The 112,126-nt window shown below is 70.2% G+C and carries 99 protein-coding genes, 4 pseudogenes and 1 riboswitch (1 of these 104 running past the window's edge); of the genes and pseudogenes, 52 read left to right on the forward strand and 51 right to left on the reverse strand.

Going from position 1 to position 112,126, the window contains the following annotated elements; genetic code table 11:
- Positions 1-91: 91 nt before the first annotated feature.
- Both ACFZDJ_RS24280 and ACFZDJ_RS24285 read left to right on the forward strand, forming a co-directional pair.
- On the forward strand, positions 92-673 hold the full coding sequence (locus tag ACFZDJ_RS24280) for a dienelactone hydrolase family protein (RefSeq protein ID WP_391061358.1): 582 nt from the start codon (positions 92-94) through the stop codon (positions 671-673).
- A 10-nt stretch (positions 674-683) separates the two neighbouring features.
- On the forward strand, positions 684-1,469 hold the full coding sequence (locus tag ACFZDJ_RS24285) for a DinB family protein (RefSeq protein ID WP_391061361.1): 786 nt from the start codon (positions 684-686) through the stop codon (positions 1,467-1,469).
- On the opposite strand, the gene ACFZDJ_RS24290 is transcribed toward ACFZDJ_RS24285, so the two are convergent.
- Positions 1,444-2,610, reverse strand: coding sequence for an acyl-CoA dehydrogenase family protein (locus ACFZDJ_RS24290; RefSeq protein ID WP_391061364.1), 1,167 nt, complete (start codon positions 2,608-2,610; stop codon positions 1,444-1,446). The two genes, ACFZDJ_RS24285 and ACFZDJ_RS24290, sit on opposite strands and share 26 nt — an antisense overlap.
- A 61-nt stretch (positions 2,611-2,671) precedes the next feature.
- On the reverse strand, positions 2,672-3,874 hold the full coding sequence (locus ACFZDJ_RS24295; protein ID WP_390929551.1) for a CoA transferase: 1,203 nt from the start codon (positions 3,872-3,874) through the stop codon (positions 2,672-2,674).
- Between the two features lie 190 nt (positions 3,875-4,064).
- On the opposite strand from ACFZDJ_RS24295, the gene ACFZDJ_RS24300 reads away from it, so the two are divergent.
- The 4 genes from ACFZDJ_RS24300 (at position 4,065) to ACFZDJ_RS24315 (ending at position 7,926) form a co-directional block, all read left to right on the forward strand.
- The gene (locus ACFZDJ_RS24300; RefSeq protein WP_391061367.1) at positions 4,065-5,018 is read left to right on the forward strand and encodes a LysR substrate-binding domain-containing protein; all 954 of its coding nucleotides are present in this window, start codon (positions 4,065-4,067) and stop codon (positions 5,016-5,018) included.
- A 64-nt stretch (positions 5,019-5,082) separates the two neighbouring features.
- Positions 5,083-5,961, forward strand: a complete 879-nt coding sequence (locus ACFZDJ_RS24305; protein WP_384925890.1) for a hypothetical protein — start codon at positions 5,083-5,085, stop codon at positions 5,959-5,961.
- 61 nt (positions 5,962-6,022) lie between these two features.
- Complete coding sequence (locus tag ACFZDJ_RS24310; RefSeq protein ID WP_391061371.1) at positions 6,023-6,925, forward strand: helix-turn-helix domain-containing protein; 903 nt, start codon at positions 6,023-6,025, stop codon at positions 6,923-6,925.
- A complete protein-coding gene (locus ACFZDJ_RS24315) occupies positions 6,922-7,926 on the forward strand; it encodes a hypothetical protein (protein ID WP_391061373.1) in 1,005 nt (334 codons plus the stop codon). The genes ACFZDJ_RS24310 and ACFZDJ_RS24315 overlap by 4 nt, the downstream gene beginning before the upstream one ends.
- 109 nt (positions 7,927-8,035) lie before the next feature.
- Here ACFZDJ_RS24315 and ACFZDJ_RS24320 read toward each other — a convergent pair whose 3' ends face one another.
- Positions 8,036-9,079: a zinc-binding dehydrogenase gene (locus ACFZDJ_RS24320; RefSeq protein ID WP_391061376.1), complete on the reverse strand. Its 1,044-nt coding sequence runs from the start codon at positions 9,077-9,079 to the stop codon at positions 8,036-8,038.
- Between the two features lie 376 nt (positions 9,080-9,455).
- On the opposite strand from ACFZDJ_RS24320, the gene ACFZDJ_RS24325 reads away from it, so the two are divergent.
- The 3 genes from ACFZDJ_RS24325 to ACFZDJ_RS24335 all read left to right on the forward strand — a co-directional run bounded on the left by ACFZDJ_RS24325 (position 9,456) and on the right by ACFZDJ_RS24335 (position 12,453).
- Entirely contained in the window at positions 9,456-9,980 is a 525-nt protein-coding gene (locus ACFZDJ_RS24325; RefSeq protein WP_390929540.1) for a MarR family transcriptional regulator, read from the forward strand.
- A 329-nt stretch (positions 9,981-10,309) separates the two neighbouring features.
- A complete protein-coding gene (locus tag ACFZDJ_RS24330) occupies positions 10,310-11,026 on the forward strand; it encodes a winged helix-turn-helix domain-containing protein (RefSeq protein ID WP_391061379.1) in 717 nt (238 codons plus the stop codon).
- Positions 11,027-11,190: 164 nt separating this feature from the next.
- Entirely contained in the window at positions 11,191-12,453 is a 1,263-nt protein-coding gene (locus ACFZDJ_RS24335; RefSeq protein WP_391061382.1) for an FAD-dependent oxidoreductase, read from the forward strand.
- A gap of 55 nt (positions 12,454-12,508) precedes the next feature.
- Here ACFZDJ_RS24335 and ACFZDJ_RS24340 read toward each other — a convergent pair whose 3' ends face one another.
- Positions 12,509-14,038, reverse strand: a complete 1,530-nt coding sequence (locus tag ACFZDJ_RS24340) for an MFS transporter (protein ID WP_391061385.1) — start codon at positions 14,036-14,038, stop codon at positions 12,509-12,511.
- 91 nt (positions 14,039-14,129) lie between these two features.
- Here ACFZDJ_RS24340 and ACFZDJ_RS24345 point away from each other — a divergent pair, with 91 nt between their 5' ends.
- From ACFZDJ_RS24345 to ACFZDJ_RS24355, 3 genes are all read left to right on the forward strand, one after another.
- Positions 14,130-15,383: a cytochrome P450 gene (locus tag ACFZDJ_RS24345; RefSeq protein ID WP_391061388.1), complete on the forward strand. Its 1,254-nt coding sequence runs from the start codon at positions 14,130-14,132 to the stop codon at positions 15,381-15,383.
- Positions 15,384-15,389: 6 nt separating this feature from the next.
- Positions 15,390-16,073: a TetR family transcriptional regulator gene (locus ACFZDJ_RS24350; RefSeq protein ID WP_390929532.1), complete on the forward strand. Its 684-nt coding sequence runs from the start codon at positions 15,390-15,392 to the stop codon at positions 16,071-16,073.
- Between the two features lie 119 nt (positions 16,074-16,192).
- Positions 16,193-16,678: a hypothetical protein gene (locus tag ACFZDJ_RS24355; RefSeq protein WP_384925910.1), complete on the forward strand. Its 486-nt coding sequence runs from the start codon at positions 16,193-16,195 to the stop codon at positions 16,676-16,678.
- Between the two features lie 55 nt (positions 16,679-16,733).
- Here the strand turns inward: ACFZDJ_RS24355 and ACFZDJ_RS24360 are convergent, their stop codons facing one another.
- The 3 genes from ACFZDJ_RS24360 to ACFZDJ_RS24370 all read right to left on the reverse strand — a co-directional run bounded on the left by ACFZDJ_RS24360 (position 16,734) and on the right by ACFZDJ_RS24370 (position 20,140).
- Positions 16,734-18,026, reverse strand: a complete 1,293-nt coding sequence (locus ACFZDJ_RS24360) for a DUF3533 domain-containing protein (RefSeq protein WP_390929529.1) — start codon at positions 18,024-18,026, stop codon at positions 16,734-16,736.
- 161 nt (positions 18,027-18,187) lie between these two features.
- Entirely contained in the window at positions 18,188-19,630 is a 1,443-nt protein-coding gene (locus ACFZDJ_RS24365; protein ID WP_391061393.1) for a DHA2 family efflux MFS transporter permease subunit, read from the reverse strand.
- A gap of 66 nt (positions 19,631-19,696) precedes the next feature.
- Complete coding sequence (locus ACFZDJ_RS24370; RefSeq protein ID WP_391061396.1) at positions 19,697-20,140, reverse strand: DUF3291 domain-containing protein; 444 nt, start codon at positions 20,138-20,140, stop codon at positions 19,697-19,699.
- A 122-nt stretch (positions 20,141-20,262) separates the two neighbouring features.
- Between ACFZDJ_RS24370 and ACFZDJ_RS24375 the strand changes: the two genes are divergently transcribed.
- Entirely contained in the window at positions 20,263-20,889 is a 627-nt protein-coding gene (locus ACFZDJ_RS24375; protein ID WP_390929985.1) for a MerR family transcriptional regulator, read from the forward strand.
- 149 nt (positions 20,890-21,038) lie between these two features.
- On the opposite strand, the gene ACFZDJ_RS24380 is transcribed toward ACFZDJ_RS24375, so the two are convergent.
- Complete coding sequence (locus ACFZDJ_RS24380) at positions 21,039-21,512, reverse strand: hypothetical protein (protein WP_390929524.1); 474 nt, start codon at positions 21,510-21,512, stop codon at positions 21,039-21,041.
- 305 nt (positions 21,513-21,817) lie between these two features.
- Here ACFZDJ_RS24380 and ACFZDJ_RS24385 point away from each other — a divergent pair, with 305 nt between their 5' ends.
- Together ACFZDJ_RS24385 and ACFZDJ_RS24390 are read left to right on the forward strand one after the other, a co-directional pair.
- Positions 21,818-22,702: a dioxygenase gene (locus ACFZDJ_RS24385; RefSeq protein WP_391061399.1), complete on the forward strand. Its 885-nt coding sequence runs from the start codon at positions 21,818-21,820 to the stop codon at positions 22,700-22,702.
- Positions 22,703-22,757: 55 nt separating this feature from the next.
- The gene (locus tag ACFZDJ_RS24390; RefSeq protein ID WP_391061402.1) at positions 22,758-23,552 is read left to right on the forward strand and encodes a maleylpyruvate isomerase family mycothiol-dependent enzyme; all 795 of its coding nucleotides are present in this window, start codon (positions 22,758-22,760) and stop codon (positions 23,550-23,552) included.
- A 110-nt stretch (positions 23,553-23,662) separates the two neighbouring features.
- Here ACFZDJ_RS24390 and ACFZDJ_RS24395 read toward each other — a convergent pair whose 3' ends face one another.
- Complete coding sequence (locus tag ACFZDJ_RS24395) at positions 23,663-24,208, reverse strand: MarR family transcriptional regulator (protein ID WP_390929521.1); 546 nt, start codon at positions 24,206-24,208, stop codon at positions 23,663-23,665.
- 157 nt (positions 24,209-24,365) lie between these two features.
- Here ACFZDJ_RS24395 and ACFZDJ_RS24400 point away from each other — a divergent pair, with 157 nt between their 5' ends.
- Positions 24,366-24,881, forward strand: a complete 516-nt coding sequence (locus ACFZDJ_RS24400) for a YceI family protein (protein WP_391061405.1) — start codon at positions 24,366-24,368, stop codon at positions 24,879-24,881.
- Between the two features lie 65 nt (positions 24,882-24,946).
- Here the strand turns inward: ACFZDJ_RS24400 and ACFZDJ_RS24405 are convergent, their stop codons facing one another.
- On the reverse strand, positions 24,947-25,636 hold the full coding sequence (locus ACFZDJ_RS24405) for a glutathione S-transferase C-terminal domain-containing protein (RefSeq protein WP_391061407.1): 690 nt from the start codon (positions 25,634-25,636) through the stop codon (positions 24,947-24,949).
- 207 nt (positions 25,637-25,843) lie between these two features.
- Positions 25,844-25,924 (reverse strand): putative leader peptide, encoded by an 81-nt coding sequence (locus tag ACFZDJ_RS24410; protein ID WP_351660076.1) that lies wholly within the window; start codon positions 25,922-25,924, stop codon positions 25,844-25,846.
- Positions 25,925-25,954: 30 nt separating this feature from the next.
- Positions 25,955-26,101, reverse strand: a riboswitch (SAM riboswitch).
- A 465-nt stretch (positions 26,102-26,566) separates the two neighbouring features.
- On the opposite strand from ACFZDJ_RS24410, the gene ACFZDJ_RS24415 reads away from it, so the two are divergent.
- From ACFZDJ_RS24415 to ACFZDJ_RS24455, 9 genes are all read left to right on the forward strand, one after another.
- Positions 26,567-27,532 carry an amino acid ABC transporter permease gene (locus ACFZDJ_RS24415; RefSeq protein ID WP_384913956.1) on the forward strand — a complete coding sequence of 322 codons (966 nt, stop codon included), beginning with the start codon at positions 26,567-26,569 and terminating at the stop codon, positions 27,530-27,532.
- Positions 27,529-28,353 (forward strand): ATP-binding cassette domain-containing protein, encoded by an 825-nt coding sequence (locus ACFZDJ_RS24420; protein WP_390929515.1) that lies wholly within the window; start codon positions 27,529-27,531, stop codon positions 28,351-28,353. Before ACFZDJ_RS24415 ends, ACFZDJ_RS24420 begins: the two co-directional genes overlap by 4 nt.
- Before the next feature lie 153 nt (positions 28,354-28,506).
- Positions 28,507-29,532: a transporter substrate-binding domain-containing protein gene (locus tag ACFZDJ_RS24425; RefSeq protein ID WP_390929513.1), complete on the forward strand. Its 1,026-nt coding sequence runs from the start codon at positions 28,507-28,509 to the stop codon at positions 29,530-29,532.
- Between the two features lie 26 nt (positions 29,533-29,558).
- Complete coding sequence (locus tag ACFZDJ_RS24430; RefSeq protein ID WP_391061410.1) at positions 29,559-30,296, forward strand: GNAT family N-acetyltransferase; 738 nt, start codon at positions 29,559-29,561, stop codon at positions 30,294-30,296.
- Positions 30,297-30,402: 106 nt separating this feature from the next.
- A complete protein-coding gene (locus tag ACFZDJ_RS24435) occupies positions 30,403-30,492 on the forward strand; it encodes a putative leader peptide (protein ID WP_323138250.1) in 90 nt (29 codons plus the stop codon).
- A gap of 75 nt (positions 30,493-30,567) precedes the next feature.
- Positions 30,568-31,803, forward strand: a complete 1,236-nt coding sequence (locus ACFZDJ_RS24440) for an LLM class flavin-dependent oxidoreductase (protein WP_391061412.1) — start codon at positions 30,568-30,570, stop codon at positions 31,801-31,803.
- A 17-nt stretch (positions 31,804-31,820) separates the two neighbouring features.
- Entirely contained in the window at positions 31,821-33,209 is a 1,389-nt protein-coding gene (locus tag ACFZDJ_RS24445; RefSeq protein WP_391061415.1) for an NtaA/DmoA family FMN-dependent monooxygenase, read from the forward strand.
- The gene (locus tag ACFZDJ_RS24450; RefSeq protein ID WP_390929503.1) at positions 33,206-34,333 is read left to right on the forward strand and encodes an LLM class flavin-dependent oxidoreductase; all 1,128 of its coding nucleotides are present in this window, start codon (positions 33,206-33,208) and stop codon (positions 34,331-34,333) included. The genes ACFZDJ_RS24445 and ACFZDJ_RS24450 overlap by 4 nt, the downstream gene beginning before the upstream one ends.
- A gap of 13 nt (positions 34,334-34,346) precedes the next feature.
- Complete coding sequence (locus ACFZDJ_RS24455; RefSeq protein ID WP_391061418.1) at positions 34,347-35,474, forward strand: LLM class flavin-dependent oxidoreductase; 1,128 nt, start codon at positions 34,347-34,349, stop codon at positions 35,472-35,474.
- Positions 35,475-35,534: 60 nt separating this feature from the next.
- On the opposite strand, the gene ACFZDJ_RS24460 is transcribed toward ACFZDJ_RS24455, so the two are convergent.
- The 7 genes from ACFZDJ_RS24460 to ACFZDJ_RS24490 form a co-directional block, all read right to left on the reverse strand.
- Positions 35,535-38,408 (reverse strand): hypothetical protein, encoded by a 2,874-nt coding sequence (locus ACFZDJ_RS24460; protein WP_391061421.1) that lies wholly within the window; start codon positions 38,406-38,408, stop codon positions 35,535-35,537.
- A 73-nt stretch (positions 38,409-38,481) separates the two neighbouring features.
- Positions 38,482-39,417 carry an ROK family protein gene (locus tag ACFZDJ_RS24465; protein WP_391061424.1) on the reverse strand — a complete coding sequence of 312 codons (936 nt, stop codon included), beginning with the start codon at positions 39,415-39,417 and terminating at the stop codon, positions 38,482-38,484.
- A complete protein-coding gene (locus ACFZDJ_RS24470; RefSeq protein ID WP_391061427.1) occupies positions 39,414-41,117 on the reverse strand; it encodes a class I mannose-6-phosphate isomerase in 1,704 nt (567 codons plus the stop codon). Before ACFZDJ_RS24470 ends, ACFZDJ_RS24465 begins: the two co-directional genes overlap by 4 nt.
- Positions 41,118-41,179: 62 nt before the next feature.
- Positions 41,180-43,879 (reverse strand): hypothetical protein, encoded by a 2,700-nt coding sequence (locus ACFZDJ_RS24475; RefSeq protein WP_391061430.1) that lies wholly within the window; start codon positions 43,877-43,879, stop codon positions 41,180-41,182.
- Positions 43,876-44,673, reverse strand: a complete 798-nt coding sequence (locus ACFZDJ_RS24480) for an ABC transporter permease subunit (protein ID WP_390929492.1) — start codon at positions 44,671-44,673, stop codon at positions 43,876-43,878. Before ACFZDJ_RS24480 ends, ACFZDJ_RS24475 begins: the two co-directional genes overlap by 4 nt.
- 107 nt (positions 44,674-44,780) lie before the next feature.
- Complete coding sequence (locus ACFZDJ_RS24485; RefSeq protein WP_391061433.1) at positions 44,781-45,716, reverse strand: ABC transporter permease subunit; 936 nt, start codon at positions 45,714-45,716, stop codon at positions 44,781-44,783.
- 62 nt (positions 45,717-45,778) lie between these two features.
- Positions 45,779-47,050: an extracellular solute-binding protein gene (locus ACFZDJ_RS24490; protein WP_391061436.1), complete on the reverse strand. Its 1,272-nt coding sequence runs from the start codon at positions 47,048-47,050 to the stop codon at positions 45,779-45,781.
- 168 nt (positions 47,051-47,218) lie between these two features.
- Between ACFZDJ_RS24490 and ACFZDJ_RS24495 the strand changes: the two genes are divergently transcribed.
- Positions 47,219-48,241: a substrate-binding domain-containing protein gene (locus tag ACFZDJ_RS24495; protein WP_391061439.1), complete on the forward strand. Its 1,023-nt coding sequence runs from the start codon at positions 47,219-47,221 to the stop codon at positions 48,239-48,241.
- Positions 48,242-48,517: 276 nt separating this feature from the next.
- On the opposite strand, the gene ACFZDJ_RS24500 is transcribed toward ACFZDJ_RS24495, so the two are convergent.
- Positions 48,518-49,072, reverse strand: a complete 555-nt coding sequence (locus tag ACFZDJ_RS24500; RefSeq protein ID WP_391061443.1) for a cupin domain-containing protein — start codon at positions 49,070-49,072, stop codon at positions 48,518-48,520.
- Positions 49,073-49,426: 354 nt separating this feature from the next.
- Positions 49,427-50,194, reverse strand: a complete 768-nt coding sequence (locus ACFZDJ_RS24505) for an MBL fold metallo-hydrolase (RefSeq protein ID WP_391061445.1) — start codon at positions 50,192-50,194, stop codon at positions 49,427-49,429.
- A gap of 65 nt (positions 50,195-50,259) precedes the next feature.
- Between ACFZDJ_RS24505 and ACFZDJ_RS24510 the strand changes: the two genes are divergently transcribed.
- Positions 50,260-50,913 (forward strand): TetR family transcriptional regulator, encoded by a 654-nt coding sequence (locus tag ACFZDJ_RS24510; RefSeq protein WP_390929482.1) that lies wholly within the window; start codon positions 50,260-50,262, stop codon positions 50,911-50,913.
- Here ACFZDJ_RS24510 and ACFZDJ_RS24515 read toward each other — a convergent pair.
- Complete coding sequence (locus ACFZDJ_RS24515; protein WP_390929481.1) at positions 50,910-51,089, reverse strand: hypothetical protein; 180 nt, start codon at positions 51,087-51,089, stop codon at positions 50,910-50,912. The two genes, ACFZDJ_RS24510 and ACFZDJ_RS24515, sit on opposite strands and share 4 nt — an antisense overlap.
- A 344-nt stretch (positions 51,090-51,433) precedes the next feature.
- Entirely contained in the window at positions 51,434-51,898 is a 465-nt protein-coding gene (locus ACFZDJ_RS24520; protein WP_391061448.1) for a hypothetical protein, read from the reverse strand.
- A gap of 254 nt (positions 51,899-52,152) precedes the next feature.
- On the opposite strand from ACFZDJ_RS24520, the gene ACFZDJ_RS24525 reads away from it, so the two are divergent.
- Positions 52,153-52,653, forward strand: coding sequence for a DUF1877 family protein (locus tag ACFZDJ_RS24525; protein ID WP_391061451.1), 501 nt, complete (start codon positions 52,153-52,155; stop codon positions 52,651-52,653).
- Positions 52,654-53,539: 886 nt separating this feature from the next.
- A complete protein-coding gene (locus tag ACFZDJ_RS24530; protein ID WP_391061454.1) occupies positions 53,540-54,520 on the forward strand; it encodes a hypothetical protein in 981 nt (326 codons plus the stop codon).
- A gap of 18 nt (positions 54,521-54,538) precedes the next feature.
- Here the strand turns inward: ACFZDJ_RS24530 and ACFZDJ_RS24535 are convergent.
- Positions 54,539-55,452 (reverse strand): annotated as a pseudogene (locus tag ACFZDJ_RS24535) (IS982 family transposase).
- A gap of 70 nt (positions 55,453-55,522) precedes the next feature.
- Here ACFZDJ_RS24535 and ACFZDJ_RS24540 point away from each other — a divergent pair.
- Positions 55,523-55,912, forward strand: coding sequence for a hypothetical protein (locus ACFZDJ_RS24540; protein ID WP_391061458.1), 390 nt, complete (start codon positions 55,523-55,525; stop codon positions 55,910-55,912).
- A gap of 152 nt (positions 55,913-56,064) precedes the next feature.
- On the opposite strand, the pseudogene istB reads toward ACFZDJ_RS24540, so the two are convergent.
- A pseudogene (gene istB / locus ACFZDJ_RS24545) lies at positions 56,065-56,793 on the reverse strand (IS21-like element helper ATPase IstB).
- Between the two features lie 364 nt (positions 56,794-57,157).
- Here istB and ACFZDJ_RS24550 point away from each other — a divergent pair.
- Complete coding sequence (locus ACFZDJ_RS24550) at positions 57,158-57,520, forward strand: hypothetical protein (RefSeq protein ID WP_391061460.1); 363 nt, start codon at positions 57,158-57,160, stop codon at positions 57,518-57,520.
- A 404-nt stretch (positions 57,521-57,924) separates the two neighbouring features.
- Here ACFZDJ_RS24550 and ACFZDJ_RS24555 read toward each other — a convergent pair whose 3' ends face one another.
- Positions 57,925-58,842, reverse strand: coding sequence for a DUF6891 domain-containing protein (locus ACFZDJ_RS24555; RefSeq protein ID WP_391061463.1), 918 nt, complete (start codon positions 58,840-58,842; stop codon positions 57,925-57,927).
- Between the two features lie 643 nt (positions 58,843-59,485).
- On the opposite strand from ACFZDJ_RS24555, the pseudogene ACFZDJ_RS24560 reads away from it, so the two are divergent.
- Positions 59,486-60,445: pseudogene (locus tag ACFZDJ_RS24560) on the forward strand (IS481 family transposase).
- A gap of 679 nt (positions 60,446-61,124) precedes the next feature.
- Here the strand turns inward: ACFZDJ_RS24560 and ACFZDJ_RS24565 are convergent.
- The 8 genes from ACFZDJ_RS24565 to hutH form a co-directional block, all read right to left on the reverse strand.
- Complete coding sequence (locus ACFZDJ_RS24565; RefSeq protein ID WP_390929469.1) at positions 61,125-61,682, reverse strand: hypothetical protein; 558 nt, start codon at positions 61,680-61,682, stop codon at positions 61,125-61,127.
- Between the two features lie 704 nt (positions 61,683-62,386).
- Positions 62,387-63,055 carry a class I SAM-dependent methyltransferase gene (locus ACFZDJ_RS24570; protein ID WP_391061466.1) on the reverse strand — a complete coding sequence of 223 codons (669 nt, stop codon included), beginning with the start codon at positions 63,053-63,055 and terminating at the stop codon, positions 62,387-62,389.
- Entirely contained in the window at positions 63,052-63,534 is a 483-nt protein-coding gene (locus ACFZDJ_RS24575) for a hypothetical protein (protein ID WP_391061469.1), read from the reverse strand. Before ACFZDJ_RS24575 ends, ACFZDJ_RS24570 begins: the two co-directional genes overlap by 4 nt.
- Positions 63,531-63,929, reverse strand: coding sequence for a hypothetical protein (locus ACFZDJ_RS24580; protein ID WP_391061472.1), 399 nt, complete (start codon positions 63,927-63,929; stop codon positions 63,531-63,533). Before ACFZDJ_RS24580 ends, ACFZDJ_RS24575 begins: the two co-directional genes overlap by 4 nt.
- 73 nt (positions 63,930-64,002) lie before the next feature.
- Positions 64,003-66,312, reverse strand: a complete 2,310-nt coding sequence (locus ACFZDJ_RS24585; RefSeq protein WP_391061475.1) for a beta-ketoacyl synthase N-terminal-like domain-containing protein — start codon at positions 66,310-66,312, stop codon at positions 64,003-64,005.
- Positions 66,309-67,409, reverse strand: coding sequence for a hypothetical protein (locus tag ACFZDJ_RS24590; RefSeq protein ID WP_391061477.1), 1,101 nt, complete (start codon positions 67,407-67,409; stop codon positions 66,309-66,311). Before ACFZDJ_RS24590 ends, ACFZDJ_RS24585 begins: the two co-directional genes overlap by 4 nt.
- On the reverse strand, positions 67,406-67,705 hold the full coding sequence (locus ACFZDJ_RS24595) for a hypothetical protein (protein WP_168513449.1): 300 nt from the start codon (positions 67,703-67,705) through the stop codon (positions 67,406-67,408). The genes ACFZDJ_RS24590 and ACFZDJ_RS24595 overlap by 4 nt, the downstream gene beginning before the upstream one ends.
- Positions 67,702-69,243 (reverse strand): aromatic amino acid lyase, encoded by a 1,542-nt coding sequence (gene hutH, locus ACFZDJ_RS24600; RefSeq protein WP_391061480.1) that lies wholly within the window; start codon positions 69,241-69,243, stop codon positions 67,702-67,704. Before hutH ends, ACFZDJ_RS24595 begins: the two co-directional genes overlap by 4 nt.
- Positions 69,244-69,421: 178 nt before the next feature.
- Here hutH and ACFZDJ_RS24605 point away from each other — a divergent pair, with 178 nt between their 5' ends.
- Positions 69,422-69,946 (forward strand): tyrosine-type recombinase/integrase, encoded by a 525-nt coding sequence (locus ACFZDJ_RS24605; RefSeq protein WP_391061711.1) that lies wholly within the window; start codon positions 69,422-69,424, stop codon positions 69,944-69,946.
- A gap of 141 nt (positions 69,947-70,087) precedes the next feature.
- On the opposite strand, the gene ACFZDJ_RS24610 is transcribed toward ACFZDJ_RS24605, so the two are convergent.
- Positions 70,088-70,432, reverse strand: coding sequence for a hypothetical protein (locus ACFZDJ_RS24610; RefSeq protein WP_390929456.1), 345 nt, complete (start codon positions 70,430-70,432; stop codon positions 70,088-70,090).
- Positions 70,433-70,691: 259 nt separating this feature from the next.
- Between ACFZDJ_RS24610 and ACFZDJ_RS24615 the strand changes: the two genes are divergently transcribed.
- Positions 70,692-71,423 (forward strand): ferritin-like domain-containing protein, encoded by a 732-nt coding sequence (locus tag ACFZDJ_RS24615; RefSeq protein WP_390929454.1) that lies wholly within the window; start codon positions 70,692-70,694, stop codon positions 71,421-71,423.
- 751 nt (positions 71,424-72,174) lie between these two features.
- The gene (locus ACFZDJ_RS24620) at positions 72,175-73,314 is read left to right on the forward strand and encodes a hypothetical protein (protein ID WP_390929452.1); all 1,140 of its coding nucleotides are present in this window, start codon (positions 72,175-72,177) and stop codon (positions 73,312-73,314) included.
- 106 nt (positions 73,315-73,420) lie between these two features.
- On the opposite strand, the gene ACFZDJ_RS24625 is transcribed toward ACFZDJ_RS24620, so the two are convergent.
- Positions 73,421-76,747 (reverse strand): BTAD domain-containing putative transcriptional regulator, encoded by a 3,327-nt coding sequence (locus ACFZDJ_RS24625; RefSeq protein WP_391061484.1) that lies wholly within the window; start codon positions 76,745-76,747, stop codon positions 73,421-73,423.
- Between the two features lie 83 nt (positions 76,748-76,830).
- On the opposite strand from ACFZDJ_RS24625, the gene ACFZDJ_RS24630 reads away from it, so the two are divergent.
- Together ACFZDJ_RS24630 and ACFZDJ_RS24635 are read left to right on the forward strand one after the other, a co-directional pair.
- Complete coding sequence (locus ACFZDJ_RS24630; protein ID WP_360272238.1) at positions 76,831-77,163, forward strand: hypothetical protein; 333 nt, start codon at positions 76,831-76,833, stop codon at positions 77,161-77,163.
- A 401-nt stretch (positions 77,164-77,564) separates the two neighbouring features.
- A complete protein-coding gene (locus ACFZDJ_RS24635; RefSeq protein ID WP_390929448.1) occupies positions 77,565-77,930 on the forward strand; it encodes a hypothetical protein in 366 nt (121 codons plus the stop codon).
- Between the two features lie 283 nt (positions 77,931-78,213).
- On the opposite strand, the gene ACFZDJ_RS24640 is transcribed toward ACFZDJ_RS24635, so the two are convergent.
- From ACFZDJ_RS24640 to ACFZDJ_RS24650, 3 genes are all read right to left on the reverse strand, one after another.
- A complete protein-coding gene (locus ACFZDJ_RS24640; protein ID WP_391061487.1) occupies positions 78,214-79,230 on the reverse strand; it encodes an RNA polymerase sigma factor in 1,017 nt (338 codons plus the stop codon).
- Positions 79,231-79,235: 5 nt separating this feature from the next.
- Positions 79,236-81,836 carry an excinuclease ABC subunit UvrA gene (gene uvrA, locus ACFZDJ_RS24645; RefSeq protein ID WP_391061490.1) on the reverse strand — a complete coding sequence of 867 codons (2,601 nt, stop codon included), beginning with the start codon at positions 81,834-81,836 and terminating at the stop codon, positions 79,236-79,238.
- 96 nt (positions 81,837-81,932) lie between these two features.
- Positions 81,933-82,790 carry a CDP-alcohol phosphatidyltransferase family protein gene (locus tag ACFZDJ_RS24650; RefSeq protein WP_391061493.1) on the reverse strand — a complete coding sequence of 286 codons (858 nt, stop codon included), beginning with the start codon at positions 82,788-82,790 and terminating at the stop codon, positions 81,933-81,935.
- Positions 82,791-82,896: 106 nt separating this feature from the next.
- Between ACFZDJ_RS24650 and ACFZDJ_RS24655 the strand changes: the two genes are divergently transcribed.
- From ACFZDJ_RS24655 to ACFZDJ_RS24675, 5 genes and pseudogenes are all read left to right on the forward strand, one after another.
- Complete coding sequence (locus ACFZDJ_RS24655; RefSeq protein ID WP_382001654.1) at positions 82,897-83,877, forward strand: dehydrogenase; 981 nt, start codon at positions 82,897-82,899, stop codon at positions 83,875-83,877.
- 137 nt (positions 83,878-84,014) lie between these two features.
- On the forward strand, positions 84,015-84,413 hold the full coding sequence (locus ACFZDJ_RS24660) for a 6-carboxytetrahydropterin synthase (protein ID WP_060900963.1): 399 nt from the start codon (positions 84,015-84,017) through the stop codon (positions 84,411-84,413).
- Positions 84,410-85,696, forward strand: a complete 1,287-nt coding sequence (locus ACFZDJ_RS24665; RefSeq protein ID WP_391061496.1) for a glycosyltransferase — start codon at positions 84,410-84,412, stop codon at positions 85,694-85,696. The genes ACFZDJ_RS24660 and ACFZDJ_RS24665 overlap by 4 nt, the downstream gene beginning before the upstream one ends.
- Positions 85,693-86,637 carry a class I SAM-dependent methyltransferase gene (locus ACFZDJ_RS24670; protein WP_391061499.1) on the forward strand — a complete coding sequence of 315 codons (945 nt, stop codon included), beginning with the start codon at positions 85,693-85,695 and terminating at the stop codon, positions 86,635-86,637. The genes ACFZDJ_RS24665 and ACFZDJ_RS24670 overlap by 4 nt, the downstream gene beginning before the upstream one ends.
- Positions 86,638-86,984: 347 nt before the next feature.
- Positions 86,985-87,758: pseudogene (locus tag ACFZDJ_RS24675) on the forward strand (lysylphosphatidylglycerol synthase domain-containing protein); the annotation flags it as partial.
- 167 nt (positions 87,759-87,925) lie between these two features.
- On the opposite strand, the gene ACFZDJ_RS24680 reads toward ACFZDJ_RS24675, so the two are convergent.
- The gene (locus ACFZDJ_RS24680) at positions 87,926-88,729 is read right to left on the reverse strand and encodes a creatininase family protein (RefSeq protein ID WP_168513475.1); all 804 of its coding nucleotides are present in this window, start codon (positions 88,727-88,729) and stop codon (positions 87,926-87,928) included.
- 49 nt (positions 88,730-88,778) lie between these two features.
- Between ACFZDJ_RS24680 and ribA the strand changes: the two genes are divergently transcribed.
- The 5 genes from ribA to ACFZDJ_RS24705 all read left to right on the forward strand — a co-directional run bounded on the left by ribA (position 88,779) and on the right by ACFZDJ_RS24705 (position 93,886).
- A complete protein-coding gene (gene ribA, locus ACFZDJ_RS24685) occupies positions 88,779-89,468 on the forward strand; it encodes a GTP cyclohydrolase II (protein ID WP_384914065.1) in 690 nt (229 codons plus the stop codon).
- Positions 89,469-89,543: 75 nt separating this feature from the next.
- Positions 89,544-90,521, forward strand: coding sequence for an ornithine cyclodeaminase family protein (locus ACFZDJ_RS24690; RefSeq protein ID WP_391061502.1), 978 nt, complete (start codon positions 89,544-89,546; stop codon positions 90,519-90,521).
- A complete protein-coding gene (locus ACFZDJ_RS24695; RefSeq protein ID WP_391061504.1) occupies positions 90,518-91,663 on the forward strand; it encodes an FAD-dependent oxidoreductase in 1,146 nt (381 codons plus the stop codon). Before ACFZDJ_RS24690 ends, ACFZDJ_RS24695 begins: the two co-directional genes overlap by 4 nt.
- On the forward strand, positions 91,660-92,742 hold the full coding sequence (locus tag ACFZDJ_RS24700) for a saccharopine dehydrogenase (protein WP_391061507.1): 1,083 nt from the start codon (positions 91,660-91,662) through the stop codon (positions 92,740-92,742). Before ACFZDJ_RS24695 ends, ACFZDJ_RS24700 begins: the two co-directional genes overlap by 4 nt.
- Complete coding sequence (locus ACFZDJ_RS24705) at positions 92,735-93,886, forward strand: saccharopine dehydrogenase C-terminal domain-containing protein (RefSeq protein ID WP_391061510.1); 1,152 nt, start codon at positions 92,735-92,737, stop codon at positions 93,884-93,886. The genes ACFZDJ_RS24700 and ACFZDJ_RS24705 overlap by 8 nt, the downstream gene beginning before the upstream one ends.
- A 6-nt stretch (positions 93,887-93,892) precedes the next feature.
- On the opposite strand, the gene ACFZDJ_RS24710 is transcribed toward ACFZDJ_RS24705, so the two are convergent.
- Genes ACFZDJ_RS24710 through ACFZDJ_RS24720 form a run of 3 tightly spaced genes read right to left on the reverse strand, consistent with a single transcriptional unit; the run spans position 93,893 to position 97,164 of the window.
- Positions 93,893-95,119 (reverse strand): serine hydrolase, encoded by a 1,227-nt coding sequence (locus ACFZDJ_RS24710; protein ID WP_391061513.1) that lies wholly within the window; start codon positions 95,117-95,119, stop codon positions 93,893-93,895.
- A 57-nt stretch (positions 95,120-95,176) separates the two neighbouring features.
- The gene (locus ACFZDJ_RS24715; RefSeq protein ID WP_391061516.1) at positions 95,177-96,589 is read right to left on the reverse strand and encodes an MFS transporter; all 1,413 of its coding nucleotides are present in this window, start codon (positions 96,587-96,589) and stop codon (positions 95,177-95,179) included.
- Positions 96,586-97,164, reverse strand: a complete 579-nt coding sequence (locus ACFZDJ_RS24720; protein ID WP_391061519.1) for a WHG domain-containing protein — start codon at positions 97,162-97,164, stop codon at positions 96,586-96,588. The genes ACFZDJ_RS24715 and ACFZDJ_RS24720 overlap by 4 nt, the downstream gene beginning before the upstream one ends.
- A gap of 98 nt (positions 97,165-97,262) precedes the next feature.
- Here ACFZDJ_RS24720 and ACFZDJ_RS24725 point away from each other — a divergent pair, with 98 nt between their 5' ends.
- Positions 97,263-97,703, forward strand: coding sequence for a PPOX class F420-dependent oxidoreductase (locus ACFZDJ_RS24725; RefSeq protein ID WP_364566878.1), 441 nt, complete (start codon positions 97,263-97,265; stop codon positions 97,701-97,703).
- Here ACFZDJ_RS24725 and ACFZDJ_RS24730 read toward each other — a convergent pair.
- Positions 97,656-98,600, reverse strand: a complete 945-nt coding sequence (locus ACFZDJ_RS24730) for an NAD(P)-binding domain-containing protein (RefSeq protein WP_391061522.1) — start codon at positions 98,598-98,600, stop codon at positions 97,656-97,658. The two genes, ACFZDJ_RS24725 and ACFZDJ_RS24730, sit on opposite strands and share 48 nt — an antisense overlap.
- 133 nt (positions 98,601-98,733) lie before the next feature.
- On the opposite strand from ACFZDJ_RS24730, the gene ACFZDJ_RS24735 reads away from it, so the two are divergent.
- Positions 98,734-99,399, forward strand: coding sequence for a TetR family transcriptional regulator (locus ACFZDJ_RS24735; RefSeq protein ID WP_390929980.1), 666 nt, complete (start codon positions 98,734-98,736; stop codon positions 99,397-99,399).
- A gap of 162 nt (positions 99,400-99,561) precedes the next feature.
- Here the strand turns inward: ACFZDJ_RS24735 and ACFZDJ_RS24740 are convergent, their stop codons facing one another.
- Both ACFZDJ_RS24740 and ACFZDJ_RS24745 read right to left on the reverse strand, forming a co-directional pair.
- On the reverse strand, positions 99,562-100,914 hold the full coding sequence (locus ACFZDJ_RS24740; RefSeq protein ID WP_390929422.1) for an MFS transporter: 1,353 nt from the start codon (positions 100,912-100,914) through the stop codon (positions 99,562-99,564).
- A gap of 295 nt (positions 100,915-101,209) precedes the next feature.
- Positions 101,210-101,875, reverse strand: a complete 666-nt coding sequence (locus tag ACFZDJ_RS24745) for a TetR/AcrR family transcriptional regulator (RefSeq protein ID WP_384914094.1) — start codon at positions 101,873-101,875, stop codon at positions 101,210-101,212.
- Positions 101,876-102,038: 163 nt separating this feature from the next.
- Between ACFZDJ_RS24745 and ACFZDJ_RS24750 the strand changes: the two genes are divergently transcribed.
- From ACFZDJ_RS24750 to ACFZDJ_RS24760, 3 genes are all read left to right on the forward strand, one after another.
- On the forward strand, positions 102,039-102,914 hold the full coding sequence (locus ACFZDJ_RS24750; protein WP_391061714.1) for a shikimate dehydrogenase: 876 nt from the start codon (positions 102,039-102,041) through the stop codon (positions 102,912-102,914).
- 232 nt (positions 102,915-103,146) lie between these two features.
- The gene (locus ACFZDJ_RS24755; RefSeq protein ID WP_391061525.1) at positions 103,147-104,949 is read left to right on the forward strand and encodes a TIM barrel protein; all 1,803 of its coding nucleotides are present in this window, start codon (positions 103,147-103,149) and stop codon (positions 104,947-104,949) included.
- A 245-nt stretch (positions 104,950-105,194) separates the two neighbouring features.
- Entirely contained in the window at positions 105,195-106,157 is a 963-nt protein-coding gene (locus ACFZDJ_RS24760; RefSeq protein WP_390929418.1) for a hypothetical protein, read from the forward strand.
- Between the two features lie 53 nt (positions 106,158-106,210).
- Here the strand turns inward: ACFZDJ_RS24760 and ACFZDJ_RS24765 are convergent, their stop codons facing one another.
- From ACFZDJ_RS24765 to zwf, 6 genes are all read right to left on the reverse strand, one after another.
- A complete protein-coding gene (locus tag ACFZDJ_RS24765) occupies positions 106,211-106,666 on the reverse strand; it encodes a tellurite resistance TerB family protein (protein ID WP_054234523.1) in 456 nt (151 codons plus the stop codon).
- Between the two features lie 82 nt (positions 106,667-106,748).
- On the reverse strand, positions 106,749-107,354 hold the full coding sequence (locus ACFZDJ_RS24770) for a histidine phosphatase family protein (protein WP_390929416.1): 606 nt from the start codon (positions 107,352-107,354) through the stop codon (positions 106,749-106,751).
- A 5-nt stretch (positions 107,355-107,359) separates the two neighbouring features.
- Positions 107,360-108,238 (reverse strand): phosphogluconate dehydrogenase (NAD(+)-dependent, decarboxylating), encoded by an 879-nt coding sequence (gene gnd / locus ACFZDJ_RS24775; RefSeq protein WP_248297199.1) that lies wholly within the window; start codon positions 108,236-108,238, stop codon positions 107,360-107,362.
- Positions 108,239-108,243: 5 nt separating this feature from the next.
- Entirely contained in the window at positions 108,244-109,893 is a 1,650-nt protein-coding gene (gene pgi, locus ACFZDJ_RS24780) for a glucose-6-phosphate isomerase (protein ID WP_390929414.1), read from the reverse strand.
- The gene (opcA, locus tag ACFZDJ_RS24785) at positions 109,886-110,824 is read right to left on the reverse strand and encodes a glucose-6-phosphate dehydrogenase assembly protein OpcA (RefSeq protein WP_390929412.1); all 939 of its coding nucleotides are present in this window, start codon (positions 110,822-110,824) and stop codon (positions 109,886-109,888) included. Before opcA ends, pgi begins: the two co-directional genes overlap by 8 nt.
- Positions 110,821-112,126, reverse strand: partial view of a glucose-6-phosphate dehydrogenase gene (zwf, locus tag ACFZDJ_RS24790; protein ID WP_391061528.1) — the 3' portion only. Its footprint extends 410 nt past the window's final position; only the last 1,306 of its 1,716 coding nucleotides appear in the window; its start codon lies off the right edge, out of view; its stop codon occupies positions 110,821-110,823. The genes opcA and zwf overlap by 4 nt, the downstream gene beginning before the upstream one ends.

Here is a 112,126-nt window from a genome sequence, read left to right on the forward strand (position 1 = left end):
TGCACGGCGACCGCCGGGCGATGTCAGTGCCTCGGTCCATACTCGGTCCCGCGGAGTCACCTGGGCTGCGCACCGACGGAGGGGGCCCGACATGGCTGAGGTACTGCTGTTCCACCACGCGCACGGACTGACGCCCGGCGTGCACGCGTTCGCCGAGTCGCTCAGGGGAGCCGGACACGCCGTCCACGTGCCGGATCTGTACGAAGGGCGGGTCTTCGAGAACCTGGAGGAGGGCGCCGCGCACGCCCAGGGCATCGGGTTCGGCACCCTCGTCGAGCGCGGCCGGGCCGCCGCGGCCGAGCTGCCCGCCGAGCTGGTGTACGCCGGTTTCTCGCTGGGCGTCCTGCCGGCGCAGTACCTCGCCCAGAACCGGACCGGCGCGAAGGGCGCGCTGCTGTTCCACTCCTGCGTCCCGGCCTCGGAGTTCGGCGGCGGCTGGCCGCAGCAGGTCCCGGTCCAGATCCACGGCATGGAGGCGGACGAGTACTTCGTCGACGAGGGCGACCTCGACGCGGCCCGCGTCCTCGTCGAATCGGCCCCCGACGCCGCCGAACTGTTCCTCTACCCCGGCAAGCAGCACCTGTTCGCCGACAACAGCCTGCCGTCGTACGACGAGCACGCCGCCACCCTGCTCACCCGGCGCGTGCTCGGCCTCCTCGACGGCATCGAGTAGGGGCCCGCCCATGGCAGCGGCACAGTACGGTCCGCACCGGTGGTCGGCGGGGGAGTACGACAGCGACCACACGGACGCGTTCCGCGGTGCGCGCTTCGCGGTCGCCGACCTCACCGCGACGACGTTCGTCGACTGCGACCTGAGCCGGGTCAGGATCGTCGACTCATGGCTCGTCGACGTCGACGTGTCCGGTCACGTCAGCAACTTCGTCGTCAACGGCGTCGACGGCACCGCGTTCGTGGCCGCCGAGCTGGACCAGCGACACCCCGAACGCGTGCAGCTGCGGGGCATGCGGACGGCCGACGACCACCGCGCGATGTGGGACACGATCGAACGGCTCTGGTCGGACGCGGTCACCCGCGCCGAGCGGCTGCCCGAAGCGGCCCGCCACCAACGGGTCCACGACGAGTGGTCGTTCGTCGAGAGCCTGCGCCACCTCGTCTTCGTCACCGACGCCTGGGCGCGCCGCACGATCCTCGACGAGCCGCTGCCGTACCACCCGTTCGGCGTCCCCCAGAGCGCGTATCCGCGCGCGGACGCGGCCGCCCTCGGCATCGACCTGGCCGCGCGTCCGTCGTTCGCGGAGGTGATGTCGGCGCGCGCCGACCGCATGGCGCTGGTACGCGGCCTGGTCGACGCTCTCACCGACTCCGAGCTGGTGATGGACGAGGAGTGCGAGCACCTCCGCTTCGCGGTGCGTGACCTGGCGACGCTGGAGGCGGCGAGTCAGGGCCGGGTCCTGACCGGCTCGCGGGCGGGGCGGGACCGGCTCACGCGTCCAGCCCGCCCCGCTTGACGAGCTGGCGCGCGATCACGTTGCGCTGGATCTCGTTGGTGCCCTCGCCGACGATCATCAGCGGGGCGTCCCGGAAGTAGCGCTCCACGTCGAACTCGGTCGAGTAGCCGTAACCCCCGTGGATGCGAACGGCGTTGAGGGCGATCTGCATGGCGGTCTCGGAGGCGAACAGCTTGGCCATGCCCGCCTCCATGTCCACGCGCCGGCCGGCGTCGGCCTCGCGCGCGGCGTGCAGGGTGAGGTGGCGCGCGGCGGAGAGGGACGTGGCCATGTCCGCGAGATAGTTGCCGATCGACTGGTGCTGCCAGATGGGCTTGCCGAAGGACTCCCGTTCCTGTGCGTACGCGAGCGAGTCCTCCAGGGCCGCCCGGCCGACGCCGAGGGCTCGGGCGGCGACCTGGAGCCGCCCGGTCTCCAGCCCCTTCATCATCTGGGCGAACCCCTCGCCCTCGACTCCGCCCAGGACGGCGTCGGCCGGCACGCGGTGGTCCTCGAAGGACAACTCGCAGCTCTCGACGCCCTTGTAGCCGAGCTTCGGCAGGTCGCGGGAGACGCTGAGCCCGGGGCCGTGCTCGACGAGGAGGACGGACATGCCCCGGTGGGCGGGGGTGGCCTCCGGATCGGTCTTGCACAGCAGGGCGATCAGCCCGGACCGCCGCGAGTTGGTGATCCACGTCTTCGAGCCGTTGACCACATAGCCGTCCGCGGTCCTGCGGGCGAGAGTCCGCATCGCCTGGAGGTCGGACCCGCCGCCGGGTTCGGTCAGAGCCATCGTCGCCCGGACCTCGCCGGTGGCCAGCCGCGGCAGCCAGCGGCGCTTCTGCTCCACGGTGCCGAAGTGCAGCAGGAGTTTGGCCACCACGGTGTGGCCGCCCATCGCGCCCGCCAGGCTCATCCAGCCGCGGGCGAGCTCCTCCGTGACGAACACATAGCAAGAGGTGGAGACCGGTGTGCCGCCGTACTCCTCGGGGACGGCGAGTCCGAAGATCCCGAGCGTCTTCATCCGCTCGATCAGGGCTTCGGGATAGGTGTCGCTGTGTTCGAGTTCCCGGACGACCGGCTTGACGTCCTTGTCGACGAACTCGCGCACGGCGGCGACGGCGAGCCGCTCGTCCTCGGACAGGACGTCGAGAGTGCTCATGCTGTGCCGCTCCTTGAGGGACGGGCGGGGAGGGGAGGAGAGGAAGCGCCGGGCCGGGGATTCAGACGACGCCGTCGGCCCGGAGGGCGTCGATGTCGGCCGCGCTGTGTCCCAGCGCGGTCAGGATCGTGTCGGTGTGCTCGCCGACGGCGGGAACGGCGTCCATACGGGGAGTGACCCCGCTCAGGTCGACGGGCGGCAGCAGCGCCGGCACCGGCCCCGCGCCCCCGGGCAGTCGTACGTCCTGCCAGCGGTCGCGCTCCTCGAGTACGGGGTGGGTGAGGAACTCCTCGACCGTGTTCACACCGGAGTTGGCGATGGCCGCCGAGTCCAGCAGCTTCATCGCCTCCTGACTGTCCAGCGCGCGGAACCGCTCGGCCACGATCGCGTTCAGCTCCTCCCGGTGGGACACGCGGTCCGAGCCGGTGGCGAAACGCGGGTCGTCGACGAGGTCAGGGCGCCCCAGGAACCGCTCGCACAGCGCCGCCCACTCGCGCTCGTTCTGGATCGAGAAGAGCACGTCCTTGCCGTCGGCCGCGGGGTAGGCGCCGTACGGGGCGATGGTGGCGTGCTGGGTACCGAGCCGTGGCGGCTGGGTGCCGCCGTGGCGCGTGTAGTACGCCGGCTGCCCCATCCACTCCGCCAGCGCCTCGAACAGCGAGACCTCCACCGCGCGGGCGACTCCCGTGGTGGCGCGCGTGAACAGGGCGGTGAGGACGCCCGAGTAGGCGTACATCCCGGCCGCGATGTCGGCGATCGACACCCCGGCCCGGGCGGACCCGTGCTCGTTCCCCGTCAGGGAGACCAGCCCGGTCTGGCACTGCACGAGCAGGTCGTACGCCTTGCGATCGGCCCAGGGCCCGCTGGTCCCGTATCCGGAGATGGTGCACGGGATCAGAGACGGATACCGCTCCCGCAGCGCCGGGGCGCCAAGTCCCAGCCGGGTGGCCGCGCCAGGCGCCAGGTTCTGGACGAAGACGTCGGCACCGGCGAGGAGCCGCTCCAGGATGTCCCGGCCCCGGGCCGACTTCAGGTCCAGGGTCAGGGACTCCTTGGAGCGGTTGAGCCAGACGAAGTAGCTGGACTCGCCGTGCACGGTGGTGTCGTAGCGACGGGCGAAGTCCCCGCCTCCCGGGCGTTCCACCTTGATCACCCGGGCGCCGAGGTCGGCCAGCTGACGGGTGGCGTAGGGCGCCGCCACCGCCTGTTCGACGCTGACGACGGTGATACCGGAGAGCGGAAGCGCTTCGGAGAGCTCGGTCATGGGGCGACCTCCAGAGGCTGGCCGGGAGACCGCGGCGACGCGGCCGTGATGCCATCATGGTCGCTCATGGAGGCCTCGGTGAAATAGCAAGACCTGATGGCTCCATACCGGATGCGGATACGGATACGGATGTGGGCGCCGCCGAAGCTGCGGATGCGCGTGCGGGGACACGGATGCACGGGAGGCAGCGGTGGACGTGAAGCAGCTCAAGGCGCTCGTGACCGTCGCCGAGGTCGGCAGCGTCACGCGGGCGGCGGAACTGCTGCACCTGGTCCAGCCCGCGGTCACCCGGCAGATCCGCACGCTGGAGGAGGAACTCGGCGTCGCCCTGTTCGAGCGCACCCGCCAGGGCATGCGCCCCACCGAGGCCGGCACCCTCATGGTCGAACGCGCCCGCCGCGCCCTGAACGAACTGGAGCGGGCCCGCGCCGAGATCCAGCCGGCCCCGGGGGCGGTCACCGGCATCGTGACCGTGGGTCTCCTGGAGAGCGCGACCGACCTGCTGGCGGAGCCGCTCGTGTCCGCCCTCGCCCGCGACCGGCCCGGTATCGAACTGCGCCTGATGACCGCGTACTCCGGCCATCTCCAGCAGTGGCTCGACGACGGCGACCTGGACCTGAGCCTGCTCTACAACCTGGCCGGCACCCCGTCGCTGAACGCCCATCCCCTCGTCCGCGAGCACCTGTGGGCCGTCGCGCCGCCGGACGGCGGCCTGCGCCCCGAACGGCCCGTCGCCTTCGCGCGGGTAGCCGCCCACCCGCTGGTGATGCCCACGGCAGGTCACGCGCTGCGCAGCCTGATCGACGGGGCCGCCGCCCGTGCCGGAGCGAAGCTGGACGTGGCCGTGCAGACCAACTCCATGCGCGTACAGAAGCGGCTCGTCCTGGCCGGTCACGGCTGGACGATCCTGCCGGGCGTGGGTATTGCCGAGGACGTCGCCGCGGGCACCCTGAGCGCCGCGCCGCTGACCGAGCCGGACGTGTGGCGCTCGATCGTCCTCGGGATGCCGAGGACGGGGCGTACCCCACCGGCCGTCGAGGTCGTCGCCCGCGAGCTGACCCGCCAGGTCCGCACGGCCGTACACGAGGGCAGATGGCCCGCCGCACAGCTGCTCGCGCAGGGCGCGGCGACCGAGGGGGAGTGAAGTGCGAAGAGGCATCAGAACCCTCCATTGTCCGACTTCGTCCATCAGCGCACATGATGGAGGCATGCAGCGCACCCCAGGCCCGCTCCGGTCCTCCGTGGAGTCATGGGCTCCCGAGGCGGTGACCGACGTGGACGACCTGTCCGCCGCCCCGGTCGCCGCGCTGTCGGCCCTCCTGGACGAGCCCGCACCCGTCGCCACCACCGGCGACCCCCTGCCGCCCCTGTGGCACTGGCTCTACTTCCTGCGCTGGCCGGCCCAGCGGGACCTCGGAGCCGACGGCCACCCCCGGCACGGGCACTTCCTCCCGCCGATCCCCGACCGGCAGCGGATGGTCGCCGGAGGGCGGTGCACGGTCGAGGAGCCGCTGCGCCTCGGCGAGCGCGCCGAGCGCGTCAGCAGCCTGGGGACCGTGACCGCCAAGCGGGGCAGGAGCGGCGAACTCCTCTTCGTGACCCAGCGCCACGAACTCCGCCAGCGCGGCCGTACCTGTCTCATCGAGGAACAGGACCTCGTCTACCGTTCCGGCCGTACTTCGACTCCCCACACCCAGGCGGCACTCGACCCCTCGGCGGCACCCCGGCCGGACGGCCACTGGCACCTTCCCCTGCACCCCGACCCGCCCCTGCTGTTCCGGTTCAGCGCGCTCACCGCGAACGCCCACCGCATCCACTACGACGCGCCGTACGCCCGGGACGTCGAGGGCTATCCCGGGCTCGTCGTGCACGGCCCGCTCCTGGCCCTCCTGATGCTGGAACTGGTGCGCCGCGACGCCCCCTCCCGGCAGGTCCGTTCCCTGTCCTACCGGCTGCGCAGCCCCGTCTTCGCCGGCGAACACCTGCTGGCCCGCGGGACGTCCCGCGACGACCGCGCCGACCTGTCCGTCGCCACCCACCGGGACGCCGCGCACGCCACGGCCGAGGTGACGTTCACCGAGCGCTGAGCCCTCGGGTATCCCGATCAGGGTGTGGCCGGCCCTCGCGGAGGAGCCCAATACTCGGCGCATGGACGGAAAACGACAGCTGGGTGAGTTCCTGCGGGCGCGCCGCTCGCAACTGCGGCCCGAGGACCTCGGCGTGGTCACGTACGGCGAACGCCGTCGCGTGCCGGGACTGCGGCGCGAGGAACTGGCCCGGCTCGCCGGGGTGAGCGAGTCGTACTACGCGCGGCTGGAGCAGGGGCAGTCCCAGGCCTCCCCGGACGTCCTGGACGCGATCGCCCAGGCATTGCGGCTGAGCGAGGCCGAACGACGGCACCTGCGGGAACTGTCCGCCGGAGCCCGGCGCCGGCCCCGAACGCGCCGCCCGGCGCCGGAACGGGTCTCACCCGCGGTCGCCCAACTCCTGGGCGTGCTCCCGGAGGTGCCCGTGGTGGTGACGGGCCGGTACAGCGACGTACTGGCGTGGAACCGCGCGGGGCACGCGCTGTACGCCGGACACCTCGACCCGGACGGCCCGGACCGGCCGGGTGACCGTCCCAACATGGCCCGGCTGGTGTTCCTCGACGCCCACACGCGCGATCTGTACGCGGACTGGCCGGCCAAGGCCAGAGCCGTCGTGGGGACCTTGCGCCTGGCGTCCGGGCAGTACCCCGACGACCCGGCACTCGCCTCGCTCGTCGGTGAACTGACCCTCAACAGTGCCGAGTTCGCAGCGATGTGGGCCGACCACCGGGTCAAGACCAGTGACGTCGCGGTCTACGCGATGCGGCATCCGCTGGTCGGCGCCATGGACGTCACCCAGCAGACACTGCACACCGAACAGGGACAGTACGTCGTCGTCGCGACCACCGAGGCCGACTCGCCGTCCCGGGCCGCCATGACCCTCCTCACCCACAGCACGGCGGCGGCCGGCCCGTCCACCGTGCGCCCGAAAACCATCGCGAAGGAAACAGCGAAAGAAGCATGAGAAAGAAACTGACCGCACGCACACTGACCGCACTCGCCTGCACGGTCACGGCCGCCGGAATGACCGTAGTGACCGCCCTCACCGCGTCCCCCGCGGGGGCCTCCACCGGGCCGCTCGCGAAGCCCCGTATCGCCGCGCACTTCGACCTGGCACGGGGGCAGATGCCGGAGAACATCGCGCTGGAGCCCGACGGCACGGCCGACGTCACCTTCGCGGCCGCCCGGCAGGTGGCCGCTGTCACCACAGCGGGCGCGACCCGCGTCCTGGCCACCCTGCCGGCCCCCGCCGACGGCGGAGTGCACACCCCGGTCCTCGGCTTCGCCCTGACCACCGGCATCGCCCGCGCCCACGACGGAACGCTGTACTTCCTCTACGCCACCGGCACTTCCGACCTGACCGGCCTGTGGCGGCTGCGCCCGGGCGGCACCCCGCAGCGCATCGCCGGCCTCCCCGCGGACGGCCTGCCCAACGGACTGGTGCTGGACGAACACCGCGGCAGGCTCTACGCCGCCGACTCCGTACTGGGGAAGATCTACACCGTCCCCACGAAGGGTTCCACCGATATTGAACCGGCCACCTGGTCCGCCGCCCCCGAACTCGCCTCGACCGGCTTCCTCGGCGTCAACGGTCTGAAGATCCACGACAACGCGCTGTGGGCGACCAACCTCGACCGGGGCACCGTGCTGCGCATCCCGTTCGGCCCGGGCGGCGAGCCCGGCCCCGTCCGGATCCGGGCGACGGATCTCACCGGCATCGACGACTTCGCCTTCACCGGCCACGGCGACGAGATCCTGGCCGCGCTCAACGGCCCCGGCACGGTCGTACGCATCCGCCGCGACGGCACCTCGTCGACCGTGCTCACCGCCGCCGACGGCCTGCAGAACCCGACCTCCGTCGCGCTGCGCCGAGGCACGCTCTACGTGCTCAGCGCCGCCTACACCACGTCCACCGACCCCAACCTGCTGCTGGCTCCCGCGTCGATCGGAAGGAGCCGGAAGTAGTTCGTCCGAGTCTCAACTCCTCGAGCAGTGCCCGCGCCCCGGTCTTTGAGGGGCGCGGGCACTGCTCGACCAGCCCCCACGCACCCGCACCCGACAAAGCTCCGCGGGACTACCGCTCGTCGTCGAAGGTCACGACGACCTTCTCCGCCGCACCGGGTGTCAGCGCGAGCTCGAACGCGTGCTTGGCGTCACCGAAGGGGACACGGTGGCTGATGAGCTTGGCGAAGCGCTCGTGGTGCTCGACGAGTTCGGGGGTGACCTCGAAGATCTCGGTGGGGTAGCCCTGCGAGGCGATGAGCGTCAGCTCACTGCGGAGCATCCCGCCGAGATCGATCGCGTCGGACTTCTTCTGCACGGCCACCATGACCAGCTTGGCCCCCCACTTCGCCGACTCGACCGTGGTGTTGATGACGGCGGCGACACCGGCCGCGTCGATGTAGATGTCGGTGTCGGGACGGGGCTGCCCGAGCGCGTTCGCGGCCTGGCCGTGCAGCTCGGTCAGCCGCTCGGTCACGTTCTCCTCGGCGGAGTTGATGACGGCGTCGGCACCGACGGCGAGCGCGGTCTCCAGGCGCTCGGGGATGACGTCGGCGACCGTGACGTGCCGGACGCCCCGCAGCTTCAGCCAGATCGCCGCGCCGAGACCGATCGGACCGGCGCCGAAGATCACGACCTTGTCGGTCGGCCCGGCCCCGGACCGGTTGACGCAGTGGCGGGCCACGGCCATGGGCTCGTTGAGGGCCGCGACGTCGAAGGGAACGGTCCCGGGGAACACGGCGACGCTCTTGCCGATCTCGGCGTTCTCGATGAGGAGGTACTCGGTGAGGGCGCCGTACTTGCCGCCGCAGCCGATGATGCCGGAAGGGGCGTCCTGGGGGTTGACCACCACACGGTCGCCCACCTTCAGGTCCTCGACCTCGGCGCCGACCTCGACGATCTCACCCGCGGGCTCGTGACCGAGGGGGATGGAGACCATGGAGCCGTCGGGGCCGAAGGGCGCGCCGCCGATGTGCAGGAAGAAGGTGTCGGTTCCACAGATGCCACAGGCGCGGATGCGCATGAGGACGTCCTTGGGACCGGGTACGGGGCGCTCGACCTCGACGATGTCGATGGCGTTGACGGGGCCGGTCTGTACGGACTTCATGGTGGCCATGGAGGGATTCACTTTCTGAAGACGCTGCGACAGTTGCTTGCTTCTGGCTCGGACGAGCCGGGACCGGTGCGCGCGGTTCGCGACCCGATCGGATTCAGGGGCCGTCATCAGACGGCGGACAGGGGAGAGATGACGCGGATCGGTGCCCTCGGGCCCGGCGGCGGACGGGGGGAGTGAACCGGCCGCCGGGCCCGGGGCTGCGCCGTCCCCCGTCCCCACGGGTTCGGCGCGGCGAGGCCGCCTCCGCTCGAGGAGGCCCCGGTCTGTGTGTCGGCCACTGGCTTACTTGAGTCAGGCAAACATATGTGAAGTACTTGAGTCAAGCAAATGGTTTCTAAGTTACTTGACTCAGGCAATCAGATGTTAGACTGGGCCCATGCCCACACTCCCGCCCGCAGACGTCCCCGTCTCGACCGCCATGATGGAGATCGAGCGTGCCCTGAGCCGCATCACCTATCTGGCCAGAGGGATCCGCCAGCACGATCGGCTGATGGCGCTGGCCGGAGTGGCGCTGGACCGCGCTGCGACGGCGCTGCTGCGGCAGATCGCCGACTCCGAGCCCATGCGTCCCGGCGAGCTGGCGGCCCGTCTTGCCGTGGAGGCGTCCCACATCACCCGGCAGGTGCAGCAACTGCAGAAGGCCGGTCTCGTGACCCGGGTTCCGGACCCCGACGACCGCCGTGCGCAGCGCATTCAGATCACCCCGGCAGGCGAGGAAGCGGTCCACCGCATCCGCGAGGCGAGTACGCGCGGTATGCAGATGGCTCTGGCGGACTGGTCGCCGCAGGAGTTGCGGCAGCTCGCCGGCCTGTTCCACCGGATGGTGGACGACTTCCTCTCCTACGCCATCGAGGACGAGGAGACCCCCCGGGAGGCCGCCGGGGCTGCCCACCCGGCCTGATCCACCGTTCAACAGCAACCCACGCACCCCGCCGAACCGCCCGCGGCAACCCGCACCACCCCCAGCCCGACCACTCGGAAGTGCCGCCCCTGGAGCCCGCTCAGAAGTGCCGCGGCACACTCCACGGTGGCGGACGTCCCTTCGGGGACCCGTGGAGGAGCCCCCGTGAGTGCACCGTTCCCACTCACTCGTACGCGTCCGACGTACCGCCCCCGCCGCACGGCGGCCGGCGGAGACCTCGGACCGCGCTCCTCTCGTCGCCCGGTGTCGCTCCCGCGTGAAGTTCGGCCCTACACGAATGGTCTTTCCATGTCACGAATGGTCTTTCCATGTACGGATACGTGAGTGAGCGGCGGTCGCCGGTGCGTGGGCAGGGTCAGCATGTCCTCGTGGTCGTCGAGGGCCCCGAAATCATCGAACTGCTGTCGACCACACTGGAATTGGCGGGCTATCACGTCAAAGTCGCGGCCGACGGCGCCGAGTTGACGGCCCAGCTCGCTGAGCACCGCTTCGACCTGGTGGTCCTCGACGCGATGACGACCGACCTGGGCGGCGTCCCCCGCAGGCACCGGCTCGCGCCCACCGGGCGGCCGCCCGTGCTGTTCCTCACCGAGTGCGACTCCCTGGGCAGTCTCATCCCCGATCTCGGCCTGGGCGAGGTGGACTACGTCACCAAGCCCTTCCGGATCGCCGAGGTGCTGGCCCGGGTGCAGGTACTGCTGCGCGGCAGGGGCGCGGGGCGCGGGGACGGCTCGCCGCACTATGGCGACCTGGTCCTCGACGACGCGGCCTGTCAGGCGCGGCGCGGACAGCGGGCGCTCGATCTCACCCCCGCCGAGTATCGGCTGCTGCGGCATCTGCTGGTCAACGCGGAACAGGTCTTCTCGAAGAACCAGATCAGCCGGCACGTCTGGGGTGAGGTCCGTGCCGAGAACGCGATCGAGAAGCTCGTGTCCCGCCTTCGACGCAAGGTGAACCAGGAGGAACCGGCCCTCATCCACACCCGCCGGGGCTTCGGCTACTGGTTAGGTCGCGCCACCCTCTGATACCGCAACCGTGTGACCTCGATCACGTCAGCTTGAAGTCAGGGAAAAGGCCGGAAGGCGTCAGCCCGGTTCGGTTGCCTGGGCTCAACCAGGTCTACAACCGGGTCTTCGACTGGCTTGTTCCGGCCTGCGGCTGAGGTCGGACCCCACGACCGAGGAGTGACATGGCCGACACACAAAGGCGTGGTGATCCGGCTGATGGACAGGCGAGGCGGATTCTGGTCGTCGGCGCCTCGACCGCCGGGCTCGCGGCGGTGGAGACACTGCGCAGGGAGGGGTACGACGGCACGCTCACCCTGGTCGGTGAGGAGGCGCACGCGCCGTACGACCGGCCGCCGCTGTCGAAGCAGGTCCTCGGCGCGCAGTGGGAGCCCGAATGGCTGGCGCTGCGCGCGCAGGCGGAGTTGGACGGGCTCGATCTCGATCTGAGACTGGGGGTCGCCGCGACGGCTCTCGACGCGGCCGCCCGTACGGTCCTGCTCGCCGACGGCACACACCTGTCGTACGACGGTCTGATCGTGGCCACCGGGGTGCGCCCGCGCAGGCTCCCCGGCGAGGGCGCGCACGTACTGCGCACGGTGGACGACGCGCTCACCCTCCGGGAACGGCTGGGGCACGGGCGGCGACTCGTGATCGTCGGTGCCGGGTTCCTCGGTGCGGAGGCCGCCGCCGTGGCGCGCGGCATGGGCGCGGAGGTCACGCTTCTCGAACCGGCACCGGTTGCGCTGGCGCACGCGGTGGGCGAGGAGGTCGGACGGGTGTTCTCGGCGGCCCACCTGGAGCACGGCGTCGATCTACGGACCGGTGTGATCGTCACCGAGGTGACGGAGGACGGTGTGCGGCTCGCGGGCGGTGAACTCGTGGACGCCGACGAGGTGTTGGTCGCGATCGGGTGTGTGCCGAACACCGGGTGGCTCGAGGGCAGCGGCCTCAAGGTGGCCGACGGCCTGGTGTGCGACCAGTTCTGCGCGGCCGGGCCGGGGGTGTACGGGGCGGGGGACGTCGCCCGTTGGTACAACCCGTTGTTCGGTACGTCGATGCGGATCGAGCACCGGACCAATGCCGCCGAGCAGGGCGGCACCGCCGCCTACAACCTGCTCCACCCCGAGGCCCGCAGGCCCTTCGCCCCGATGCCGTACTTCTGGTCGGACCAGTACGACATGAAGGTGCAGGCGTTCGGCCATCTGCGCGGGCACGACGAGATCGTCGTGGTGGAGGGCGAGATGAGCGAGCGTCGGTTCCTGGCCATCTACCGCACCGGTGACCGGCTGGCCGGAGCCCTCGCGGTCGGCATGCCGCCGAAGGCCATGCGTCCCTGGCGGCAGGCCATTGCCACCGGCACCAGCTGGCACGAGGCGATACGGGCGTGGGCATGGGCGACGGACGCCGATGCCAAGGAGGTCGTCCACGGCGAGCCGTCGTTCTGAGCACCGCCCGCAGGCGGGCCCGCGTGTCGCCACGCGGGCCCCGTCGGCCCGCGGCCTACGGCCTCGTCTCCACGGCCGTACCCGCCGAAGTGTCCGTCGAAGCGCCCGCGGAAGTGTCCGCGGGCGTGGACGGCTCCCCGGTCACCGGATTCGACGGGGTGCCGGCGAGCGGGCTTCGGCGGGGCAGGCAGGCGGCGAAGCCGAAGGCGACCAGGGCGGCGCCGGAGCCGATGGCCATGACCACCCGGAAGGCGTTCTCCGAGGGCAGGGCCGCGGGGCCGAACGTCGTGGTCATCTGGGCCAGGGTGACACCCGCGACCGCGCTGGAGACCGAGGTGCCGATGGACCGCATCAGCGTGTTGAGGCTGTTGGCCGCGGCGGTTTCCGACACCGGCACGGCTCCCATGACGAGCGAGGGCATCGCGCCGTAGGCGAGCCCGACGCCGGCCCCGATGATGCTGGAGACGAGGACGAGCTGCCAGATGGCGGACATCATCGTGACGCTGAGGCCGTAGCCGGCGGCGACCACGAGGGCGCCGAGCATCAGCGTCACCTTGGGCCCCTTGGCCTTGGAGATCCGCGCGGACAGCGGTGCCGTGGCCATCATCACCAGACCGTTGGGCGCCATGACCAGGCCGACGACCATCATCGACTGCCCGAGGCCGTAGCCGGTGGCCTTCGACAGTTGCAGGAGCTGCGGCAGCACCAGGGCCATCGCGAACATCGAGAAGCCGAACACGGCGGAGGCGAGATTGGTGAACAGCACCTGACGCCGCGCGGTGGTCCGAAGATCCACCAGCGGCTGCCCCGCACGCAGTTCCCAGCGGCCCCACACCAGCAGTACGGCGACGGCCGCCGTGAACAGGGCGAGGGTCGTGGCGCTCGCCCAGCCCCAGTCGGCCCCCTTGGAGATCGCCAGCAACAGGCACAGCAGCGCGACCGACAGCCCGGCCGCGCCCACCAGGTCGAAGCGTCCGCCGGTGCGCACGGACGACTCGGGTACGAGCGTCACGACGAGTACGGCCGCCACCACACCGAAGCCCGCCGCGGTCCAGAACAGCAGGTGCCAGTCCGCGTGATCGGCGAGGAACGCGGCCGCGGGCAGACCGAGCGCGGCACCGATGCCCAGCGAGGCGCTCATCATCGCGGTCGCCCCGCCGAGCCGCTCGGCCGGCAGTTCGTCGCGCATGATGCTGATCCCGAGCGCGATCACACCGGCCGACAGGCCCTGCAGGGTCCGTCCGACGACCATCGGGGCCAGGCTGTCGCTGAGCGCGCACACGGCGGATCCGGCCACCAGCATGGCGAGGCTCGCCAGGAGCATCCGCCGCTTGCCGTACATGTCGCCGAGACGCCCCACCACCGGGGTCGCGACGGCGCCCGCGAGCAGGGTGGCCGTGATCGCCCACGTGGTGTCCGAGGCAGAGGCGCCCAGGTACCCGGGAAGCTCCGGGACCAGGGGGATCACCAGGGTCTGCATCAGCGAGACGACGATCCCGGCGAAGGCCAGCACCGCCACGACGGTGTCCGGCCGCGGCGGACCGCTCGTCCCGGAGTCGGAGGGGTGAGCAAGGGCCTCGGGCATGGCGGAGCCTCCGTCTGGGTGCTGCGATGGCCAGACTTTAAGTCAGTTGATTGACTTAGATTACTGGCTGAGGTTGCCTGATCGTGTGGAGATGGCTGAATCGGAGGAGACGGAGGAGACCGCGATGGACGTACGTGACGACGAGCCGGCGTTGACCTACCCGATCCCCGGCGCGACACCGCTGGGACCCCCCGAGGAATGGGCGAGACTGCGACAGCGGTGCCCGGTGGCGCGCGTGACCCTGCCCAGCGGCGACGAGGCATCCCTGCTGACCCGCTACGCGGACGTCAGACAGGTGCTGTCCGATCCCCGCTTCAGCCGCCTGCTGAACGCGGACGATGCCGCCCGGATCTCCGCCACCGAATCGGGCGGGGCCTTCAACAACGAGATGTCCAACGCCATGCCGCGGACCGGCGAGGCCCACCGGCGCCGGCGGCGGATGGTGAGCAAGTGGTTCACCGCCAAGAGGATGGCCGCGCTGCGCCCGGGGATGGAGGCGATGGCCGACCGCCTCCTCGACACCATGGTGGAGCACGGCCAACCCGCCGACCTGAAGGCCCACTTGGCCTTTCCACTGCCGGTGTGGGTGATCTGCGATCTGCTCGGCGTTCCCGACGAGGACCGGGACCGGTTCTCCTACTGGTCGGACACCCTGCTCAACCTCACCAAGTACGCGCAGGCGGAAATCGACGCGGCACAGGCCGAGTTCGTCGCCTACATGAGCGTCCAGGTCGCCGCCAAGCGGGCGTACCCGGGTGACGACCTGCTCAGCGACCTCCTCACGGCCACCGACCCGACCGGATACCGGCTCACGGAGCAGGAGGTGGTGTACACCGGTCAGGGCCTGCTGGTCGCCGGGCACGAGACCACGGCGAACATGATCGGGAAGATGGTCGCCATGCTGCTGGCCGACCGGCGGCACTGGGAGCGGCTGCTCGCGGACCCGTCGCTGGTGCGGCCCGCGGTCGAGGAGGCGCTGCGCATGGACGCCAACCCGGGACTCGGCATGCCGCGTTACATCGGCGAGGAAACCGAGGTCGGCGACACGGTACTGCCCAAGGGCACCACCGTGCTGTGCAGCATGGCCGCCGCGAACCGGGACGAGACCGCCTTCGAGGACGCCGGGGAGATGATCCTCGACCGTACCCCGAACACCCATCTGGCGTTCGGCGTCGGCCCGCACTCCTGCCTGGGACAGGCGCTCGCCCGGACCGAGCTGGGGGCCGTCCTCGACGTACTGCTGCGTAGGCTTCCCTCGCTCGATCTGGCCGTTCCGGTCGAGGAGCTGCGACGGCTCGAGGGACTGGTCGTCGGAGGGCTGCGCGAAGTCCCGGTGAGGTGGTGACCGGCCATGGCGGCCAGAACCGTACGGGCCGAACAGGTCAGTGCGACGCGGGAGTCGATCCTGACCGCGGCGGAGCGGCTGTACGCCGAGCAAGGGGTGTACGCGGTCTCCAACCGCCAGGTCAGCGAGGCCGCGGGGCAGGGCAACAACGCCGCCGTCGGCTATCACTTCGGCACCAAGGCCGACCTGGTGCGGGCGATCGTGCGCAAGCACTTCGTGCGGATCGAGCAGGTGCGCCTGCGGCTGCTCGCCGAGATCGACGAGGAGAGCGCCGACATCCGGGACTGGGTGACCTGCCTCGTACGCCCCCTCACCGAACATCTGGCCGAGCTCGGCCGGCCCTCCTGGTACGCCCGCTTCACCGCGCAGGTGATGACCGACCCGGCGCTGCGCCGGATCGTGATCGACGAGACCCTCAGCTCCCCGTCGATGCGGATGGTCCTCGAACGCCTGCACCGGTGCCTTTCCGACCTGCCGGTCGAAGTGCACGCCGAGCGCAGTGACATGGCGCGGGAGCTGATGGTGCACATGTGTGCCGAGCGCGAGCGAGCCCTCGCCGACAACACCCCCACGCCCCGGTCCAGTTGGCACGACACCGGACTCGGCCTGACCGATGCCGTCGTCGCGCTGTGGCTGGCCCCGATCACGCCCTGCCCGCGCCGGCAGCGCGGTGAGATCTGCCGCGACTGATCCCGCCCCACACGGATCGGAGGACGTCGTCCTGGCGGCCCGTCGTGAACAGGTCCCGGCGTCCCCGCGTACTCCTTGCCGAGTACGCGCGAACCGCACCGCAGAAGGAAAGAGACGACGTGCCCCAGCAGCGACGGCAAGGACACCTCGGCCGAACGCCTTCCCCCACCCGGCTCGTACGCCGGGCCGCGGTCGCCGGGGGCCTCGCCCTGCTTCCCCTGGCCGTGGGCTGCGACGCCGCAGGGGAGGAGGCGGCGGACGAGCGCAAGGCGTCGAAGAAGACCGCCGCCGTCGAGGTGGTGGCGCCCGCGGACGTCGAGGTGATCGCGAACCTCACCGGATGCAAGGTCACGATCCGCATCGACGCGACGGAACTCCGCGAGGGTGCCTGCCACACCGAGACCGGCGACTACCTCATCACGACGTTCCCCGAAGAGCGCTACAAGCTGACCTGGCTGGACAGCGCCGCGATCTACGGCGGCACCTATCTCGTCGGCCCGCGCTGGGCGATCAGCGCACAGCCGAAGGTCCTCGAACCGCTGCGCGCGAAGGTCGGTGGAACCGTCCAGCGACTGCGGGGTTCCGACGCCACGACAGGGCCTTGACGGGAATCCGCCCTCAGGGTTCGTCCTCCCTCTCCGCGTGACGTCTTCCGCGGGATCAGTCGGAGGGTTGGGGGGTGAGGCGCTGCAGGCCCTTGCGGTCGTAGTAGCGGGTCATGGCGAGGCCGAAGAGGAGGGCGAGCGCGGCGCCGACGGCGATCATGATCCAGGCGCGGGTGAGGCCGGCGTCGGCGCGGGCGTCGAAGAAGAGGATGGCGCGGACACCGACGCTGAGTTGGCGCATGGGTTCGAAGACGCTCAGGAAACGGTAGAAGCCCGGGACGGCTTCGAGGGGCACGGTGGAACCGGAGGAGGGCAGGCCCAGGACGATGAACACGAACATGGAGACGAGCTGGCCGATGCCCCCGAAGGCGGCGTTGATGGCCTGCACGCCCAGGCCGACCGCCAGCGACGCGCAGTAGGAGTAGACCCACAGCAGCGGCAGGTGCGAGGCGTCCATGCCGAGGATCCCGACGGTGGCGATCATGACCAGTGTGGTGGTGAGGACGGTGATCCCGGCCGTCATGGCCATCTTCAGCAGCAGCGTCTGGGTGCGGCTGATGGGCACGGTGGGGCGGCGGGTGTGCCAAGGGCCGATCTCGTTGTCGGCGTAGCCGAGGGCGGTGTCGACGCCGTTGCTGATGACGTTGCCGCCGAGGAACCCGGCGAGGACGAGGAGCAGGGTGTAGTAGAACGCGCTCAGTCCCAGGCCGCTGTGGTCCCCGATCGGGTGGCCGACCTGGGTGGCCACGGCGACGGGGTCGGCAAGCACGAGGCGGGTGGTGGCGTCGGCCTGTGCGGTGGCGGGGGAAGCCATCAGCTGCTCGCCGATGGCCAGGGAGGCCTGCTGGGCGGCCTGTTGGGTGATCCGGCTCGCGAGGGAGGAGCCGAGGCTGCCCATGCCGGGGTTGGTGACCACCGTCAGGGTGGGCCGCGTGGTGGCGTTCGCGGTGGTGAGGGCGGTGGTGGTGGTCGTGAAGTCGGCGGGGACGACCAGGGCGCCGTAGATCTTGCCGGAGGTCAGTCTGTCCTGGGCCTGGGCGAGAGTGAGGGGTTGCCAGTCGGCCTTGCCGGAGGTGTCGGCGGTGACCGAGCGGGTGATCTGTGTGCCGAGGTTCGTGGTCTGCCCGGGCAGCGGTCTGCCCTGGTCGGTGTTGACGATGGCGATGGGCAGGTGGCGCAGTTCCCCGTTCGGGTTCACGATGCCGCCCATGTAGAGCAGTGACAGCAAGAACGCCAGCAGCCCGCACAGCACGGTCGGCACCAGCCACAGCTTCGGCCGGTGCAGGAGCGCGGCGGCGCTTGCCCGGACGGGGGTGTCGTCGGCGGTGGACGTGCTGTCGGCGGCCATGGCTCTCCGTGGGTGGGTGCGGCGCGGAACCTGCGTGGGCGGGTACGGGCGCCCGTACCACGCCAGGATGGGGGCTGCGGCGGCGCGGCGGTCAGCGACGCGCCGCGCACGGAGCGCCACGGGGGCACCGGCCTCTTACGGAGCGCCGTGCGGACCGGCGTTCACACGTCCACCCCCTCCGGCCGCGGCCTGCGCGGGATGCCCAGCGCGCACACCGCGCCCACGAGAACGATCGCGACGCCGCCCCACACCGCCGGGTGCAGACCGGCGATGAACCGCTGGGGCGTGCCCATGCTGCCGTGGGCGACGAAGACCGAGCTGAGGACCGCGATACCGAGGGCGCCGCCGATCTCGCGGACGGTGGTGTTGGCGCCGGAGGCCTTGCCGGCGTGCTCCTGGCTGACCGAGCCGAGAACGACCGCGGCCGTCGGGGCGAACACGAGGCCCATACCGACACCGGCGACGATCATCGGGGCGACGAGGGAGGAGTACGGGGTGTCGATGTCCGCGACCACGTTGATCCAGCCGAGACCCACGCCCTGGAGGAAGAGCCCGAGGGCCATCAGCCGGCCGCCGCCCACGCGGTCGGAGAGCAGTCCGGCGACGGGGGCGACGAACATGGGCATCAGGGTCCAGGCCAGGGTGCGTACTCCGGCCTCGAACGGTGTGCGCTGCGGCACCATCTGGAGGTACTGGGCGAGCAGGAACAGTGAACCGAAGACGCCGAAGTACATCGCCGCGGAGACGACGTTGGTCAGGGTGAAGGCCCGTACCCGGTAGAACGAGAGCGGCAGCATCGGTTCGGGAACACGCGCCTCCCAGGCAACGAAGACGGCGAGCAGCACCGCGCCCCCCAGGAACGCCCCCAGCACCTTCGCCGACGTCCAGCCGTCCGTGTCGCCGTGCACGATGCCCCACACCACGGCGCACAGTCCGGCGGCCGCGAGGATCATCCCGATCAGGTCGAGGCGGACGCCCGGAAGCGAGCTCTCGCGCAGGGTCAGCAGGATGAGCGGTACGGCCACGACACCCACCGGCACGTTGATCCAGAAGATCCACCGCCAGTCCAGCCCGTCGACCACCGCGCCGCCGACCACCGGGCCCATCGCCACCGCCAGCCCGCTGATGCCCGACCACAGACCGAGGGCGAGGCCGCGCAGCCGCTCCGGCACGGCCTGGGAGAGCAGGGTCAGCGACAGCGGCATGACGGCCGCGGCACCGAAGCCCTGGACGGCGCGGTAGGTGATCAACTGCGCGCTGCTGTCGGCCAGTCCGCAGCCGGCGGAGGCCAGGGTGAAGACGACGATGCCGATCACGAAGACCCGTCGGCGCCCGAACCGGTCGCCCAGGGCGGCACCCGTCATCAGTAGACAGGCGAAGCTGAGCACGTACGCGTTGACGAACCACTGGAGCTGCTGGGTGGACGCCTCCAGGTCCACGGCCAGGGTGCGCAGCGCCGTGGAGACGACGAGGTTGTCCAGCGCGACCATGAACATGGGCACGCTGCACGCGACGATCGCGAGCCACAGCGGCACCCCTCGTCGTTCGCGCGCCGGGGCGACCGGAGGGTCGTCCAGGGCCGGGCTTTCCTCGGACAGCGTCATGTCGGTACGTCTCCTTGGGAGATGAAGAGTCGGTCCAGGGCAGTGGCGGGGAGGAGCGGGGGAGCGTCAGGCGGTGCCGGGTCCGGCGCCCGAGGTTCCGCGCCCGCCGGTGGCGTCGGCGCGCTCCTGCTCGGCGAGCCGTCGCCGGGCGTCCGCCCAGTCGAGGGGGAGTTCCGAGGCCGCAAGCTCCCAGAACGTGAAGACCGAGCCGCTCGTCGTGGACCGCAGCCCGGTCATGATCGAGCGGTGCGGTTCGGTCTTCGCGTACGAGTAGAGGGCCCGCTTGTCCTCCCAGGCCGACAGCGTCCAGAAGGTGCGCTTGAACGGCTGGGCGACGAGCGTGGCGCCGTATGCGCCGGGCGCGCTCTTCACCTGCTTCCACGCGGCCAGGGACCGCAGGAAGAAACGCGGTACGTCACGGAAGGAACGGACCTCGAAGCGCGAGGCCATGACGAACGCCCGCGAGTCCGGTGCGGGCACGTTGACGGTGGTCCAGGGGAGCGTGGGCATGGTGGCGCCTTCTTCCACGGAGGCAGGACGACGGACGGAGGCCCAGGGGAGCGCTGATTGGATACCTCCACTATCCATGTTAGACAGTAGAGGTGTCCAATGACCAGAGCGGAGCCGATCCGATGCGTATGTCCGAGCTGAGCCGCCTCAGCGGAGTCTCCGTCACGACGATCAAGTACTACCTCCGAGAGGGGCTGCTCCCGGCCGGCCGGCAACTGTCGGCGACCCAGGCCGAGTACGACGGGAGCCATCTGCGCAGGCTCCGTCTGATCCGCGCGCTGACCGGCGTCCGGGGGCTGTCCGTCAGTACCACCCGGGAGGTCCTGGGAGCCCTGGCGGAGCACGCCGGGGACACCCATCGCCTGCTCGGCCTCACCCTCGGTTCGATCGGGCCTGCCGAGGATTTTGCGCAGGACTCCACTGAACGGGCCGAAGTCGACGCGCTCGTGGAGGAGTTGGGCTGGGACGTCCACGAGTCGGCGCCCGCGCGGGCGACTCTGGCCGAGACCCTGGGCTCTCTGCGCGGCCTCGGTGTCCCGTTCGACCGGAGCGCGCTCGTGCCGTACGCCCGGCTGGCCGAACGGACCGCGGCGCTCGACCTCGACCAACTGGACGGAATCGACGACCCGCTGGAACTGGCCGAGCGCGCGCTGCTGCTCACGGTCCTGCTCGAACCCGCGCTGATGGCGCTGCGCCGCATGGCCCAGGAGAACGAGTCGGCGCGGCGCCACGGGGGCGGTCGTCGGTGACTGGACCGTCGCCATTGATGCGACGGTCGCCATTGATGCGACGGTCGCCGTTGATGCGACGGTCGCCGTGGGGCGGACGGTTGCCATGGGGCGGACGGTGTGGTTCGGATGGTGCTGACCGGGAAGCGCCGGTCAGGTGGCCGTCGCGATCAGCGCGGGTCTTCGGGGAGGCAGTTGAGCAGGGCGTTCAGACCGTCGTGGTCGAGAACGGAGACGCCCAGGGCCACGGTCATCACCGCCAGTAGATGCACGGCCCCCGGAAGGTCCGCGTCGGCGGCGCGGGTCAGGGCCTGCGTGTCGCCCGCGGCCCAGGCCCGGACCGCCTGCCCGAAGGCGAACTCGTAGTGCGGGGGAGCCGCCGTGGCCGCCCGCTCGGCGGCCCGGCCCACGTCGCGGGCCGCGGGCTGGGCGGTCAGGGTGAGGCGCAGGGTGACGTCCATGACGGCACAGAGGTAGGTGTACGTGTCGTCGAGGGCGGTCTCGTCCAGGGTGTCCAGGGCCGTGGCGACTGACCGCGCGTCGCCGTCGGTGTACCCGCGCAGCAGGAGCAACGCGGTGTGCCGGGCGGGGTGGGGGCCGGTGGTCCGGTCGTGGGGTGAGGGAACGCAGGGATGATGCGACACGCGGTGGACTCCTTCGGCGGGCAGCCCGAACTCCGGACGGTCCGCCGCTGAGCTGCGCCTGACCGTGGACTCCAGCCGACCCTAGTGAAGCCCGTCGGCCACCGCGTCCAACCAGCGTCCGATCACGCATACGAAGATCGGACTACTTCCGATCGCGTACGCCGCCCTTCTTCGGGCCTCCAGCGCCACCACCCGCGGCCGTTTGGTTGACGTCTCAAGTGGGACGACCTACAGTCAAACTTGAAGGTTCAACTTAAAAACCTGAGCCCGCGAGCCGGAGCACCCTCACCCACGTAAGGACCGGCATGAACTCCCTCCTCGATCCCGAGGTGCCCGCCGGAGCGTACGACCGGTTCCTGGTCGACGCGCTGGCGCGAGCCCGGTCCCAGCGCGTGTGGACGCCCGCGGACGGACCCCTTCCCGCGCTGTACCTGAGCCACGGCGCGCCCCCGCTGTTCGACGACGGGCCGTGGCTGCGGGAACTGTTCGAGTGGGCCCAGTCCCTGCCGAAGCCGAAGAGCGTCCTGATCGTCTCCGCGCACTGGGAGGCGGCGCCGCTGTGTCTGTCGGCCCCGGCGGCGCACACCCCGCTCGTCTACGACTTCGGCGGCTTCCACCCGCGCTACTACACGATGACGTACGACACTCCCGACGCGACCGCCCTCGCGCACCGCGTGGCCGGGACCATGCCGGACGGCGAGTCGCTGTACCAGCACCCCTCCCGCGGCCTCGACCACGGCGCCTGGGTGCCGCTGATGGCCATGTACCCCTTGGGTGACATCCCGGTGCTCCAGCTCAGCATGCCCACTCACGACCCCGGCCGGCTCCTCGAACTCGGCGCCCGGCTCGGCCCGTTGCGGGAGGAGGGCGTCCTCGTGATCGGCTCGGGGTTCATGACGCACGGACTGCCCTTCATCACCCGCGAGATGCTGACACGGGGCGAAGTGCCGGGCTGGTCCTCGGACTTCGACGCCTGGGTCGCCGACGCGCTCGCCCGCGGGGACGTCGACGAACTCGCGGCCTTCCGGACCAGGGCGCCCGGTATGCCGTACGCCCATCCGACGGTCGACCACTACATCCCGCTGTTCGTCACGCTGGGCGCCGCCCCGAGCGCCGACCGGGCGGTGCGCACCACCGTCGATGGTTTCATGATGGGCTTCTCCAAGCGGTCCTTCCAGACCGCGGGGTGAACCCCTGAACCCTCCGCACCGACACAAACTGCCTTCACCTCAACGGAGTTGAGACATGAACGACCGTGCCGACCAGACCATCGACGCCCTGCGCGGCGGACACGACTACCTGACCGCCGTGGTGCACGGGCTCGCCACCGCCGACCTCACCCGGCCGTCCGGCGCGTCTGAGTGGGACGTGTCCCAGGTCCTCAGCCACCTCGGCAGCGGCGCGGAGATCGGCCTGGCCTCCCTGGAGGGCGCGCTGAACGGCACCGGGCCCCAGGGCGGTGACTTCAACAAGTCGGTGTGGGCGCGCTGGGACGCGATGTCCCCGGTCGAGCGCGCCGAGAGCTTTGTGACCGCCAACGAGGCGCTGGTGCGTGGGTACGAGGCTCTCGACCCGCGGGCCCGTGCCGAACTCCGGGTCGACCTCGGCTTCCTGCCCGCGCCCGTGGACGTCGCGACGGTGGCGGGTCTGCGGCTCGGCGAGTTCACCCACCACACCTGGGACGTGGAGGTGGCCTTCGACCGTACGGCGGTCCTGGCGCCTGCCGCGGTCGAGCCGCTCCTCGACCAGGCCGGACTGCTCATAGGCTTTCTCGGCAAGGTCGAGGCCCTCGGTGGACGGCGGGTTCGCCTCGCGGTCCACACCACCGCTCCGCGGCGCGCGTTCGGGCTCGACCTGGTCGACGCGGTCGTGCTCACCGACGAGCCTGGCGAGCCCGACGCCGTCCTGAGCGCACCGGCCGAGTGGTGGCTGCGGCTCGTCACCGGCCGCCATGCCGCCGACCACACCCCGGCCGAGGTGACCCTCAAGGGCGACACCCTCACCCTCGACGACCTGCGACGCGTCTTCCCCGGGTTCTGATCCGCCGGTTCGTCCCCCGGCATCCGCCGGTTCGTCCCCCGGCACCCGGCATTCCGCGCCGCCCGGCGTCCGACTGCGCGCCCCCGTAGGCCTGTCCGGCCCTGAAGGCGCTACTTCCCCGGCCCCTCGGGGGCCGCATCGCCACCCTCGACCTGCCCGGAGTCCGCACCGGGACGCGGCGAGGGTGGCAACAAGTCGTGCAGTGCCTCGTACCGCTGCGCGCAGGCCGTCTGCGCGATGGCCTGCGAGACGGCGTCGGCCAGCGGGCCCGTGGACTCGCGCAGCAGCCGCCGCGCCTTGTCCGTGAGGACCACCTCGATACCGCGCCGGTCGCCGCACGCCGACCGCCGTGTGATCAGTCCCGCATGCTGCAGACACGCCACCTGATAGGTCAGCCGCGTCTTGGGGCGGCCCAGTAGTTCCGCGATCTGGGTCATCCGCAGGCTGGACCCGGGCTGGTCGGCCAGCAGGCACAGCATCAGGAACTCGTCGTGCGAGACGTCGAGGGTGTCCTTGACGCGGGCGCGCAACTGCTGCTCGATCGCCCCGGCCGCCGCCAGGAGACGCATCCAGGCCCGCAGCGGGGCGGGCAGCAGCTCACCGTCACCCGACGGCTCGTGTTCGGGCAGGTCAGCGGGGGCGGAAGGGTCGGCCATAGTGTCCCAGTCTACCGGTTGTCCAATTTTGAAGAACCGGCTAGCGTGGAGTCATCCAAATTTGGATGACCGCATTGTCCCCACAGTCCCCGTGTGCCGCGCGCCCCCGTGCGTCGCGCACCGCTGTGCACCGTCCGTAACCGTCTGGAGAACTCTCATGACCGTCGCTGTCGAAACCGGCCTGTGGCAGCTCGACCCCGCCCGTACCGTCGTCGCCATCAAGCACAAGACGATGTGGGGCATGGTCACCGTGAAGGGCACCTTCACCGGAGTCACCGGAGAGGGCGAGGTGCAGCCCGACGGGACCGCCCGCGGCACCATCACCCTGGACGTCGCGTCCCTGGACACGAAGAACGCCAAGCGGGACAAGCACCTCCGCTCCGCCGACCTCTTCGACGCCGACCGCCACCCCACGATCACCTTCGCCGTCCGTGACGCCGTCCTCGGCCAGGACGACACCGTGGAGATCAACGGGCAGCTGACCGTGCGCGGCATCAGCCGGCCGCAGCCCGTCACCGGCCGCGTGACCGGGGCGAGCGCCGACAGCGTCACGCTCACCGCGGAGTTCACCGTGGACCGCGACCAGTTCGACATGGGCTGGAACCAGATGGGCATGATCCGCGGCCTGACGACCGTCACCGGCACGCTCGTCTTCGCCCGCGCCAAGGCCTGAGCCGACGCGGCGCCGGGGCCCGGGCCCTGCGGCCCTCCCGGCCCCGGCGACCTTGGCGTACGCGCTCAGCGCACCTTGTCGTGGAAGGCCGGGTGGGCGTCGAGCCGACGTACGTAGTCACGGAGCTGCCCGTACGGGGCGAGGGATTCCGTCGGGTCGAGTCGGGTCAGGGCCACCCAGAGGTCGACGTCCGCGGCCGTCAGCTCGTCGCCCAACACGTAGGCTTGCGGGGCGAGTTGCCGGTCCAGTGACTGGAGTGCCGTCGTGCGCGCGAGCGGCGGCGAGGTGGGGGTGACGTCCCGGTCGAGGAGTTCGCGCAGGGCGTCGATGTCCGCGGTGAGGGCCGGTGGGTTCAGCCGGGGGAGGCGGGCGTCGTTCTGGCAGCCCGGCAGCCCGGCGAGGTCACGCAGGATGTCGGGCGTGTGGTTGCTCACGATCCGTCCGCTCCAACGGTCGCACAGCGCGGGCGCGGTGAGCGGACCGTCGTAGTGGTGCCAGGTGGCCTCGTACGCGCCGCGCAGTGCGGCGAAAGCGTCGGGTGTCTCGGCGGGAAGCGTCAGCAGCGTGGTGGCGACCGAGTCGTGGAGACCGAGCAGCTCCAGGGTGACCGAGATGCGCAGCGAACGCGGACAGCCCTCGGTGAGGTACAGCTGATAGCGGTGCGGCGCCGGGTAGAAACCGCCGGCCAGGCCGACGCCGATGCGGCTGCGGATGCGGTGGGGGCGAGGCGCGGCGAGCGAGACTGTCTTGGGCATGACTCTCCAGGGAACGTCGAAGCCCCCGCGGCCCGTTGGGCGGCGGTGGCGGAACGGAGTGACTGCGCTGACGTACGGACCGGTCCGGATCGTGGGACGTGCCCGACCGGACGGATCGCAGGGACCAGTACGCGCTGGACGGATCGCAGGGACCAGTACGCGCTGGACGGATCGCAGGGACCAGTCGCGCTGGACGGACCGCCTGGACTAGTACGCGCTGGAGACCCGCTGCAGATCGATGTGCAGGCGCCTGGTCAGACCGTTCGTGCTCCTCCTGGCCATTCCCATCGCTCCCGTGTCCGGGGCTCGCGAGAGGCGAGACCACGCTTGCCCCGCCGCACCGGCGGAACCCGGTCGTCACCCGGGGCACCCCGTCGCGGTGGAAGGGTTGCCTGTCAGCGGGCCGGGGCCGATAACCGCGTCGAACGGGAGAAACCCGCACGACGGGCGCTGACAATCGTGACCGTCCCCGTCAGTCTCGGTCCGGTCCGCGGAGCCGTCAAGGAGGCATATGCGCGGTCTCACCACGTGGTCATTCTGGCCGGTGCGCGTTGACATTCGTTTGGGGCCATGCCTAACTTACGCCGCATCGGACCGGATCGATTCCGGTGCGTTCGAGGCCCAGCGGGGCGGAATGGTGACGGTGAACGCGATGTACGCAGCTGACGGGACGACCGCTTCGCGGCGCCACGGCTGCCTCGCCACCGCACTGTGTTGTACGTCCCGCGGCGCCCGCTGTCTCTGTCAGGGCTGACCGCTTCCGCCTTCCGCGGCGTTGAACGTCCGCACGGCTCAACATCCCTCGCCCGCCACCCTGTTGGTGCGCTGCCGGTGAGCCTTCCTCTCCGTACCCCCTGACATCCGTCTGTCCCCGCGCGCACCGCCGTCGTACGGGCCGCGGCGGTGTGTCCGCATTCGTTGGAGCCCTCCATGAGTGAATCCCTGGGCTCCGCCGTGCCGTTGAGCACGACGGAGCCCCGCCCGGCCGCGGCACAGCGCGTGCTGCCCCTGCGCCACCCCGGCCGCTGGATCGCCTCGGCGATCGTGCTCGTCGTGGTCGCCCAGATCGTCCACGGGCTGGCGACCAACCCCTTCTTCCAGTGGGACAGGTTCCAGTACTGGTTCCTGCGTCCCACGATCCTCGACGGTCTGCTCATCACCCTCGAAGTGACCCTCTACAGCGCTGTGTTGGGCCTGCTCGGCGGCATCCTGCTCGCCCTGGCCCGGCTCTCCAGGAGCCCCGTGCTGCGCGCGGTGAGCTGGGTCTACATCTGGCTGTTCCGCTCGGTGCCGCTCATCGTCGTCCTGCTCTTCCTCTACAACTTCAGCGCGCTCTACAAGACGCTGAGCCTCGGTGTCCCCTTCGGCCCCGCCTTCCTCACCTTCGACGAGTCCCGGCTCGCCACCGACATGGTCGTCGCGGTCGTCGGACTGAGCCTCAACGAGGCGGCGTACGCGGCGGAAGTGGTCCGCGGCGGCATCCTCTCCGTCGACCAGGGCCAGCACGAGGCGGCCTCCGCACTCGGTCTGCCCAAGGGCTACCAGTTCAGGAAGATCGTGTTCCCGCAGGCGCTGCGCTCCATCACCCCGAACTACGTCAACCAACTGATCGGCCTGATCAAGGGCACCTCGCTGGTCTTCTACGTCTCGCTGCTCGACCTCTTCGGCTCGGTACAGAGCATGGGCTCCACCTACCCCGGCGACATCGTGCCGCTGCTGCTGGTCGCCACCGCCTGGTACCTGATCCTCACGAGCGTCGTGTCCGTCGTCCAGTTCTACGTCGAGCGGTACTACTCGCGGGGCGCGCTGCGCTCCCTCCCGCCGACCCCGTTGCAGAAGGTCCGCACCGGTCTGCGTGACCTGCGGGCCCGGGTCCGCAAGGAGGCGGCGATATGACCGGCGAGACGCTCGCGATCCGACCGGCCGCCGTCGAGGTGCGCGATGTGCACAAGTGGTACGGCGCCCAGCGCGTGCTGAACGGAGTGGAGCTGACGGTACGCCCCGGAGAGGTCACCGTGATCCTCGGTCCGTCCGGCTCCGGCAAGTCCACCCTCCTCAGGGTGATCAACCACTTGGAGAAGCCCGAGATCGGCCATGTCAGCCTGAACGGCGAGCTGATCGGCGTACGGCGGCACGGCAAGCGCAGCGAGATGGGGGTCCCCCCGGCCGAAGGCTGGGGGAGGCTCAAGGAGCTGACCGAGCGGGCGATCCTGGCCCAGCGTGGCCGGATCGGGTTCGTCTTCCAGAACTTCAACCTGTTCCCGCATCTGACGGTGCTGGACAACGTGGCGGCCGCGCCGGTGGCGACCCGACGGCTGAAGCGGCCCGAGGCCCGGGAACTCGCGCGCACCCTCCTCGACCGCGTGGGTCTTGCCGACAAGGCCGACGCCTATCCACGGCAGTTGTCGGGCGGCCAGCAGCAGCGAGTCGCCATCGCCCGCGCCCTCGCGCTGCGGCCCGGAGTCATCCTCTTCGACGAACCCACCTCCGCCCTCGACCCCGAGCTGGTCGGTGAGGTGCTCGCCGTCATCAAGGACCTGGCCACCAGCGGCACCACGCTCGTCATCGTGACCCACGAGATCGGCTTCGCCCGCGAGGTGGCCGACCGGATCGTCTTCCTCGACGAGGGCCGCGTCGTCGAACAGGGCTCGCCCACCGAGGTGTTGGACCACCCGGCACACGAGCGGACCAGGGACTTCCTGAGCAAGGTCCTCTGAACTTCCCTCCCTCACCGCCCCTCCCTCACCGCCTCTGCACCCACCGCCTCTGCACCCACCGCCTCTGCACCCCCGCCTCTGCACCCACCTCACCTTCATCCACCACGCCTTCCCTCACCACACGTCCCTCACGAACATCGGACAAGGACAGCCATGCGCACCCTCACCCTCCGCAGCAGACTCCTCCGTGGCCTCACCGCCTCCACCGCCGTCGCCGCCCTCGCCGCCGGGCTGGCCGCGTGCGGGGGCGAGAGCGACGCGGCCACCACCTCCGACAACGCCGCGTCCGGCACCGTCACCGTGGGCGCGCTTTCCAACGGCGCCGCGCGGCAGACCGACCTCAAGGTGTCCGAGGTCAAGTCCATCAGCGCCGAGCTGCCCAAGTCGGTCGCCAAGAGCGGCAAGCTGGTCGTCGGCGTCGGCGCGCTGCCCGCCGGGTTCCCGCCGCTGGCGTACGTCGGCCAGGACCAGAAGACCCTCACCGGTGCCGAACCCGACCTCGGCCGACTGGTCGCCGCGGTCCTCGGACTGAAGGCGGAGGTGAAGAACTCGACCTGGGAGAACCTGTTCGTCGGCATCGACAGCGGCAAGGTCGACGTCGCCTTCTCCAACGTCACGGACACCGAGGAACGCAAGAAGAAGTACGAGTTCGCCTCCTACCGGCAGGACAACCTCGCCTTCGAGGTGCTGAAGAAGAGCACCTGGAACTTCGCCGGCGACTACGAGAACCTGGCCGGCAAGACCGTCTCCGTGAGCGCGGGAACCAACCAGGAGAAGATCCTGCTCGAGTGGAAGGCAAAGCTGGCGAAGGAGGGCAAGAAGCTCAACGTCAAGTACTTCCAGGACAGCAACAGCACCTATCTGGCACTGTCCAGCGGGAAGATCGACGCCTCCTTCGGGCCCAACCCCGGTATCTCGTACCACATCACCCAGACGGCGAAGACGCCCAACGCGACCCGCAACGCGGGCAAGTTCTCCGGCGCGGGCGCGACCCTCCAGGGGCTGATCGCGGCCACCGCGAAGAAGGACAGCGGGCTGGCCAAGCCGGTCGCCGACGCGATCAACCACCTGATCAAGGACGGGCAGTACGCCAAGTGGCTCGCCGCCTGGAACCTCTCCAACGAGGCCGTCAGCACCTCGCGGATCAACCCGCCCGGCCTGCCGCTCGACAACTCCTGATCGCCTCCCGGAGGTCCGACACCACCATGTCCACCGTTGCCCGACCTACCCCGTCGCAGATCCCGGCGGCACCCCACATCCTGGACAACGCCGCCTGGGCCGCGCTGACCGGCCCGCACGCCCACCTTGCCGAGCGTGTCGGCCGCGCCGCCCGCTACCCCCAGGACGTCTCCCCGTTCACCGCCCTCGCCGACCCGGCCGACCCACGCGCCTGGGACGATCTCGCCGCGCTTGTCGGACCCGGCACCGTCACCCCCGTGACCGGGGCGAAGTCGGTGCCCGAGGGCTGGGAGACGGTGCAGCACGGCCAGGGCGTACAACTGGTCGACACCTCGCTGCGCGCCGAGCCCGCCCCCGAAGCGGTGCGGCTCGGACGGGACGACGTCCCGGAGATCCTGGACCTGATCGCCCTGACCGAGCCGGGTCCCTTCCTGCCCCGCACGGTCGAACTCGGCACCTACCTCGGCATCCGGCACCGCGGCCGGCTCGTCGCCCTGGCCGGCGAACGGCTGCGCCCGCCCGGCTGGACGGAGATCAGCGCGGTCTGCACCGCCCCGGACCACCGCGGCAAGGGCCTGGCCACGCGACTCGTCCGCGCGATCGCGGCCGGCATCAGGGAGCGCGGAGACACCCCCTTCCTGCATGCCTCCGCGACCAACACCGGCGCGATCCGGCTCTACGAGTCGATCGGCTTCACCCTGCGCCGCCGCTCGGAGTTCCTCCTCGTCCGAACTCCGGGCACTCAGCAGGAACAGACGGCGTAGGCGGGCCGTTGTGTTGAAGAGGTTCACGATGTCGGCGCGGCCACCGGCCCGCCGGGACGCAAGGGCGGAGGTGAGGGACGTGCGAGTCGGGTCCGATCTTCGCGTCATGGTGCTCACCCCGCGCCGCCGTGTACGTCTTTACTCCCGGCCGCACATCGATCTGCAGCGCGTAGCCGGCGCGCTCTGTCGTCCCTGACCTGTCACCCCGCCGCCGCGCCCTCCGCGTAGAGGGCCGCGCTCTCGTACGGTCGACCAGGAAGGCACCCCCTCCGTGTCCGCATCATCTTCGCTGCCCGATTCCTCCCCCTCGTCCTCCCCTCTGCACCTCGCCGTCGCACTCGACGGCGCCGGCTGGCACCCGGCGGCCTGGCGCGAGCCGGTGGCCCGCCCCCGTGAGCTGCTCACCGCCGGGTACTGGACGGACCTGGTCACCGAGGCCGAGCGCGGTCTCCTCGACTTCGTGACCATCGAGGACGCCCTCGGACTCCAGTCCTCGCACCTCGCCGAGCCCGACGGCCGAACCGACCAGGTCCGCGGGCGCCTCGACGCCGTCCTGATCGCCGCCCGCGTCGCCCCGCTGACCAGCCACATAGGACTGGTCCCGACCGCCGTCGTCACCCATACCGAGCCCTTCCACATCTCCAAGGCGATCGCCACCCTCGACTACGTGAGCACGGGCCGTGCGGGCGTACGGGTGCAGGTGTCGCCCCGCGCCCACGAGGCCGCGCACTTCGGCCGCCGTACGTTCCCGCCGCTGCGCATCGAGGACCTGGACACCCCGGCCGTGCGAGAGCTGACGACCGACCTCTTCGACGAGGCCGCGGACTACGTGGAAGCGGTGCGCCGGCTCTGGGACAGCTGGGAGGACGACGCGGAGATCCGGGACGTCGCCACCGGACGCTTCGTCGACCGCGACAAACTGCACTACATCGACTTCGAGGGCAAGCACTTCAGCGTCAAGGGCCCCTCGATCACCCCCCGCCCGCCGCAGGGCCAGCCGATCGTCAGCGCCCTGGCCCACGCGACCATCCCCTACCGGCTGGTGGCGCGGGCCGCCGACATCGGTTACGTCACCCCGCACGACGTCGGCCAGGCCCGTGCCATCGTCGAGGAGATCCGCGCCGAGCAGACGGCGGCCGGCCGCGCCGACGAACCCCTGCACCTCTTCGGCGACCTCGTGGTGTTCCTGGACGACGACCCGGCCGAGGCCGCGGCGCGCCGCGAACGTCTCGACACGCTGGCCGGCTACCCGTACACGAGCGACGCCCGCGTCTTCACCGGCTCACCCGTCCAACTGGCCGACTTGCTCCAAGAGTTGGCGGAGGCCGGCCTGTCCGGCTTCCGGCTGCGTCCCGCTGTCCTCGGCCACGACCTGCCCGCCGTCACCCGGGGCCTCGTGCCCGAACTCCAGCGCCGGGGCGTCTTCCGGCAGTCGTACGAGTCCGACACCCTGCGCGGGTTGCTCGGCCTCTCCCGCCCCGTCAACCGCTACGCCGCCACCGCCTGAGCCGGAGGGACCCACTCATGAGCAGCACGTCACAGGACAAGCCCCGCAAGCAGGTCCACCTCGCGGCGCACTTCCCCGGCGTCAACAACACCACCGTGTGGAGCGCCCCCGAGGCCGGCAGCCACATCGAGTTCAGCTCCTTCGCCCACTTCGCGCGCACCGCCGAGCGCGCCAAGTTCGACTTCCTGTTCCTCGCCGAAGGACTGCGACTGCGCGAACAGGGCGGCAGGGTCTACGACTTGGACGTCGTCGGCCGCCCCGACACCTTCACGATCCTCACCGCGCTCGCCGCCGTCACCGAACACCTCGGCCTGACCGGCACCATCAACTCCACCTTCAACGAGCCCTACGAGGTGGCCCGCCAGTTCGCCAGCCTCGACCACCTCTCCGACGGCCGCGCCGCCTGGAACGTGGTCACCTCCTGGGACGCCTTCACCGGCGAGAACTTCCGCCGCGGCGGCTTCCTCCCGCAGGAGGAGCGCTACTCCCGGGCCAAGGAGTTCCTGACCACGGCGAACGAGCTCTTCGACTCCTGGCACGGGGACGAGATCGTCGCCGACCAGCAGACCGGCACCTTCCTGCGCGACGCGAAGGCCGGAGCCTTCGTACACCAGGGTCAACACTTCGACATCCAGGGGCAGTTCAACGTCCCGCGCAGCCCGCAGGGACGCCCGGTGATCTTCCAGGCGGGAGACTCCGACGAGGGGCGCGAGTTCGCCGCCTCCAGCGCCGACGCGATCTTCAGCCGGTACGCCACCCTCAAGGAGGGCCAGGCGTTCTACACGGACGTCAAGGGACGCCTCGCCCGCCACGGCCGTACACGCGACCAGCTGCTGATCCTGCCCGCCGCGACCTTCGTCCTCGGCGACACGGACGCCGAGGCGGAGGAGATCTCCCGCGAGGTGCGCCGCCAGCAGGTCAGCGGCGCCACCGCGATCAAGCACCTGGAGTTCGTCTGGAACCGCGACCTGTCCGCGTACGACCCGGACGGCCCCCTGCCCGACATCGACCCGGACCTCGGCGAGCACACCATCGCCCGGGGCCGCGCCCAGGTCCGGATGTACCGCGACCCGCTCGCCACCGCCCGTGAGTGGCGCGAGCTCGCTGCCGCCAACAAGTGGTCCATCCGCGATCTGGTCATCGAGACCGGCAACCGGCAGGCCTTCGTCGGCTCCCCGGCCACCGTCGCCGAGACCATCGACTCCTTCGTGCAGGCCGACGCCAGTGACGGCTTCATCCTCGTCCCGCACATCACCCCCGGCGGCCTCGACACCTTCGCCGACACCGTGGTCCCGCTGCTCCAGGAACGCGGCGTGTACCGCACCGAGTACGAGGGCACGACCCTGCGCGACCACCTCGGCCTCGCGCACCCGGACGACGTGCGCGACGAGCGTGCGGCGTCATGAAATTCCTTGCCATCACCCTGATCGTGCATCGGCCGGACCCGATCACCGGCGTGCAGAAGCCCACTCACGACCGGTTCCGTGAAGTCCTCGACAACGCCCTGCTCGCCGAGGAGCTGGGCTTCGACGGCTTCGGCGTGGGGGAGCGGCACGAGCGGCCGTTCATCTCGTCCTCGCCGCCCGTCGTGCTCAGCCACATCGCCGCGCTCACCAAGCGCATCCGCCTCTTCACGGCCGTGACGACGCTCAGCCTTCTTGACCCGGTACGCGCGTACGAGGACTACGCGACCCTCGACCACCTCTCCGACGGTCGCCTGGACCTGATCATCGGCAAGGGCAACGGGGCCGCCCAGCGCGACCTCTTCGACGTCACCCCCGAGGACCAGTGGGACCGCAACGCCGAGAGCTACGAGGTGTTCCGCAAGATCTGGCGCCAGGACAAGGTGACCGCCCAGACCCGCTTCCGCCCGGAACTCAAGGACGCGCAGGTGTGGCCCCGGCCGTACCAGCAGCCGATCCGGGTCTGGCACGGCAGCGCGACCAGCAAGGAGTCGGTCGACCTGGCCGCCCGCTACGGCGACCCGCTCTTCTCCGCCAACGTCACCAACCCCATGGAGCCCTACGCCGAGTTGATCCGCTACTACCGCGAGCGCTGGGAGCACTACGGCCACGACCCGGCCGACATCGCGGTGGGCGCGGGCACGGCGGGCCTCTACGTGGCCCGTACGTCGCAGGAGGCGCTGGCCGCGTACCGCCCGGTGTTCGAGGGGAACCTGGCCTTCCAGAAGAGCCTGGGCCTGGAGCCGGTCTTCGCGACGCTGGAGGACTTCGTCGAGCGCAGCTCGGCCCTCATCGGCAGCCCCCAGCAGATCATCGACAAGGTGCACCGCTACCACGAGCGGTTCGGGCACACGGTGCTGCATCTGCACGCGGACGCGAGCGGCCTCGGCGACGCCCAGCACCGCGACTCCCTCGAGCGCTTCCAGTCGCAGGTCGCTCCGGTGCTGCGCCGCGAGATCCCCGATCCGCCGTTCCCGTGGGGGCCGGTGCTCGCGACGCCCGAGGCCGAGGCGGAGCCGGTGTCCGAGCCGGTGCCCGCCCCCGCGTCCCTCCCCGCCGACCGCTGAGGAGCCCCGCCCCATGTCCGACATCCCCCTCGGCGTCCTCGACCTCGTCCCCATCTCCTCCGGCTCCACCGCGACCGAGGCCCTGCGCAACTCCATCGACCTGGCCCGGCAGGCGGAGCGATTCGGGTACGCCCGCTACTGGTTCGCCGAGCACCACCTCAACCCGGGAGTCGCCGGCACCTCACCCGCGGTGGTCCTCGCCCTGACCGCCTCCGCCACCTCCACGATCCGGCTCGGCTCGGGCGCCGTACAGCTCGGGCACCGCACCGCGCTCTCCACGGTCGAGGAGTTCGGTCTGATCGACGCCCTGCATCCCGGCCGTCTCGACCTGGGCCTCGGCCGCTCCGGCGGGCGCCCGCCAGGAGAGCCCACCGCCCCGCTGCCGACCGCGACCCCCGTGGTCGACGGCCGCGCCCCGAACGGCCTGCGCATCCCGCCCCGGTTCTCCTTCGAGCACCTGCTCGGCTCGCCCCGCGTCGCCCTTCAGCGCACGCTGCTCCAACAGCCGCACGCCCGGTCGCAGGACTACGGCGAGCAGATCGACGACATTCTCGCCCTGCTCGCGGGGACGTACCGGTCGGCGGACGGCGTCGAGACGCACGTCGTCCCGGGCGAGGGCGCGGAGGTACAGGTGTGGATCCTGGGCAGCAGCGGCGGGCAGAGCGCCACGGTCGCCGGCCGCAACGGGCTGCGGTTCGCGGCGAACTACCACGTCAGTCCGGCCACGGTACTGGAGGCGGCGGAGGGCTACCGCGCCGCCTTCCAGCCGTCCGACGCCCTCGACAAGCCGTACGTCAGCGTGTCCGCGGACGTGGTCGTCGCCGAGGACGACGGGACCGCGCGCGAACTCGCCGCCGGATACGGCCTCTGGGTCCGCAGCATCCGTACCGCTGAGGGCGCCATCGAGTTCCCGACCCCGAAGGAGGCCCGCGCCCACGTGTGGAGCGACCCGGACCGGGCGCTGGTCGCCGATCGCGTCGAGACTCAGTTCGTGGGCTCCCCGGGGCACGTCGCCGACCAGTTGGAACAGCTCCAGGAGGCCACCGGGGCCGACGAGTTGCTGATCACGACCATCACCCACGGCCATGCGGACCGGGTGCGCTCGTACGAGCTGCTGGCCGAGGAGTGGCGACGCAGGTGACGAACGCTCCGCAGAGGTGGGCCGACGGCACGTGACGGCCCACCGACGGGATGCTCGGTGTCAGCCGATGCTCAGGTCGTCGATGTAGCCGCGATAGCCACCTGTGGCGCCCGGACGGTCGTAACCGACGAGGATCTTGCTGATCGCTTGCCCCGCCTTGACCGCGCCGAGGTTCACGGTGAGGTGGTTCCACGCGTCGAGCGTGAGACGGCCGCACTGGTCGGCCGGATGCATGCCGGTGCCGGACTGGTCGGTGGCGCCCGAGTCCCGCAGATCACTGCCGTCGGTGAAGATCAGGTCGACGGCGACGCAGGTGCTGTCGTCGGACCCGGCGGACACCCATGGAGTGGTGGCGTCGGACTGCGGGAAGACCCAGTAGCTCAGCGTCGTGTCGCCGCGGACGGTGAGCGGCGCGCCGTTGAAGCCGTAGACCTGCGTATACGCGTGGTCGTACGACCCGCCGTTGGCGTAGCCCGAGTACATCAGCGAAGCGTCGCCCGTGTGGGCCTGTTCGCCCGTGCGCACGGCAGCCTGAGGGCCCGAGAGACCGCAGCACAGACCCGTGACCCCGTAGTTGCCGCCGCCCTTGGCATCGACGGTGTCGACGGTGTCGGTCCAGGTCGGCTGGGTCTGTCCGGTCTCGAAGCCGGTGGTGAGCGAACCGGTCGTCGAGGCCTTGGCCGGTCGGGCCAGCTCACGGTGGATGGTGGCCAGGCTGGTTCCGGCCGGTGCCAGGTCGATCGTCTCGCCGACGGAGGTGTTCAGCTTGATGGTCGTACCCGAGAGGGTTCCCTTGTGGACGCCGTTGGCGTAGTACTCCATGGTCTTGCCGGGCCAGGGGTTGGTGAAGGTGAGTTTCCCGCCGGACTGGCTGGTGATCCTGACGTATTCGACGGCGTTGTTCCGCATGCTGCTGGAGACCAGGAAGTTGCCGTAGGCGAGCAGGCCGCCGAACTTGGCGTTGGAGTCGGCGGGCCAGTTCGGGAAGACCTTGATGTCGTGCTGGACGGACTGGAGGAGCATCTCGTCGAGCCCCGAGGTGGTGACGTTCAGGTTCTCGACGCCGCCGCCGTAGTGGTGCACCGCCATGTTCGGGTACGAGTACGCGGTGGCCTCGGCGTGCAGTTCCTCCATCAGCGTGCTGGGGTTGTAGCCGGCCATCGCCGCCGCCGCGTACAAGGTGGCCGGGGAGTTGTCGCTGTGCCAGTTGTTCAGCTGCGCGACGGTGTTCCGCGCGGTCTGGAGCAGGTCGGCCGAACTGTTCAGACCGACTTGGAGGCCGGGGTAGACGGCCTGGACGGCGACGTCGTTGCCGTCGCTGACCCAGCCGGAGCCTTCGGAGGTCTGCCGGAAGACGGTCTGGTCGTTTCTCGTCATCGTCGGCAGCGGCGCGAGGTGGCTGTCGATGTGCTGCCACGCGGGGACGAGCGAGTGGTTGATGCCCAGGTCCTTGCTCATGTCGATCAAGCCCTGGAACAGCAGGTGCACCAACCCGAGCGAGAGGATGCTGTTGGTCTGCGGATAGACACCGCCCTCCTGCGGCGCGTCGTTGTGGATGTTGTACGTGCCCGTGGTCGCGTCCCAGGTCAGGTAGTCCTGCCAGAACAGTCCGACCTGTTGGAGGTAGGGAAGGACTTTGCGCGCGTAGGAGGCGCTGCGGGTGTACTCGTACTTCATGACCATGTCGCTGGCCAGGTTCACGGCGTCGGACTTCTGGTTGTACAGGTCGTCGGCTGCGCTGGTGCCGTTGGGCGAGATGCCCACGGGGTAGAGCACGCCCTTGTACCCGGCGGCCGCGGCCTTCGCCCTGCCCCTGGGCATCCAGTCCAGGATCGGGTCGTCGTAGGAGCCCATCTGGGCGACGTGGTTGGTCGACAGCGCCGGGTAGAACGCCGCCTCGTAGTTGTAGTTGGCGTGATAGTCGCCGTACCAGTTCATGTTCCCGGTGGTCCAGTTGCCCCACAGGCCCGGGGCGTACTTCCCGGCGCGCGAGACCGAGCCGAGCAGGTAGAGCGAGCCGTACCAGCTCTTCTCGACGGCCTGGTCGGGGATCTGCACGAACGACCGGGACCAGTAGTTGCGCCACCAGGACTCGTGGGCCGCGTACAGCTTCGCCACTGAGCCGCCGGTCAGCGCGGAGACCGTCGAGTGGGCGACGGACTGGTAGCGGGGCGTGTCATGGCTGCTCTGTATCGCCGCGGCGACGGTGTAGGTCACGCCGGGCTTGAGGGTCAGGCTGATCCGGTTGCCCGACAGCCTCGCGTCTGCGCCTCGCACTTTCGTCGTGATACGAGCCCGGGGGTTGCCCGGAGCGTCGGTGGTGCCGGCCCGCACATCGGTGTCAAGTACGCCGTCTTCGCTCGACGTTAACGGAGTCTTCCCGAGTCCGTCCTGCAGAGTGACGGTGGCGTCCTGGGAACGCGAGCCGGACAGCCGCAGGGTGGTGACGAACAGGTTCTGGGTCGCCGAGACCCAGCTTCTCGACGAGAGCGTCTGGCTCCCGAGCGTATAGGTGCCCTCGACCTGCGCCTGGGCGATGTTCTGTACGACGTGATAGTCGGAGCCCGCCAGCCCCGGTACGGACAGCACGATCCGGCCGAGCGGTTCGATGCCGTTGGTGGCGGTGGAGAAGAAGTCGTTCTTGCCGAGGTAGAAGGTCTGGTCGTCGATGGAGCCGCCGACCGCGACGCCGACGTCGCCGTTGCCCATCAACGGGGCGTCGACGGTCTCGCCGTTCGTCAAGGTGGTGGGCGGGGACTCCCACTCGCCCTGGAACCGCGCCACGGTGCGTAGAGCCTGGGACGGGGTGGGATCGCTGATGGTCGGTACGGCGGCGGCGGACGAGCCGCCTTGGAGGGCTGTCAGGCCGATGGCCACCAGGGCCGAGGCCAGCAGGGCGCTGATGCGTCGCCGGTAACGAAGTGAGGATGCCACTGCGGTGGGACCTTTCTTCTCATCTCTCATCCGGGTCCCGCTCTTCCTGAGCGGGCGGCTCGGAGCGGGCGTTTCAGAGCGGCGAGATACGGCCGCGCGGCTCACCGCACGCCGTGGCCAGGCAGGCCGCGCCGAGCAGTGGGGCCTGATCCGGTTGGTGCGCCGGGGTGATGGCGATGGGTCGGTCGCGGACCGGATCGGCCTCGGTGAGCCCCGCTCGCAGTGGTTCGGCCACGAGATCCCAGGCGCCCGCGATGGCACCCCCGACCACGAGAACCGTCGGTTCGAAGGCTGCGAGCAGCGGCCCCAGTACTCTTCCCAGGGCACTGAACGTCTCGGCGAACACGCTCGCCGCGGCTTGATCCCCGTGCCGTGCTCGCCGGGCGATCTCCCGGACGTCGGGCGGTGATGTGCCGGTGGCCCGTGCGTAGGCTCGCCGCAGGGCACGTCGGGACACCGTCTCCTCGAGCGGCTTGTCCGCGTACCGAACGGCGTGGACCCGGCCTTCGGGCGGGATCCCGGGCCCGTGCCGCAGGATGCGGCCGTCGCGCAGGAAGCAGGAGCCCACACCGGTTCCGAGGGTGATCCCGGCGACCGAGCGGTGCCCACGCGCCGCCCCGGCCCACCACTCGCCGAGCACGAACGCGTCCGCGTCGTTCCAGAAGCTGACCGTGGTGGCGCCGGGCAGCGACGCCGTCAGGGCGGCCCGGAGATCGAACCCTCGCAGGGCGTCGAACTTGCCGACCCCTTCGTACCGCCCGATCCCGCGCTCGTAGTCGAAGGGACCGGGCAGCGCCACAGCCCACCGGCCCGCGCCTCGCGTGGGCAGGCGAGCCGCGCAGCGCACGAGGGCCGACAGGATGTCCTCGGCACTGCCGTCGCCGTCCAGCTGCTCACGGAACGACCGCCCGAACCGTAGGCTGCGGGTCTCGATGTCCACACTGGCCGCGGTCGCATGGGTGCCGCCGACCTCCAGCACCGATACGACGGTTGTGTCGCCGGGTCTCATCGCACCAGCGCCTTGACGTAGCGCACCGGTCCCGCACCGAGGGCCCGCACGCGGTAGGCGCCGACCGAGGCGGGCACGGTCAGTGTCTCGGCGTAGGCCAGTAGGCAACGGTGTCCGCCGCTCGTCTCCAGCAGGATTCCGTCGCCCTCCACGACGTTGATGACGTGGAAGCGGTGGTCCGTGTCGTCGTCCGCGACGGTGTCCGGTGCCAGTTCGAGGCGCCGGACCTCGAAGAACATCTCCGGGAGACGGCCGATGACGTCCTCGCGCCAGCCGTCGCCCGAGCGCAGGGTGCGCGGCTTCTGGACCAGCTCCCTGGCCACGGCTTCCCCCGACCGGTCGGGGTCGAGGTTCTCGAACGCGTGGCCCACGTGGACCGGCCGCCGCTTCCCTTCACCGTCCTTGCGCAGCCAGTCGTAGAAGCGAAGGCTGTACAGGTACGGTGTCGCGCTGATCTCGAGTACGACATTGCCCTCGCCGCTGCCGTGCGGGGTGCCGCCCGGGATGAGGAAGAGCTGGTGCGGGTCGGCGGGGAAGGTCTGGACGTAGCGTTCGATGCCCAACGGCACGTCGTCGTGGACGGCTCGGTCCGCCTCGCGCCGGAAGGCCGCGAGGTCGGCGTCCTGGCGCAGGCCCAGGAAGACCTCACGGCCGGGCCCGCCGAGCATCATGTAGTAGGTCTCGTGCTGGGTGTAGGGCCACCCGAAGACCCGCCGCATGTAGTCCGACTGCGGGTGGCAGTGGACGGACAGGTTGCCGCCGCCGGCGGTGTCGAGGTAGTCGAAGCGGATCGGGAACGAGGTGCCGAATGTCGCGTGCACGCCTTCTCCGAGGATCTCCTCGGGGTGCAGCGCGACCAGCGCCTGTAGCGGGACCTCGACACGCGGGCCGTCGGGCGTGCCGACGAGGATTCCGCTCTCCGGCGCGATGAGCTCGTAGCCCAGGGCGGTGTTGGCCGCCTCGCGGTTGAAGCCGAGCTGTTCCTGGGCCCAATGTCCGCCCCAGGACGTGGTGTTGAAGGTGGGACGGGTGCGGAAGGGACGCCCGGCCAGGTCGGCGAGAGCCTCGCGCAGGGCGGGCCCGTCCAGCCAGGCCGGAGTCTCCGGCTCCTGGGCGTCCAGCCACAGGTCGACGTCGGTGACGAGGGTGTCGCGGTGCCGGTCCAGGACGGGCCAGTCGATGTAGAACAGTCGGCGTGTCGTGCCCGCTCCGGTACCGGCCGGCTGCCCCAGGTTGTAGCCCCTTCCGCCGGTGATCCGGGCCTCGGCGTAGCGTTTGGGCAGGTCCGCGTACCAGAGCAGGTCGTACGACACCAGGGCCGCCCCCGGCCCGAAGACGACGGTGACGGTGTCGCCGGCGGCCTGGGGCTCCGGCAGTTGTGTGAAGAAGTCGGCGAGGCCGGCCCGGGACAACGGGGCGAAGTCAGGGTCGTCCTCCAGCACCGCGGACGCGGTGAGGGCGAGGATGTCCTGCCAGGGGGCGGAGTGCTCGCGCATGTCGATCTGCTTGGCCGTGATGTCGCGGGCGGCCAGCGCGTCGCGGATGCCGGCGGTGACCGCCTCCCAGTCGACGGCCAGCGGGCCGTCGACGGCGAGGACCAGCCCGGGAGTGAGCCGGGCGACCGCCTCTCGGTACCCGACGCCGACCTCTCCTGTGATGCTGTGGCAGGGTTCGGCTTCGTAGTCACGAACTGCCGGCATGACGATGTCAGCCTTTCTGTGGGTCTTTCTGTGGGTCTTTCTCCGAGTGCGGCTCAGGTCGCTCAGGCGACCGGGCCGAGATGCGTGAGCGTTCCGACGCCCTCGACGCAGGAGGTGGCGGGCAGCCCGGCGGTCCCGCCGGTCGCGAACGTCGGGTTGATGTCGAACAGGGCCGAGAGCACCGCCTCGGCTCCGGCCGCGCCCGCGATGCAGTCGCGCGTGGCCACACCGCGCTCGGCCACCCGGGCCCGGGGCCGCCCGTCCGGGCCGGTGACGATCTCCATGGCCTGGCCCCACAGCCCGCCCGAGGCGGCGGAGGAGAGGTTGCGCAGGAGTGCGATCGCCCGGTCGCGGTGGCCGAGGCGCGCCAGGCCGTGGGCGGTGACGCCGGGCCAGGCGGCGAAGGCGCCGGCCGCGCCGTGGTCGGGGCGGTCGGAGGCGGCGGCGATCGGATCGTCGGGACTGAGCGCCCGCATCCAACCGCCCACCAGCAGACGGCCGGTGACGAAGTCGGCCATCTCCCGTCGTATCTCGTCCGGGAGTTCGCGGTGGAGGGCTGCCGCGACCAGACCGAAGTCCAGGCAGTGCCCGATCGTGTCGGTCCCGTCCGGGCGGCGCACCTGCCAGTGGCCCGCTCCGGCGTACAAGTCCAGGAGTGCGTCGGCCAGTTGACCGGCCTCGGCTTCGGTCCGGTCGGCATCCTCATAGCGGCCGAGCCGCCGGTACAGCCCGGCCAGCGAGCGCGTCGAGGAGACATAGGCGCCGTTGAAGGAGGCGACGACACCGGTGTAGGTGGGCACGCACTCCAGCAGCTGCCACGGATCGTCGCCGAAGTCGGCGAGCACGCCCCCGGTGGCCGGGTTCCGCCTCTCGCGCCACCCCAGCCCGAGCCGCTCCAGGTGGGCGAGGACGGTCGCCCCGCCGGTTGCCTCGCCGGTCGCCCCGCCGGTCGCCCCGCCGGTCGCCCCGCGAGTCGTCTCATCGAGGAAGGCGAGGTCGCCGGTGACGCAGACGTAGTGCTCGATCAGCCGGAACAGGGCGTAGTCATTGGCGCTGTAGGCATTGCCCAGGGGCCCGCCGCCGAGGTTCTCGACACCGAAGGAGTCACGGTAGGGCCCGGCCAGGACCCGCAGCAGCCAGGAGCGCAGCCCGGCGGGCTCCAGCAGGGCGTACAGACGGCTCCACTCGCAGTGGTCCCAGAAGTAGGTGGTGGTCGGCCCGAGCCGGGGACCCCCGGTGAGGAACACCGGCTCGCCGGGCCGGATACGGGTGTTGCGCTGGTACAGCGCCTGCAGGGCCCCCATGTAGTAGGTGCGGGCGAGCCCGGCGTCCTGCGTGGTGAAGGTCGGCAGGTGCCCGGAGAAGTCGGGGTTGCCAGGGGTGAACATGCTGGCCCACAGCCGCCGCCAGCCGTCCTCCCCGGCACGCATCGTCGCCTCGAAGTCCTCGGCGGCGGTACGGGCCTGTGCCGAGACGGCGTCGGCCTCGGTTCCGTACGCGCAGACGATCCCGATGGCCACGCTCCGGCCGGGCTCGATCCGGCAGGTCCACGTCGCCCGGCCGCCGGCGCCTACGGTCCGGAGCTCGCCGGGCGGCCCGGCGAAGGCGTAGACGGCACGCGCCGGCGATCGGGAGTCCGCGAAGGCGACCGTGCCGCCCTCGATGCGGGACACCCAGCGGCGCGACTCGGTCCAGTGCCGGGTACGGGCGATCTCTGAGCCCTCGACGCGCAGGACGACATGGTCGGCTTCGACGTCCACGCGGACGTGATGCCAGTCCCCGACGGCGAGTTCGACGTCGGTGAACTCCCGCTCCCCTGTGATGCCGAGCCACAGACGGCCGTCGTCGACACCGATCTGCAGCGAGTCGGGGTGGTTGCCGTGAGTGAGAACCGTCCCGGACCGCCCCGCCGTGTCGAGCCGTAGCTCGAAACCGATCGTCAGGCCGGGGGAGAGCGCGAAGGGATCCAGATTCGTCTCGCCGTCGGGCGTCAACGTGATCGCCTCGTCGGCCCGAAGGATCACGCCGTCATCGGCCCCCTCCACCCGAAGCCCGCGCACGACCCCGGCCACGCCGACCCGCGGCTCCGGCTCCTTGTCGTGGCTGACGTGCGCCGGAAGCGCGTCGTCCAGGAGCATCGGACCGTGTTCCTCGTCGCGCTGGATCCCCGGAACACGGGGCTTGCCCAGCCTCAGCCGCCGTGGTGCCGGTGAGAGCAGGTAGTGCTGCTCGCCGCCGCCCGTGGTGGCCCGGATGCGCTCCAGCGCCATGAAGTCGTGGTGCTGGCCGTGGTTCCACGGCCCCTCGTACAGCCAGCCGTAGCCGACCTCGGAGTGGGCGGCCATCGCGAAGAGGTCCTGGGCCAGCTCGACCGTTCGGGCCTCGCTGCTCTCGTTGGTGACCGTGATCCGCCACAGGAGCAGATCCCGGGACAGCGCCATCCGGGTGTCGGTGGTCAGCAGCAGCCCGCCTTGGCGGTGCTCGCGCAGCACGCCCCACGGCTTCCACAGGAAGCGCCGCGCTGCCGGGATCACGCCGTCCACATGCAACTCACCGGTGTGGTAGCCGAAGGTGAACGGCGGGGCTGCCAGCCAGGACAGGGAGCTCAGGTCGTGGTTGACGTGGGCCTGCCCCTGCTGGTTGCGCAGTGAGGGCAGGTGCGCGATCTCGTCCAGGCCGACCCAGTGCCCGGCGACATCCGCCAGGTCCGGGACGCCGGTCCTGCCGATGTCCACGGCCTGGGCGGCGGTGTTCGTGGTCACTTGGTGGCTCCCGAGGTCAGTCCGGCGATGAACTGCTTCTGCAGCGTGAGGTAGCCGGCGACGGGAATGACCGCCGCCAGGAGCATCACGCCGAACAACTGGGCGTAGTCGGTGGAGAACTGACCGACCGACAGGTAGAGCCCGGTGGTGATCGTCTGGCCGTGCAGCGGGCCGAGGATGAACTGCGGATTCATGAAGTCGTTCCAGATCCACAGCGACAGGAAGATCGCGACGGTCGCGGTGGCCGGGCGCAGCAGCGGCATGACGATCGTCCGCCAGACCCGCAGGCTCCCGGCGCCGTCCACGGTCGCGGCCTCGATGATCTCGCCGGGGATCGACCGCAGGAAGCCGGAGTAGACGAACACCGCGAACGACAGATAGCCGCCGCCGACGTTGGCCAGGACCAGCCCCGGATAGGTGTGGTCCAGGTGCAGGAAGGTCAGGATGCGGATGGTGGGCAGCAGCAGTACCGCGGGCGGGATCATCAGGCCGGCGGCGAAGCCCGCCAGGACGATCCCGCGCAGCCGGGCCGAGCGGCGGGACAGCCAGAAGCTGAGGGCCGCGCCCAGCGGGATGATCAGCAGTACCGAGGCGACGACGGTGACCGCGGAGTTGGTCAGCCCGATCTGGACGATCCGGTCGGGCCGGGCGAGAGCGTCCGTCAGGTTGTGCGTGGTCGGGGGAGCGGGGGGAGCCGCCGGATCGCGGATGATCTGGTCCTGCGTCTTGAAGGCGTTGACGATCGTGAGATAGACGGGGCTGACGAAGGCCAGCGTGAGCAGTCCGGCTGCCACGAGGTGTCCCCGAGTGCCCCAGGCGCGGCGGTTCCTGCGCGGCGCCGGTACGGCCCGCGGTGTTGCTTTTCGCCTCTGGGCCATGGGCCGTTGCGATGTCGATGTGCTCACAGGTCCACCTCCCGGCGGCGCAGCAGGGCCGTCACGGACAGCGCCATGACGATGGAGACGACGAGAAGGAGCATCGCGACGGCCGAGGCGTAGCCGTAGCGGTCGTCCGTGAAGGCGAGCTGGATGATGTAAAGAGCGGTGGACTGCGTGGAGTTGGCCGGGCCGCCGGAGGTGAGCACCGCGATGATGTCGTAGAGCTTCAGCATCGTGATCAGCGAGATGGTGACGCTGATGGTGGTACCCGGGGCCAGCATCGGGAATGTGATCCGCCGGAACCGCTGCCACCGGCCGGCTCCGTCGACCATCGCGGCCTGGTACAGCTCGCCGGGGATCGACTGCAGCGCGGCCAGGTGTACGACGGTGGTGAACCCCGTCAGCACCCAGGCCGCGACGAGCCCGACGGACAGGACGGCCAGGTGCGGACTGCCCAGCCAGGTGATCGGCCGGTCGATGATCCCCAGCGAGATCAGGACGTTGTCGAGGATGCCGTCCCGGGCCAGGATGTAGCGCCAGACGTAGCCGACGATGACCCCGGACAGCACCTGCGGCAGAAACGCGACGGTACGCATCATCCGGAAGCTCAGCGACGTCTTGTTGAGCAGCATCGCGAACCCGATGCCGGCGGCATTGGCGACGATCGTCACCGCGCCGGCCAGCAGGAGTGTGAAGCCGAGACTTCCGGCCAGGGCGCTGTCGTGCGCCATCTCCTTGTAGTTGGAGAGGCCGACGAAGTCGGCCCGCGCCAGCAGCGGGTTCTCGTTCGTGAGGCTCTTCCAGGCGCTCATGATCACGGGAACGACGATGAACAGGACGTACAGGCCCAGCGCGACGAGCGCGATCGCGCCCAGGGCGGGGTCGCCACGGCGTGGGCGGACTCGGGTGGTCATGACTTTGGTGGTCACGGCTCGGGTGGTCACGGCTCGGGTGGTCATGGCTCTTCCCTCGGAGGAGATCTGCGGCGCCGGAGCCGATACGGCCGGGCCGATGAGGTGGCCTACTTGGTCGCCGAGTCCCAGGCGGCGTCCAGCTTGGCCAGCTGCCCGTCGACGTCGTTCGACGAGAACAGCGCCTGACTGGCCGCGTAGAAGGCGTTGTTGAGCCCGGAGGGCATGGAGTCGTCGTTGGTCGCCCAGCCGAACGCCGAGACCTTCGTGTTCCGCTGGGTGACGTAGGAGTAGGAGTCCTTGAAGACCTTGGTGACGTTGACGCCGTAGTCGTCCAGGGTCTTGCCCTTGAGCATCGGGAACGCGCCGTCCCCCTCGATCAGGGCCTTGTAGTTGGCCGGGTCCAGCGACCAGGCCTCGGCGAACGCGGTCGCCTTGGCCGGGGCTGCCGTCTTGGCGCTGATGGCCATGGAGCCGCCCACCGCGAACGGCACCACGAGCGACCCGCCCTCGGTAGGGGTGAGGAAGGCACCGAAATCGTCGGCCCGGTCCTTGGGCACCGAACCGAGGAACCAGCTGCCCATCATGTACATCGCGGCCTTGCCGGACGTGAAGTGCGTGATCGAGTCGGCGTACTTGACGCCCAGGGCGCCGTCCTCGAAGTAGCCGTTCTTCACCATCGTCCGGTACTTGGTCACCGCCGCCTTGACGTTGGCGTCGGTGAAACGGACCTTGCCCGCGTAGCGTTCCTTGAGCCAGTTCGGGTCCTTGCCCAGCACGTCCGCGGACAGGATGCCGACCAGCGGCATCGACGCCGAGAACGGATCGCCGCCGCCCAGCTCGACCGGGGTGATACCGGCGGCCTTCAGCTTGGCGCACACGGCCATGAACTCGGGCCATGTCTTCGGGGGCGCGGTGATGTGGGCCTTGGCGAACAGCTTCTTGTCGTAGAAAACCTCGGGGATGATCTGCGAGTTGGTCGGCGGGATGTAGACCTTGCCCTTGTAGGCGTTGCCCATGGGCAGCAGGAAGTTGGCGTTCACCCACTTCTGGTCGTAGGGCTTGAGCAGCCCGGCCGTCGCGAACGTCGACGGGGTGATCGACTGGAGCAGATCCGGGAACTGCCCGGAGGCCTGCAACTGCTTGGCGTACGCGTCCCGGTCCGTGCTCGGCGCGACGATCTTCTTCACCGTGACGTCCGGGACCTTCTTCTCGGCGCCCGCGATCGAGGTGTCCCAGAACGTCGCGGTCAGGCTGGGGGTCTCGAAGGTGAGATAGGTCAGGGTGCTGCCACCCTTCCCGCTTCCGGTCGACGCGGCAGAGCATCCGGTGAGGGCGAGCCCCGCGGCGAGGCAGACAACGGTCAGACGTTTGCGCCGCATGGAAGTCTCCTGGAGGGACGATGTGGCCCGATGGATGGGGGCGGACCGGACAGGATCGACGCCGTGTCATCCTTCGAGATAACGTTATCGCGAGGATAAGTGCGCGTTGCGGGAATGTGTCAAGGGCCGGTCTGATATCGGTCCACTGTTTCGACGAGGAGCTACCGGATGACGCGAGCACGGCGTGAGTACGAGGGACGGCCCAAGCGCCCGACGATGGTCGACGTCGCGCGCGAGGCCGGGGTGGCGCTGCGCACCGTCTCACGGGTGGTCAACAACGACCCCACGGTGGGGTCGGAGTACGTCACCAAGGTCGAGGCCGCGATCGCCGCGCTGAACTACCGTCCCGACGATCGGGCCCGGCAACTGCGCACCGGCGTCACCGGAATCATCGGCGCCGCCGTCCGCCGTATCGCCGAGGTCAACCCCGAACTGGCGGCCATCGAACGCACCGCCCGCGACTCGGGGCTGACCCTCCTGGCCGCGTCCACGGACTTCGACGAGACCAGGGAACGCGACATCGTGATCTCCATGTGCAGGCAGCGCCTCGACGGCATCATCGTCGAACCGTTCGGCGAGAACCACGCCTACCTCCAGCCCGAGCTGGACGCGGGCATGCCGTTGGTGGCCATGGACCGCCCGATGAGCGGGATCTCCGTGGACTGCGTCATGTCCGACAACGCCTCCGGCGTCGGCATGGCCTTCCACCACCTCCACCAGCACGGCCACCGTCGCATCGCCTACATCGGCGACAGTGAACGCGTCTTCTCCGGCCGGGAGCGCGCCGCGGCCTTCCGCGCGGCCCTGGGCGCCCACGGCGAAGCCGTCGAAGGCCTGGTGTACCCCGGCGAGATCACCACCGAGCGCGTGGCCGCGGCGCTCGACACGGCGCTGCGCGGCCCGGATCCGGCAACCGCCCTGGTCACCGGCAACATGGACACCACACTCGCGGTCCTACGACACCTCGGCCCGCAGACGGCCTCCCGCCTGGCCCTCGTCGGCTTCGACGAAGTCCCCCTGTCCGACCTCCTGCAACCCGCCCTCACCGTCATCGCCCAGCAGACCTCGGAGATCGGCCAGACGGCCGTCGAACTGCTCCGTGCCCGCATCGCCGACCCCGGCCGCCCGGTGCAGACCGTGATCGTCCCGGTCACCTTGAAGGTCCGCGGCTCCGGCGAGGTACGCGCCTGACGTCCAGGGCTACGGCGCCGTCGAGGCCTCTTGACGCACGCGGACGGGCACCGGGATCGTGTGCGATAACGTTATTCGAAACGAGTCGGTGAGTGGCCGCGACGGGGGCTTTCGGAGTCTTCGAGGACGAGGTGGGGTTCTTGAAGGCCGGATGCTGCTGGGGCTGAGGGGCACGTGATGAAGCCCCGGTCGGCGCCGCGGCGCGATGCCGCATCCTCAGAAGGTGCTCGGGCCGGCGGTCTCTCGGCCCGAGCACCGTTGCTGTGCTGTCCTCGCTCAGGCCCCGTCGGCGGGGATGTCGAAGTCCGCTTCCTCGGGCAGCACCTCCATGTCGATGTCTTTCCGTCCGAGGAGCGCCGCCAGCGCCAGGCCGCGCTCCGGCGGCCAGAACTCGGGCTTCCCGCCGGGGACGGGGTCGTCCCCGGCCTCCAGGAACAGCGCCTCGCCTCCGCCGGGAGTGTAGAAGGCCACCATGTGGGTCTCATCGTCGGTGATGTTCCGGAACCGGTGCCGTGTGCCCTTGGGCACGAAGACGAAGTCACCGGCGTTCGCCACGAAGGTCTGATCGCCGTTCAGGAATTCCAGCGCACCCGAGATGAGGTAGAAGGCCTCGTCAGCGCTCTTGTGCACATGCGCTACCGGGCCGTTGCCCGGGGGCACCCAGCAGTCTATGAACCCCAATGCGCCGTTGGTGGACTCGGTCGTCGCCTTGACTTCGTAGACGTCGCCGGACATCCACTTGACCACGCCCTTCCCGGCGGGGACGTGCAAGACGCACGGACGGTAGTAGTCCGGCGTCTCCACGTCGTTGTTCGGCGGTGCAGAACTCATGTCGTTTCCTTAGAAGGTGATGGATATCGTTGCGCCAGGCGGGCCGCCGCCTGGAGATCTGGTGTACGGCGCCGCGGCACATCTCGCTGTCGAGCTGCGCGCAAGCGGCCGCCAGAGCCGCGTGCCACCGAAGACCGGCCTCAGGGTGTGGCCCGCTCTTCGGTGAGAGGCGCTAGGTCCTGTCGTCAAATTTCCCGTCTGCCCCACGAATTTGACGACAGGACCTAGGTTGTCGGCCCCGCGGCGGACCGACCACGAAGCTCCCTCGCGCCTGCGACGGGCAGGTTCGGCCCCGGACGCGCCGCACGCTCGCGGTCACGTTCGCGCTCTTCGACGTCGCCTCTGCGTGGGAGGTCAGCGCACGCCGAGTTGCCGTGCCTGCCGGGTGGCGGTGCGGATGCCGTCGGTGAAGGGTGCGCCGTGACCGGGCAGCAACAGGTCTGCCGTCAGTTCGTCGAGGCGGTCGAGGGCGGTGAGCGCGGCCCGGCTGTCGTGGGTGAAGCAGCGGCTCACGATCGCAGGTCCGATGTGGCCCGACAGTCCGTCCTCGGTGACCAGGGCGTCGCCGGTGAAGAGCAGTCCGCGGTCGGCGAAGAGGTACGCGGCGCTGCCGGGTGTGTGGCCGGGCAGTACGACGGCCTGCGGGGCGCCGGGGACATCTTCCAGCACCTGGTCGGCGTCGAAGACCCGCGCATTCTGGACGGCGGGAGCGGTGAAGGCTCCCGCGCGGGCCAGTTGGAAGGGGAGGGCGAGCGAGGAGGGCCGGCGCAGCAGATAGGGGAGCATCGAACGCTCGGGCTTGGCATGGCGGGTCGCGCTCCGCGGGCCGTCGTAGAGGATGGCGGCGTCCCGCTCGTGGATCCAGATGACGGCTCCGGCCTCCTGGAGGGTGTGGGCCAGGCCGGTGTGGTCGAGGTGGCCATGGGTCAGGAGAACGGCACGGACATCGGCCACGGAACGGCCGAGGCCGGCCAGCAGCCCGCGCAACTGCTCCAGATGGGCGGGCACCCCCGAGTCGATCAGGATGAGACCGTCGGGGCCCTCGATCAGGTAGAAGTTGATGCCGTGATCGCCGAGGCGGTGGACGCCGGGTGCCACCTGCGTGGGCGCGGGACGGGACATACGGGCCTCCTGCAACCGAGCAGAATTCGATACAGTCGACTGTAGCAAATTTGGAGGGTGTGCCGATGGCAAGCGAGACACCACGCCGGCCCTACAACTCCGAGCGCCGGCGCGAGGCCGCGCACCGCAACCGCGTCGCGGTGCTGGCGGCATGCCGTGAGCTGCTCTTCCAGGACGGCTACCACGCCACGACCGTGCGTGCCGTGGCCGAGCGGGCGGGCGTCTCCGCCGAAACGGTGTACAAGACGTTCGGCGGCAAACCGGGCATGGTCAAGGACCTGTGGGACATCACGCTGGCCGGAGACGACGAGCCGGTGCCCATGGCGGATCGTCCCCAGACGCGAGAGATCCTGCGGACGAGGGACCCGGACGCCAAACTCCGGCTCTACGCCGCATACGTGCGCGGAATCCATGAACGGATCGCCGCGCTGTTCACCCTGCTGACTCAGGCCGGGCCGGACGTCGGGGAGATCCTGGAGACCAGTGAGCGCGAGCGGCTCACCGGCGTCACCGCGTTCGTCACCCACCTCGCCGAGGCCGGTGCGCTGGGCCCGGAAGCGGATCCGGCCCACCTGGCGGACGCCCTGTGGGCCCTGGCCGGCCCACAGCTGTACACCCAGCTCACAGCAGGACGGGGCTGGTCGACCGACACGTACGAGGACTGGCTGGCCGCCACGCTCACCGCCACGCTCCTGCCCCCTTCGCCCCGGAAGCGTTAGGCGCCCACCGCACCCGCCGGGGTGGGGGTGAGTTCGGTGCCGGCAGGGCAGCAGTCGATCGGGGCGGGTTCGAGTTGGTCGTCGTCGGTGAAGGCGATGTCGGCCGGCGGGCCGCGCCGTAACAACGACCAGCGGACCAGCGGACCAGCCGACCGGAAGCCCTCTGACGCATTCAAGTCAATCACCCAAGAGCGCAGTTGTGCGATGGCGAGCCGGTCGTGCTCGCGGTGGCGGCGCGGCCGGCAGATGAGCCGAGACGCTTCTCCCTGCTCGCGTCAGCACATGGCGGCGATCGACCGGCGACGCCGGGACCTTCCGCGTACCCGTACCACAGGCGCGTGCCCATGCCGGTCCCGGGCGCGGGTACGCGGCGGTCTCATCAAGAACCCCGCCTCGTCCTCGAAGAAGACGATTCCCCGCTGCTCCCCGCTCGATCCGGTGCGGTTGTGGTGCGGTCCTGCCGGTGTGCGCCTGTCTCTGGACAGGCCGTACGGAACGGAAGGGCGTGTCCGCAGGTGCCTCAAAGATGTTGCTTCGCTGCTCTGACGAGTCGGCCGATGTCGTCACGGGTCTGTACTCGGCGCTCGTCGAGCCGGCTTCTGGTCTCCGTCTTGGCCAGTGCCGTGACGTCGGCGAGTACGGCCTCTGCGGCCTGACTCAAGGTCTCGTCGTCCGTGAGCATCTGGACACGGAACAGGGCCTCTTGCGCGCTGGAGCGCAGATCGTACGCGCGGATCCGGACGGCGTCCGGATCTTCGGGTGGCGGTTGTTCGTGCTCGCAGAACCACAGGTGTACCAGGCAGCGGCGGTAGTTGATCAGCGTGCCGGCGTAGGCGGAGTAGGCGTCGAGTCGTTCTTGCCGGAGCTTCTCGCGGCGGGCGAACCGGTGGCTTCTGTCGGTGGTGCGTTGCTGAAACGCCAATGTGATACCCGAGCCGAGCAGGGTTCCGAGGACGGCTATGGCACTGGCGATGATGGTCTCCACGGCCCAAGCTGATCACGTGTCGTGCATCCGGGTGAGACGCATGGCCAACTCGACCGTCACCAACACGCTTTCCAACTGTGTTGGTGGGGTGGTGGGCTGAGTGTGTGGGGGCGCACCCCCGGGTACATGGGCGACTCACCCCCGGGGTGGGATCCGATCCCGTCTCGGCTGACCGTCGGTGAACCGGGCTGAACGAGACGGAAAGTGAGACGGGCGCGGCGGCCGGTGTCAGTGGCCGCGCCTAGTCTCCGCCCATGAGCATGATCGGTGAGTACCTGCGTGTCACGCCTGCTGAGCTCGATCGAGCGATCCAAGACCCGGACTGGGCTCTGGACTTCGTCGAAGAGGTCCAGGACGCCGAGGAGGAGTCGGAGCCTGCGCCGGCCGATGCACGCCACTTCAGTACGTACAAGGCCTGGGACATGCTCCGCTTTCTGCTGGTGCGCGCCGAGTTCCCGGTCAACGTGATCCACGGGGAGGAGCCGTTTGCCGATGATGAGGACTGGGGGTACGGACCTCCCAGGTATCTGCGGCCCGAGCGGGCACATCTTGCGGCGCGAGCTCTTCGCACCACCACGTACGACCAACTCATCGCCGGCGTGGATACTGCCGACCTGACCAGGGCTGAGGTGTATCCCCTGGGGTGGGATGAGCCTGGAGCGCTTGAGTGGGGGCGCTACTGGTACGACGGCCTGACGGAGTTCTTCGAGGCCGCCGCCGCAGCGGATGACGCATTGCTCGTCTGGCTCGACTGACGGGGCACGCACCGACGGGACGCTTGGCTTGGGAAGCTCCGGATGTCTACGGGCGGTTGCTGCGCTGACCTGCGGCGGAGCGGAGGCAGAGCTTGCCTGGCCGTCGACATGGTCCCCGCCATTCTCCCGTGGTTCCCCGCACGATCTGGCACGACTCTGGCACGACCTCTTCGTCCCGGACTATCAGCGGCAAGGTCATTGCAGCGTAGGACCTTGATCGTTCGGCTATACGCGGCCGTTGGCGCCCACCTTCGGTCTCGATGATTGCTGTACTTCGCTGCTGTACCGCAACTGGCCAAGGCCTCTACTGCCTGCATCGGCCCACTGTCCGACCCCGGTGAGGGCGCGGCGCTCGCGCTGGAGCGGGCTTTGAGGTCTGGCCTCATCCCTATCAGGTCGACCACGGGGTATCGGCGGCATCGGACGACGGCCCACAATCGTCGGCCCACGGCCGACTGGGTCGCCTACTCGGACTGGTCCGTGCGCCGTTTATCCAGGATCGCTTGCCGCTCTACTGGACTGAAGTCCTGCCCGCGCCCGCGGGCGCAAGTGGTCGCCAGTCTGCGACCCCAGGTAGCGCTCCGCGCGAAGCCTGCGGAGTGATGCACGTCTCTGGATACACAGCCCACTGTGTCATGTGCTTGGCCTAGGTCCCACGGCCAGTCGACCAAGTCGAAAGGGGCGATTGGCTTCGTTCGCTTCATGCGACAGCGTTTGTTCATCAGTTTGGGCAGCACATGGTGATCTTGAGTGCTGCAGATGCTCACGAGAAATGATGTCACCGCGGGCAGTGCCGCCGGAGTACGACAGAGCAGACCGCGCTCTTGATCATTGGCCGCTAGACTCCCGGGGTTCGGATGGTGTCAGTGGACCGGAAGGCCAAGCCATGGACGATGACCGCTGGGACCGGTGGCCGGAGCCGTGGGTGGGCACGGACTGCGACATGCGGACGGTCGTGGGTGCGATCCCGCGGGAGGTCAAGGACGGGTTCAAATACGACCAGATCCCATGGGAGCGGTTCCCGCATTGTTACGGTCCGGGCGAGGAGATTCCCGGTTTCCTCGCAATACTCGCCTCCGGAGACGCTGACGCCGCCCGGCGGGCGTTGGGGAACCTATGGGAGTACCTGCACCACCAGGGCAACGGGATCGCGGTGGGAGCACTGGCGGTCCCATTCCTACTCCGGATCGCGGCCGCCGGGTCCCCCGAGCTCCGCGCGGAGACTCTCCAGCTGGTCGCCGAGATCGCACGGTGCCAGCACTTCGGGGACGGAAGACGCGAAGGTCTCCTCCAGGTCGCCGAGGATCCAGAGGTGGCGGAGGGCACCACAATGTGTCCGGTGGACTGGACAATTCAGGCCGCTCGCTCTGCGATCACCGCAGATCTGCACCTCCTGCTCTCCCTTCTTCCCAACCCCGATCCCGAGGTCCGCTCCGCCACGGCCTTCGTCCTGGCGACGGCGACCGGCGAGATGGCGCGCATCTCGTCTGCCCTCGACAGCCGGCTGGCCGTGGAAGATGATCCGACGGTCCGGGTGAGCCTGATTCTGGCGATCGCCCAACTCGCCCGCGAAGACCACAACGAGTCCGTTCCCGCATGGACCCGGGCCCTGTGGTCGGACGCCGCCCAACCGCTCGAGACTCGCGTCGGCGCCGCCCTCGCCTGGCTGTGCCTGGTCGACGACCCCGTCCCTGACGAACTCCGCACCCTCCTCACCGATCCCGGCACCGACCAACTCGGCGAGCTGTTCCAGCAGGTGCCCTGGCTCCCTCCGGTCGACTACTACGGCAACGCACTGCGCAGCTGCATCGACGAAATGCTCACGCCGGATGTCCCTGGGAAGGACGCGTGCTCGCCCTGGGCCTAGATGATCTATTTCAAGGGGTCAGTGATCGTAGGCGATCAGTGAGCGTAGGACGGTTTGTCCGGTGGCGTCGTTGTGCCAGATCGCGGCGGTCAGCGCGAGGATGCGTTGCATGACGCGGGCTATGACACCTCCGGGTGTGCGCCCTCGGTGCCGTTCGAGGTCAAGCTGTCCCTTGAAGGTCTCGTTGATCGATTCGATGCCCTGTCGCAGCGGCTTGAACAGGGCTGCGCCAGGCCGTTCCCGTTCACCTTTACGGGCAGGCCGCAGCAACTGGACTCCGTGCTCGGACAGTTCGCGTTCGAAACCACGGCCGAAGTAGTTCTTGTCGCCGATGAGAGTCCGTCGGGGCGCTCTCGCAGACGCTCGCATTCGGCTGCCAGGAGGTGAAGGAGGGTCTCGCGTTCGTCGGCTTTGGCCCCGGTCAGGGCGAAGGCGATGGGCAGGCCCTGAAGGGTGCAGACCAGGTGCAGGCGCAGGCCCCAGAAGAAGCGGCTGTGGCTGGCGCAGTAGCCGTATTCGGCCCAACCTGCCAGGTCGGAGCGTTTGACGGTCTCGCGGGAGCGGCCGCATTCCACCGGGGTGGAGTCCACGACCCATACGTCGTCGCTCCACACCGAGGTGGTGGTGGCCAGGATCCGGTTGACGCTTCGCATCAGACCGGCGGCCTTGCGCAGCCGCTTGTTGCAGCCGGGCTGCTGGGGCAGGTAGGGGAAGAGGTGGCGCAGGTGGGCACGGGCATGGCGGAGCCATTTGGCCTCGGAGGTGTAGCCGAGTATGGCCTGCAACGTGGCGAGGGTGACCAGTTCGGCATCGCTCAGGCGGGGCGTAATGCCGACCGGCGGGCGCCACGGCGCCAGGTCGGGATGCTCCTTCAGCATGTCGTCGGTCGTCGCATAGAGTGCTGTCGCGAGGGTGTCCACGTCGTTCGTCACAAAACGATCTTGGACACCCTCGTTCTCGTCTCCGCAGGCACCCCTTGGACCACACCACCAGGAGGAACCGGTGTCATACCCGCAACTGCTCACCCCCGAGGAGAAGCTCGCCGACGCGAAGAAGCTGTTGAGCCTCCCGCGTATCGTCGTGATCTGCGGCTCCACCCGCTTCATGACCGAGATGAACGAGGCCGATCTGCGGGAGACCAAAGCCGGAAAGATTGTCGTCAAACCGGGCTGTGACATGAAGTCGCCGCACGAACTTTGGTCCGATCCTGTCGAGGCCGAGGCGCTGAAGGTTCGACTCGACGATCTGCACCGGGCGAAGATCCGGCTCGCTGATGAGGTGCTCGTAGTCGGCGACTACATCGGAAACAGCACCCGAGCCGAAATCGCCTACGCCCGGTCGCTGGGCATGCCCGTGCGGTTCACGCACCCCGAAGTCGACCCTGACGCCTGACCGCCCGCTGCCACCTCGACAACCAGGGCCGGCAGCCCGCCGCCTGACCGTCTCGCGGTGGCTTCGGCCGCCGCCCACCCCACACCCTCCGCAGGCATCCCTTGGAATTGATCATCTAGGGAGGGGATCATCGACGTTCGAGCCTTCCACGGTCAGCCGACCTTGGCAGGTTTTTCGGCTCGGGCGCGGGTGCTGGCGAGCCGATAGGAGTCAGTGCCGGTCTCGATGATGGTGCCGTTGAAGGTGAGGCGGTCGACGATGGCCGCGCAAAGCCGGGGGTCGGTGAAGGTCTTGGTCCAGCCGCCGAAGGACTCGTTTGAGGCGATGGCGACGCTGTTCTTTTCCTCGCGTTCGGTCAGGACCTGGAAGAGGAGTTAGGCGCCGTGGCGGTCGAGTTCCATGTAGCCGAGTTCGTCGATGCAGAGCAGGTCGACGCGTCCGTAGCGGGCGATCGTCTTGTTCAGCTGCTTCTCGTCGACGGCCTCGACCAGCTCGTTGACCAGCTTCGTTGCGAGTGTGTAGCGGACGCGGTAGCCCTTCATCGCGGCTTCGGTGCCCAGGGCAATGAGCATGTGGGATTTGCCGGTGCCGGAGTCGCCGATCAGGCAGAGCGGCTGCCCCTTCTTGATCCACTCGCAGCTGGCGAGGGTGTGGACGGTCGCGGGGTCGACGTTCGGGTTCGCGTCGAAGTCGAACGTCCGCAGGGACTTCTCCCGGGGGAAGTTCGCCGCCTTGATCCGCCTCTCCGAGCGGCGGCGGGCCCGGTCGTCGCACTCGGCCATCAGCAGCTCGGCGAGGAAGCCGCGGTAGGTCAGCTGGCCCTTGATCGCCCGGTCGGCGATGTCGGGGTCCTGCACTACAGCGGTGCAGGCGCGTTCCATCTGCGGAGTTGAGTATCCGCTGTTCCCCGTGGCTCCCCGCACGACCTGGCACGCGTCTGGCACGGGTCAGGGTGCCTACGGGTCACGTTAGTCTCCGATCATGGCTTTGCGACCTGATGAGTTCTACGACCACGCACGTGCGGCCGCGGATGGTGAGCTTCGACTTCCGTTGGCACGGATGACCAGCTGGGACATAAGTCCGTTCGAGCCTGGTGGACTTCGCGTCGCGCCGTTGCGCCCGCCCGTTCTGCCCGAGCCAAAACGGCACGGTGAGGACCCGGCGAACTGCGACGTGTGCCGCGCCCGAGACGAAGGAATCTGGTTCAACGAACGATGGCGACTGGCCCGGGTCATAGGCGTCGGTGTGCCTCTGGTACTGATGCTGTACTCCCGAGACCACTACGACATGGCGGATCTGTCCGACGAAATGGCCGCCGAACTCGGGGTGCTCACCACTCACATCGTCCGCCATGTGCAGGCACTACCGCATATCTCCCGAGCCCACGTCTACCGGATCGGGGACGGAGCTGCACACTTGCACATCTGGTTCTTCGCCCGGCCCGAGGGCCAGGCCCAGCTTTATGGGTCGTGGATGCCCGTCTGGGACGACCTTCTGCCGGAGTACCCGGCGGACGTAGCCGACGCAGACGCGGGGGACGTCGCTGACGCGTTGGTCACCTCGTACGGAGGCCGACGCTCGGCTACCGACGAACAGATGCACGTCTGAGGCTTCACGATTTCATTAGCCGGTCAATGACCGAGTCAAGGCGACGGGCGCCGGCCGACACTAGGGACGGCGCCCGTTCGAAGCCAAGACTTTTTGCTCTGTCCTCATCCTTATCAAGTCGATCACGGGAGCTCTGCGGCCTCGCTTAACCCGCGCCGGGCTCCTGCTGCCGAGTTGCTGAGGTGCGGCGTTGACCGACGCGGATCGCGCTTGTTGGTGTCAGCCGCTGATGTCAGGTGAAGCATCGAGCTTGACGCCCCGCTGTAAGAACGGTCCGGGAGTTCTCCGGTCGTGACGCTGGAGATTCCGAGATGACAACTCGCGACGACAAGACGGCCAAGTGCTACCGGGCATCCGTCACCCTCGCCTCACTCCTCATGCGAGCGTGATCTTTACCGTCGGTCCTAGCCGACCAGGCGGCGGCGCCAGTCCAGGGGAGTGACGGTGATTGCCCGGCCAGGGTCACGGTCCCACTCGGCGTTCAGGCCAGCGGCTTCGAGGGCAGCCACAACCTCGTCGCCGATGACTGCGGTGGCCTCGGACGAGCCGTCGAAGCCGCCGTAGAGAAGCATCAGTCCATGGCCAGCTGCGGCGGAATCCGTGCACTGGGTGTGGAAGTAGACGAAGCCGCGGGCGTCGGGCCCGCCTTCGCCGCCGATCTCGGACTGTCCGCAGTTGCGGCAGCAGGTGAAGTTCTCGCGGGCGGTGATACCGGCCTTCTGGAGGGCGGTGAAGGCGTGGGTGAGCCGCTCAGGGTCGGTCTCACCCTGCCATGTGGCCTGCTCCGCTACGCGCTCCAGCCACATCCGGTCGGCCAGCGCCTCGGCCTGCTCGCGCGAGACGGGCCGACGGTCCTCGGTGACCAGATACTCCTCAGCGAGCTCGGCCAGTTCGGCGCGGGAGGCGTAGCCGCCAACCAGCGCCTCGCGTACGCGTTTCTCCAACTCCCCACGCTCGTCTTCGTCGAGGTCGAGCAGCGGCACCTCGCGGGTGGGGCCCATGTCCAACAGAGACCACGCCAGATCAGCATCCCAACCATCCTCCTGGCGAGCCCAGCCGGTAAGCGCCGCAATCACGACCTCGGGCCTGTCAGCCATCGCCTGGTAGTGCCGGTCGGCGGCACCGTCGCGGTGCTCCAGGGTGTAGTCACCACCGGCCTCGTGCCAGACCTGGGCGAAAACGTCCGGTAGGTCGGGTATCCGTTGGGCCACCAGGAACCGGTCATCATCCCCGCCCATACGCCGGACCAGCCCGGCCAGCTCCCCGTCGGACACGCGAACGTGTCGTTCCCAGTTCTCCGTCTTCACCACGATCTCGAGCATGCGCAGACTCTGACACACCGCGCGCTGACAGCAGCCCTCACGGGATTCGCAACGCAATTGGACTGTGACGGCTAGACCAGCCCTGATCCTGGTTGGCCTCTGGCCAAGGTTCGACGACAGCCCTTAGCGGCCAGTCACCTTCCTCAACCCACAACTCACCCCGGCTCCGCTCCCGTCCGCCTTCGGCCCACACATCGTGGAGCGGGCGTGGTTCAGGGCGTCAAGGTGGAGCGCGCCGCTGTACGAACGACCTTGACGCCCTGGGCCGCGTCTGCTCGGCTCTGCCTGGGTCGAAGGTGGTCGGGATGGGAGCTACACGACGCTCGCCACCCTTCGGCCGGCACTCGCGAACGGCGCCCTGTCCATCCCGGAGTCTGAGCGCCCCCGCCGGAGGCATGTCTTGTGCCTTGCGTTTCTCTTCGTCCAGGATCTCTCGCTCTCCTTGCGCGACCGGCGTAGCCGGGGCCCAGAGCGGGGCGGAGACAGGAGCGCAGGGCCCCGGCGGTGAGCCGGGGAGAGCGCGACGAGCGGAGCGAGGAGCCTTGAACCAGTAGAGAAAGTTGTAACTCAGTAAGCCTTTTCAAACCTCTAAAACTGCCGATCATCGTTGACACCTGGGTCTCTGATCAGTACGGAGATCCCCATGTCGAAGTCCACCCCCACCACCCCGCCGCTTGACCGTGAGGCCAAGCGGCGCCTGGCCGTCATACGCCACGTCGAAGAGGTCAGCGGAAACGTCGCGATGTCCTGCCGCTATTTCGGCATCTCGCGGCAGGCGTACTACACCTGGTACCGCCGCTACCAGGCCGAAGGCGTCGAGGGCCTGCGCACTCGGTCCAAGGCGCCGAAGACCTGCCCGAACGCGACCCATGTCGAGGTGGTCGGGAAGATCATCTATCTCCGGCAGAACTACCACTTCGGGCCCGAGAAGATCGCCATGTACCTCAAGCGGTACCACGACGTCACCATCAGCAAGTCCGGCGTCTGGCGCATCCTCAACCGCCTCGACATGGGCCGCCTGCCGGCCTCGCAGCGCTACAAGAGGCACGACCGCAGATGGAAGCGGTACGAGAAGCAGCTGCCCGGCCACCGCGTGCAGATCGACGTGAAGTTCATCGAACCGCTCGCCTCGATGCCCCAGGGGCGCCGCGGCGGCCGCAACAAGTACTACCAGTTCACCGCGATCGACGACTGCACCCGCCTGCGCGTCCTGCGGATCTACCCGACGCTCAACCAAGCCACCGCGATCCAGTTCCTCGACTATGTCATCCAGCGCCTGCCGTTCCAGGTCGAGGTCATCCAGACCGACAACGGCGCCGAGTTCCAGTCCGCCTTCCACTGGCACGTCCTCGACAAGGGCATCGCCCACACCTACATCAAGCCCCGCACCCCGCGGCTGAACGGCAAAGTAGAACGCTCCCACCGCATCGACGCCGAGGAGTTCTACCGGCTCCTCGACGGCGTCATCATCGACGACGCCGAGGTCTTCAACGACAAGCTGCGCGAGTGGGAGGACTAATACAACTACCATCGCCCCCACGGCGGCCTCGACGGCCAGACCCCCTACGAACGCCTCAAGCAGAAGACCACGACCCAGGCGTAATCGGTGATCGTCAGTTGCACATCAGATCCGGGTAGGGACAGAGTTCCAACGGGGCAGTCGGACGGTCGGCCCACTCCCACCAGACGTGTTGGTTGGAGCAGCCCCAGACCACAGGGCAGGTTCGGTGGTTGTCCTCCTCGCGGTGACAAAGCGCCATCGCGCCGGCCTTCAACGGGCCACCGCACCGAGGACAGGTTGGTACGGACTCGGTCGGCATCCCTGCAACGTACCTCTTCGCTCCGGTGGCCTGAGCCCTAGCCTTGGGAAGCTGAGGCATCCTGGGTCCTGTTGGGCCGCTGACCTGGGTGAATGGCCGGGCCGTGGCCCTGTCGGGCTCGGCTGCATTCACCGTGAGTCCCCGCTGTTCCCCGCTCGATCCGGCGCAGTTGTGGTGTGGCCGTTCAGCACGGCCGACGATGGCCTCCAGCGGGAATCCGGCCTGCTCCGTGAGCACCAACATCCGCTCGTAGGCAGCCAGAGCGGAGGAGACGCGTACCGGTTCGCCGGTCAAAGGAGTGGCACCGCGTGCGGGTGGGCTGCGAACGCGGCGCGGCAGGAGTGGGCGCAGGCGCGCAGCGCCGACTCCCGCCGCTGGACACAGTTGACTCTGCACGCCCGTGCGCCCGCGGGGAGGGGGTGCACGGGTGGAACTTCGGGGCGGCCCAGGTCACGACGCGGATCAGTGGCTGAACACCACCGTGAAGATGCCGTGGCCCGACGTCTCGCCCGTAGCGGTACCACAACCTTGACCGATCAGCTCTCCGGTGAGCGACGAGGAGTCATTGGCGAACTTGGTGCTGGTCGGGGAAACGGTCCCGCTCTCGGAGACGGCCACCAGGCCGGCGGTCTCAACCCCATGGATCTTGTCGTAGTGGATATGTGAGGTGGTGCCGTCCGACCATGTCACCGCCACGTCGTTCGTCCCCTCGTTCTCGTCACCCGTGCACTGGGCCCCCGGCAGCTGGACCTTCGCCGTGCCCGTTCCGGTGACCAGGAGATTCCCGGAGTATTCGAGACAGGTGTAGTTCTCGGTGCCGGTGTCGGTGACCGCTTCGGCAGTATCGGACAGTCCCGGGTCCAGGGCCGGGCTGACGCTGTCCACGGTCGTCACCGTGCAGATCGCGTCCACTGTGGCGGCCGACGCCGAAGTGGTGCCCAGCGCAACTCCCGAGCAGACCATGCCGGCCAGCACCACGGCAACGCCCATGCGCCGTGCCACGCCCCTGTGACTCTTCATAGTGGAACCCTTCTTCCCGCCCGACCTTCGAGCTGCACTTGTGCACCCCCGAGGTGTCGACAGATTCGAGACCTTCACGAGGAGACTCATTCGCATACTAACCAAGAGTGACCGATTTGACGCGCTTTGTCACCATCGAATCGATGGAGGGCTCCCGGACGCGGCGACGCGCTGCACGGAGCCCGGGAATTGAGCCGTTCCCGGGGGCAGGGGACCGGTCCGCAGTGTCCTGCCAGGAGTCCCGGACGTTGGAGGCATGCGACGTCCAAGGAGAACCCGTGTCCGACAACCGAGGAATCGGGTCCTGGAATGCCCGACGGGCCCGCAGGACACCGCACCACACCGCCCCTCACTGACTCGGCCCTCTGCCGAGCAGGGTGGTCTTCCCATGGCGACGCGTCATCGCACTGCCACATTCGGTATGTCGGGTGCACGGCTGCCCTGGCTGCCCCTTCCCCGGCCAGGGCCCGGCCGCCCTGCGTCCTGAAACGCCGTCACGACTCCAAGCGGTTGGTCCTGGTGCAGCGATCCGACCTCGCCGGGACAACGTTCAGGGCGAACCCAGCGGGATCCGCGCGAGTGACGTCCAGGTTCAACCACCTACATGGCCAACCTCCAAGTCCTCCTGGGGGTACGAAACGGCGTGGTCAATTCGCGTTCGTTCCCCATCCGTGAACGGCGGGACTGTCTGCGCGATGCCGGGTTCAGCACTTTCGCGCAACAGTCAGCCCGTCGGCGACCGTGAGCATCACGGACTCCACCCGGTCGTCGGCACGGACGTGCTTGTTGAACTCTCGGATGGCCAGCGCGTTGCCCTTCGCGTCGGCATGCACCGCCTCCCCGCCGTACAGGACGTTGTCGGCGAGGAGCAGTCCGCCGAGCCGAACGCGTGGGACCAGTTCCTCCCAGTACGCCTGGTAGCCCGGTTTGTCGGCGTCCAGGAATACCAGATCGACCACCGGCTCGGACGGCAGCGCTCGCAGGGTGTCCAGAGCGGGGGCGATCTTCAGGTCGATTCGGTCGGCGACACCTGCCGCTTTCCATCCCTCTTGCGCGATCGAGGTCCATTCCTCGGAAATATCGCAGGTCAGGACCCGGCCGCCGGGAACGAGCCCTTCCGCGAGGGCGAGAGTGGAGTAGCCAGTGAAGGTACCGACCTCGACGATCCGACGGGCATTGACAAGCTTCGCCAGCAAGGTGAGGAACACGCCCTGCTCGTGCGGGATCTGCATCTCGGCCGGGCCACCGAGCGCGCGCGTGCGCTCGATCAGCTGCCGCTGGACGGCGCTCGGCGGCTCTGCCTGGGCGACCAGGTAGGCGCACACCTCGGAGGTGGCCATTACATTCTTCACATTGCTGAGGGGCATGCTCATGTCTTCCGTCCTTTCGGTGGGCGGTGGATCTGGAGAGGAGGTTCCCCGGTGAGGGCCGGGGCGGTCAGCAACTCAAGCGCGTCACGCGTGAAGCGTTCCGGGCAGCCTTCGGGAGCCAGGCCCAGTCCGTGGCCGGCGATGTCCGCGGTGCACTGCCCGAGCAGCCGGACCAACTGCGCCCAGTGGGCCACCCGGCACAGGGGCTGCCGCTGTACATGGAAGTAGTCGTCGTAGAGGGCTTGTTCGTCCTCGGTCGGGCCGTGTCCAGGGTGCCGACCAGACTGCTGGAGCAAGGAGGCGCCTCCGGGCACGAGTGTCCCGGCCACTGCCATGTGCACCCGCCGGTTGTCCTTCACGGCGCGGGTCAGCGGGGCGATCCGGTCGGGCGAGTGCTGGTCCCGGGCGGCGCGCAGGGCTGCCAGTACGGAGGCGTGGTCGCGGGACCACTCTCCGCTGAAGGCGGGGTGCGCGGCTGTCATGTGCGGGCGCAACATGACGGCGTGCAACTGCCGGCGTACAGGAACAGGACCGAGTATGTGTCGTAGAGCGCGGCCGCCCAGGCGGTCAGGCTGCCGACGGCGGCGTCGGAGGCGGCGGTCAGCGCGTGCAGGACCCTGGCCAGCGACTGCCAGATGCCGAATGCCGCGTGGTGTCCGATGAGCCAGCGGTATCGGACGCGGCTCATCTCGTCCGCCGGAGGCCGGAGCGCGGTGGGCGGGTGCCCCGCGAGGGTTTCGCGCAGAGCGGCCAGTGCTCTGCGCAGCCGCTCCTCGCAGTCCTCTCTGCGGCACTCGGCCGGCAGGGGCTCACCCGGCATGGGCAGCACCAACGCCGGGGCCGCTACGCCCGTCGGGGCTGGGGCGACGGCGGTCATGGGCTGACAGCGCCTTTCTCTGAGGGGGTTCGGCTTTCAGAGGGGGTGGGCGCGGGCGCGCGGCGCGGGGTACCTAGGGGGCTCGTACGGCAGCGGCCGCGCAGGTCCCACCCCGGCTGATGGCGGTGACCAGGGCGGCCGTGGGTTGGCCCGGCGTGGAGGCGGAGGAGAGTTCCGTGAGCGGGCGCCGGGTCGCGGTGAGGGGGCGTCGCACGAGGGTCGGGTCGGAGCAGGCTTCGAGGGCGGCCAGTGTCGTGAGCAACGCGCCCGCTGCCTGGGTGTATCCGGTGGCGCCGCAGATGTTGGCCGGCAAGCCGGGGAAGTGGGCGAGCGCGCGGGCTTCGGCCGCGTCGGTCGCCGGGTGGCCCCAGGATGTGCCGTACAGGTGGGGCAGGTCATCGGGAGTGATCCCCGAGCGGCGGGCAGCGTCGGCGAGGCAGCGTGCCAGGGTGGCGCCCGATTCTTCGACGCCACCCGGTCCCACGGCGGCTCCGGCTCCGGCGTGCCCGAGGATCCGGCCGAGGACCCTGGCCCCGCGCCGGTCCGCGTGCTCGGCGGACTCCAGGACCAGGGCGACGGCGGCCGGGGTGAGGACGCCGCCGTCGGCGTCCACGTCGTAGGGGCGGCCCGCTTCCTTGGCCAGTAGCCCGTGGTGCGCGAATCCGGCCCGCAGGGCGGGGGCGGCCTCGTCGGCCGCGATGACGTACACGACGTCGGCGCGCCCGGCACGGACAAGGTCTGCGCCCTGGCCGAGTGCGAGCAGCCCGGAGGCGTCGCCGGCCGAGAGGACAACGGTCGGGCCCCGTGCGTTGAGGGCGACAGCGGCATATCCCGCGTGTACTCCGGCGACCGCGTTGGGGGCGAGTACTGGGCTTGGGGCAAGGCCCTGGGCGTGCAACTCGGCCATGGCGTTGTGGGTGGTGACAGGTCCGGAGGCAGTGGCGAGGACGAGGCCGATCCGCGCCGGGTCGAGGCATGCACCGGGCCCGGCGTCGGCCTCGGCCAGCCGGGCGGCGGCGGTCACGAGCCGCCCGAAAGGGTCCAGGCGTGGCCAGTCGGCAGGGGGGATGTACGGGGCCAGCTCAGCGTCCGCCACCTCGGCTTCGGGGATCGCAGGCCCGGCAGTACGCAGTGCGGCCAGGAACGCCGCCCGGCCGGTCGCCCAAGGGTGGACCACGCCCGCGCCGGTGACCAGCACCTCTCCTCCGCCCAGATACTCGCGCCTACCGGGGGCAACGGCTCCGAACACAAGGGCGGCGTTCTGTCCGCCGAAGCCGGCGGAGGTGCTCAGGGCGTACTCCAACCCGGGCGCTGGACGTGTCGCCCCGGCCGCGATGTCCCGGCCGTCGCCCACTACGGAGGCGAACGGCCCGCCCCGTGCGGGGGCCGGGTCGCCGGGCAGGGTGTGATGGCGCAGGGCCAGGACCGTGACTGCCGCCTCCAGGGCTCCTGACGCGCCCAGCGTGTGCCCGGTCTGCGACTTGGTGCTGTTGACCGGTGGCCTCACGTCGAACACCGAGCCCAGTGCCCGCAGTTCGGCAATGTCGTTGGCGCGGGTTCCTGTTCCGTGGCCGTTGACGTAACCGATCAGCTCCGGGCCGATTCCGGCGTCGGCGAGAGCGGCCCAGATAGCGCGTGCCAGCCCTTCACCGTCCGGGTGCGGAGCGGTGATGTGGTGGGCGTCGCCAGTAAGGGCATGTCCCAGCAGATATCCCAGCGGGTTCATCCCGGCACGCCCAGCGGGCTCCAGCACGAGGAAGGCCACGCCTTCGCCGAGACTGGTCCCGGCGCTTCGCCGATACGGGGAGCAGCCCGCCCGGTCCAGGGCCCGCCAACTGTCGAAGGCGGCGAGCACGGAGTCGTCGAGAAGGTTGAGGCCGCCGACCAGGACAGCGTCGGCGCGGCCGGTGCGGACCAGGTCGGCGGCGTGCCCGAGAGCGCAGGCCGAGGCGACGCATCCGTTGACGAACACCGCCCGGGGCCCGGTAAGCCCAAGGGCGCCGGCGATGGCGTCGGCAGCGGTGTGAGGGCGCGCCAGTGCGCGGTCGCGGTGGTCGTCGAGGTGGTGGCGGAAGTCGGGGGCGCCCCAGTCGGTGGTGCCGAGGACCACGGCGACCCGGTCGGGGGCGAGCGCGGACCGAGCCAGGCCGGACGCGGTCCAGGCGCCGGTGGCGTGGTGCACGGCGAGGCGTAGCGCTGCGTCCAGTTCCTCGGCGCCGTCCGGCCGGGCCAGCTGTCCACACAGGTGCCGGGGGCCGCGCGGGGTGAGCCCACGGACCGCGCCTTCGATACTCGCCCAGACGGCCTCGGGCGTGTCGCCGAGGGAACAGGCGAGGTGGATGGCGCTGACGGCGACGGCGGGCACGGACGATGCGGCCGTCATGCGCTTGCCTCCGGACCGGCCAACAGCTTGCCGAGGGAACTGCGCGGGATGCGGTCGACCAGCCGGACATCCCTGGGGGTTGCGCCGAGGCCGCGCGCGGTGGCTCGTACGCCGTCCGCCGTCAAGGGCCCGCCCCCGGCGACGAACACGTCGTACGTCTCCCCGCGTAACTGGTCGGCCGCGCGCACGCAGGCCACGTCGGCTCCTGGGAGCGCCGCCCGCAGCCGTGCGGCGATGCCGTTGAGGTCATGCCGGACCCCGTTGATCTTGACCAGGTGGGCGCGGCGGCCGGTGCGCGAGAACCGTCGGTCGTCGAGCCGCCGGATCAGGTCGTCCATTTCGTGGCTGTCCGGGTGGCTGCCGTCGGCGAGTGCGGAAAGACGGGGACTGGAGACGGTGAGCGGGGCCTCCTCGGCCGTGTGTGCCCCGGCGAAGGTGACGTCGTCGAACAGGGTCCATGCTCCGGCCGCGTCCCAGCCGCTGCGGTAGGCGACGGCGCTGGTCTCGGTGGAGCCAAGCACCTCGATCATCGTGGTGCGGGCGTCACCCTGGAACCGGCTTGCCTCCGCGGGGAGTTCGGCGGAGCTGTGCAGAACGGTGAGCTGTTCGAAGGCGACTGTCCACTGCGGGTACCGGGTCAGGATCCGGAAGGTCCACGGGATCGCGACGAAGGCTACCCGCCGGGCGGCGACCGGTGGTGGCGGGCAGTCGAAGGAGGGCCAGAACCATACGGGAAGCCCGGTCACGGCGGGCAGCATCATCGTGGCCGAGGCACCGTAGGCGTGCCGGGGCGGCGCGAAACTGACGATGGCCTCGGGAGCGTACGGAGCCAGCAGGCGGGCGAGTTGCTCGGCGTCAGCGCGCAGCCGGGTCCCGGGCAGGATGCGCCGGACGGGGGCGCCGGTGGAGCCGGAGGTGTGGAACTCGTAGTCCCCCGCGAAAAGTTCCGCTCGTGGACCGGCGGCTTCGGTCGTGGAGAGGCGGTGCCACGGCAGGTGCCACGGCCCGTCGGGCTGGGCGGAGGACACGCCGATCCCGGGCCGCTCCCGCAGAGCGTCGAAGCCCAGCACCTCGTAGGGCGACGCCGTGGTGCTCACGGGGTCTCCGTCAGGTGTACGAGGCGTGCCGTCGCCGCTTGCAGGGTGGCCACGTCTGCGGTGTCCAGCGCACCGGTCGCCAGGCAGAACTCCTTCTCCAGCCGAGTCACGGCCTCCAGTTGCATCAGGCTGTCGTACGCCGCCAACGGGAACTCGGCGAGTGGGGCCGCCTGGGGCCAGGCGGCGAGCGAATGCCCCAAGGCGCCTTCTACGACGGCACGGACCCGGACGGCCGTAGGGCTCGCGGCGTCCTCGGCAGATCCGGTGGCTTCGGCGGATCCATCGATGTCCGTCATGGCTGCTGCTCCTCGTGGTGACAGGCGTAGGCGTCGGGGTCGGCGAGTTCATCCAGCACTTCGGCAGCCCGGCGGACGTCCGCGTCCAGCGGCCGGTCGGGATCAACGGGCGCGACCACGGCGGAGAGTCGCTCCAGTACGGCGAGGCAACGCGGCGCGCCCGCGCGGCGCTGCGCGGAGAGGACGCCAGACAGATGAGCACCCTGTCGCAGGGCCACTGCCAGTGAGCCGTGCAGCCAGCGCAGCCGCTCGGCCTGGGCCATCGCGGTGAGTGCGGCCTGGGTACCGAAGGGGACAATGTCCTGGTTGTGGCCATTGGTCGGCAGGCTCTGCACGGAGGCGGGGACCGCGTCGCGGCGCATCGCTGCGACAGTGGCGGTCGCGGCGAGCTGGACGCCTTGGACCCCATGCTGGCGGCCTGGTGCGGCGGCCAGCATCGGCGGCAGCCCGCCGTTGCGGTGAGGGTCTACCAGCAGGTCGAGCTGACGCTCTGCGAGGTTGCCCAACTGGGTCGCGGTGATGGACAGCAGGTCGGCCGCGAAGGCCACGGGCTGTCCGAAGAAGTTGCCGCCGTGTGCGACCAGGTCGTCCTCGGCGAAGAAGAGCGGGTTGTCACTGATCCCGCCGAGGTCATCGGCGATGACCCGGCCCGCGTGTCCCAGGGAGGCTTCGGCCGCGCCCAGCAGTTGGGGGGTGCACCGGATGCTGTACGGCTCCTGGAGTGGCCGGTCCGGTGCGGGCACCGTCCCTTCCAGCCGCTCGCGCAACGCGGCCGCTGCCCGTACGGCGCCGGGGTGTCCGAAGGCGCGCAGCAGCTGCGGGGCGAGGAAGGCAGGAGCGGCGCCCAGCAGGTCGACCAGGCAGGCGCTGAGGGTGAGGGCGTTGTCGTACGAGCGGCGCAACCGGGCCAGGGCCAGTGCGGCCGCGGCGGCCGTGACAGAGGTGCCGTTGACCAGGGCGAGCGCGTCCCGCCCGTCGAGTTCGAGGGGAGAGAGCCCGGCCCGCTGCAGGGCCACGTTGGCGGGGAGCCGTTCGCCGCTGAGGTAGGCGTAGCCCTCGCCGCGCAGGGCTCGGGCGGCGTAGGCGAGCGGGATGAGATCACCGCTGGCGCCGACGGAGCCGTACATGGGGATCGCGGGTGCGAAGGACGTACGCAGAGCGGCGCACAGGGAGTCGATGATCTCGGGCGATACCCCAGAGCGTCCTTGACACAGGGACCACAGGCGGACGGTGAGCGCGGCGCGGGCGACGGCGGCGGGTAGATCTTCCCCATACCCTGCGATCAGATGGTTGATCGCGTTGTCGCACTGATCGGCGTACTCCGCACGGCCGGGGAATGCGACGAGCGGTCCGAAGCCGGTGGTCGCGCCGTACACCGCACGGCCGTCGCTCATCGCCGTGGCGGTGTACTCACGGCATTCGGCAACCCGCCTGCGCACCTTGTCATCGACGGTGAAATCGACCGGCAGGGCGGCCTGTTCCAGGATGGCGGGGGTGAGCTCATCCACGAGCGGGATCTGGACCAAGGGCGACGTCACCACTACAGACGGAGCAACAGGCAGACGGACGGAATCGTCGAGGAGCATTGCTCAATCCCCTATCCGTGCAAGTGACCGGACGGCTCCGCGCCCGGGACCCGTCGGAGACGAACCTTCACGTATCCGCGCAAAGAGAACGATGTCGTGCACCGAAAGAAACGGCTGACTACGGGCCGGCCTGCGCAAAGGCGAGGCCCTGGGCGTGCGCTGGGATGACGTCCCCCTCGACGAGCGCGTCATCCTGATCCGCTACACCCTCTCCGCGGTCGACAACGACCACCTCGTGCTGACCACCCCCAAGACCAAGACGAGCTGGAACCGGGTCGCCCTCTCCGACCGAGTCGCCACCGCCCTGGGACACCGCGCCCGCGCCAGAGGACCTGTCACCAATACCGCCGCCCATGGCGGTTATGTCTTCCACCGCCCCGACGGACGTCCGCTGCACCCCGAATACGTCCTCAATCACTTCCGCTACCTCAGCCGCCAGGCCGGCGTCCCCCGCATCACCGTCCACGGCCTGCGGCACCTCGCCGCCACCCTCTCCCGCGAGCTCACCGGCATCACAGACGAATCGGTTTCGGCCGGAACGGACAACACCACGATCCCGAACGGCATCACCCCAGGTCAGGGCAGACAGAAGCACCTCCAACGCACACACGGGATTTACCACGCCCCCGGGGCGCACCGAAGGTGCGCTGGATAGCTGACTTGCGGTTTCACTGCTGACGGTTCTGGCTCGACTGTCACTGCCGGTCGCCGTTGGTCGGCCTCGGGGAGCCTCGGACGGCCCAGAGACGGCCCAGGACTCAGCCGACCCGTCCCCTCGCGTCTCCATCGGATCAGGTCAGCCGCGCGGTCGGTGGCCTTCCTCCCAAGCCTGGTCAATCGCAGCAGCGACTGCATCCCCGGCCAGCTGCTCGATCTCCTCCGGCACATCCTGCTCGTCGAGTACGAAGAGTCGGCCGCCGACGAGATGGGTGGTTGTCCTCCAGCCGGGACGACGCCCTGCCTCACGAGCGGCACGCCGGACGTCCTTGAGCTCGCCCATGCCCGTAAGGGCATCGCCGCTCAGGATCAGCTGCCCGTAGTAGCCCTGGTACTCGGGCCAGAGTGCGGTCCGCATCAGTGACTCAAGCTGGTCGACCAGCTTCTCGTACCGGCGTCGGGCTAGCTCATCCTTGACGGGCATCCTGCACAGCTCCCCACCATCCGCGCGCACGGCCATGTGTGCCATATGTGTGCTGCAAGCGCAGTCGTTGATGTCAGCTGCTGATGTCAACCTGCACTGGGGAAGTGGCTGTTCACGAGGGGGCCGGCGGGTCTCTCGCGCGGCGCGTGCATGTGAATGTGTGAACCGTAGGTGCCTGGCAGCAGGGGAACGGTTTGGTGTCCGCCTGCGTCGTCCCTCTCCGGGGCGCGGTGGCTGTGTCCCGGAGAGGGGAGACCGGGTGCATACGGGCGGCTTCGCCAAGTGGACAAGGCGGTTCGAGGACGAGCGCGAGCGCAGGCGCGCCCAGGGTGATCCGGACTGGGGGCAGAGCGCGGCGCTGCATCCGGCGGTGTGGGCCGGCATCCAGCGCTTCCAGGTCGGTGAGGACGGTGACGGCGCCAACCTCGTCGGCAAAGCGGACCAGGCCGGCGACGCCGACTACACGCAGGCGGTCCGGCTCTTCATCGCCGAGGAACAGAATCACGCCCGTCTACTTGCTCGGCTGCTGGCTGCGGGGGGCATACCGACGTTGACGGGCCACTGGAGCGACGTGGTCTTCGTACGGCTGCGGCGTCTCATGGGCCTACGCATGGAACTGCTGGTGCTGATGATCGCGGAAGTGGTGGCGCTGCGTTATTACCGGGCCCTGCGCGATGGCACCGACGACTCGCTCACTGCGGATGTGGCGGGACGGATCCTGGCCGACGAGCAGCGCCACGTCCCGTTCCACTGCGAGCGACTGCACGCCTCCCTGGCGGAGTTGCCCCGCGCGATGCGCCGCCCGGTGATGGCCCTGTGGCGAGTTCTTCTGCTCGCGGTCTCTCTCGTCGTCGTCGCCGACCACGGTCCGGCACTGCGCCGACTCGACATCGGGCGCCTGCGATTCGTGGTCGATGTCATGGCCTCGTCCCACGCGGTGGTCTCCGCAGTGCTGGTGCCCCGCCCAGATGCATGGACGAGCGAGGGCTGACAACGGACAGCTCCGCCGCTTCCTACAGCCTCTTCAGGAGAGAGGCGGGGGAGTGGGGGCGCTGACCTGGAGTTTCGATACCCGGTCAGGCCACCGATAACTCGACCGCGAGACACCCCCGTGATGCGCGACATCAGCTCAATCGAGCGTTCCGGTCGCGTCTCCACCAGCGGACGTTCTGTCTGGGGATCGTAGGCAGTCAGCTCCGCGTCCGAGATCAGGTCGTCCACCGCTCCCCACGCAGTGCCGAGCACCGCCGTGACGATCAGCAGACTGTTTCCCGGCCGTGCCCACGTGGCTCGCTTCCCCGGGAGCCTCGAAGCACCCGCCGGGCGGCCCGCCCGGGTGAGGGCCCGTCGGAGAACGAGCGGCATGACAAGGAGAGCCGCACTCACCCCCCCCAGCCGGGGACCACCCGCCCCTGTACGACCAGCAGAAGGCTGCTCCAGCTCGCCAGGGCAGCGAGGGCCAGACCTCTGGTGCCTGCTGCCGTGGAGACGGTGAGCGACCACCTCACCCTGTGCTGTGTACGTGTTTCGGTGACGGCGGGTACGACTGTTGATGGCGACCGTGCGGCGCTCCGCGCACAGGAGGGCCCTCCTCGTCTCGATGCGGTCCTCGTACTGCCATTCCCAAGCGGCACTCGGCAGGCTCCGGCGGCCCCGCAGCGCCTCCGCCCATCGCCTCTGGATCTTCGTGAAAGGATGCGCGAACCGTGCAGGGGACACGGTCCGACTACATGGGGGGTTCCATGACACCTGAGACAACGAGATCCGGGATCGCCGTACGAAGAACGGCCCTGCTCCTGGCCGCGACGGTAACCGGCGGACTGTCGCTTGTGACGCCGGCTCAGGCGGCATACGGAGACACCGAATTCCGCAGTGTCTCCATCAACAACGGCAAGCCGATCGTCCTGGGCACCACCGGGACGGTGACGGTGCCCGTCAGCGCCCAGATCTACGACGACTCCGGCGGCATCGAGACCATCGATGCCGACCTGGCGGGCACCTTCCTCGAGGGTCCCGTGGACCACAACATGACGTGCGTGCAGACCACCTCCACTGTGTCCACCTGCACCGGAACGGCGATCCTCTCCCCGGCGTACTACTACAACGACTCCCCTGGACCGATCGGGCTCAGGGTTTCCGGCTACGCATACGACGGCGGCCAGTACCTGGAGTCCACGCTGTACCCGCAGTACGAGGACCTGCCCGGCGGCGACGCCCTGCTGCTGAAGGAAACAAAGCTGGCGGCGATGAACGCCACCCCTGAGCCGGTCCGCAAGGGGGGCACGCTCACCTTCACCGGCCGGCTCACCCGCCCCGACTGGAACACCACGGAGGTGGACGGTACGAAGGCCGTCGTCGGATACTCGGGCCAGCCGGTGAAACTGCAGTTCAAGAAGTCCGGCGGGACGTCGTACAGCACGCTCAAGACAATAACCTCGGGCACCGACGGCAAGCTGAAGACGACCGTCACGGCGAACACGTCGGGCACCTGGCGTTGGCTGTTCGCACAGAACAGCACGTCCTCCGCAGCGACTTCGACGGGAGACGGCGTCACCCTGCTGAAGACATCGAAACTGACGGTCAACGCCGGCCCGGAACCGGTGACCAAGGGCGCCAAACTGACGGTCTCCGGCCGCCTGACCCGCGCGACGACCGACGCGGCCACCACGTTCACCGGTTACGCGGGACAGTCGGTGAAGCTGCAGTTCAAGAAGTCGGGCAGCACCACATACACGACGATCAAGACGGTCCGCACGAACGCGACGGGCTACCTGAGTACGACGACGACAGCGAACGCCGCCGGCTACTGGCGTTGGTCGTATGCGGGGAGCGACACGGTGGCTTCGGTGAATGCCGCAGGCGATGGAGTCGTCCTGAAGTAGCGAGCGTGCGCCCGCTCACGTCCCGGACGAGACGTGCAAGACGCGTCGGCGGCCTCTTCGGTCCCTGGGGCGCCCCAGGGACCGAGCGGGCTCGGCTGAGGAGACGTCACCGGTCGAGATCCGCGTACTCCGTCTCGGGCACGCCGATGTCCGAGAAGATGGCCCATGCCTGTCGCCTCATCAGTTCGGCGGCGGCGCCGTCGGTCTTCCGGTGGGCGCGGGCGAGTGCCATGAGGGTGCGGGCCTCGCCGAGTCGGTGGCTGGTCTCGCGGTGTACGGCGAGGGCCTCCTGGCCGAGCTCGACGGCCGCGCCGTGTGCTTCCTCGGCCTCCGCCGTCCCGCACAGGGCTGTCAGGGCCTGGCCCTCCACCACGCGGAACGAGTGGTCGCGGGCCAGGGCCAGCGCCTGTTCGGCGTGGGTACGGGCCTCGTCGTACCGGCCCACTTCCTTGTAGGTGAGGGAGAGGCACATGAGGCTGTCCGCCTCGGCTCGCCGGAATCGCGACTCGCGGGCCAGGGCGAGAGCCTGCTCGCCGGACTGAAGAGCCCGGTCCAGCTGTCCCAGTCGTCGGCGGGCTGCCGCGACGGTGTTGAGGATGCCGGACTGAACCCAGTGTCGTTTCGTGTCCTCGACCAGAGCGAACGCTCGCTCGGCGTGCTCCAGCCCTTCGTTGTGGCGGCCGAGTTCGACATTGATCTTCGCGATGGCGTCGAGCATCATCGCGTGGCCGTCGCGGTAACCGGCCCGCTTGTCGGAGGCCACCTCCGGGCCGAGGAGGTCGAGTCCGTCGGTGAGACGGCCGAGTTCCCAGTACACCCCACCCAGGATCTGCAGGGCCGAGCCGGCGTCCCACCAGCTGACCTCTGCCTCGAGGCCGACGGCACGTTCGAGGTGATCGGCGGCCTCGTTCAGCCGGCCCAGATCCCGACAGGCCATACCGAGGCCGACCACCCCGAATCCTTCGAAGTAGCGATTCCCGGTCTCACGGAAGATGCGCAGGCCGACGGTGAAATCGGCGTACGCACTGTCGAGGCGCGCCATGCTCCAATAGGCCATGCCTCTGAGGCCGACACCCGACGCCTCGCCCGTCGCCCAACCGAGCTCCCGGCTGATGTCCAGTGCGCGTGTGGCGTGTTCCATCGCCTGTCGGACATGCCCGCGGTCCCACCGCGCCGCTGCGAGGCTCGCGTGCATCGCTGCCTGACCGAACAGGTCCCCTTCGGTCTCGGCCGCGTCCAGTGCCGTCTGCGCGGTGGTCTGCCAGGTCTTGCGTGCCAGATGGATCCAGAAGTCGCTGAACAGTGCGGAGGTCAGGTGCCAGGCGACGGGGCGGGGGCCGTGGTGGGCGGCGTGGTTGATGACGGCGAGCAGATTCGCCCGTTTCGCATCCAGCCATGGTCGAGGCGCGGTGGCCGACGGCATGCCCGGGTGCCTGCCGGCGCGGAGGCTGCCGGGCAGCTCCGGAAAGAGCCCGGCCCCCGCGGTGGTCCGGGTGGCGTTCAGGTACCAGATCAGCAGCCGTTCGAGGGCGGCTTCACGGTCCGGCGCCGCCTCCTCCATCAGCGCACATTCCTGTGCGTACTCACGAAGGAGATCGTGGAACCGGTAACGCCCCACCGTCGCGGGTTCGATCAGATGGGCCGAGGTCAGCGCACCGATCAGACGGCGGGCCCCCGACAGCGGCGCATCCAGGAGCGCCGCCGCGACCTCGGCGGTGAACTCCGCTCCCGGGAACAGGCCGAGCAGGCGGAACAGCCGGCGTGCGCCCGATGCCAGGACCCGGTACGACACCGAAAGGGCCGTACGCAAAGGAGAGTTGGCGTCGCGGTCCGGCTCCAGTGCCTCCAGTTTGCTGCCCTCGGTCATCTCGGCGACGAGGTCGGCCGTCCGCAGGGCCGGATCGCCCGCGAGCCTGGCGGCGGCCACGCGCAGGGCCAGGGGGAGGCTGCCGCAGAGCCGGATCAGTTCGTCGACCGCGTGTTTGTCGTCGTCGACCCGTTCCGCGCCGAGGGCCCGGCTCAGCAGTGCGCGGGCCTCGTCCGGCTGGAGGAGATCCAGGGGCAGGGCGTGGGCGCCGTCGTGGGCGACGAGGTCGCCGAGGCGGTTGCGGCTGGTGACGAGGACGCAGCAGGTCGGGCTGGACGGCAGCAGCGGACGTACCTGATCGGCGGAGGCCGCGTTGTCCAGCAGGACGAGCATGCGCCGGTCGGCCAGCAGAGTCCGGAACACGCGGCCCTGGGCCTCGTGGTGCGGGGGGATCTCCGACGCCGCGAGCCCCAGGCTGCGCAGCAGCAGTTCAAGGGCCTCGCCGGGTTCGAGGGGCTGTCGGTCGTGGTCGAAGCCGTGCAGGTTGACGTAGAGCTGGCCGTCCGGGAAGCGGTCGCGGACCTGGTGTGCCCAGTGCACGGCCAGCGCGGTCTTGCCGATGCCGGCGGCGCCGCCGATGGCGGAGATGACCACGGTGTTCGCCCTGCCTTGCGCCCGAGCGGGCGCAAGCAGCGAGTCGAGTCGTTCGAGTTCGCCGGTGCGGCCGGCGAAACCCGGAGTGTCGTGCGGAAGTTCGGCGGGCACGGCGCTCTCGCGCGGTGTGAAGAGCACCGACGGGGGCGGACGCAGGAGGAAGGCGTCGTCCTGGTGCAGTACCGCTTCGTGCACCCGGCGCAGTTCCTCACCGGGATCGGTTCCGAGCTCGTCACGCAGTTGTACGCGCAGGACCTCGTAGGTTCTGAGCGCTTCTGCCTGACGTCCGCGGCCGTACAGTGCCCGCATGCGCAAGGCCGTCAGCGACTCGTCGTAGCGGTCAGCCGCCGAAGACGCCGACAGTCCGCTCAGGTCGTCGAGGGCATCGCCGAACCGGCCCAGCAGGACCAGGCACTTGAGCCGCTCCAGTCGCAACGTCCGTCGGCGCTCCTCCCACCGCTGCCGCTCCTCCCGCGCGAATGGTCCCGGCAGCCCGGCCAGCGGCTCACCCCGGAACAGCCCGATGGCCGCGCAGAGTTGGTCCGCGGCGGTGGCCAGGTCGCCCGACGCGACGGTACGCAGCGCCTCGGCGCCCCGTTCGTCCAGATCCGCCGTATCGAGCCTGACCTCCTCGACGACGAAGCGGTACCAGCCCTTGCCGCTGCGGATCACCGACTCCGCGGGCGGGGTTCCTTTCGGATCGAGCACCCTGCGCAGCGAGTTGACGTGAGTGGGCAGCACTTTGTGGCCGCCTGCGGGAGGCTCCTCGCCCCACACCGCGTCGAGCAGCCGCTCATGACTCACCACGGCCCCTTGGCGCAGCAGCAGAACGGCCAGCACGGCCTGCCGCTTGACCGGCCCCAGCTCCAGCGGCGTCCCGCCCCGCCATGCCCGTAACGGTCCGAGCACTTCGAACCGCAGCAGCTGAGGAGATCCGTCGTCCACCCCGAAGCCTCCGCTTCTATACGTCATCGAATTTTCATCAGAATTGCAGCACCCCCAGCCATGGTGATGGACACGACATCGCACAACCCGCACAACCGAAGGGGGTCCGCGTGACCGAAGCGGAGTTGGTGGCCACCGCGTTGGCCATGGGGGCGGCGGCCGGACTCACCGACACCTCACGAGGAGTCGTCCACGACCTCCACGCCATGCTGAGTGAGGCGGTCCGCCGACGGTTGTCGGACGGCGGCGACGGCGTGCGGGGCGGATACGGCCTACGGGTGCTGCACGCGTACGAGACGGACCCCGATGTGTGGCGGACGCGGCTGCTCCAGATCCTGGCCTCCGGGCTGGAGATGGACGAGGAGATCCTCGGGGCGGCCCGCGCAGTGCTCCGCGCGGACCGTCGAACAGGGCACGTCATCGTGGACGTGGTCCGCTCATGACGCGGTGGACAACACAGGCACACGTACGACATCACGTCCCGGTGGCGCGGACCCGACCGCGGCTTCCGCGACGCAGTGGGCAAAGGGGTGCGGCGCGCGGAGCAGATGAGGGACGGACGACCGGGGGCCGGAGCTGACCCTCCGCCCGCACCTGCTCGGCCTTCTTCGAGGTCACCCTCGCCGACGAGCTTTTGGAAAGCGCTGAAAGTGGCCGACCGAGTCCCGCTCCGGGGCCGGTCGGGGATGTGACCGGGGCCTGCTGCATTGGCATCACCGACGTCACCGGGTCGGGGGATTGCGCCGCCGCCCACCGGGCCGGACATCCCGGACAAGTGCGACTATCGCAGCAAGGTGACATGGCGACTCCGAGCCGTCACCACATCTGGCAGGAGGAACCATCGATGAACCTCACTCTGAAGCGCCTGCTCGGCGTTACCGCGGCGGTGACCATGGGCGCGGCGGCCCTGCTCGGCCCCGGCGCCGGCACCGCCGGCGCCGCGAGCCGCGCGCATTGTGACCGCGCCGAACAGGACATGTGGAGCAGCGGGCCCAGTCGTAACCTGACCGGCCACCGCTGCAGCATCCCGAACAACAAGCAGCGCTGGTACACCATCGAGATCGACACCCTCGTACAGAGCCACTACAAGAGGGACACTCTGGATGGAGGGGTCGTCCGGACCGAGACCCTGCACAACAGAACCGTCAGATGCATGGGCTATACCTCCAGCAACGGCAGGGTGAACTGGTTCGGATGCCCACCCGCCTGACATACCCTCCGGAGGCTTCCGGGCCGAGGCCCCTGCCCCTCGGCCCGCCCGGACCTTCCCGAACGCCGTCGTGCGCACTCGCCGGCAGTCACTGCGACGACCGGCCCGCGTATGCGGCTGCGACTGGCTCCGCGACAGGGGGCGACGGACGCGGCGGCCCCGGCCGATGGTGGGCCTGAAACGCCGAAGGGCCGGCCCGGAAAGAAACCCCTCCCGAGCCGGCCCTTCTCTCCGCGCCCCCGGCAGGATTCGAACCTGCGACACCCGCTGCGGGAGCAGGGGATCAGCTGACGTCGAGGTAGTCACGTAGGGCCTGGGAGCGGGAGGGGTGGCGCAGTTTGGACATCGTCTTGGACTCGATCTGACGGATCCGCTCGCGTGTCACCCCGTACACCTGCCCGATCTCCTCCAGGGTCCGTGCCTGCCCGTCGATGAGGCCGTAGCGCAGGGAGATGATTCCGGCCTCGCGTGCGGTCATGTTCGCGAGGACGGCCTGGATGGCGTCCTTGAGGAGGAGGAAGGTGACCATGTCCGCGGGGGAGATGGTCTCGCTGTCCTCCAGGATGTCACCGAGTTCCGTGCCGCCGTCCTCGCCGAGAGGAGTGTGGAGTGAGACCGGTTGCTTGCTGTAGCCCTCTATCTCGGTGATCTTCTCGACGGGGACGTCCAGCTTGTCCGCGAGTTGTTCCGGTGTGGGTTCGGCCCCGGTGTCCTGGAGTATTTCCCGGCGGACCTTGGCCATGCGGTTGATGACCTCGACCATGTGGACGGGAATGCGGATGGTCCGGCTCTGGTCGGCGAGGGCGCGTGAAATCGCCTGCCGGATCCACCAGGTCGCATAGGTCGAGAACTTGAACCCTTTGGTGTAGTCGAATTTCTCCACCGCGCGGATCAGCCCTGTGTTCCCCTCCTGGATCAGATCCAGGAAAAGCATTCCGCGTCTGCTGTACCGCTTGGCGATGGAGACGACCAGGCGCAGGTTCGCCTCGACGAGATGGGATTTCGCCACGTGCCCGTCCGCGGCGAGAATCTCCAGTTCGCGTCGGAATTCCAGGCCGAGGGCCTTCTCCTCCGCCAGCCTCCGCTCGGCGAACAGGCCCGCCTCGATCCGCTTCGCCAGCTCCACCTCCTTCTCGGCGTCGAGGAGGGAGACCCGGGAGATCTGCTTGAGGTAGTCACGCACCTGATCGATCGTGGCGCCGCCGGAAGTGAGCCGGGGGCTGGGCGCGTCGGCGTCCTCGTCCGGGTACGCGTCGGAATGGGGCGACTCCAGTTCCCATGCCTGAGTGTCCGTTTCCATGGCGCTCAACTCCTCTCCAGAAGCGGTCGGAGGAACTGCCCGGTGTAGGACCGAGGCTGGGCCGCCACCTGTTCGGGGGTGCCCTCGGCGATCACGGTGCCGCCGCGGTGGCCGCCTTCGGGACCCATGTCGACGGTCCAGTCGGCGGTCTTGATCACGTCGAGGTCGTGCTCGATGACGACGACCGTGTTGCCTTGGTCGACGAGTCGGTGGAGCACGGCCAGCAGTTGGCGGACGTCGTCGACGTGCAGGCCGGTGGTCGGCTCGTCGAGGACGCAGAGGCTTCTGCCTTTGGTGCGTTTCTGCAGTACGGAGGCGAGCTTGACGCATTGTGCCTCGCCGCCGGAGAGCGTCGTGGCGGGCTGTCCGAGTTCCACATGGCCCAGACCCACGTCATGGAGTGTCCTCAGGTGCCGGGAGATGATCGCGTGTTCCGCGAAGAAATCCAGGCTGTCCTCGATGGTCATGCCCAGTACGTCGGTGATGGACCTGCCTTTGAAGTGTACGTCCAGGGTCTCCCGGTTGTACGGCGCTCCGTGACACACCTCACACGGCACGTAGGCGTCGGGGAGGAAGTTCCTCTCGACCTTGATGGTGCCGTCGCCGTAGCGGTGCTCGCAGCGGCCGCCCTTGAAGTTGAAGGAGAAACGGCCCGGCTGGTAGCCGCGCACCTTCGCCTCCGGGCTCTGCCCGAACAGCTTCCGCGGGTGGTCGAAGACTCCGGTGTACGTCGCCGGGTCCGAGCGGGGGCTGCGGCCGATCGGGGACTGGTCGACCTGGACGACCTTGTCGATCTCCTCGACGCCGGTGAGCGTGTGGCGGCGGCCGGGCACCTTGTGGGCGCCGTGGAGGCGTTTGGCCAGTGCCGTGTAGAGGATGTCGTTGACCAGTGTCGACCTGCCTGAGCCGGGCACACCCGTGGCGGCCACGAACTGCCCGAGCGGGAACGAGACCGACACCTCGCGCAGGTTGTGCTCGCCGGCGTCGTGCACCGTGATCGCACGCCCCTTAGTGCGGGGCCTGCGTGCCTCGGGCGGCGGTATCCGCCGTCGGCCGGACAGACAGGCGCCGGTGAGGGAGCTCGGATGGCCGAGGAGCTCGCGCACGGTACCCGAGTGCACCACGTGTCCGCCGTGCGCGCCCGCGCCCGGCCCGATGTCCACCACCCGGTCGGCGACCTTCACGGTCTCCTCGTCGTGCTCGACGACGATCACGGTGTTGCCACCGTCCCGCAGCCGCAGCAGTGTCTCGATGAGCCGCCGGTTGTCCCGCTGGTGCAGCCCGATGCTCGGTTCGTCCAGCACGTACAGCACGCCGACCAGACCGGTGCAGATCTGGGTGGCCGGCCGGATCCACTGCGCCTCGCCGCCGGACGGACTGGCGGCCGGCCGGTTCAGCGACAGATGGTCCAGGCCGACGTCGAGGAGGAACCGCAGCCGCTCGCCGATCTCCGCGACGACGGCGTCGGCGACCCGCCGCTCCCGGCCCGCCGGCTCCAGGTCCCGCGAAAATCGTGCGAGTTGATCGATCGGCAGTGCCGTCAGCTCGGCGATGGCGCGTCCGCCCACGGTGACGGCGAACACGCCCGGCTTCAGCCGGGCGCCGCCGCAGGCCGGGCAGGGCACCTCGCGCAGACAGCCCGCGAACCGCTCCCGGGAGGGGTCCTCCTGCGCGTGGCGGCGGGTGACATGGGGGAGGACGCCCTCGAACCGGGTGAGGCGGGAACGCTCGCGCCCGCACCGGTTCCGACAGGTGAGGTGTACCTGCTCCCGGAACCCGTGCGGCACCACCTTCTTCGCGGCGGCGGGCAGTTGACGCCAGGGGACGACGGTGCTGAACCCGGCCGCCGCGGCCACCGCTGCGAGCAGCCGGGTGAAGTACTCGGCGCCGCTGGCGTTCGTCCACGGCGCGACGGCGCCCTCGGACAGCGACTTCTCCTCGTCCGGTACGACGAGTCCGAGGTCGGCCTCCATCCGCGAGCCCAGGCCGGTGCACTCGGGGCAGGCACCCCACGGCGCGTTGAAGGAGAACAGCCGCGGCTCCAGCGCCTCGAGGCCGATGTCGTGCGCCCGCGGGCAGCCCATCCGCTCCGAGAACCGCACCTCACGTTCCGGGTCGGAGGCGTCCAGATCCACGAAGTCGACGCGGACGACGCCTCCGGCGAGCCCGAGCGCGGTCTCGACGGACTCGGTCAGCCGCTGTCGCGCACTCGCCTTCACCGCGAGCCGGTCCACGACCACGTCGATCGAGTGCTTCCCGCGTTTGTCCAGCGGCGGCTGACCGGCGAGCGGATGGACCTCCCCGTCGACCCGCACCCGGCTGAACCCGTCGGCGGTCCTCTTCTGGTCGATCGCGATGGCCGGCGACAGGCCCTCGATCACATCGACATCGGGCTTGTCCAACTCGCCGAGAAACTGTCGGGCGTAGACGGAAGGCGATTCGACGTAACGCCGGCGGCCTTCGGTGAAGATCGTGTCGAAAGCCAGACTGGATTTTCCCGAGCCCGATACTCCGGTGAAAGCGATGAGCGCATTCCTGGGCAACTCCGCGGAGATGTCACGCAGGTTGTGCTGACGGGCGCCCTTGATGACGATTCGGTCTTTCACCCATCCGAACCCTACGACGCGGTAGAGCGTGCGGTTGCGGAATCGTTATCAACTGATTCCGCCCTCGGTGCTGCTCCGCCCGTCGCCGCCGCGGCCTCACGCTTCGACGAGCTCGCGGACGCCGTCCCGCACCTGCTGCTCCTGCTCCTCCTCCTGCTCCTGCTGCTGCTCCTGCTCGTTCTGCTGGTTCTGCGCCTGCTGGTTCCGCGCCTGCTCCTGCTCCTGCGTCCGCTCCTCGACCGGGTGGCGGTGGCGGTACAGCCAGGTGATGTCGCGGCCGAACGACCAGATGAGCGAGGCGAGCGCGAGGAGTACCGCGGCGGCGTTGCCCTCCAGGGGCATGATCCCGGCGCCCGCGACGAGCAGCACGATCCCCTGAAGGGCCGCCACGGTCTTGCGCGCCATGCTGTGCGGCAGCGCCGCGTTCAGCCAGGGCAGCACCCGGGCCGCCGCCACGAACGCGTACCGCATGGTGCCGATCAGCAGCACCCACGGGCCGAGCGACATCGAGACGTACACGCTCAGCACCAGGATCAGGAACGCGTCCACCTCCATGTCGAAGCGGGCGCCCAGCGCGGTCGAGGTGCCGGTGCGACGGGCGACCTTGCCGTCCACCCCGTCGAGGATCAGGGCGACCGCCGTGAGACCGACGAGCAGGCTGACCGGGGGCGAGCTCTCGAAGGAGTCCGCGACCAGGGCGGTGACCCCGCCGACCAGGATGGCCCGGCCGAGTGTCACCCGATTGGCCGGTCCGAAGGATCGGGGCCGTGACCGACGCAGGGCACGGGTGAGAACCGCCCAGGTGGCGAGCGCGAAGGCCAGACCGGTCAGCCAGCCCGCGGGCCCCATCCCGATCGCCGTGCCCAGCAGAGCCAGCACCAGGAGCTGCAGACCCGCTCCCACCGTGGTCTCCTGCGCCAAGAGCCTCGCGTCGTACGTGTTGTTCAGGGCCACCGCACATCCTCCGGCCGTATGACAGAGTCGATCAACGCCGCGTACAGTGCGCGGCTTGTCACCGCTCCGTACGTGAAGATCTGCTGAATCGTTCAGGGGGACGCTCATGGAACTCACAGCTCGTGCCTTCTGGCTGAGCTCGCCCGGCCACGCCGAGATACGCGAGGTCGCCCTGCCGGCCCCCGCCGAGGGGGAGGTGCTGGTGCGCACGCTCTACTCGGGAGTGAGCCGGGGCACAGAGACCCTTGTCTTCCGCGGCGGCGTTCCGGAAAGTCAGCATGCTTCGATGCGTGCACCGTTCCAGGAAGGGGATTTCCCCGCACCGGTGAAGTACGGCTACTTGAGCGTCGGCCAGGTGGAAGAAGGCCCGGCGGGTCTGCGCGGCCGGACCGTATTCTGCCTGTACCCGCACCAGACGAGGTACGTCGTGCCGCTGAGCGCCGTGACCGTCGTACCGGACTCCGTCCCCGCCCCGCGCGCGGTGCTCGCCGGGACCGTGGAGACCGCGGTGAACGCCCTGTGGGACGCGGCACCGCTGGTCGGCGACCGGATCGCCGTGGTGGGCGGCGGCATGGTCGGCTGCTCCATCGCCGCGCTCCTCGCCCGCTTTCCGGGCGTACGCGTCCAGCTCGTCGACGCCGACCCCGCGCGCGCCGACATCGCCCGCGCCCTGGGCGTCGATTTCGCGCTCCCCGCGGACGCCGCGGGCGAGTGCGACCTCGTCGTGCACGCCAGCGCCACCGAGGCCGGGCTCACCCGGTCGCTGGAGCTCCTCGCCCAGGAGGGCACCGTCCTGGAGATGAGCTGGTACGGCGACCGGCGCGTCAGCCTGCCGCTGGGCGAGGCCTTCCACTCACGGCGCCTGGTCGTGCGCAGCAGCCAGGTGGGTTCCGTTTCACCGGCGCGGCGCGCCAGCCGGACGTACGCCGATCGGCTGGCGCTCGCCCTGGAACTGCTCGCCGAGCCCGCCTTCGACGCGCTCGTCACCGGTGAGTGCGGCTTCGACGAACTGCCCGACGTGATGCCGAAGTTGGCCTCCGGATCGATACCCGGCCTGTGCCATCGCGTCGTCTACGAAGGCGTTTGAGCACTGAACAACCTGCCTGACCTCCAAAAACTGCAAAGAAAGGGGAACAGGCAGCTGAACAAGGAGAGCGGGGCAGCCGTACTACACGGCATGGTCCCGGCAGGGGACCAGACGTGCCGCACCTGGAGGGTCGTCCGTTGTTCAGCATCACCGTCCGCGATCACCTGATGATCGCCCACAGCTTCCGTGGCGAGGTCTTCGGGCCCGCGCAACGCCTGCACGGGGCGACGTTCCTGGTGGACGCCACGTTTCGCCGGGCCGAGCTGGACGACGACAACATCGTCGTCGACATCGGTCTGGCCACGCAGGAACTCGGCGCCGTCGTGAGCGCGCTGAACTACCGCAACCTCGACAACGAACCGGACTTCAAGAACACCAACACCTCGACGGAGTTCCTGGCCAAGGTCATCGCCGACCGTCTCGCCGAGCGCGTGCACGCGGGGGCCCTCGGCGAGGGCGCCCAAGGCCTCGCGGGCATCACGGTCACCCTGCACGAGTCGCACATCGCCTGGGCGAGTTACGAGCGTGCACTGTGACCGACACGACCATGGACCAGGCGTCCCCGAAGACCGGTCAGGTGTCTCCCAAGACCGGTCAGGTGTCCCCGAAGACCGGCCCGGCGGCTCCGAAGACCGGCCCGGCGTCCGCGAACGGCGACCAGGCTTCCCTGAACTACGTGCCCGTGCAGCACACGGCTCTCAAGAACGCCGAGATCATCCCCATGTCCCTGCGCTCCGTGCACTTCGTGATGCCGGGCGGTGTCGACGACGCGTCCGCGCCGAGCGGCGGCAACGCCTACGACCGGCGGCTCTGCCTCGACCTGCCCGGCTTCGGCTGGCAGGTCCACAAGCACGCCGTCGCGGGCAGCTGGCCCCGGCCGTCGGCTTCCGCCCGTGCGGAGCTGGCTCGTACGCTCAGCGAGTTCCCGGACGACGCGGTCGTCCTCCTCGACGGGCTGGTCGCCTGCGGCGTCCCCGAGATCGTCGTCCCCGAGGCCGAACGGCTGCGTCTCGCCGTCCTGGTGCACCTGCCGCTCGGCGACGAGACCGGGCTCGCGCCCGCCGTGGCCGCCGAGCTGGACGCGAAGGAACGGGCGACGCTGCGGGCGGTGTCCGCCGTCGTCGCCACCAGCGACTGGGCCGTCCGCCGGCTGGTCGCCCACCACGGGCTCGCCCCGGAACGGGTCCATGTCGCCGCCCCGGGCGCCGACATCGCGCCCCTCGCCTCCGGCACCGACGGTGTCTCCCGGCTGCTGTGCGTCGCCGCGGTCACCCCGCGCAAGGGCCAGCACCGGCTGATCGAGGCCCTCGCCACCGTCACCGACCTGCCCTGGAGCTGCGTCTGCGTCGGCGGACTCACCCAGGACCCGGCGTACGTGGCCCAGCTGCGCGCCCTGATCGGGAAGTACGGGCTCGGCGACCGGCTGCACCTCGCCGGACCGCAGGCGGGCGCGGAACTCGACGCGAGCTACGCGGCGGCCGATCTCATGGTCCTCACCTCCTACGCCGAGACGTACGGCATGGCCGTCACCGAGGCACTCGCGCGCGGGATCCCGGTGCTGGCGACCGATGTCGGCGGTCTCCCCGAGGCGGTCGGGCGCGCGCCCGACGGCGGGGTCCCCGGCATCCTCGTACCCCCGGAGAACCCGGCGGCGCTCGCCGCGGAACTGCGCGGCTGGTTCGGCGAGGCCGATGTGCGCCGCCGGCTGAAGGCCGCCGCGCGCAGTCGCCGGGCCGCGCTGGACGGCTGGGCGACCACCGCCCGCAGCCTGGCCGGTGTGCTGGGACGTCTTCCGCAGCAGCCTCGGAGGGCGGCATGAGTATGACTGCGACTCCGTCGGGAGTTCCGGAACAGGGCGTGTCGGAGGTGGGCGTGCAGGGTGGTGTGTCCGGGGTTCCGGGGCAGCGCGCGAGCGCGCCCGACGACGACGTGCCCCGCTACGCCCCTCAGTGGCTCCAGCTGCGGGAGCCGGCGGACGCCGCCGCACGAGCGCCCGAACTGCTCGACCCGCTGCGCATCCGGCTGGCGAACCGGCCGGGCCGCGGCGGCGACCTGGTGATCCACGACCTCGGCTGCGGCACCGGCTCCATGGGCCGCTGGCTCGCCCCCCGGCTCGACGGCGCCCAGCACTGGGTCCTGCACGACCGGGACCCGTATCTGCTGCACTTCGCGACCGTGGGCGCACCGCACGCGGCCGCCGACGGCAGCCGGGTCACGGTCACCACCCAGCGCGGTGACATCGGCCGGCTGACCGCGGACGCGCTGACCGGGGCGTCACTGGTGACGGCGTCCGCCCTGCTCGACGTGCTGACCCGCGAGGAGATCGACCGGCTCGCGGCGGCCTGCGCGGGCGCCGGGGTGCCGGCCCTGCTCACGCTCTCCGTCGTGGGGCGCGTCGAGTTCACGCCGGCCGATCCGCTGGACGCCGAGTTCATCGAGGCGTTCAACGCCCACCAGCGGCGCGGGGAACTGCTCGGCCCCGACGCGATCACGGCGGCCTGCGAGGCCTTCGACCGGCACGGCGCGACGGTACGGGTGCATCCGAGCCCCTGGCGGCTCGGCGCCGACGAGGCCGATCTCACGGCGGAGTGGCTGCGCGGCTGGGTCGGCGCGGCCGTCGAGGAGCGGCCCGCGCTGGCCGCCCGTGCAGAGTCGTATCTGCAGTCCCGCCTCGCCGCCTGCGCCGCGGGTGAGCTGCGCGTACGGGTCCACCACAGCGACGTACTGGCGCTGCCGCGACCGACGGGCGGTGCGGCGTGAGCGCCGGGGCGGGGACGGCGGAGGCGGTCGGCGTGGACGCGGACACGGTGACGCGCACCGGTGGCGAGGCGGGTGAGCCGCGCGCCGAGGGCACGGCGAACGTGGTGTCGGCCCGCGGTGTGACGGAGCTCCTGCGTCCCCGCCCCGCCGCGGAAGCCGACCGTGGCAGACTCGCCGTCATACCGGCGCCCGGCGACGGCGGGCGGGACGCGGCCGCCGCTGTTCACACCGAGGCCGAGACGTCCACGACCCCGGCCCGGCAGGAAGCCGAAGCGACCCCCGTCCGACGCAAGAGGGGCGGGCTGCGCACGCACATCGGTTCCGTCGCCGGTGTCCTCATCCTCGGTGTGCTGCTCTGGCGGCTCGGTACCGGTGTCTTCCTGGACGGGCTGCGGCGGGTCGACGGCCCGACCCTGCTGGCAGGGCTTGGGCTCGGTCTGCTGACCACCGTGTTCAGCGCCTGGCGCTGGTGCCTGGTGGCACGTGGGCTGCGGATCCGGCTGCCGCTGGGCGGCGCCGTCGCGGACTACTACCGCGCGCTGTTCCTGAACGCGGCGCTGCCCGGCGGTGTCCTCGGCGATGTGCATCGCGCCGTACGACACGGCCAGAGCACCGGGGACGTCGGCCGCGGCGTACGCGCCGTGGTCCTCGAACGGACCGCGGGCCAGGCGGTCCTGGTGGCCGTCGGAGCGGTGGTCCTGCTCACCCTGCCGTCACCGGTCCTCACGGACGCCCGCCACCTCGCCCTGGTCCTGGCCGTCGTCTCGGTGTGCGGGGTCGTCGTGACGGCGGGCGCGGTCCGCAGGGGCAGCACTTCGTCCGGCACGTCCGGCTCGTCCCGGCGCTACGGAGCCGTCCGCGCCGCGCTCACCGAGGCGCGCGGCGCGCTGCTCGCCCGCGGCAACTGGCCGGGCGTGCTCATCTCGTCGGTCGTGGTGCTGGCGGGACATCTGGCGATGTTCCTGCTCGCCGCCCGCGTCGCCGGATCCCACGCCTCCGCCGCCGTACTGCTGCCGCTGGCTCTGCTGGCCCTGCTCGCCATGGGCCTGCCGCTGAACATCGGCGGCTGGGGCCCCAGGGAAGGCGTCATGGCCTGGGCCTTCGGCGCCGCCGGGCTGGGCGCCGGCATGGGCCTGAGCGTCGCGGTGATCTACGGAGTGCTCAGCTTCGCCGCCGCGCTGCCCGGCGTCGTGGTCCTGGTCGTCCGGTGGTTCGCGGCGCTGCGGCGCCCCCGGCAGGAGAACGCAGGAGGGCACGATCAATGCCGAGCGTCAGAGACCGCCGAAGTTCACACCCCGGAAGTCCCCTTGGCCGGGGCCGCGTCGGAGGCGGTGGGCAGCGTCTTTCCCGTCACCAAGGAGAAGTACGCCCCGAAGGCCTCGGTCAGCCCGGCCAGGAGCTCCTTCCCCTTCTCGGCGGACGCCTTCGAGGGACGGCCGATGACGCCGGACTCGGTATAGCCGGCCATTCCGAGGGTGAGCAGATGACGCCGGTCGTCCGCGACGAAATCAGAGGTCTCGTAACCGGGCCGGACCAATTCAGGATGCGTGTGCAGAAGAATGGAGGTCTCGATTTCGCCGGCGTGCATGTCGGTGAGCAACGAGGTCTCCACGCCTGCCCGTTCCAGCGCCGCCTCCCAGTCCTCCATGGCCGGGAAAAGCGCCATACGCGTACCGGTGCCGACGGATTCCTGAACCACATTGCCCAGCACGTAATTCCCGCCGTGCCCGTTGACCAGCACCAGGGTGTCGACGCCGGAATGGCGCAGCGATGCGGCTATGTCCCGTACCACGGCGTGGAGCGTGACGGCGGAAATGCTGACGGTACCCGGCCAGGCCGCGTGCTCGTGCGAGCAGGAGATCGTCACCGGAGGGAGGAGATGGACCGGATGAGCGGCGGCGATCCGTTCCGCGACGGCGCACGCGACCAGGGTGTCCGTCGCCAACGGAAGATAGGCACCGTGCTGTTCGAAACTCCCGACGGGAAGCACGGCGACCTCACGGGCGACACCGGCCCCCCGCTCGCGCACATCCTCCGTGGTGTCCGCCGGCAACAGACCGGATACCGCCGAGCGCGTTCCCGAACCACTCATGTTTCACGGCCTTTCGACTCTGCTTTCGACTCTGCTTAGGAACCAGATCATGACAGATAACTTTGGAGTACTCGCCGGGACCGCACGCCTCACAGGTGTCGAACGAGTCGTCAATGCCCCTTTGCCCACCGTGTACGGCGACTTCCAGGCGGTCGGCTTCCTGGATCACGATCGCGGAGAGGAGCAAGTGGCCCTGGTTTACGGCGAGGTCGGCAACCTCAGCAAGAGCGGGGAAGGCGCCACGAAGGAAGGTGTCCTCACCCGGCTCCATTCGGAGTGCCTCACCGGGGACGCCTTCGGCTCCACCCACTGCGAGTGCGGCGACCAGCTCGCCGCCGCGCTGCGCGCCATCGTCGCGGAGGGCCGGGGCGTCCTCGTCTACCTCCGCGGCCACGAGGGCCGCGGCATCGGCCTGCTCGCCAAGCTGCAGGCGATGAAGCTCCAGTCGGAGGGCCTCGACACCGTCGAGGCGAACGTCGCCCTCGGCCTCCCGGTCGACGCCCGTGACTACGGGGTCGCGGCGGACATCCTGCACGACCTCGGCGTCCGCTCCGTACGCCTCCTCTCGAACAACCCGCGCAAGCGGGAGTCGCTCCAGCGCAACGGCATCAAGGTCACCGAGCAGGTCCCGCTGCTCATACCGCCGTGCCCGCAGAACATCACCTATCTGCGCACCAAACGGGAGCGCCTTGACCACTTCCTGCCGCACCTGGACGTGGTGGTCTCGCACTCCTCCTGAGCGCGGGCGCCCGAGGACGTCACCCGGAGGCGTCGGCTGTGGTGAGAGAGGTGCGCGCGGGGAAAGGTACAAGGAATGACCGACGACGTCCTGTACCTCTCCCGGGACCGGGTGACGGAGCTGTTGGACACCGATGCGGCGATCGCCTCGCAGCGCGCGGCGTTCACCGCGCTCGGTGACGGCACCGCCGAGCTCCCCGGCAAGATCATGCACCCCAGCCGATTCGACGACAGTGTCGTCTTCGCCTACCTCGCCCGGCTGTCCGCGGACACCGGGGCCGTCGCCAAGTTCGGCAGCGTCAACCCGGCCAACACGGCGGCCGGGCTGCCGACGGTGCACGCAGTGATCAACGCGCTCGATCCGGTGACCGGGCAACTCGCCGCCGTCATGGACGGTACGGCGGTCACGACCTTGCGCACCGCCGCGGCGAGCGCCGTCGCTCTCGACGCGCTGGCCACCGCCGACAGCGCGGAGCTGGGGCTTCTCGGCTCCGGCACCCAGGCCCTCGCCCACGCGCGGGCCGTCGCCCGGGTGCGGGACCTCAGGTCCGTACGGGTGTGGAGCCCTGACCCGGCCCGACGGGCGCGGGCGGCGCGGCTCCTCGCGACGGAACTCGGGGTCGCGACCAAGGCCGTCGACACGGCGGAGGAAGCCGTCGCGGGCCTGCCCATGGTCGCCGCCTGCACGCTCAGCAGCACGCCCGTCGTACGGGGCGCGTGGCTGGCGCCCGGGTGCACGGTGGTGAGCGTCGGCTCCTTCGAACCCACCCGCAGCGAGGTCGACACGGAGGTCGTACGGCGGGCGGCGGCGGTCGTGGTCGACGACCCGGAGACGGCGGCGGAGCACGCCGGACCGATCGTGGACGCGCTGCGGGACGGAGTACTCACCCGCGCCGACCTGATCCCGCTCGGCGGCGTCCTCACCGGCCGCCACCCGGCCCGCACCCACCCGGACGACATCGTCTTCTACAACAGCGTCGGGCTGGGCATCCAGGACGCCGCCGCGGCCTGGGCCGTGATCGAGGCTGCTCGTGCCCGGGAGGCGCGCCGATGACCGGGAGCGCGCGGGTCGTCGTCATCGGCGGCGGGGTCATGGGCACGAGCATCGCCTACCACCTGGCCAGGGCGGGCGTACCGGACGTGGTGCTCGTCGAGCGCGACGAACTCGCCTCCGGTTCCACCTCGCGGGCCGCGGGCGGGGTCCGGGCGCAGTTCTCCGACGAGCTGAACATCCAGCTGGGTGCCCGGAGCCTGGAGGCGTTCGCCCGTTTCGGTGAGGAGCTGGGCCTGGACATCGGGCTGCGCCGAGTCGGCTATCTGTTCCTGCTCTCCACGTCCGAGGAGGTCGCCGCCTTCGAGGACGGCGTACGGCTGCAGAACGGGCTCGGGGTGCCCAGCCGCCTGATCGACCCGGCCGAGGCGCGGCGACTGTCCCCGCTGATCACCACCGACGGGCTGCTGGCGGCGGCCTTCTCCCCGGACGACGGGCACTGCACACCCGAGTCCGTCGTCCAGGGCTACGCGGCCGGGGCCCGCCGGCACGGCGCGACCCTGCTGCGGCACCGCGAGGTCACCGGCATCGAGACCCGCGGCGACGAGATCACCGCGGTCGTCACCAGCCAGGGGCGGATCGCCACCGACACGGTCGTCTGCGCGGCCGGTGCCTGGTCGTGGGCGATCGGCGCGATGGTGGGCGTGGACCTGCCGGTGGAACCGCTGCGCCGCCAGATCGCCGTCACCGAAGCCGTCCCGGCGCTGCCGCCCGACCTCCCCATGACCATCGACTTCACCACCAGCCTCTACTTCCACACCGAGGGCCCCGGCCTTCTCCTCGGCATGTCCGACCCCGACGAGGTCCCCGGCTTCGCCACCACCACCCACGACCGCTGGATCCCCCGCCTGTCCGAGGCGATGGAGCGCCGCGCCCCGGCCCTGCTCGACCTGCGCCGGACGGGCGGCTGGGCGGGCCTGTACGAGATCACCCCGGACCACAACGCCCTGATCGGCGAGGCGCGTTCGTGCTCACGCTTCCTGTACGCGACCGGGTTCTCGGGCCACGGCTTCCTCCAGGGGCCGGCGGTCGGCGAGGTGATCCGTGATCTGTACCTGGGCCGCGTACCCTTCGTCGACATCAGCCCCCTGAGCGTCGAGCGCTTCACCGCCGACGCCCCGCGCCCGGAGGTCAACCTCGTATGACCGAGCTCCACTTGTGGCTGCGCCACGAGATCCGTACGACCGAACGGCGTACCCCGATCGTGCCCTCGGACGCCCGACGGCTCGTCGAGAGCGGCGTGACGCTCACGGTCGAGGAGTCGCCCCAGCGGGTCTTCCCCATCGAGGCGTACGAGGACGCCGGGTGCCGGGTCGCGAAGGCGGGCTCCTGGGTGTCGGCGCCGCCGGACGCGGTCGTCGTGGGCCTGAAGGAACTCCCGGACGGGCCACCCGAACTGACCCACCGCCATGTCTTCTTCGGGCATGCCTACAAGCGGCAGCCCGGGGCAGCCGCTCTGCTCCACAGGTTCATCGCCGGGGGCGGAGCCCTGCTGGACATCGAGTACCTGGTGCACGACGACGGGCGCAGGCTCGCCGCGTTCGGCTACTGGGCCGGATACCTGGGCGCCGCCCTGGCGGTGCTGCACCACCGGGGCAGCCTCAAGGCCCCTTTGCGGCCCACGTCGAAGGAGGAGCTGGACGCCGAACTGGCTTCAGAGAAGAGGGAGTTGCGAGCCCTCGTCATCGGCGCGCTCGGCCGCAGCGGCCGGGGCGCCCGCGTGGCGCTGGGGGTGGCCGGGGTCGAACCCACCTGCTGGGACCTCGCCGAGACCCGTGAGCTGGACCGACCGGCTCTGCTGGCACACGAGTTGATGGTCAACACCGTGCTGACCACCCGGCCGATCCCGCCCTTCCTCACGGACAGGGACCTCGACGAGCCCGGCCGCCGGCTGCGCACGCTGTGCGACGTCACGTGCGACGTCGGCTCCCCCCTGAACGTGCTGCCGATCTACGACACCACGACGGACTGGACGCACCCCGCCCGCCGCATCCGCGACCGGCCCGCCCTCGACCTGATCGCCATCGACAATCTGCCGTCGCTGCTGCCGCTGGAGGCGAGCGTCGACTTCTCGGCGTCGCTGCTGCCCCAGCTGCTGGAGTTCGGGGTCGGCGGTCCGTGGGGGCGCTGCCTGGACCGCTTCCACGAGGCGTGCCGCGCCCTCGAAGCCGAGGAAGCAGAGGAAGACGCGAAGACAGAAGAAGGGGAGTCGCGTGATGTCTGAGGTGACGGCCGCGAGCGGCACCGTCCACTGGATCGGCGCGGGCCTGTCCACCGGCAGCGGTCTCGCCGCGACCTGCGACGCCGCCGACCGCGTACTCCTGTGGCACCGCACCGAAGAGCGCGCCGCGCGCAGCCTGGAGGCGCTGGGCCTGACCGGGCGGGCCGAGCCCCGCGCGTACACCCTGGAGGCGCTCGCCGCCGAGCTCGCCCCCGGAGACGTCGTCGTCTCCATGCTGCCCGCACCCGAACACGCCCCGCTGCTCGGCGTCTGCGTCGAGCGCGGCGCCCACTTCGCCTGCTCCAGCTATGTGTCGGACGCGGTCCTCGACCAGGTGCCCGCGGCCGAGGCGGCGGGAGTGGTCGTACTGACCGAGTGCGGGCTCGACCCGGGCATCGACCACCTCTTCGCGCACAGTCTGATCGCCCGGGCCGAGGCCGAGATCGGCGCCGAGTCGGCCGCCTCGTACCGCCTCACCTCGTACTGCGGCGGCATCCCCGCCGTGCCCAACGACTTCAAGTACCGCTTCAGCTGGGCACCCGCGGGCGTGCTCAACGCTCTCCGCTCGCCCGCCCGTTATGTCGAGGACGGCACCGAGACCACCGCCGACCGCCCCTGGGAGGCCACCCGCCCCCACCTGATCGACGGCGAGGCCTTCGAGGTCTACCCCAACCGCGACAGCGTGCCCTTCGTCGAGCAGTACGGACTTCCCGGCACCTGGAAGCCGGAGACCTTCGTGCGCGGCACCCTGCGCCTCGACGGCTGGCTGCGGGCCTGGGACGCGGTCTTCGAGGAGCTGAAGGCGGGCGACGACCGGCGGATCACCGCCCTCGCCCAGGAACTGGCGAAGACCTATCCGACCACCGACGCGGACCGTGACCGGGTCGTCCTCGCCGTCTCCCTCGACGTCCGCGGCGGCTCCGGCGCGGCCTGGTCGGGGCGCTACCTCCTCGACCTCGTAGGCACCGCCGAGGAGAGCGCCATGGCCCGCTGTGTCTCCCGCACGCTCGCCCTCGGAGTCCGCCACATCCTGGACGGTTCGCTTCCGTCAGGCCTCGGCCGCGCCGCGGAGACGGCGCGGCGGTCCGAGCAATGGCTGGCCGAACTCGCCCGGGAGGGAGTGCCCTTCACCCTGCGCGCGGGGTAGCCGGGCTCAGTCGAGCACCGCCTCGTGCACGAGCCGCTTGAGCTCGGGATAGATCGAGTGGGACGAGGTCGGGCGGACCTGGGTGTAGAACTGCACGGTCAGGTCGTGGCGCGGGTCGACCCAGAAGGTCGTACTGGCGACCCCGCTCCAGCCGAACGCGCCCTCGCTGGACGGCGACCGGGTGATCTCGGGGTCCACCACGACGGAGACCCCGAGCCCGAAGCCGAGCCCCGCGTTGCCGGGTTCCCGGTGCAGCGCGCTGCCGAAGGTGCGGCGGTCGGCCCCGCCAGGGAGGTGGTTGGCGGCCATCGTGTCCACGGTCTCCGGCTTCAGCAGCCGGGCCCCGTCGAGTTCGCCGCGACGGCGGAGCATCTCCATGAAGCGGTGGTAGTCGTACGCGGAGGCCACCATGCCGCCGCTGCCGGAGAGGAAGCGCGGGCGGCCGTGCAGAGGGAGCCCGGCGATCGGGGTGATGCGGCCCTCGGCGTCCTCCCCGTAGAGCTCGGCGAGCCGCCCGGCCTGCTCGTCGGTGACGCAGAACCCGGCGTCCGCCATGCCCAGCGGCCCGAAGATCCGCTCGGCGAGGAACTCGTCGAGGTCCTGCCCCGACACCACTTCGATCAGGCGGCCGAGCACATTGGTGGAGACCGAGTAGTTCCACTCGGTGCCCGGCTCGAACTGCAGGGGCAGCCCGGCGTACACGTCGCAGGTGCCGGCCAGGTCCGAGCCCGGCGCCACCGACGACTCCAGACCGGCGTCGCGGTAGAGCGCGTCGACGGGGTGGGAGTGGTAGAAGCCGAAGGTCAGACCCGAGGTGTGGGTCAACAGGTGCCGGATCAGGAGGGGTTGCTCGGCCGGGCGGGTCTTCATGCCGGCGCCGGACCCGCTGACGTACACCCGGGGATCGGCGAAGGCCGGAAGGAAACGGGCGACGGGGTCGTCGAGCCGGAGGCGTCCCTCCTCCAGGAGCATCAGCGCGGCGACCGAGGTGACCGGCTTCGTCATCGAGTAGATCCGCCACAAGGTGTCGGGCTCGACGGGGAGTCGGGCCTCGAGGTCGCGGTGGCCGTACGTGGTGAGGTGCGCGACCCGGCCGTGCCGGGACACGGACACGAGGTAACCGGGCAGCCGGAGGTCGTCGACCAGATGGGAGAAGTGCTGGTCCAGGCGGGCCAGCGCCTTCGGATCAAGGCCGGCCTCGCTCGGCCCGACCTCTTGTCGAAGATGTCCCATGGTTCTCCTCCGGACTGCGGCTCTCGGGCTCGCTCGCCCTCATCGTCTCGCTCGTCCTCATCGTCTCGTACGGACTTCGCAAGCGGCGTCGGTGGGTGGGTGACCGGCGGGTCGCCGCTCGGCGACCGGTGCGTCGCCGCGGCCCGGGAGCCGCAGCGCCGACAGCGCGCCGACCGCCGTGAGGGCCGCGAGGACGGACAGCGCGGGGCCCATGTCGACACCGGCCAGGCCGACCAGCGTGGTCGCGACGGCCACCCCCACCGTCGGTCCGATGTTCATCGCGGTCTGCTGGAGCCCGCCCGCCACCCCGGCCGACCCGGCGGACGCGGACCGCACGACGACGGCCGTCGCGCTCACCATCACCGCGACGAACCCCGCGCCCAGGAGCAGGAATCCGGCGCCGATCGCCAGGTCCGTCGAGGCGCGGTCGAGCCGGGACAGCAGCAGGACGCCGAGGAGGATCAGCAGCATCGCGGTGCCGGTCGTGCGGCGCGGGCCGTAGCGGCGCAGCAGTACGGCCGAGACCGGCGCGCCCAGCACCATCATCACGGCCAGCGGGAGCGCGCGCAGACTGCTCTGAAGCGGGTCGAGGCCGAGCACGTCCTGTAGGTAGTAGGTGCTGACGAAGAGCGTGCCGAACAGCGCCGCCGAGGCGCACACGAGGGTGCCGAGCGCCGCGCCGACCGTGGGGGAGCCGAGCAGGCCGGGCGGCACCAGCGGGCTCGCCGCGCGCCGTTCGTGCCGTACGAACGCGGCCGCCGCGGCCGTCGCCACGAGCGGCCCGAGCACGGTCGCCGTGGGCCGGCCCGTCTGCGGCAGCACGACGAGCGTGTGCACGAGGGCGACCAGGGCCACCGCGAGCAGCGCCGCGCCGGGCACGTCGAGTCCGGCCGCCGAGCCTGTGCCCCGGGGCGCGTCCCGGACGGTCAGGGCCAGGGCGGCCATGACGAGCGCGGGTACGACGTTCAGGAAGAAGACGGCCCGCCAGCCCAGCTGGGTGACCAGCGCCCCGCCGAGGAGGGGACCCGCGGCGGCCGCGAGACCGATGGCACTGGTGCGCAGCGCGATGGGCATGCCGAGCCGGTCGGGCGGGTAGGCCGCGCGCAGCATCCCGAGCGTGGCGGGCTGCGACAGTGCGCCGAAGACCCCCTGGGCGAACCGCAGTCCGATCACCCAGCCGATGCCGGGCGCCAGGCCGATCCCCGCCGACGCCGCCCCGAACCCCACCATCCCCACGGCGAAGACCAGTTGGTGGCCGTACCGGTCCCCGAGGCGCCCCGCGAACACCAACAGGCCGGCCACGGCGATGAGATAGCCGGTACTGGTCCACTGCACCTGCGCGAACGACGCGTCCAGGTCGCGCCGCAGCGTGGGCTGAGCGACCGTGAGGACGGTTCCGTCCAGTGCGACGATCACGGCCCCGACGACGCTGTTGGTCAGCGTGAGACGGCGCCGCGCCGAGGGGTTCACCGCTCCTCCGGCCCGAGGTGCGCGTCCAGCGCGGCATCCAACAGGGGTTCGAAGTCGGCGGCTCCCGTGGCGAGTTGGAGACTGCCCCAGCCCCACAGCTGGGCGATCCCGTGCAGATTCGCCCACAGGGCGCTCGCGACGAGTGTGGCGTCGGCCGCGGGGCGCGCCCGGCCGACCAGGTCCACCAGGACGCCGAACAGCGGCAGGCTGGTCTCCCGGAGTCCCAGGCGCCCACTCTCCAGAAGATCATGACGGAACATCAGCTCATACATTCCGGGCTGAGTGAAGGCGAAGTCGAGGTAGACCCTCCCCAGCGTCGCCAACTGGGCGCGGGGACTCGTCCCTTCGTCGCCCAGCGCCTCCGTCGCCCGGGCCCCCAGGTCGGCGAAGCCCCGGCGCGCGATGGCGGAGAGCAGTTCCAGATGGGTCGGGAAGTAGCGGCGCGGGGCACCGTGGGAGACGCCCGCGCGACGGGCGATCTCCCGCAGGGTCAGAACCTGCGCGCCCTGCGTGGTCACCAGGTCCACGCCCACCTCGATCAACCGGGCCCGCAGCCCCGTCTCCGCTTCACTCATGGACAGTGTCTACCAGTTCTCGTAGACACTGTCTACCTAGTGGTAGACAGTGTCTACGAGGCGGGAATGGCCATGCGCCCACCGGGGTTGAGCGATACATGACTCAGGACGCGACGCAGGACACACTGCTCAAGCTGCTCTCCGAGTACGACGGCGGGGTGCTGGTCACCCTCAAGAAGGACGGCCGGCCCCAGCTGTCCAACGTGAACCACGCCTACGATCCCGCCGAGCGAATCGTCCGGGTCTCGATCACGGACGATCGCGCCAAGACCCGCAATCTGCGCCGGGACCCGCGGGCCTCCTACCACGTGACGGCCGAGGACCGTTGGGCGTACACGGTCGCCGAGGGCACCGCCGAGCTCACCCCCGTCGCCCGGGACCCCCACGACGAGACCGTCGAGGAGTTGGTGCGGCTCTACCGGGCCGTCCGGGGCGAGCACCCCGACTGGGACGACTACCGGGCCGCGATGGTCAGCGACGGCCGACTCGTCCTACGGCTCCACGTGGAGCGCGCGTACGGCATCCCCCGCGGACGCTGAGCCCGCTCCCTCGTCGCTGCGGGCCTCGATCGCGCGGAGCACGGCCACCATGTCGGACCCGCCGTGGCCCTGAGCCACGGTCTCGCCGAAAAGGGCGTGGCAGACGTCGAGCAGGGGTGAGGCCAGCCCCGCTCGGCGGGCGGCCCCGGCGATCAGCTCGTTGTTCATCAGGACGTCACGGGCCGCGGCCTGCACGGCGAAGTCGCGGTCCCGCAGCTTCGGGGCCTTCATCCGGGAGACGCCGCTGGCCATCGGACCGGCGTCCAGCACCTCCAGGAAGAGCTTGCGGTCCAGGCCCTGCCGTTCGGCGAAGTGGAACGCCTCGCTGAGGCCGGTCACCAGGGTGATCAGGAACAGGTTCACGGACAACTTCATCAACAGGGCGTTGGGCACCGGCCCGCAGTCGAAGCTCTCGTGACACATCGGGCCGAGCAGCGGTCGTACCTCCTCGACGGCCGCGGGATCCCCGGCGAGCATCGCCACCAGCCGCCCGGCCTCCGCCGGGACCCGCGACCCGGAGACCGGGGCCTCGACGTACCGACCGCCCGCCGCGCGTACCTCGGCCTCCAGGCCGCGTGAGTACTCGGGGGACGTCGTGCCCATGGGGACGACGGTGCGGCCCTCGACGCGCGTGGCGAAGTCCGCGGTTCCGCGGCCCAGGACGGAGTCCGTCACGGAGCCGTTCGCCGGCATCAGGAAGACGACACGGGAGCGCGCGAAGACCTCGACCGGGTCCGCGGCCACCTCCGCTCCCGCGGCGCGCAACGGCTCGGTCCTCGCGGCGGTGCGGTTCCAGACGACCAGCGGGGTGCCCGCCCTGGCGAGGTTGAGCGCCATGGGCTGTCCCATGACACCGAGGCCGATGAACCCCACGGAGCCGATGAATCCCACGGACACGACACACCACCGTCTCTGCCGGCACCCCTGTCGGGCCGCCGTCGCCGCCTATGACCGCTGTCATGATAGCCAGCCCTATGACAGCGGTCATAGTGGGTAGTGTGCCTACGTCAGTCCTGGTGGGAGGTCGATGATGACGGTTTCCGAGCGGGGGCCGCGCGAGCGGATGGTGTTCAGCGCGGCACAGCTCATCCGGCGCGACGGGGTCACCGCGACGGGCATGCGCGAGGTCGCCGCGCATGCGCGGGCGCCGCGCGGATCGCTCCAGCACTACTTCCCGGGCGGCAAGGAGCAGTTGGTCAACGAGGCCGTGGACTGGGCGGGCGGCTACGCGGGCAAGCGCGTCGCCCGCTTCCTCGCGGCGCTGAACGAACCGACGCCGAGCGGTCTGTTCGCGGCGATGGTGCGGCAGTGGACCGACGAGTTCCAGGAGGCCGGATTCGCCTCCGGCTGCCCCGTCGCGGCAGCGACCGTGGACTGCGCGGAGTCCACCGAGTCCACCAGGACCGCTGCCGCCGCCGCGTTCGCCCGCTGGAACGGCCCGGTGGCCGAGGCCCTGACGGACATGGGTGTACCGGCCGAACGGGCCGAACCGCTGGCCACGCTCATGATCAGTGCCCTGGAGGGGGCACTCCTGATCGCCAGAGCCGAACGGGACGTACGGGCCCTGACCGCGGTGACCCACGAACTCGGTCCCCTGCTGGACGGGGCTCGAACGGTGAGCCGAGGGTCGATGGGGTCTCCGCGCACACCGGCCGCCCCTGAACCCGGCCGGGGTGCGCGGAGTGGCTCTGTGTGACCGCGCTGTTTCTTTCCGCTTGTTCCGCCGCCGATGTTCTTGCCGAAAACGTCGGCTGTCAACTCCGCCCCGACCGCACCGGCCCGAGAACGGCCACGTCCCCGGCAGTCTGAGGCTGCCGGGGACGCGGGTGACCGGGGTGCGGAGCGCGCGGTCGGGGGTTCAGGCGGTCACGGTCTCGCGCTTCGCGGCGTCTTGGGGCACCCGCTCGCCCAGCTCCTCCGTCGGCACCGTGTGCGTCTCGCGGGCGGTCAGCGCGGCGATCACCGGCGGGACGCACAGCGCCGCGGTGAACAGCGCCACGGACGACCAGTCGTCGCCGCCCGGGCCCGCGATCTGCGCGGCGAAGGTGACCGCGAACCCGGCGACGGCGAAGCCGATCTGCGTGCCGATCGCCATACCGGAGAGCCGGACGCGGGTGGAGAACATCTCGCCGTAGAAGGACGGCCAGACACCGTTGGCCGCGCTGTACACGACACCGAAGGCGAGGATGCCGAAGAGGAGGACGAGGGGGTACGAGCCGGTGGATATGGCCCACAGGTAGGCGAACATCAGCACGGCGCTGCCCGCGGCGCCGATCAGATAGACCGGACGGCGGCCGATACGGTCGGAGAGCGTGGCCCAGGCGGGGATCGCACCGAGGGCGACGACGTTGGCGAGCGCGCCCACCCACAGCATCTGCGTGCGCGACAGCCCGACCGAGTCGCTCGTGCCGTACGCCAGCGCCCACACCGTGAAGATCGTGCTGACCGAGGCGATCAGAGCGCCCGCGACGACCCGCAGGACGTCCGCCCAGTGCTCACGCAGGAGCACGAGGAGCGGCAGTTCGGGAACGCCCTCGCTCGCGGCCTGCTGGGTGAAGGCGGGCGTCTCCTGGAGGGTGCGGCGGATGACATAGCCGACCACGGCGACCGCGACGCTCGCCCAGAACGGCACACGCCAGCCCCAGGAGAGCAGTTGGTCCTCGGGCAGCGCGGCGACCGGCAGGAACACCAGGGTCGCCAGGAGCTGGCCGCCCTGGGTGCCGCTGAGGGTGAAGCTGGTGAAGAAGCCCCGGCGGTGGGGCGGCGCGTGTTCCAACGTCATGGAGTTGGCGCTCGCCTGCTCACCGGCCGCGGAGATGCCCTGGAGGACGCGGCAGAGCACCAGCAGGACCGGGGCGAGGCCGCCGACCTGGGCGCGGGTGGGCAGACAGCCGATGAGGAACGTCGACAGGCCCATCAGGATCAGCGTGAAGACCATGATCTTCTTGCGGCCGACCCGGTCGCCGAAGTGGCCGAGGAAGAGCGCGCCGACCGGGCGGGCCGCGTACGCGACACCGAACGTGGCCAGCGAGAGGAGGGTCGCGGTGGCGGGGTCCGACTCGTCGAAGAAGACCTTCGGGAAGATCAGGGCGGCGGCGCTGCCGTAGATGAAGAAGTCGTAGTACTCCAGGGCGCTGCCGATCCAGGCGGCCATGGCGGCCTTCCGGGGCTGGCCGGGTGGCGCGTCGAGCGGGACGGCGGGGACAGACACGGCGTGCTCCTTCGAGGGAACTCCGGGGACGGGAGTGGCGGAGGGGAGAGGTGCCGGGGCCCTGGGGGTGTACGGGTCGGCCGTGCCGGATGCGACGAGTCTGCTTGAGGGTAGGGAGTCTGCTCAACGTCGCGCGTCCGGCTAATTAACCCACTGGATAGTTAGTAGCTGATGGCTACGGATGTTGCGCCCACGTTTCCCGGGTGTCAAGAGGTCGTACTGAAGGATCTTTCCCGGCCGTGCCCCGCCCCGGCCCCGGAGCGGGGCGGGGCACGGGGTGCCGCTGCTCCGGTTCTCAGTCCTGGGTGCGGTCCGCCGTCAGATAGGCGATGACCATGTCGCCGAGCATGGTCCGGTAGTGCTCCCGCTGGTCAGGGGCGACCAGGTCACGGCCGAAGAGGGCGCCGAAGGTATGCCGGTTGGAGACCCGGAAGAAGCAGAACGAGCTGATCATCGCGTGCAGGTCCACGGCGTCGACGTCGGCCGTGAACAGCCCCGACCTCCGGCCGGTCTCCAGGATCCGGCGGATCACCTCCAGCGCGGGCGAACCGATCTTCCCGAGCTCCTCGGACGCGGCTATGTGCTCGGCCTCGTGGATGTTCTCGATGCTGACCAGCCGGATGAAGTCCGGGTGCGCCTCATGGTGGTCGAAGGTCAGCTCGGCGAGCCTGCGGATGGCCGCGACCGGGTCCAAGTGCTCGACGTCCAGCTCCTGTTCGGCCATCCGGATCACCGAATACGCACGCTCAAGAACGGCCGTGAACAGCTGCTCCTTGCCGCCGAAGTAGTAATAGATCATCCGCTTGGTCGTGCGGGTGCGGGCGGCGATCTCGTCGACGCGGGCACCGGCGAAGCCGGCCCGCGAGAACTCCTGGGTCGCCACGTCGAGAATCTCGGCCTTGGTCCGGGCGGCGTCGCGGATGCGCCCGACGGGCCGTGGAGGTTCTTCGACGCTGGTCATCGGCTTCCTTCGGGCGAGGGGGTCAGTGCCCGCGATTGTAGAAGCAGGGTCTGCCGCCGTGGTCCCGAGTTCCGGGGCGGGCCTTCCCGCGAGCTCGGGATGCTGATATAGCTAACGTACTAGTTCGTACATTAGTGAGTCGCTCAGGAGGTCCGCCGTGACCATGGACACGTATCTCGTCGGCCTCATCGGTTCCGGCATCGGCCCCTCGCTCAGTCCCGCGCTGCACGAGCGGGAGGCCGACCGGCAGGGACTTCGCTATCTGTACCGGCTGATCGACATCGACGTGCTCGGCGTCGGGCCGGAGGCGGTGGGCGATCTCGTACGTGCCGCACGGGACCTCGGCTTCGACGGCCTGAACATCACGCATCCCTGCAAGCAGCTGGTCATCGACCACCTCGACGAGCTCGCTCCGCAGGCGGCGGCCCTCGGCGCGGTCAACACCGTCGTCTTCGAGGGGGGCCGCGCGGTCGGGCACAACACCGATGTCACCGGGTTCGCGGCGTCCTTCGCGCGCGGGCTGCCCGATGTCCCGCTGGAGCGGGTCGTGCAGCTGGGTGCGGGCGGGGCGGGGGCGGCGGTCGCCCACGCCGTGCTGACGCTGGGCGCGGGGCACGTCACCGTCGTGGACGCGATGCCGGACCGGGCGGCGGATCTTGCCGCCGGGCTGAACCGGCACTTCGGTGCGGGGCGGGCGGCGGCCGCGATGCCGGATGCGCTCGGGGGGCTGCTCGGCCCGGCCGACGGGGTGGTGCACGCGACGCCCACCGGGATGGCGGCCCATCCCGGGCTCCCGTTCCCTGCCGAGCTGCTGCATCCCGGGCTGTGGGTCGCCGAGGTGGTGTACCGGCCGCTGGAGACCGAGTTGCTGCGCACGGCGCGGGCGGTGGGGTGCGCGACGCTGGATGGCGGGGGCATGGCCGTGTTCCAGGCGGCGGACGCGTTTCGGCTGTTCACGGGTCGGGAGCCGGACGCTGTTCGGATGCTGGCGGACATTTCTGAGCTGGCGGGTGTGCCAGGTGCGGGTGTTGGTGGCTGAGGGCGCCTGATGGGTGGGGTGGTTCCGGTTGTGTGGCGGCCGAGGGGCGGTGGGGGTTGATCGCGCAGTTCCCCGCGCCCCTTGCGGGGCGGGTGGTTCGGGTTGTCCCGCTGGAGCGGGGCGCGCCCACGCGGCGGAGCCGCACATGCCACAGCCCCGCGCCCCTTGCGGGGCCCCTGACCGACGACTCTCGCCGTGCCTCGATGTGGAGCGATAGCCAAGGAGTATCGACGTGCGTACGTCCATTGCCACTGTCTCGCTCAGTGGGTCCCTGACCGAGAAACTCACGGCCGCGGGGCGGGCGGGGTTCGACGGGGTGGAGATCTTCGAGAACGATCTGCTCGCGAGCCCCCTCACACCCGAGGAGATCCGGGCCCGCACCGCGGACCTCGGTCTGAGCATCGACCTGTACCAGCCGATGCGGGACATCGAAGCGGTGCCCGAGGAGGAGTTCGCCCGCAATCTGCGCCGCGCCCGGCACAAGTTCGAACTCATGCGCCGCCTCGGCACCGACACGGTCCTGGTCTGCTCCAGCGTCTCCCCGCTCGCCGTGGACGACGACGCGCTCGCGGCCGACCAGCTGCGCCGGCTCGCGGACCTCGCACAGGACTTCGGCATCCGCGTCGCCTACGAGGCGCTCGCGTGGGGCCGCCATGTGAGTACGTTCGACCACGCCTGGAGCATCGTCGAAGCCGCGGACCACCCCGCCCTCGGCACCTGCCTGGACAGCTTCCACATCCTCGCCCGCGGCGGCGACCCCAAGGGCATCGAGGACATCCCCGGCGAGAAGATCTTCTTCCTGCAACTCGCCGACGCCCCTCTGATGGCGATGGACGTCCTGCAATGGAGTCGCCACTACCGTTGCTTCCCGGGCCAGGGCGGCTTCGACATCGCGGGGTTCCTCGGACACGTCCTGCGGGCCGGATACCGCGGACCGCTCTCCCTCGAGGTCTTCAACGACGTCTTCCGGCAGGCCGAGGCCGGGCCGACCGCCGTGGACGCGCGCCGCTCCCTCCTCGTCCTCCAGGAAGCGACGGGACTCGCGGCCCCGCCCGCGCCCGTGGTGCCGACCGGTGTCGCCTTCGCCGAGCTCGTCACCCCCGATGTCGAACCCGTCACCGCGCTCCTCGGCGCCCTCGGCTTCACCCGCAGAGCCAGGCACCGCAGCAAGCCGGTCGACCTCTGGCAGCAGGGCGAGGCCCGTGTCCTCGTCAACACCGGTCCGGCCGCCCGGCGCGACGGCACCTCCCTCGCCGCCGTCGGCCTGGAGTCCCCGGACCCGGCCGCCGCGGCCCGGCGCGCCGAATCCCTCCTCGCCCCGGTTCTGCCCCGCCGCCGTGCCCCCGAGGACGCACCGTTGGACGCGGTGGCCGCCCCCGACGGCACCGAACTCTTCTTCTGCGTCACGGATCGCTCCGGGCATCCCGAACTCGCGAGCTGGACGGGCGACTTCGTGCCGGTCCCGCACGAACGACTCCCGCAGCACGTGGCCCGTATCGACCACCTGGCCCTCACCCAGCCCTGGCACCAGTTCGACGAGGCGGCCCTCTTCCACCGCAGTGTGCTCGGGCTGAGCGCACACGACAGCGTCGATGTCGCCGATCCGTACGGGCTGCACCGCAGCCGCGCGGTCACCAACGCCGACGGCAGCGTCCGTATCGCCCTCGGCGTCGGGCCGGCCCCCACCGACGAGGGCGCCCGCGCCCAGCACATCGCCCTCGCCTCGGACGACGTGGTCACCGCGGCCCGCCGCTTCCGCGAGGCCGGCGGCCGACTGCTGGCGATGCCCGCGAACTACTACGACGACCTCGCCGCACGGTATGAGTTCGCCGACGGCGAGCTGGCGGCGTACCGCGAACTCGGCATCCTCTACGACCGTGACGCCGAGGGCGAGTTCCGCCACTGCTACACCGAGACGGTCGGCCGTGTCTTCTTCGAACTCGTCCAGCGCGACGGCGGTTACCGGGGCTACGGAGCGCAGAACGCCCCCGTGCGGCTGGCCGCGCAGCACCTGCCGCGCCGACCGGGGCGGTGACGCTTCAGCCGTGTGCCGCCGCCGCTCGTCCGCGTCCCGGGCGGCGCATATTACCCGTCAGTTGACATTGAAACGTCCATGGCCACCGCTATCATCACACCACCCGCGGAACACCTCTGCGGAGCGACCGTCGGCCGATGACAGCGGCAGCACGGTATCGCCCCCAGTCTGCTGCCCAGGACGTGGAGCAATCGGCCTCCGGCTCCGAGGCCGGTTTCAGTGCTTCACGTTCTGAGAGGGAGCCCATGCCGGGAGACCGCTTCACCCCCGACTTCGACCCCGACTACGGGGACGCGCCCCTCTCCACCGCACGCAAGGACATCGCCAACGGGCGCTGGCAGGGCCTGCGGGATCTGCTGCGGGTGACCGGCCCCGCGTGGTCCGTGCGCGCCCACCGGATCCGGTTGCTCGCGCCCGCGTGCGCGGGCAACTCGGCGGTCGAGTCCTGGCTCGCCGCGGAGCCGCGCAGCGCCGACGCCCTGGTACTGCGGGCCGCGACCGAGGTGGCCAGGGCCTTCACCCTCGCCACCGCCGCGGGCGGGCGCGTACCCGTCGAACAGCGGCGCGTCGACCGGGCGGTACTGGCTTGTCTCCAGGGCACCGAGGCCTACCCCGAGGACCCCACACCCTGGATCTGCCTCATCTCCGTCGCCCGGCTCTATGCCGCCGGGGTGCGCCGCCAGGAACTCGGCCGCTGGTGGGACGAGTTGCACGCCCGCGACCCCTACACGATCGAGGGCCACCTCCATGTGCTGCGCTACTACTCGGCGCGCTGGCACGGCACCCACGGCCTGATGTACGACTTCGCCCGCGACGCGGCGGCCGTCGCCCCGCCGGGCTGCGCGCTGCCGGTCCTGGTGCAGTTCGCGCGTGTGGAGGAGTACCGCTTTCTCCAGGAGGAGGCGAACGGGCGGCCGGACGCGCCCGTCGACCTCGACGGGCACTGGAACCACGAAGGAGCCGTCGACGACGTACGGCACACCTGGCAGCGCTGGATATCCGCGCGCCCGGACGGCCAGCCCGCGCCGGAGGAGGTGCGCGGCCTCAACTACCTGGCGCACGCCGCCAGCTACGCGGGCCTGTCGGACCTCGCGGCCCCGCTCTTCCGGACCCTGGGGGTGCGCGCCAGCCGGATGCCCTGGTGCCGCACCGGCGACCCGGAGGCGGAGTTCGTGAAGTGGCGCAGGCGCGCGACGCGCGGCGCCTGAGCCACCTCACGTGTCCAGGCCGTCGAGGTGGCACGGCCGGGGCCGGTGAGGAACTACAGGTCGAACTCGTGCGGCGGCAGGTCGAGCGTGAAGCACGCCTCGCGCACGACGGCCTGCTCGGTCTTGTCGAAGTCGCCGTCGGCGCCGCCGATGACGATGCCGATCTGGATGACGGCGCGCGCCTCGGCCGGCTTCTTCTTCGCCTTGGCGATCTCCTGGAGGACGCTGACCTTGCCGAAGGCGAAGTCGGCGGTCAGCTTGTTCAGGTTGTCGTCGAAGCGGCGGCGCAGGTCGTCGGCGTCGAAGTTCTGCAACACCTCGTTGGTGGCGATGAGTTGCGCGACACGCTGGCGCTCGGAAGGATCGACCGTCCCGTCCGCCGCGGCGACGAGCGCGCACATCGCCATGCTCGCGTCGCGGAAGGCACCGCTCTTCAGATCGTTCTTCTTCGCCACGAGCTGGGTCTGCATCGTCGACGCGGACTCCTTGATGCGGTCCCACAGGGCCATGAGAGCTCCATACGTTGAGAGAGGCCCGGCCCGCCCCTGAGGGCGGACCGTGACCTCTTCGATTTCTACAGCAATGTAGAAACTAGCGAACCGCCGCAGAAGTTCCGGTGGCGTTCCACTCGGCGATCACAGGATGCCCGTGCTCGGTGGACAGCCGGCTGACGGTGCCCGTCGCGAGTTGGAACAGCCGCCCGTCCGCGGGGGACAGCCCGAGCCGACGGGCCGTCAGCACACGCAGGAAGTGGGCGTGTGCCACGAGGATCACGTCGCCGTCGGCGAGCGCCGGTTTGACGCGGGACAGCACGCGGTCGGCGCGCTCTCCCACCTCCGCCGGTGACTCGCCGGGATGGCCGTCGGGGCCGGACGGCACGCCGTCGTTCCACAGGAACCAGTCGGGCCTGGTGCGGTGTATCTCGACGGTCGTGATGCCTTCGTACGCGCCGTAGTCCCACTCGTGCAGATCGGGATCGGCCACAGCCCCGTACACGCCCGCGAGTTCCGCCGTGCGTATCGCCCGGCCGAGCGGGCTGGTCAGGGCCAGGGCGAAGGTCCGGCCGGCGAGCAGCGGGGCGAGGGACTTGGCCTGTTCCTCGCCGTGCTGGGTGAGCGGCAGATCGGTCCAGCTGGTGTGCTGGCCCGACACGCTCCACTCGGTCTCACCGTGACGGACCAGCAGGAGGTCGCCCATGGCCGTTACTTCGCCGACTCGACGGCGTGGCCGCCGAACTGGTTGCGCAGTGCCGCGATCATCTTCATCTGCGGGGAGTCGTCCTGGCGGGAGGCGAACCGGGCGAAGAGGGAGGCGGTGATGGCGGGCAGCGGGACGGCGTTGTCGATGGCCGCCTCGACGGTCCAGCGGCCCTCGCCGGAGTCGTCCGCGTAGCCGCGCAGCTTCTCCAGGTGCTCGTCGTCGTCGAGCGCGTTGACGGCGAGGTCGAGCAGCCAGGAGCGGATGACGGTGCCTTCCTGCCAGGAGCGGAAGACCTCACGCACGTCGGTGACGGAGTGGACCTTCTCCAGGAGCTCCCAGCCCTCGGCGTAGGCCTGCATCATGGCGTACTCGATGCCGTTGTGGACCATCTTGGAGAAGTGGCCCGCGCCGACCTTGCCGGCGTGTACGAATCCGGCGTCGCCCTCGGGCTTGAGGGCGTCGAAGACCGGCTGCACCTTGGCGATGTTCTCGGCGTCGCCGCCGACCATCAGCGCGTAGCCGTTCTTGAGGCCCCAGACGCCGCCGGAGACGCCCGCGTCGACGAAGCCGATGCCCTTGGCGGCCAGTTCCTCCGCGTGCTTCTCGTCGTCCGTCCAGCGGGAGTTGCCGCCGTCGACGACGGTGTCACCGGGCTCCAGGAGCTCGCCGAGCTGGTCGATGGTGGACTGCGTGGCGGCGCCGGCGGGGACCATCACCCACACCACGCGCGGGCCTTCGAGCGCGCTCACGAGTTCGGTGAGGCTGCTGACGTCCGAGACCTCGGGGTTGCGGTCGTAGCCGACGACCGTGTGGCCCGCGCGGCGGATCCGCTCGCGCATGTTGCCGCCCATCTTGCCGAGGCCGATGAGTCCGAGCTGCATGACAGTCACTTCTTTCGGAGGGTGCGGTACGCGGCCACGAGGGCGGCGGTGGAGGGGTCGAGGCCGGGCACGTCGGAGCCTTCGGTGAGCGCGGGTTCGACGCGCTTGGCGAGGACCTTGCCGAGCTCGACGCCCCACTGGTCGAAGGAGTCGATGTTCCAGATCGCGCCCTGGACGAACACCTTGTGCTCGTAGAGGGCGATGAGCTGGCCGAGGACCGACGGCGTCAGCTCGCTCGCGAGGATCGTTGTCGTCGGGTGGTTGCCCTTGAACGTCTTGTGCGGGACCAGTTCCTCGGGCACGCCCTCGGCGCGCACCTCGTCGGGCGTCTTGCCGAAGGCGAGGGCCTGGGTCTGCGCGAAGAAGTTCGCCATCAACAGGTCGTGCTGGGCGGCGAGTTCGGGCTCAAGCTCGTCCACCGGGTTGGCGAAGCCGATGAAGTCGGCCGGGATCAGCTTCGTGCCCTGGTGGATGAGCTGGTAGTAGGCGTGCTGCCCGTTGGTGCCGGGCGTGCCCCACACCACCGGACCGGTCTGCCACTCCACCGGGTTGCCGTCGCGGTCCACCGACTTGCCGTTGGACTCCATGTCCAACTGCTGCAGGTAGGCGGTGAACTTGGACAGGTAGTGCGAGTACGGCAGTACGGCGTGCGACTGGGCGTCGAAGAAATTGCCGTACCAGACACCCAACAGGCCAAGCAGCAAAGGCGCGTTGGCCTCGGCGGGAGCCGTACGGAAGTGTTCGTCGACGATCCTGAACCCGTCGAGCAGCTCCCGGAACCGGTCCGGGCCGATCGCGATCATCAGCGACAGGCCGATCGCCGAGTCGAAGGAGTAGCGTCCGCCGACCCAGTCCCAGAACCCGAACATGTTGGCCGTGTCGATACCGAAGTCCGACACCTTCCCGGCGTTCGTCGACAGCGCCACGAAGTGCTTGGCGACGGCCTTCTCGTCGCCTTCGAGCGCGGCGAGCAGCCAGGTCCGCGCCGAGGTCGCGTTGGTGATCGTCTCGATCGTGGTGAACGTCTTCGAGGCGATGATGAACAGCGTCTCGGCCGGGTCGAGGTCGCGGACGGCCTCGTGCAGATCGGCGCCGTCCACGTTCGACACGAACCGCACGGTCAGCGAGCGGTCGGTGAAGGCCCGCAGCGCCTCGTACGCCATCGCCGGACCGAGGTCGGAGCCGCCGATACCGATGTTGACGACGTTCTTGATGCGCTTGCCGGTGTGACCGGTCCACTCGCCGGCACGGACCCGCTCGGCGAAGTCGGCCATCTTGTCGAGCACGGCGTGCACGCCAGGGACGACGTTCTCGCCGTCGACCTCGATCACGGCGTTCCGCGGGGCCCGCAGCGCGGTGTGCAGCACCGCCCGGTCCTCGGTGACGTTGATCCTCTCGCCGCGGAACATCGCGTCCCGCAGCCCGAACACGTCGGTGGCGGTGGCCAGTTCCTGGAGGAGGGCGAGGGTCTCGTCCGTGATCAGGTGCTTGGAGTAGTCGATCCGCAGATCGCCGACCCGCACGACATAGCGCTCCGCGCGGGCGGGATCGGTGGCGAACAGCTCACGCAGCCGCGGGTGGAGCAGACCGTCCGCGCGGTGGTCCTCCAGGGCCACCCACTCCGGACGCCGCGTGAGCTTGGGGGAGTCAGACATGACGGGGGGTCTCCTTGGTGCCGCTCTCGCCCCGCAGGGCGACTGCGTACATCTCGTCCGCGTCGAGGCGGCGCAGTTCCTCGGCGATCAGCTCGGAAGTACTGCGCACCTTCAGCGCGAGGGTGCGGGAGGGCTGCCCGGGCAGTGACAGCGTGGCCAGCGGCCCCTCGGGCCGGTCGATCACGATCTCGCCGTTCTCCGTGCCGAGCCGCACCGCGGTCACCACCGGACCGGCGGTGACGACCCGTTCGACCGGCACGTCGAGCCGGGCGCCCAGCCAGCGGGCGAGCAGCTCGGCGCTCGGGTTGTCGGCCTCGCTCTCGACGGCGGCCGAGATCACCTTCGTACGGGCCTGGTCGAGCGCGGCGGCCAGCATCGAGCGCCAGGGCGTCAGACGGGTCCATGCCAGGTCGGTGTCGCCCGGCGCGTACGAGTTGACGCGGGCCTCCAGGGCCGTGAGCGGCGACTCGACGGCGTACATGTCGGTGATCCTGCGCTGCGCGAGGGCGCCCAGCGGGTCCTTGGCGGGTACGTCGGGGGCGTTCACCGGCCACCAGACGACGACGGGCGCGTCCGGCAGCAGCAGCGGCAGGACCACGGAGTCGGCGTGGTCGGACACCTCTCCGTAGGTCCGCAGCACGACGGTCTCACCGGCGCCTGAGTCGGCGCCCACCCGGACCTCGGCGTCGAGGCGCGAGTTGGTGCGGTCGCGCGGGGTGCGGGCGTGCCGCTTGATGACGACCAGGGTGCGCGAGGGGTGCTCGCGCGAGGCCTCCTCGGCGGCCTTGATCGAGTCGTACGCGTTCTCTTCGTCGGTGACGATGACCATCGTCAGGACCATGCCCACGGCGGGGGTGCCGATGGTGCGGCGCCCCTGCACGAGCGCCTTGTTGATCTTGCTTGCCGTGGTGTCGGTCAGGTCGATCTTCATGGCCTGCGCCAGCTCCGTCCGTCTCGTGCGAGCATCTCGTCGGCTTCCTTCGGACCCCAGCTGCCCGAGGGGTACTGCGCGGGCCTGCCATGGGTCTCCCAGTGGTCCTCGATCGGGTCGAGGACCTTCCAGGACTCTTCCACCTCCTGGTGACGGGGGAAGAGATTGGCGTCGCCGAGCAGGACATCCAGGATCAGCCGTTCGTACGCCTCCGGGCTGGACTCGGTGAACGACTCGCCGTAGGCGAAGTCCATCGTGACGTCCCGGATCTCCATCGACGTACCCGGGACCTTCGATCCGAAGCGCACCGTCATACCCTCGTCGGGCTGGACGCGGATGACGATCGCGTTCTGGCCGAGCTCCTCGGTGGCGGTCGAGTCGAACGGGGAGTGCGGGGCGCGCTGGAAGACCACCGCGATCTCCGTCACCCGCCGGCCGAGGCGCTTGCCGGTGCGCAGATAGAAGGGGACGCCCGCCCAGCGGCGGTTGTCGACCTCCAGCTTGACGGCCGCGTAGGTGTCGGTCGTCGACTTGGGGTCGATGCCCTCCTCCTGCAGATAGCCGCGCACCTTCTCGCCGCCCTGCCAGGCCGCCGCGTACTGGCCGCGCACGGTGTGCTCGCCCAGGTTCTCCGGCAGCTTCACCGACTTGAGGACCTTGAGCTTCTCGGTCAGCAGCGACTCGGCGTCGAAGGCGATCGGCTCCTCCATGGCGGTCAGCGCCATCAGCTGGAGCAGGTGGTTCTGGATCACGTCACGGGCCGAACCGATGCCGTCGTAGTAGCCGGCCCGGCCGCCGATGCCGATGTCCTCCGCCATGGTGATCTGCACGTGGTCGACGTACGACCGGTTCCAGATCGGCTCGTACATCTGGTTGGCGAAGCGGAGCGCCAGGATGTTCTGGACGGTCTCCTTGCCGAGGTAGTGGTCGATGCGGAAGACCTGCTCCGGGTCGAACACGTCGTGCACGAGCGCGTTCAGCTCGCGCGCGCTCTCCAGGTCGTGGCCGAACGGCTTCTCGATGACCGCACGCCGCCAGGAACCCTCCGGCGGGCTCGCGAGCCCGTGCTTCTTGAGCTGCTGGACGACCTTCGGGAAGAACTTCGGGGGTACGGAGAGGTAGAACGCGTAGTTGCCGCTGGTGCCCCGGGCCGCGTCCAGCTCCTCGATGGCGGAGCGCAGCTGCTTGAACGCCGTGTCGTCGTCGAAGGTGCCCGGGATGAACCGCATGCCCTCGGCGAGCTGCTGCCAGACCTCCTCCCGGAACGGGGTGCGCGCGTGTTCCTTCACCGAGTCGTGCACG

The sequence above is a fragment of the Streptomyces sp. NPDC007896 genome, from assembly GCF_042959425.1.
Classification (GTDB): domain Bacteria; phylum Actinomycetota; class Actinomycetes; order Streptomycetales; family Streptomycetaceae; genus Streptomyces.

Excerpts from the sequence above, each read along its gene's own strand:
- ACFZDJ_RS24430 (WP_391061410.1), top strand. The coding sequence starts at position 29,559 with ATGTCCACCGTTGCCCGACCTACCCCGTCGCAGATCCCGGCGGCACCC.
- ACFZDJ_RS24345 (WP_391061388.1), top strand. The coding sequence starts at position 14,130 with ATGGCTGAATCGGAGGAGACGGAGGAGACCGCGATGGACGTACGTGAC.
- ACFZDJ_RS24505 (WP_391061445.1), bottom strand. The coding sequence starts at position 50,194 with ATGTCCCGTCCCGCGCCCACGCAGGTGGCACCCGGCGTCCACCGCCTC.
- ACFZDJ_RS24620 (WP_390929452.1), top strand. The coding sequence starts at position 72,175 with ATGACACCTGAGACAACGAGATCCGGGATCGCCGTACGAAGAACGGCC.
- ACFZDJ_RS24290 (WP_391061364.1), bottom strand. The coding sequence starts at position 2,610 with ATGAGCACTCTCGACGTCCTGTCCGAGGACGAGCGGCTCGCCGTCGCC.
- ACFZDJ_RS24750 (WP_391061714.1), top strand. The coding sequence starts at position 102,039 with ATGGACACGTATCTCGTCGGCCTCATCGGTTCCGGCATCGGCCCCTCG.
- ACFZDJ_RS24330 (WP_391061379.1), top strand. The coding sequence starts at position 10,310 with ATGTACGGATACGTGAGTGAGCGGCGGTCGCCGGTGCGTGGGCAGGGT.
- pgi (WP_390929414.1), bottom strand. The coding sequence starts at position 109,893 with ATGTCTGACTCCCCCAAGCTCACGCGGCGTCCGGAGTGGGTGGCCCTG.
- ACFZDJ_RS24760 (WP_390929418.1), top strand. The coding sequence starts at position 105,195 with ATGCCGGGAGACCGCTTCACCCCCGACTTCGACCCCGACTACGGGGAC.
- ACFZDJ_RS24745 (WP_384914094.1), bottom strand. The coding sequence starts at position 101,875 with ATGACCAGCGTCGAAGAACCTCCACGGCCCGTCGGGCGCATCCGCGAC.
- ACFZDJ_RS24595 (WP_168513449.1), bottom strand. The coding sequence starts at position 67,705 with ATGACGGACATCGATGGATCCGCCGAAGCCACCGGATCTGCCGAGGAC.
- ACFZDJ_RS24450 (WP_390929503.1), top strand. The coding sequence starts at position 33,206 with ATGAAATTCCTTGCCATCACCCTGATCGTGCATCGGCCGGACCCGATC.
- ACFZDJ_RS24530 (WP_391061454.1), top strand. The coding sequence starts at position 53,540 with ATGGACGATGACCGCTGGGACCGGTGGCCGGAGCCGTGGGTGGGCACG.
- ACFZDJ_RS24725 (WP_364566878.1), top strand. The coding sequence starts at position 97,263 with ATGACTCAGGACGCGACGCAGGACACACTGCTCAAGCTGCTCTCCGAG.
- ACFZDJ_RS24720 (WP_391061519.1), bottom strand. The coding sequence starts at position 97,164 with ATGAGTGAAGCGGAGACGGGGCTGCGGGCCCGGTTGATCGAGGTGGGC.
- ribA (WP_384914065.1), top strand. The coding sequence starts at position 88,779 with ATGACAGATAACTTTGGAGTACTCGCCGGGACCGCACGCCTCACAGGT.
- ACFZDJ_RS24410 (WP_351660076.1), bottom strand. The coding sequence starts at position 25,924 with ATGGGAATGGCCAGGAGGAGCACGAACGGTCTGACCAGGCGCCTGCAC.
- ACFZDJ_RS24305 (WP_384925890.1), top strand. The coding sequence starts at position 5,083 with ATGCAGCGCACCCCAGGCCCGCTCCGGTCCTCCGTGGAGTCATGGGCT.
- ACFZDJ_RS24735 (WP_390929980.1), top strand. The coding sequence starts at position 98,734 with ATGACGGTTTCCGAGCGGGGGCCGCGCGAGCGGATGGTGTTCAGCGCG.
- ACFZDJ_RS24500 (WP_391061443.1), bottom strand. The coding sequence starts at position 49,072 with ATGAGTTCTGCACCGCCGAACAACGACGTGGAGACGCCGGACTACTAC.
- ACFZDJ_RS24405 (WP_391061407.1), bottom strand. The coding sequence starts at position 25,636 with ATGCCCAAGACAGTCTCGCTCGCCGCGCCTCGCCCCCACCGCATCCGC.
- ACFZDJ_RS24700 (WP_391061507.1), top strand. The coding sequence starts at position 91,660 with ATGACCGAGCTCCACTTGTGGCTGCGCCACGAGATCCGTACGACCGAA.
- ACFZDJ_RS24415 (WP_384913956.1), top strand. The coding sequence starts at position 26,567 with ATGAGTGAATCCCTGGGCTCCGCCGTGCCGTTGAGCACGACGGAGCCC.
- ACFZDJ_RS24285 (WP_391061361.1), top strand. The coding sequence starts at position 684 with ATGGCAGCGGCACAGTACGGTCCGCACCGGTGGTCGGCGGGGGAGTAC.
- ACFZDJ_RS24350 (WP_390929532.1), top strand. The coding sequence starts at position 15,390 with ATGGCGGCCAGAACCGTACGGGCCGAACAGGTCAGTGCGACGCGGGAG.
- ACFZDJ_RS24640 (WP_391061487.1), bottom strand. The coding sequence starts at position 79,230 with ATGGAAACGGACACTCAGGCATGGGAACTGGAGTCGCCCCATTCCGAC.
- opcA (WP_390929412.1), bottom strand. The coding sequence starts at position 110,824 with ATGAAGATCGACCTGACCGACACCACGGCAAGCAAGATCAACAAGGCG.
- ACFZDJ_RS24765 (WP_054234523.1), bottom strand. The coding sequence starts at position 106,666 with ATGGCCCTGTGGGACCGCATCAAGGAGTCCGCGTCGACGATGCAGACC.
- ACFZDJ_RS24455 (WP_391061418.1), top strand. The coding sequence starts at position 34,347 with ATGTCCGACATCCCCCTCGGCGTCCTCGACCTCGTCCCCATCTCCTCC.
- ACFZDJ_RS24325 (WP_390929540.1), top strand. The coding sequence starts at position 9,456 with ATGCCCACACTCCCGCCCGCAGACGTCCCCGTCTCGACCGCCATGATG.
- ACFZDJ_RS24610 (WP_390929456.1), bottom strand. The coding sequence starts at position 70,432 with ATGCCCGTCAAGGATGAGCTAGCCCGACGCCGGTACGAGAAGCTGGTC.
- ACFZDJ_RS24425 (WP_390929513.1), top strand. The coding sequence starts at position 28,507 with ATGCGCACCCTCACCCTCCGCAGCAGACTCCTCCGTGGCCTCACCGCC.
- ACFZDJ_RS24555 (WP_391061463.1), bottom strand. The coding sequence starts at position 58,842 with ATGCTCGAGATCGTGGTGAAGACGGAGAACTGGGAACGACACGTTCGC.
- gnd (WP_248297199.1), bottom strand. The coding sequence starts at position 108,238 with ATGCAGCTCGGACTCATCGGCCTCGGCAAGATGGGCGGCAACATGCGC.
- ACFZDJ_RS24375 (WP_390929985.1), top strand. The coding sequence starts at position 20,263 with ATGCGTATGTCCGAGCTGAGCCGCCTCAGCGGAGTCTCCGTCACGACG.
- ACFZDJ_RS24635 (WP_390929448.1), top strand. The coding sequence starts at position 77,565 with ATGAACCTCACTCTGAAGCGCCTGCTCGGCGTTACCGCGGCGGTGACC.
- ACFZDJ_RS24400 (WP_391061405.1), top strand. The coding sequence starts at position 24,366 with ATGACCGTCGCTGTCGAAACCGGCCTGTGGCAGCTCGACCCCGCCCGT.
- ACFZDJ_RS24420 (WP_390929515.1), top strand. The coding sequence starts at position 27,529 with ATGACCGGCGAGACGCTCGCGATCCGACCGGCCGCCGTCGAGGTGCGC.
- ACFZDJ_RS24295 (WP_390929551.1), bottom strand. The coding sequence starts at position 3,874 with ATGACCGAGCTCTCCGAAGCGCTTCCGCTCTCCGGTATCACCGTCGTC.
- ACFZDJ_RS24580 (WP_391061472.1), bottom strand. The coding sequence starts at position 63,929 with ATGACCGCCGTCGCCCCAGCCCCGACGGGCGTAGCGGCCCCGGCGTTG.
- ACFZDJ_RS24470 (WP_391061427.1), bottom strand. The coding sequence starts at position 41,117 with ATGCCGGCAGTTCGTGACTACGAAGCCGAACCCTGCCACAGCATCACA.
- ACFZDJ_RS24680 (WP_168513475.1), bottom strand. The coding sequence starts at position 88,729 with ATGAGTGGTTCGGGAACGCGCTCGGCGGTATCCGGTCTGTTGCCGGCG.
- ACFZDJ_RS24565 (WP_390929469.1), bottom strand. The coding sequence starts at position 61,682 with ATGAAGAGTCACAGGGGCGTGGCACGGCGCATGGGCGTTGCCGTGGTG.
- ACFZDJ_RS24485 (WP_391061433.1), bottom strand. The coding sequence starts at position 45,716 with ATGACCACCCGAGCCGTGACCACCCGAGCCGTGACCACCAAAGTCATG.
- ACFZDJ_RS24315 (WP_391061373.1), top strand. The coding sequence starts at position 6,922 with ATGAGAAAGAAACTGACCGCACGCACACTGACCGCACTCGCCTGCACG.
- ACFZDJ_RS24445 (WP_391061415.1), top strand. The coding sequence starts at position 31,821 with ATGAGCAGCACGTCACAGGACAAGCCCCGCAAGCAGGTCCACCTCGCG.
- ACFZDJ_RS24510 (WP_390929482.1), top strand. The coding sequence starts at position 50,260 with ATGGCAAGCGAGACACCACGCCGGCCCTACAACTCCGAGCGCCGGCGC.
- ACFZDJ_RS24365 (WP_391061393.1), bottom strand. The coding sequence starts at position 19,630 with ATGACGCTGTCCGAGGAAAGCCCGGCCCTGGACGACCCTCCGGTCGCC.
- ACFZDJ_RS24705 (WP_391061510.1), top strand. The coding sequence starts at position 92,735 with ATGTCTGAGGTGACGGCCGCGAGCGGCACCGTCCACTGGATCGGCGCG.
- ACFZDJ_RS24390 (WP_391061402.1), top strand. The coding sequence starts at position 22,758 with ATGAACGACCGTGCCGACCAGACCATCGACGCCCTGCGCGGCGGACAC.
- ACFZDJ_RS24340 (WP_391061385.1), bottom strand. The coding sequence starts at position 14,038 with ATGCCCGAGGCCCTTGCTCACCCCTCCGACTCCGGGACGAGCGGTCCG.
- ACFZDJ_RS24490 (WP_391061436.1), bottom strand. The coding sequence starts at position 47,050 with ATGCGGCGCAAACGTCTGACCGTTGTCTGCCTCGCCGCGGGGCTCGCC.
- ACFZDJ_RS24370 (WP_391061396.1), bottom strand. The coding sequence starts at position 20,140 with ATGCCCACGCTCCCCTGGACCACCGTCAACGTGCCCGCACCGGACTCG.
- ACFZDJ_RS24310 (WP_391061371.1), top strand. The coding sequence starts at position 6,023 with ATGGACGGAAAACGACAGCTGGGTGAGTTCCTGCGGGCGCGCCGCTCG.
- ACFZDJ_RS24575 (WP_391061469.1), bottom strand. The coding sequence starts at position 63,534 with ATGACAGCCGCGCACCCCGCCTTCAGCGGAGAGTGGTCCCGCGACCAC.
- ACFZDJ_RS24320 (WP_391061376.1), bottom strand. The coding sequence starts at position 9,079 with ATGGCCACCATGAAGTCCGTACAGACCGGCCCCGTCAACGCCATCGAC.
- ACFZDJ_RS24655 (WP_382001654.1), top strand. The coding sequence starts at position 82,897 with ATGGAACTCACAGCTCGTGCCTTCTGGCTGAGCTCGCCCGGCCACGCC.
- ACFZDJ_RS24335 (WP_391061382.1), top strand. The coding sequence starts at position 11,191 with ATGGCCGACACACAAAGGCGTGGTGATCCGGCTGATGGACAGGCGAGG.
- ACFZDJ_RS24360 (WP_390929529.1), bottom strand. The coding sequence starts at position 18,026 with ATGGCCGCCGACAGCACGTCCACCGCCGACGACACCCCCGTCCGGGCA.
- ACFZDJ_RS24280 (WP_391061358.1), top strand. The coding sequence starts at position 92 with ATGGCTGAGGTACTGCTGTTCCACCACGCGCACGGACTGACGCCCGGC.
- ACFZDJ_RS24385 (WP_391061399.1), top strand. The coding sequence starts at position 21,818 with ATGAACTCCCTCCTCGATCCCGAGGTGCCCGCCGGAGCGTACGACCGG.
- ACFZDJ_RS24465 (WP_391061424.1), bottom strand. The coding sequence starts at position 39,417 with ATGAGACCCGGCGACACAACCGTCGTATCGGTGCTGGAGGTCGGCGGC.
- ACFZDJ_RS24625 (WP_391061484.1), bottom strand. The coding sequence starts at position 76,747 with ATGACGTATAGAAGCGGAGGCTTCGGGGTGGACGACGGATCTCCTCAG.
- ACFZDJ_RS24570 (WP_391061466.1), bottom strand. The coding sequence starts at position 63,055 with ATGAGCATGCCCCTCAGCAATGTGAAGAATGTAATGGCCACCTCCGAG.
- ACFZDJ_RS24435 (WP_323138250.1), top strand. The coding sequence starts at position 30,403 with ATGGTGCTCACCCCGCGCCGCCGTGTACGTCTTTACTCCCGGCCGCAC.
- ACFZDJ_RS24670 (WP_391061499.1), top strand. The coding sequence starts at position 85,693 with ATGAGTATGACTGCGACTCCGTCGGGAGTTCCGGAACAGGGCGTGTCG.
- ACFZDJ_RS24710 (WP_391061513.1), bottom strand. The coding sequence starts at position 95,119 with ATGGGACATCTTCGACAAGAGGTCGGGCCGAGCGAGGCCGGCCTTGAT.
- ACFZDJ_RS24690 (WP_391061502.1), top strand. The coding sequence starts at position 89,544 with ATGACCGACGACGTCCTGTACCTCTCCCGGGACCGGGTGACGGAGCTG.
- ACFZDJ_RS24695 (WP_391061504.1), top strand. The coding sequence starts at position 90,518 with ATGACCGGGAGCGCGCGGGTCGTCGTCATCGGCGGCGGGGTCATGGGC.
- ACFZDJ_RS24495 (WP_391061439.1), top strand. The coding sequence starts at position 47,219 with ATGACGCGAGCACGGCGTGAGTACGAGGGACGGCCCAAGCGCCCGACG.
- ACFZDJ_RS24585 (WP_391061475.1), bottom strand. The coding sequence starts at position 66,312 with ATGACGGCCGCATCGTCCGTGCCCGCCGTCGCCGTCAGCGCCATCCAC.
- ACFZDJ_RS24395 (WP_390929521.1), bottom strand. The coding sequence starts at position 24,208 with ATGGCCGACCCTTCCGCCCCCGCTGACCTGCCCGAACACGAGCCGTCG.
- ACFZDJ_RS24770 (WP_390929416.1), bottom strand. The coding sequence starts at position 107,354 with ATGGGCGACCTCCTGCTGGTCCGTCACGGTGAGACCGAGTGGAGCGTG.
- ACFZDJ_RS24525 (WP_391061451.1), top strand. The coding sequence starts at position 52,153 with ATGAGCATGATCGGTGAGTACCTGCGTGTCACGCCTGCTGAGCTCGAT.